Here is a 115,343-nt window from a genome sequence, read left to right as displayed (position 1 = left end):
CGGCGCCGACGAATGCGACGGACCGCGCATTGGCGCAGGCCGCGATGATCGCGCGCGCGTCGGTGAGCGAACGCAACGCGAACACGTTCGGGCGATCGAAGCCGGGCAGGCGCAGCGGCCTCGGCGCCGCACCGGTGGCGATCAACAGCGCGTCGTACCCGATGCGGTCGCCTTCGCGCAGCACGACTTCGCGCGCTTTCGGATCGATGGACACGACCTTGCTGCCGACGCGCAGGTCGATCTTGCGCTTTGCGTAATGCGCCTGAGACGACAACGGAATCCACTCCTCGGGCATGTTGCCGACGAGATAGTCCTTCGACAGATTGGGGCGATCGTAGGGCCCATCCGCATCCGCGCTGAGCATCGTCAGCGATCCGGCGTGCCCGAGATCGCGCAAGCGTTCGGCGGCCGCGAAGCCTGCAGCGCCGCCGCCGATGATGACGATGCGCTCGCGGGGCGTGCGCGGCCGCGGTGTCGCAGGTTTCGCGTGTGTCTGCTCACGCACGAAGACCGTGTCGCCTTCGATGTCAACGCGCCATGTCGCCAATCGACCGAACGCGGGCGCCTTGCGCGCGAAGCCATCGCGCAAGCTGAAACACGCGTGGTGCCACGGGCAACGAATCTCCTCGCCGACGCGCAGGCCTTCGGCGAGGGGGCCGCTGTAATGCGTGCAGGTCGCGCCGATCGCATGCAAGCCATCGTCCAGGCGCGCGATCAGCACCGCTTCCTTGCCGACGCGCCCTCCCAGCACACCCGCGGTGGGCACGCTCGCGAGCGGCACGCCAAGTGCGAAATCGGGCCCCGGGGGCAACTCATCGGTATGCGACATCGGCCAATCCTCCGTGCGCGCGATCTTCCTCCGATGGATGCGGCAGCGCGAGCGACGTTCCCGGGAACCTCGCGCGCACCCGCGCATCCGATGGAAAACCCCGGAGAACGCCCATGCTCGACGCTCGCCTGCAGCTGATCGACCCGCAATCCGCGCCCGCCATCGAGGAATCGCGCCCGTCGCGCCACGAAGCCGAAGCGGCGATCCGCACCCTGATCCGTTGGGCCGGCGATTCGCCCTCGCGTGCGGGCCTGATCGACACGCCGGCGCGCGTCGCGCGCGCCTACGAAGAATGGTTCGGCGGCTACGCCATCGACCCCGACGCGTTGCTCGCGCGCGATTTCGAAAGCGCGGGTTACGACGACATCGTGCTGCTGCGCGACATTCCCGTGCGTTCGATGTGCGAACACCACATGGCCGCGATCCGCGGCGTCGCGCACGTCGCCTATCTGCCGGGCGAACGCGTCGTCGGCATCTCGAAACTCGCGCGCCTCGTCGACGCCTACGCGCGTCGCCTGCAGATCCAGGAACGCCTGACGTGCGAGATCGCCGACACGCTCGACCGCGTGCTGCAACCGCGCGGCGTCGCGGTGGTGATCAAGGCCTCGCACGAATGCATCGGCTCGCGCGGCATCGCGATGCACGGCGTCGGCATGGTGACCAAGCGTTTGCTGGGAGATTTCGAACGGGAGCCGTGGCGGAGCGAGTTGCTGGCGTCGTTGGCCTAAGGCAAGCGCCAATCAATCGGCGTCATCCCATGGCGAACCAGATACTCGTTCGCCTTCGAAAAATGTCCGCACCCGATGAAGCCGCGGTGCGCACTTAGCGGGGAAGGGTGGGGCGCCTTGAGCACGCGATGCTTCGACGTGTCGATCATCTTGCCCTTGGCCTGCGCGTAACTGCCCCACAACAGGAAGACGAGGTGTTCGCGCTCGCGGTTGAGGGTTTCGACGATATGGTCGGTGAAGCCTTCCCATCCCTTGCCTTGGTGCGCGCCAGCGCGGCCTTCTTCCACCGTCAGCACGGCGTTCAACAGCAGCACGCCTTGTTCGGCCCAGTGATCCAGGCAGCCGTGCGTCGGTGTCGGGATGCCGAGATCGCGCTGCAATTCCTTGAAGATGTTCACCAGCGACGGTGGCGTGGCGGTGCCGTGTTGCACCGAGAAGCACAGGCCGTGCGCCTGGCCGAAGCCGTGATACGGATCCTGGCCGAGGATGACGACCTTGACCTTGTCGAAGGGCGTGGCATCCAGGGCCGCGAACATCTGCGGCGCGGGCGGGAAGACGCGCGTGCCCTTTTGCATGCGTTCGCGAAGGAAACCGCGCAGCGTTTGCATGTCTTCGCGCGCGAGGTAATCGGCCAGGCGGGCTTTCCAACTCGGATCCAGGCGAATGCGGTCGCCCTCGCCCGTGGCCGCCGCGTCCGTCATGCGTCGATGCTGCGCTGCTCCGGCAGCTTCGCCACGCGCAGCTGGAACAGCGTCTTGGTCACGAGCAGGCGTTCTTCGATCGGCTTGAGCACCAGGTCGTTCGCGCCTTCGCGCAACAGGCCGGACTGGTTGTCCTTGTTCTCGTCGCCGGTCATCACCAACACCGGCAGTTGCCGCTTGTTGTAGCCGAAGTCGTTGCGGATGCGCGCGAGCAGGTCGCGGCCGCTGAGCTCGCCCTTGAGATAGACGTCGCTGAGCACGAGGTCGGCGCCCGGTGCTTCATCGCCTTCGCGATTGGCTTCCAGGTACTTCAATGCATCTTCGGCGCTGATGGTGTGCACGACGCTCAGGCCCTGGCGTTCGAGCATGCGCTTGGTGGCCAGCGCGACGACGCGGCTGTCCTCGACATACAACACGCGCGCACCGGCGACCGGTTCGGGCTGCACGTAGCCGCGGATGAAGGCCGCCAGCGCCGTGTGGCCGAGGCCCTTGTCGAAATAATCGGTGACGTCTTCGCTCAGGCTGCGGCTTTCCAGGCGTGCCTGCGCTTCGCCGGAGACGACGATCACCGGCACGTAGGCCTGGCCCGATGCGGTGCGTACGGCCTTGGCGACCGTGAGGCCGTCGCCGTCGGCGAGGATGAGCGCCGTGGTGACCAGGTGGAACGGGCCGGTTTCGAGCGCGGCCTTCGCTTCTTCCAGGCCCGCGCAGCCGATGACTTCGACGTTCGGCAATTCCTTCATCAACACGTCGCCGATCAACTTGCGCACGAGCTTCGAGCCGTCGACGACCATGACGCGCGGTGCGTCGCTGATCAGGTGCCGCAGGTCGGCGGGCGCCTTGCTCATCGCGTCGGCCGCGTCTGGCGCAGGAAGTGGCCGGTAACGATGCCGGCGCCGACCCAGCCCAGCAAGGTCGCGCCGCCCAGGACGATCGCGGCCTGCACCGCATCCACGCCCTGCAAGGTGAACCCGCTGCCGTAACTGCCCGCCAGTTGCGCGAGCGGTTGCTGCAACGCCATCCACGCGCCGGTGAGCAACGCGAGTGCGAGCGCGCCGGCACCGAGCCCGTACCACACGCCCAGATAGAGGAAGGGCCGGCGAATGAAACCGTCGGTGGCGCCCAGCAATTGCAGCACGCCGATTTCTTCGCGACGCGACTGGATGTCCAGCCGCACCGTGTTGCCGACCACAAGCAATGCGCCCAGCCCGAGCAGCCCGGCGAGCACGAGCGCCACGCGGCTGCCGAAACGCAGCCAGTTGTCCAGGCGCGTGCGCCACTTCGCGTCGTGCTGCACGAGATCGGCCTCGGGCATCGTCCGGAGCGATTCGGCCAACACCGATTCATTGCCGCGCGGTGCGATGAGCAGCAGCCACGGCAGCGGATTCGCATCGCCGGTGGCGGCGAGTGCGTCGACCGCTTCGCCAAGGCCGTCGCGTTCGCGGAGCGTCTGCAAGCCCTGGTCGGGCGAACGCACGTCGACCGATGCGACATCCGCGCGCATGCGCAGCGCATCGGCGATCGCGTTCGCGCGCGTCGCGTCGGTGCCGTCCTTCAGATAGACCGCGACCTGGCGCGAACTCTGGACTTCACCGGCGAAGCGCTCGACATTCGCGAGCACGATCCACAGCCCGAGCGGCAAGGCGAGCGCCACCGCCATCACGCCGATGGTCAGCAGCGTGGCCCACGGCTTGCGGAACACGCGGCCGAGGCTGGCGATGAAGCTGTAAAGATGATGGTCGACCCATGCGCCGAGGCCGCTCGAATGCACGCGGCGGTCCCGGGTGTTGGCAGCACGGCCATTCGGCGCCGGAATCGCGCCGACCTGTTGCTCAGGCATCGGCGAGTTCCTCCGGCGCGATGTCGTCGGCCAGCTTGCCCTGGTCGAGCACGAGCACGCGCTTGCGCATGCGCTTGATCAGGCCGAGGTCGTGGCTGGCGACGAGCACACTCGTGCCGCGTTCGGGCAGGGCGGCGAACAACGCGAGGATTTCCGCCGACAGCGTGGGATCGAGGTTGCCCGTGGGTTCGTCGGCGACCAGCAGCATCGGTTCGGCGACCAGCGCGCGCGCGATGCCGACGCGTTGCTGCTCGCCGGCCGACAACTGCGAGGGCAAGGCCTTCTCGCGCGGGGCCAGGCCCAGGCGATCGAGCATCGAGCGCACGCGCTTGCCGATCTCGCCGCGCTTCATGCCGCGCAGGATCAGCGGCAGCGACACGTTCTCGCCGACCGTGCGATCCATGAGCAATTGATGGTTCTGGTAAACCACGCCGACCGAACGGCGATGCAGCGCGATCCTGCCGCCGCGCACCTTCGCCAGGTTCTTCTCGTCGAAGAGCACCGCGCCGCGCGAGGGGCGCTCGGCGAGTTGGATCAACTTGAGCAGCGTGCTCTTGCCCGCGCCGGAGTGGCCGGTGACGAACAGCATTTCGCCCGGTGCGACCGCGAAACTGACATCCGTCAGTGCAACGTGGCCACCGGGGTATTGCTTGCTGACGTTGTCGAAGCGCAGGACCGACATGGGCGGAGTATGGCGCGATTCGCCACGCCAGCGAAGGCGGGGTGCACGGTTGTGCGAACCCCGCCTAGCGGTGTCAGTGTTGCGAACGCGGCGCGCGCGTGACCAGCGACTTCAAACCCTTGCCGATGCGTGCCAGCAGCGACGGACGGGCATCGGACGGGGTGTCGGCGCCGGCGCCCGCGGTGGCGACGGGCGCGGGCTTGGCCTGCAGCGTGTCGGCGCCTTCGATGCGACGGCCGCCACGACGGCGACGGCGCTTGCGCGGTGCGCGCTCGCCTTCGGCCTGCGCGGCCTCGCCGTTGCCGTGCGGCTTCGCTGCCTGCGCGACGACGGGCTTGGGTGCAGCTTCGGGCTTCGGCGCGGCATCGGCCGCCGCCACGTCGCCTTCGCGCTTGCGCGGCGGACGCGGGGAGCGTTCGCGACGTTCGCCGCTGGCGCCCTCGGAGCGACCGCCCGAACGCGAACCACCGGCACGCGAACCGCCGCCCGGCTTGCCGCGGCCACCGCCGCGACGCTGTTCGTCGGCGGCCTTCTGCTCGCGGGCTTCGCGGAAAATCGTGTGGATGCTGTCGTCTTCGCCCGACGCATCGCCTTCGACCACCGGGCGCGGCGCGCGCGGCACCGCCACCAGCATGTCCGGCGTGACGTGCTCGCCCGGGATCTTCTGGTCGATGTAGGCCTCGATGTCGGGCAGCGACATGCCGTAGCGCTCGCAGGCGAAGCTGATCGCGTCGCCCTCGGCGCCCAGGCGCGCGGTGCGGCCGATGCGGTGGACGTAGTCCTCGGCATCGAAGGGCAGGTCGTAGTTGTAGACGTGCGAGACGCCGTCGATGTGCAGGCCGCGCGCGGCGACGTCGGTCGCCACGAGGATTTCGAGCTGGCCGGCCTGGAACTTCTTCAGCAGCGACTCGCGCTTCTTCTGCGGCACGTCGCCGGAGAGCACGCCGACGCGGTAGCCGGCCTTCTCCAGCGAGCGGGCGACGCGTTCGACGAAGGCCTTGGTGTTGACGAACACCATCGTGCGCGCGCCTTCGCTGCGCGAGAGCAGGCCGAGCAGGAGCGGGATCTTCTCTTCGTCGGCCGGGTAATAGATCTTCTGGCGGACGCGCGCGGCGGTCACCGTTTCGGTTTCGACGACGAGCTTCTCGGGCTCGTTCATGTGTTCGTAGGCCAGCTCCAGCACGCGGTGCGAGAGGGTGGCCGAGAACAGCAGCGTCTGCCGCGTCGTGCGCTCGGGCATGCGGCGCAGCAGGAAGCGGATGTCCTTGATGAAGCCCAGGTCGAACATGCGGTCGGCTTCGTCGAGCACGCACATCTCGCAGGCGTGCAGCGAAACCACCTTGTGCTGCTTGACGTAGTCGATCAGGCGGCCGGGCGTTGCGATGATCACGTCGGCGCCGGCCTGGAGCAGCTGGCGCTGCTTGTCGTAGTCCACGCCGCCGTAGACCAGGGCGAACTTCAGGCCCAGGTCGCTGCCGAACTTCACCGCATCCTTGTGGATCTGGATCGCCAGTTCGCGGGTGGGCGCCAGGATCAGCGCGCGCGGGTCTTCCGGCTTGCGGTCGGCCAGCGCGGGGCGCGTGAGCAGGCGGTTCAGCGTCGTGATCAGGAAGGCGAGGGTCTTGCCCGTGCCCGTCTGGGCCTGCCCGGCGACGTCCCGCCCGGCCAGGGCGATCGGGAGGGTCAGCGCCTGGATGGGCGTGCAACGGTTGAACCCGGCGGCCTCGAGCCCGGCCAGCAGCGCGGGATGGAGGTCGAATTCGGAAAAGGCGATATCGGTTAGGGGCTTGTCGCTCATGCGCTCGGTATGGTGGGTGGCGCCGGGTCGCCCTTGCGCCGGGGGGCGGCTGCGAAGCAGACTGCCGGGGCGCTGAATCCGGGTGCGGGCGGGGCTTGAAGCCGCCGCGGTTAGCGCCCAAGTCTAGCAGCAGCCCGCGGAAGCCCGTGGGTTCCTTTATTTCACGCGCGGCCAGCCCGCCGCAGAACGACCCCGAGGACGCAATGAACGACTCCGTCATCCACGCCACCGATTCCGATTTCGACAACCAGGTGCTCAACGCATCCGGGCCGGTGCTGGTGGATTTCTGGGCGACCTGGTGCGGCCCGTGCAAGATGATCGCCCCCGCCCTCGACGAGCTGGCCGCTGGTTATGCCGGCCGCGCCAAGATCGTGAAGGTCGACATCGACGCCAACCGCAACACGGCGATGAAGTACCACGTGCGCTCGATCCCCACGCTGCTCCTGTTCAAGGACGGCCAGGTCCAGGCCACCCAGATCGGCGCGGTGGGCAAGGCGCAGCTCGCGCAGATGCTCGACAAGGCGCTCTGAAGCCCTTTTATGCTCGCGGCGCGCCTTCGCACCGCCGCGACTTCGCATGAACCACACTCCTCGGTGACGTCGGCAGGCTTGCCGCCGCGCCGGGGCAGTGCTAGCTTTCGACTCACCCGGCGCCGCGATGCGCGCGCCGCACCCTACTGAAACCCTCTTTCCAGAACCCCGCTCGCGCACCGCGAGCGCTCGCCGCTTAGCGAGGATCCCAGCTTGTCCGACAACACCACCGACTCCGGCGACGTCGCCGCGAAGCGCGTGCGCAAACCGCGCGCCACTGCCGCGGGCGACACCGCCGTAGCCACTCCGCCCTCGCCGCCCGCACAGGCCGCGCCTCCGCCGCCCCCGCCGGCACCCGCACCGCAGCCCCCGCAGCAGCAATCGCAGCCCCCGCAGCAGCAAGCCCCGCAATCGCAGGGCGATGCCGGCGGCGGCCAGGATGGCGGCCAGGACGGGCAGGGCGGCGACCAGCAGCGCTTCAACAACAACAATCGCCGCGACCGCTTCCGCAACCGCCGCGACCGCCAGCGCGAGCGCTACCGCGACGACGGCATGCCGCAGGACAATGGCGGCGGCGAACAGAACTTCCAGCAACAGCAGCAGCGCCAGCCGCCGCCGAGCGTGCCCGAAGGCTTCCCGCAGTACTCGCTCAGCGACCTCAAGCGCATGCCCGCGCCGAAGTTGCTGGAGATCGCCGAGCAGCTGAACATCTCCGAAGGCGTGGCCCGCGCCCGCAAGCAGGACGTGATCTTCGCCCTGCTCAAGGTGCTGACGCGCCACGGTGAAGGCGTCGCCGCCGACGGCGTGCTCGAAATCCTGCCCGACGGGTTCGGTTTCCTCCGCGCGGCCGAGGCCAGTTACCTGGCCGGCCCGGACGATACCTACATCTCCCCGAGCCAGATCCGCCGCTTCAACCTGCGCACGGGCGATCACCTGTCCGGCCGCATCCGCTTCCCGAAGGACGGCGAACGCTACTTCGCGCTGTCGGTGGTCGACACGATCAACGGCGAGCCGCTGGAAGCTTCGAAGAACAAGGTCCTGTTCGAGAACCTCACCCCGCTGTTCCCGCGCCGCCGCTTCACGCTGGAGCGCGGCAACGGCAGCACCGAGGACATCTCGGGCCGCATCCTCGACCTGATGGCGCCGCAGGGTAAGGGCCAGCGCGCCCTGATCGTCTCGCCGCCCAAGGCGGGCAAGACGATGATGCTGCAGCAGGTCGCCACGGCCATCACGACCAACCACCCGGACGTGCACCTGATCGTGCTGCTCATCGACGAGCGCCCGGAAGAAGTGACCGAAATGCAGCGCACCGTGCGCGGCGAGGTGATTTCGTCGACCTTCGACGAACCCGCCGCCCGCCACGTGCAGGTCGCAGAAATGGTGATCGAGCGCGCCAAGCGCCTGGTCGAGCACAAGAAGGATGTCGTCATCCTGCTCGACTCCATCACCCGCCTGGCCCGCGCCTACAACAACGTCGTCCCGAGCTCCGGCAAGGTGCTCACCGGCGGCGTCGACGCCAACGCGCTGCATCGCCCGAAGCGTTTCTTCGGCGCCGCGCGCAACGTCGAGGAAGGCGGTTCGCTGACGATCATCGCCACCGCGCTGGTCGAAACGGGCAGCAAGATGGACGAGGTGATCTACGAAGAGTTCAAGGGCACCGGCAACTCCGAAGTGCTCCTGAGCCGCCGCATCACCGAGAAGCGCGTTTATCCCGCGATCGACATCAACCGCTCGGGCACGCGCCGCGAAGACCTGCTCATCGATCCGGAAATGCTCCAGAAGATCTGGATCCTGCGCAAGCTCCTCCACCCGATGGACGAGATCGCCGCGATGGAATTCCTGCTCGACAAGATGAAGAACACCAAGTCCAACGACGAGTTCTTCGGGTCGATGAAGCGCTGAGGCGCGACATCCGACAGCAAAGACGAACGCCCTGCATTGCAGGGCGTTTTCGTTTGAATGGCGCATTGCGCCGTGGCGCCGCGCAATGGAAAATCGCTTCCGGATTGGGGATAACCCGGTCGGCGATTGGCCTCGGTGCGCTCACCGGGGCCTTTTGTTTTCCGAGCCCGGGAAAACAATCAGTCGATGGATCTTGTGCCTGAGTACGTCGAAGGCGCGATTCTCCCTTCCAGGCCGAAGCACCGACAATCCGATCGGACGAGCGACGAGATCGGCCAACTGCAGCCCCGTCGAATTCGACTGCTTGTGTGCGAAGACGATCGCGAACGGCAGCACCTTCCCCCATCGATTGGCGCCGGCGCAAATCGCTTCGAAGGCAGTTGCCAACTCGCGATCCTCCTTTGGGCCACGACATTCGACGACGACATGGGTGACCGGGTCGGCCTCGCGTCTTTCCAGCATCAACTCGTAAAGGGCCTCCAGACAAAGCCCCAAGGCGAGGTGATAGGGATTGCCGGCGGTGGTCTGCGATGCCCATCGGGCTTTGTCGATCGCGGACGCGATGATGCAGAACTCCCCGTCGGCAATGACCGACGTGAGGTCTTCGACGAACCTCACGCGCCGGCCGACATCGTTGAAAGAGAACGGCCCAAGCCTTTTTCGGATGGCGTGTTCATGCAACACCACCATGTCATGCCCGAACTGCTGGAACTTGAGGGACTTGAATGCGGGCACCAGCTGCCGCAAGTAAGGCGGCTTCGAACAAACGCATAGCGCCAGGACGAAGATCGGGTACTGCACGTCGAGCGGCGCAAGTCCGTGATCTCCACTCTCGTCCACGTATGCGATGTGGCCGCTGAACTCATCCAGGAACATGCCGGTGCCCGCGATCTCGATCGTTGGCGCAGTTTCCGGAAACCCCGCGCCGTCAGGAGCGCGCGTGGTCTTCGTCAAACACGGAAATCGATCGGCGTGTTTCGGATTGGCGGCTGGTTGCGAGGCGAATCAGATCTTCGCCGTCAGAGCGCCCGCGGCGCTGCGTCGTCCTCGATCCGCTGCAGCGGCGACTGCTCCGGCACCAGCTCCGCGCCGCTGACATCCGACGTGCCGACGCGCTGCGCGAAGCGATCTTCTTCCAGCCATGGCGCCCGGGTATAGGCCGTGCGTGCCTCCGCGCGCCAGCGGCCCGGTTCGCCGGTCGCTTCGACGCGCTTGGCGTCGGTGTCCACCTTGTATTCGATCGCCAGCGTGCCGGTGAGGTTTTCCGGCGTCGGCGGATCGCCATTGAGCTGCACGCCCATTTTCCAGGTCTTCACCGTATTCGCCGCAACCTCGGACATGCGCTTGCATGCGCGCGCCAGCAGCAGGCGCGGGCCGCCCGCGAAATACAGGCTGCACTGCGTGGGAAACACGGCGGCGACGGTGCCGTCCGGATTGGCGCGGATCGCCAGCGTGATCACGCCATTGACGTGGTAGTCCCGGGGATAGGCGACCGGGTGCACCATTTTTTCGATCTTCATGGTGGCGCGCTGGTTTTTCGCGGCCTCCGCCACGGCCGACGCCTGGGCTTCGAGGTGGGAAGGCGCGTGCGACTTGTCGCCGTTGAAGAAGTAGACGTTGTCGATCGTGACGCTGGTTCCCTCGTCGACCTTGCGACCGGCGAGGGTGACGCGCATCGCGCTCTTCACGCGCGCCGGCTTGCCGGCGATCGTGGGCGGCGCGAATCGCCACTGCGCGACCGCGCTGTCGACGAGTCCGCGCAGCTTCGGATCCAGTTGCGTCTCGACCGTGTGCCCGATGACCTTGCCGGTCTCGTCGACCGCGATCGTTCCGTCGACGCGCATCGTCAGGACGTCTTCGATCTGCGGTGTCGGGGTGGAAGTGCCGGCGATCGCGGGTAGCGCGAGGACGCAGGCGAACGACGCGATGCGGGCAGTCCGTTGCATGGCCGTGGTCCCGATTCGTGGTGGAAGGTCCGCCAGCGGCCGTCATGCCGCCTGCGACCGCATCCTACATAATCGCCCGAGGAGGTGGTCATGCACGGCGGCGGACTCGAACTGGCCCTGGTGTTCCTGCTGGCCGCAGTGGTCGCGGTCCCGGTGTTCCGCAAGTTCGGGCTGGGCGCGGTGCTGGGCTACCTGGTCGCCGGCGTCGCGCTGGGGCCTTACGGATTCCGCGTGATCCGCGATGTCGCGCCCGTGCTCGGCGCCAGCGAAATCGGCGTAGTCATGCTGCTGTTCGTCATCGGCCTGGAACTCTCGCCTTCGCGCCTGTCGGTGATGCGCAAGCCGGTCTTCGGTTCGGGCGGCCTGCAGATGCTCGCTTGCGGCATCGCGCTGGCGCTGCTCACGCAATTGCGCGGCGTGGTGTTCCCCGCGACGATCGTCATCGGCCTGGGCCTCGCGTTTTCCTCCACGGCTGTCGGCCTGCAATTGCTGGCCGAGCGCAAGGCGCTGACCACCGCGCATGGGCGGCTCGCGTTCGCGATCCTGCTGTTCCAGGATCTCGCGGCGATTCCGCTGCTGGCTGCGATTCCCTTGCTGGGCGGCGCGCAGGGGCAGGGCGTGTCGTGGATGGCGGTCGGCAAGGCGATCGGCGCGATCGCGATCGTCGTGGTCGGCGGCCGCTTGTTGTTGCGGCAGATGTTCCGGATCGTCGCGCGCATCGACATGCCCGAAGTCTTCACGGCAAGCGCGCTGCTCACCGTGCTGGGCGCGGCGTGGATCATGCAGCTGGCGGGGCTGACGATGGGCCTGGGCGCATTCCTCGCCGGCGTGCTGCTCGCCGATTCGGAATTCCGCCACGAGCTCGAAGCGCAGATCAAACCCTTCGAAGGCTTGCTGCTCGGCCTGTTCTTCATCGCAGTGGGCATGTCGATCAACGTCACCGCGGTGATCGCCGATCCGTGGTTCGTCGGCGTCGGCGTGACGTTGCTGATGACCACGAAGTTCGTCCTGCTGTACGGCATTGGCCGCGTTTCGGGCGGCCTGCAGAATCGCGATTCGCTGCTGCTGGCCAGCGTGCTCGCCCTCGGCGGCGAGTTCGCCTTCGTCGTGTTCGGCGATGCGGCGCGCGTCGGCTTGATCGGCCGCGACCTGCAGGGACACTTGGTGGCGATCGTCGGCATGTCGATGGCGCTGACCCCGCCGCTGTACATCTTCCTCTCGCGCTGGTTGGTCGTCACGAAACCGGCGAAGCCGGAAAAATTCGACAAGATCGGCGTGCAGGAGCAGGAACCCCAGGTGCTCATCGCGGGCATGGGCCGCTTCGGCCAGGTCATCGCGCGATTGCTCGCGGCGCAGCGCATTCCCTTCATCGCGATCGAGCACAGCCAGGAGCAGGTGGAGTTCATGCGCCGCTTCGGCAGCACGATCTATTACGGCGATCCGGCCAACTCCGAATTGCTGCGTTCGGCCGGCGCGGCGCAGGTGAAAGTGTTCGTGATCGCGATCGACGATGTCGAAGCCAACCTGCGCACGGTCGACACCATCCGCCGCCTGTATCCCGAAGCGACCGTCTTCGCGCGCGCCCGCAATCGCCGCCACGCGTGGCAATTGATGGACCACGGCGCGCAGGTCGTGCGCGAAACCTTTCACTCCAGCCTGGTGATGGGCGAACGCGTGCTCGTCGAAATGGGCCTGTCGCCCGCCGCCGCCGCCGAACGCGCGCGCCGCTTCCGCGAACACGACGAAGCACTGCTGCGCACGCAATACCTCGTGCAGGACGACGAACAGGCGATCCTGCAGACGGTCGCGCAGGCGCGCGTCGAACTCGAACAACTCTTCGGCGCCGACCGCGGCGAAGGCGTCCTCGGCGGTTTGGGGCAACCGCGTGCGGAAGGAGGGATGACCGCGGCGGACCAGGCGTCGGTTCGCCCGGGGGATGCGTAGCCGTTTCTCGTTGCCACAACGTAATGCGTTCATCGAGCTGGAAATCGAAAGCGCATACCCGCGTAACGATGCGGCGCAGGTGAAGGCAGGGGCGAAGAAAGTGAGCTTGGCGACGCTGATCGTCAACGCAGCGAACGGACGCCATACGCATCCACCGCCGAACAGACATGGGCCCTGAAATGGAAAACCCGCCGGGAGGCGGGTTTTCGTTCAGCGGGCCGGGGACTCTTGGATATTCCACTCTGGGTGGAACCCCTGCGGGGCGGCAGACCAAACTTCAACCGGTTCGTCGGGTCCTTGGTCGCTCGAGGCGACGGGGCGGATGGTCCCCCCTGTCGACGGCTCCGTCAATAGCGTCTTTTCCTGCGATCACCCAATCAACGCGGCTCGCGCAGGAAGCGCGCCATCGAAACACCGCCCGGCGTGGCCGGCACGAATTCCGCCGCGACATCGACGAAACCACGCATCACCGCGATCTCGCGCGCGCTTCGGTTGAGGCTGTCGCGCAGGTCGGGGTCGGCGCCGGCGCGAAGCAGGCGTTGCACGATTTGCAGCAGCCCGTGCAGCGCGGCCAGATGCAGCGGGCCGAAACCGCGCGGGTCGCGGGCGTCGAGCGAGACGGTTTCGTCGAGCAGGCGTTCCAGGCCCGCAAGGACGACTTCTTCGTCGCACGCCGTGCCCGGTTCGGCGCGCGCGCCGAGCAGCAACAGCAGCGGCGTGACGCCACCGGCAGCGGGTTGGTCGGCTTCGGCGCCGGCGAGCAGCAGCGTGTCGAGCAACGCGACCAGGCGCGGGCGTTCGCGCGCGGTGAATCCGTAAAGCGCGGCGCAATGCAACGGCGCGAGGCCTTGCGCGTCGCCGGCGTGCACGTCGGCACCCGCGGTGATCAGGCGCGCGACCAGATCCGGCAGGCCGAGCGCGGCGGCGAGCATCAACACGGTGACATCGCCCGGGAGGCGTTGTTCGAGGGGCGCGCCCGCGGCGAGCAAGCGTTCGACGATGTCGACCTGGCGCATGCTCACCGCCGCCGAAAGCGGCGTCGCGCCGGAGCGTGCGGCGAGACGCGGATCGGCGCCACGCGCGAGCAGAAGATCGACCACCGCGCGATGTCCGCCGCCGGCCGCACGCAACAACGCCGTGCAACCTTGCGTATCCGTGGCATCGACCGACAGGCCGAGGTCGAGCAGGCGACGCACTGCATCGGCTTCGCCGACGATCGCCGCCGACGGCAGGTCGGAGGCTTGCAGCGGACGACCCGGCAAGGGCCAGCCGCGCCAGTCGAGCCAATCGGCGAGATCGCGTCGGCCCGACGACAACGCGACGCCGAGCGGCGTCTGTCCGTCGGCCGCGCGCATGTCGGGGTCGGCGCCCTGTGCGATCAGCGCCTTCAACGCCGCCTCGCGACCGAGCGCAGCGGCCAGGTGCAGCGCGGTCATGCCGTGCGAGTCGCGCGCGTTCAGATCCACGCCCTGCGCGACCACGCGTTCGACCACGCGCAACCATCCCAGGCGCACGGCGAGCGCGAGCGGAGGATCGCCGGCCGGCGAAGGCGCCCACGCATCGGCACCGCGTTCGAGCAATTCGACCGCGAGTTGTTCGAGCCCGCGCCCGGCGTGATCGCTCTGCACGCAGGCGGCGAGGAAGATCGCCAGACCGCCCCTGCCCGCCGGCGAGACCGCACGCCGCAGCAGCGCCTGCACGGCCGAAGCGGCGACGGGGCCTTGCGCGAGCAGCGCGAACATCGTGTTGTCGTCCAGGCCTTCGCGTTGATCCGCATCGGCGCCCTGCGACAGCAACCAATCGATGCGCGAGGCCACGTTCGCCGGCGCGCCCGGGCCGGTGATCGGCATCTCGCGCAACTGCGCGCCCAGTTCGCGCGGCGAGAGCAGGCCCACGACGCTGTGCATGTCCTCCAGGCGCCCGTCGCGGATCGCATCGCGCAGCAGTGTCACCGGTGCGCGGTCGATCGTCGTCGACGAAGCCCCCGCGTCGGCGACCGCCGCAGGCAGCGGATAGGCAGGATCGAGGACCGCGACGATCGTCCAGCGCCCGGCGGCGGCGGCGTGTTCGGCGGCGCGGCGGCCGTCGTTGTCGCGACGCGCGGGATCCAGTCCGAGTTCGAGCAGGCGGCGCACCAGCGCGGCCGACGCGTTGTCGGACGTGGCCGCGAGCATCAGCGCATCGCGACCCTCGGCGTTGGTGAGCGCGACATCGGGGCGATGCGGCAGCAGGCGTTCGAGGACTTCCAGGTGACCGCCGCGCGCGGCGTCGAGCCACGGCGTGCGTCCTTCCTTGTCGCGCGCATGCGCATCGGCGCCGGTGGCGAGCAATGTTTCGGCGATCTCCACGTGCCCGCTACGCGCGGCTTCGTGCAGCGCGCTGCGGCCGCGCGCGTCGCGTGCGTCGGGCTTGGCCTTGTGGCGCAGGAGCAACTGCACGCCGGCGACATCGTCTTCTTCGGTGCCCGCGGCGGCGAGCAACACGGGCGATGCGCCCGGCAGTTCGGGCTTGGCGCCGCGTTCGAGCAGGAAGCGCGCCAGGCGCCAGTTGCCCGAAGCGCATGCGATGCCGAGCGGCGTGATGCCGTCGCGGTTGATCGCGTCGATGTCGGCGGCCGCATCGCGCAGGAGCGCGGCGACGCCGGGATCGGAGCTGCGCGCGGCGTGGTGCAGCGGCGTGTTGCCGTCGCTGTCGGCCACGCGCGGATCGGCGCCGTTGGCGAGCAGCGTCATCACCGCTTCGGGGCGGCCGTGCCAGCTATCGCGCGTGGCGGCGAGCAGCGGCGCCATGCCGCCGTGCGCGGCGTTCACGTCGACGCCGTGCTGGATCAGCGTGCGCAACAGGCGCAGGTCGGGAAGGATGGCCGCGAGCATCGGCAGCGTGCGCTGGTCGCGCTCGTCGGCGGACGGCAAGGCGTGCGGGTTCGCGCCGGATTCGAGCAGCGTGAGTGCGCGATCCACGCGCCCGCTGCGGGCCGCGGCGTAGAGCGCGGTCTCGAGATCGGCTTCGATTTCGGGCTGCGCGACATCCACATCGCCGTCCGGTTCCATCGCCGCGAGCAGCGTTTCGATCGGCAAGGGCGAGGGCGCCGGCAGGCTTTGCAGCACCAGGTGCAGCACGGGCGCGAACAGCGCAAGCAGGATCGCCATCGGCCAGCGCGCCGACTCGGCGACCAGGCCGGGCCATGCGAGCGCAATCACCGCGCCCGCGATCGACGCGATGATCGCCGCCACGCCCAGGCCGCGCCACGCGCCGATCTCCACTTCCGACAGGCTGCGCCACATCGATGCGACCGCGCCGCCTTCGCGTTCCAGCGCATGCCACATCGGCCACGTGCGCCACAGCAGCAACAAGGCGACGCCGGCGACGACGCTCAGGCCGATCGCCGCGGACAGACTTCCGGTTTCGCGCAGTGCCGCGAGCGGCCAGGTGACCAGCGCGGCCACGACCGCGATGCCCGCGACCCACGTACCGGCGAGCGCCAGCGCATCGCGCCGCCACTTCGACGAAACGCGCGTGCCGCGCCACCACGACACCGCGAGTGCGTACGCAGGCTGCGCGAGCGCGCCGGCCAATGCGAGCGGCCAGGCGTCGAGCGCCAGCAACAGCGTGAGCGCGATGCCGGCGAGCGCAGCGCCGATGATCGGGCCGATGGAGCGCGTGGACTCAGGCATCGGTGCCCCAGTCCTCCGTCATCGGATCGAGCATCGTCGGCGGGAATTGCACGTGGAAGCCGCGCGCCGCGAGGTTGCCGCGCACGACTTCGGGATCGGCCAGCGCGAGTTTGCGCTCGGGCGTCAGCGCGACTTCGAGGACGAACTGCAGCTTGCCGAGCTGGGTCGCGAGCGGCGGCGGCAGGCTCGCGAAATCATCGCGCTTGGACAGGTAGACGTAAGTGTCGGCCTGCCGGAGGCTCTTGTAGACGAAAGCGTGCATCGCGGCCTTGGGCGGGGGACGCGATGATTGTGTCGGAAAGAACGTTGTGACGGAACCCGCAATTCGCGTTGTGAAGACGCGGATTTCAGTGATAGCCCGCGTCGGCCGCCACCTTGCCGCGGAACACCGAGTAGGACCAGTACGTGTAACCGAGGATCGCCGGCAGCAGGATCACGAGCCCCACGCCCACGAAAATCTGCGAGGACGGTGCCGCCGCGGCCTCCCAGATCGTCATCGAGGGCGGCACGATGTTCGGCCACAAGCCCAGCACCAGCCCCGCGAACCCGAGCGCGAAGAAGCACAACGCCAGGATGAATGGCGCCGCATCGCGCCCTTCGCGGATCGCCGCGCGCCACAACCACCACGCGTTGAGCAGCGCGAGCAGCGGCACGGGCGAAAGCCACCAGAAATTCCCGCCCTCGAACCAGCGGGCCATGATCCGCGAGTCCAGGAAGGGCAGCCATGCGCTCACCAGGCCCATGAACGCGATCACGACCAGTACCAGCGGACGCGTTAGCGTGCGCGCGATTTCCTGCAGGCGCCCTTCGGTCTTGAGGATCAGCCAGGTCGAACCGAGCAGCGCGTAGCCGAAGACCACCGACACGCCGGTCAGCATCGAGAACGGGCTGAACCAGCCGAACGCACCGCCGACGTACTTGCCTTCCTGCAGCGGCATGCCTTCGACGATCGCGCCGAGGATCAGGCCCTGGGCGAAGGCCGCGAACATCGACCCCAGCGCGAAGGCCGCGCCCCACCAGGGTTTGCCGCGCACCGCCTTGAAGCGGAATTCGAAAGCCACGCCGCGGAACACCAGTGCGATCAGCATCAACAGGACCGGCAGGTACAGCGCGGAAAGCACCGTCGCATAGGCCTTCGGGAAGGCCGCCAGCAGGCCCGCGCCGCCCAGCACCAGCCAGGTCTCGTTGCCGTCCCAGATGGGCGCGGCCGTGTTCATCATGTGGTCGAGCTGCCGCTCGTCCTCGGCGAAGGGCGCCAGGATGCCCAGGCCGAGCACGAACCCGTCGAGCAACACGTACATCAGCACGCCGAACCCGATCACGCCGAACCACGCCACGGGCAGCCAGTACGCCATCACACGGCCTCCTTGTTGCCGACCGACAGCGGGCGCGCGGGCGTCTTGTCGCCTGCCTCGGTATCGGGCGCCGGGTCGTGTTTCCCGGGGCCCACGCGCACCAGGCGCGCGAGATACCAGATGCCCGAACCGAACACGATCGCGTACACCACCGCGAAGGTCATCAGCGAGGTCCACACGCTGGCCGCGGCGAGCGTCGGCGACACGGCATTCGCCGTGCGCAGCGCGCCGTACACCACCCAGGGTTGGCGGCCGATTTCCACGACGTACCAGCCCGAGAGCATCGCGACGAACCCGGCGGGCAACATGTAATTCCAGCCGCGCAAGAGCAGCGGCGAGTCGAACAGGCGCCCGCGCCGCCATTGCCACAGGGACGCGAGCGTCAGCAGCAACATCAACGTGCCGATGCCGACCATCACGCGGAAGGCGTAGAACACCGGCTTCACCGGCGGGCGATCCTGCGGCGGCACGGCCTTCAGGGGCTGCACCTGACCATCCATCGTGTGGGTGAGGATCAGGCTGCCGAGCTTGGGGATCGCGATTTCGTAATCGTTGCGCTCGGCCTTTTCATTCGGCACCGCGAACAACACCAGCGGCACGCCGCCCGGATGTGTTTCCCAATGCGCTTCCATCGCGGCGAGCTTGACCGGTTGATGCTCGAGCACGTTCAGGCCGTGCTGGTCGCCGGCGAGGATCTGCAGCGGGACCGCAATGGCCGCGAACGCAATCGCGAGCTTGAGCATGCGTTTGGCTTCTTCCACGTGCGCGCCGCGCCGCAGGTACCACGCCGAGACGCCGCCGATCACGAAACACGTCGTGATGAACGCCGCGAGCACCATGTGCGGGAGGCGATACGGGAAGGACGGATTGAAGATGATCGACCACCAGCTGACGGGCTGGAACACGCCCTGCGCATCGATCGCGTAGCCCTGCGGCGTCTGCATCCAGCTGTTCGCCGCGATGATCCAGAACGTCGAGATCAGCGTGCCCAGCGCGACCATGCACGTGGCGAAGAAATGCATCGAAGGTTTGACGCGATTGATGCCGAAGAGCATCACGCCGAGGAACGTGGCCTCCAGGAAGAAGGCAGTGAGCACTTCGTAGGAGAGCAGCGGGCCGAGGATGTTGCCCGCGCGTTCGCTCAGGATCGCCCAGTTCGTGCCGAACTGGAAACTCATCACGATGCCGCTCACCACGCCCATGCCGAAGCTGACGGCGAAGATCTTCAGCCAGAACTTGTACAGCGCGAGCCACATCCCGTCGCGCGTGCGCAGCCAGCGCCACTCAAGGAATGCGAGCCAACTGGCGAGGCCGATGGTGAAGGAGGGAAAGAGGATGTGGAACGAGATCACGAACCCGAACTGGATCCGCGAGAGGAGCAGGGCATCCACGCAGTGCCTCCGCGGCACACGGGGGCGGCGCCGCGTTGCATAGTCTGCGCCTGTCGCGCGGCGTTTGCATCACCGGCCGCTCACCGCCGTGGTTCCACAATCGCAACCACGCGCAAGGCAGGGTGCGCCATGCGAAATGGAGCGTTACAGGAACACGGACCGAGCCGCTCGCTGTGGATGGCGATGCACGATGCGCCCGTCTTCGCACCCTTGACTGCCGATGCGCATGCACGGATCTGCATCGTCGGTGCCGGCATCGCAGGCCTGACGACCGCGTGGCGCCTGGCACGCGCAGGTCACGATGTCGTCGTCCTCGAAGAACACGATCTGCATGGCGGACAGACCGCGCGCACCACGGGCCATCTGTGCGATGCGCTCGACGATCGCTACTTCGCGCTGGAGCACCTGCATGGCGAAAACGGCGCACGACTGGCCGCACAGAGCCATGGCGCCGCGATCGACACGATCGAACACATCTGCGAGGCAGAGGGTATCGATTGCGACTTCGCGCGCGTGGACGGCTATCTCGTGCGCGGCGCCGACGATCCGCGGGCCGATGTCCTGGATCGCGAATACGCGGCCGCACGTCGCGCCGGACTCGATGTCCAATACCTGCATGCCGCACCCGGGGGGTTCGAAGGTTTTGGTCCGGCGCTGTGCTTCCCGCGCCAGGCGCGTTTCGATGCGCTCGCTTACACCACCGGGCTTGCGCGCGCGATCGTGCGCATGGGCGGCCGCATCCACACCCATTCGCATGTCGTGCAAGTCGATGGGGGCGCCAATGCCGGCGCGACCACCGACAACGGCGCGCGCGTGCAATGCGAACACCTCGTCGTCGCCGCGAACGTCCCCTTCAACGATCGCGTCGCGATCCACGCCAAGCAGGCCGCGTATCGCACCTACGTGGTTGCCTTGCGCGTGGACCCCGGCACCTTGCCCGATGCATTGCTGTGGGACACGCAGGAGCCTTACCACTACGTGCGGATCGCGCCGGCGCGCAACGGCACTTGGTTGCTCGTCGGCGGCGAAGATCGCAAGACCGGCCAGGACGATGCCACGCAAGGGCATTACGAAGTGCTCGAATCCTGGGCGCGCAGCCATTTCCCGATGGCGCTCGACGTCGGTTATCGATGGTCGGGGCAGGTGATCGAACCGATCGACGGACTGGGTTTCCTCGGCCATAACCCGGGACGCGCCGACAACGTGTACGTGGCGACCGGCGACTCGGGCAACGGACTCACGCACGGCACGTTGGCGGGGCTGATCGTCGCCGACCTGATCGTCGATGGCGATTCGCCGTGGCGTGCGTTGTACGCGCCGGATCGACGCACCTTGCGCGCGGCCGACACCTTCGTGCGCGAAACGCTGAACTTCGTCCCGTATTACACCGACTGGGTCAGCGCGGGCGAAATCGAAGGGCTCGAAGAACTCCCCGCCGGCGAGGGCGCGGTCCTGCGGTACGGGCTGCACAAGGTCGCCGCCTTCCGCGACGACACCAACACCTTGCACCTGCATTCGGCCAAATGCCCGCACCTGGGCTGCGTGGTGCACTGGAACGACGCGGAGCGGAGTTGGGACTGCCCGTGCCACGGCTCGCGCTTCGATGCACGCGATGGCAGTTGCCTCAACGGGCCGGCCGCGCATGGGCTTGCACCGGTCACCACGCCGGTGCCGAGCGCACTGGCGACCGATCGCCCCGCCGTCCGGATGTGAGCCTTCCCCCGGCAGCGTTTTCCGCATGACCAATGACCCCCGGCCGGTGAATCCGGGGCTGTTAACCTGCGCGCTTCCGTTTCGCCGTGACCACCCCATGCGCCCCATCTCCGCGTCCCTCGCGCTGCTCCTCCTTGCACCCGCTGCTTTCGCACAGAACACGGCCGCGCCCGCGCCGAATGCGAACGCACCGATCACCCTGGCGCAGGCGATGGCCGATCCGGACTGGATCGGTGCGCCGATCGAGGCGGCCTGGTGGTCGTGGGATGGGCAGCGCGCGTACACGCAGCGCAAGCGCACGGGTGCGACGATCCGCGACACCTGGGTGCAGCCGATCGCCGGTGGTGCGGCTGCGATGCTCGACGGCGCCGCGCGCGCGGACGCCGATGCCGAGCAACCGGTCTACGACACGCAGCGCACGCGCATGGCCTACGTGCGCAACGGCGATGTCTTCGTGCGCGACTTGCGCAGCGGTGCGTTGCAGCAGCTCACGCGCAGCAACGACGATGAAGCGCAGCCGCAATGGGGCAGCGATGGCGGCCTGTCGTGGCGCGTGGGCAACGACTGGTATCGCTGGACGGCATCCGGCGGTGTGCGCCAGGCCGCGGTGCCGGTGGCGGAGAAGTCGCCCGATACCAAGCCCACCGCAGACGACCTGCGCGATCGCCAGCTGCGTTTGATCGACACGCTCCGCAACGATCGCGCGCAGCGCGATGCCGCGCGTGCGCAGGACAAGGCTTGGCGCCTGGCCGATCCGACGCGTGCGCCGGTGCCGGCTTACCTCGGCGCGGACGTCGAGATCGCCGACAGCGCGCTTTCGCCCGACGGCAACTGGCTGCTCGTGATCACCACCGCGAAGGGCGCGGACGTCGGCACCGAAGGCAAGATGCCGAAGTACGTGACCGAATCGGGTTACGAGGAATTCGAGGACGTGCGCACGCGCGTCGGCCGCAATGCGCCGGTGCCGCAGCGTTTGTGGTTGGTGAAGGTCGGCGATGGCTCGGTGCGCGAAGTGAAGTTCGATGCACTGCCGGGCATCGCCGTCGATCCGCTGGCCGCGCTGCGCAAGGCCGCGGGCAAGGACGCGCTGAAGGGCAATCGCGACGTGCAGGTGCTGACTTCGGGCGACAACGCCGGCGCACCGGCGATCCACTGGACCGCCGATGGCCACCAGGCCGCGGTGATGGTGCGCGCGATCGACAACAAGGATCGCTGGCTCGCATCGATCGACCTGGCGAATGCAAAACTGCAGCCGCGCCATCGCCTCACCGATCCGGCGTGGATCAACTGGGGCTTCAACGATTTCGGGTTCGCGCCCGATGGCGCATTGTGGTTCCTTTCGGAAGAAAGCGGTTACGCGCATCTGTACGTGAGCGAGAACGGTGGTGCGCCGCGCGAGATCACGTCGGGCAACTGGGAAGCCTCGCAGCCGCAATTGTCGAAGGATGGCAGCCGCTTCCTGTTCCTGTGCAATCGCAAGTGGCCGGGCGATTACGAAGTCTGCGAAGTCGACCGCAAGGGTGGAACGGTGCGCGAAGTGACCGCGCTCGACGGCGTCGAGGATTACGTGGTTTCGCCCGACGAATCGAAGTTGCTCGTGCGCCATTCGCAAAGCTACGTGCCGCCGCAACTGGCCGTGGTGAACCGCAACGGCGATGGCGCGACCGAACTCACCGACACGCGCACGCCGCAGTTCAAGGCGCGCACGTGGGTCATGCCCGAATACGTGCAGGTGCCTTCGAAGCATGGCGCGGGCACGATCTGGGGCAAGTACTACGGGCCGAAGCAGCTCGAGCCGGGCAAGCACTATCCGATCGTGATGTTCGTGCACGGCGCCGGTTACCTGCAGAACGTCAGCGCGCGCTATCCGAACTACTTCCGCGAGCAGATGTTCCATGACCTGCTCGTCGACCGCGGTTATCTCGTGCTCGACCTGGATTACCGCGCGTCCGAAGGCTACGGCCGCAAGTGGCGCACCGACATCTATCGCCGCATGGGCACGCCGGAACTCGAGGATTACCTCGACGGCCTGGACTGGCTGGTCGCCAACAAGCAGGGCGATCGCGAACGCGTGGGCATCTACGGCGGCAGCTACGGCGGCTTCATGACCTTCATGGCGCTGTTCAAGAAGCCCGGCACCTTCAAGGCCGGCGCTGCGCTGCGCCCGGTGACCGACTGGTCGCAGTACAACCACGAATACACGTCGAACATCCTCAACACGCCCGAGCTCGACCCGGAGGCTTACAAGGTCTCTTCGCCGATCGAGTACGCCGCCGGGCTGCAGGACAACCTGCTGATCGCGCACGGCATGATCGACGACAACGTGTTCTTCCGCGATTCGGTCGTGATGACGCAGAAGCTCATCGAATTGCGCAAGGACAAGTGGGAACTGGCGCCGTACCCCTTGGAGCGCCACGGCTTCACGCACCCCGACAGCTGGTACGACGAGTACCGCCGCATCCTCGAGCTGTTCGACCGCACCCTGCAGCCCCAGCGTTGACAGGGTTGCAACACTGGCGGTGACAGGCTGCACGCCTGTTCCACCGCCAGGGGTTGCCATGCACAAGCAACCGCACCGCAGCATCGAGAAGATTGCCGACAACCGCTACTGGCAGAACCAGCCGCGCCTGGACGACCGGAAAGAACTCGGCACGCCGAAGGACTTCGAACTCGAGGATTGGGAACCGCCGAGCCTGGCGGCGCCCGAGCCCGAAGAAGACTGAGTTCGCTTAGCCGCAGCCCACGCTGCCGATCACGTTGTCGGCGCTCACGCGCACGTTCAGTCGATCGCCGCGGTATTCCATCGTGATCACCTGGTCGGGCGTGAGCACGCGTGCGGTCTTCGCACCCGAGGCGACGCGCGCCTGTTCGACGATCTCCGGCGTCGCCGTCTTGCCCACGAATTGCTGCGCGCCATCGGCCTTGCACGAATCGGCGAGCATCGGCGGCGTGGTGGTCGCCGCGGCGGGCGGAACCGTGGTGTCCGACGACGCCGATTCGGAGGGAGGCGCCGACGTGCACGCGGACAGGGCGAGCAGCGCGCAGGCGGCGAGGGCGAAACGGACGTTCACGAGCGAGGTCTTCACGGGCGGACTCCTGTCCATGGGGGATGGCGCCGAACCCTACGCCCGGGGGCCGTGAGCGACAAGGCATCGCCGGGAATGCGGGAGTTTTCCGTCCGACCATGCCGAATGGCAGGGGGCGGACGTGCGCCGAATTTGCACGATGGGATGTTTGTACCCATCCCATCCGTTGCGCTTCCAGGACACCGCATGCCTCGTCCCACGCTGCTCGCCCTCGCCTTGGCGCTCGCGCTGCCCGCGCTCGCCGTTTCCTCCACGTCCATCGCACAGTCTTCGCCGCAGGCGCCGGTCTACGCCGCCAGCACCACTGCGTATCCGGGCACGATCGCGCTCGAAGTCGACGCCACCAATCTTTCGCAGCGCGTTTTCAACGTGAAGCAGCGCATCCCGGTGCAGGCCGGCGAAGTGACGCTGTTGTTCCCGAAGTGGCTGCCGGGCAACCACGCCGATTACGGCCGCGTCGACAAGGTCGCGGGCCTGGAGATTTCGGCCAACGGGCAGAAGATCGAATGGAAGCGCGACCCGCTGGATGTGTATGCGTTCAAGGTGAACGTGCCGCAGGGCGCGACCAACCTGGATGTGGCGTTCCAGTTCATCTCGCCGACCGATCGCGAGCAGGGCCGCGTGGTCATGACGCCGAACATGCTCAACCTGCAGTGGAATACGGTTGCGCTGTACCCGGCCGGCTATGCGGCGAGCGCGATCACCTTCGCGCCGAGCGTGAAGCTGCCCGCCGGTTGGCAGGCCGCCACCGCGCTGGAATTGCAGGGCCGCTCCGGTGACGTCGTCACCTACAAGCCGGTCGACTTCGACACGCTCGTCGACTCGCCGATGTATGCGGGCCGTTACTTCAAAACCTTCGATCTCTCCAACGGCGTCGGCAAGCCGGTCCGCCTGAACGTCGTCGCCGACGATGCGAAGTACCTGGAAGCCAAGCCCGACCATCTCGAAGCGCACCGCCGCCTCGTGCAGCAGATGCGCAAGTTGTACGGCGCCGAGCACTACGACCATTACGACTTCCTGTTCGCGCTCAGCGGCCAGATGTCGGGCATCGGCCTGGAACACCACCGTTCCAGCGAGAACGGCGTCGGCGTGAAGTACTTCACTTCGTGGGATCCGAAGTCCGGCAGCAGCGACCTGCTCGCGCACGAGTACAACCACTCGTGGGACGGCAAATATCGCCGTGGCGCCGACCTCACCACGCCGACCTTCAACACGCCGATGCAGGGCAGCCTGCTGTGGGTGTACGAAGGGCAGACGCAGTACTGGGGCAACGTGATCACCGCGCGCGCCGGCCTGCGCAACTTCGAAACCGCGAAGGACGCGCTCGCCCTGGTCGCCGCCACCTACGCCGAAAACCGCGCCGGCCTGTCGTGGCGCGCGCTGCAGGACACGACCAACGACCCGATCATCGCCAAGCGCACGTCGAAGGCCTACTCCAGCTGGCAGTTGAGCGAGGACTACTACTCCGGCGGCCAGATGATCTGGCTCGAAGTGGATTCGCGCCTGCGCGAGAAGTCGAACAACAAGATCTCGCTCGACGACTTCGCCAGGAAGTTCTTCGGCATGAACGACGGCGACTTCAGCGTCAACACCTATACGTTCGAAGACGTCGCGGCCACGCTCAACGGCCTGGTGGCCGACGACTGGGGCAAGTTCCTGCACGATCGCCTCGATGGCAAGGTACCGCTCACCGGCGGCATCGAAGCCTCGGGCTGGAAGCTCGTGTTCAAGGACAAGCCCAATGCCTACGCGAAGGCTGCAGCGGCCGAATACGGCCGTGGCGGCGCCGATTTCGTGTATTCGCTCGGCCTCTCGATCGGCGGCGACGGCGCGATTTCCAGCGTCCGCTGGGACAGCCCTGCGTTCAAGGCGGGCATGGGCCCCGGCATGACGGCGGTGGCGGTCAACGGCAAGCAGTACGCCGGCGACGTGCTCGAAGATGCGATCACGGCGGCGAAGAAGGACCACAAGCCGATCGAACTGCTGGTGAAGGAGTTCGACCTGTATCGCACGATCCAGCTGCCGTACTACGACGGCTTGCGCTACCCGCACCTTGAGCGCATCGAAGGCAAGCCCGATCGCCTGTCGGCGATTTACGCGCCGAAGAAGTAAGCCACGCGCGCAAACAAAAAAGCCGCCCTGCGAAGGGCGGCTTTTTTCATGCCTCTTTCATGCCCCGGATCAGGCGGCCGACGGGTTCTTCCACTTCGCCAGCAAGCCCGCTTCGCGCGCCTTCGCATCGTGCAGGTGCGCATCCTTGACGTGGCCATAGCCGCGGATGTGTTCGGGCACCGACGCGATTTCCGTCGCCAGCGCCACGTTGCCGTCGTTCAAGCCGTCGACCAGCATCGCAACCGTCGAGAAATACTCGGCGATCAAACGACGCTCCATCTTGCGCTCGGCCGTGTAACCGAACACGTCGAACGCGGTGCCGCGCAGGAAGCGCAACTTCGCCGTCAGCTGGAACGCGGTGTACATCCAGGCGCCGTATTCGCGCTTGAGCAGGCGGCCTTCGGCATCCTTCTTCGCCAGCAGCGGCGGGGCGAGATGGAAGACCAGCTTGTAGTCGCCTTCGAACTGCTGCGCCACGCGCGCCTTGAAATCGCCACTGGTGTACAGGCGCGCGACTTCGTATTCGTCCTTGTAGGCCATCAGCTTGAACGCATAGCGTGCGACGGCCTCGCTCAAATCGGAGCTGCCCGGCGCGCGCTGCTGTTCGGCGGCGCGGACCTTTGCGACGAGGTCGCCGTAGCGCTTGGCGTAGCCGGCGTTCTGATATTGCGTGAGGAACGCCACGCGACGCGCGACGACTTCGTCGAGCGAACGCGACAGGCGCGTGTCGTCGAGCGGCGCGAACGCAGCGTCGCTGCCGTGCGCGGGCAGGTGGCGCGACTCGTCTTCGATCGCGACCGGCTTCGGTGCGACATTCGCACCCCACTCGTGGCCTTCCCATTCGCCCGGCGAGAGGACCGGCAGTTCGTGCAAGGTGTCCTGCGAGGGAATCGAACGCGCGATGCCCGCGGCTTCAAGCACCGCCGGCAAGTCGATCGCCGCAAGGCGACCCCAGGCGAACGCCGTCTTGTTCATCTCGATCGCCGCGCCGTTGAGCTCGACCGCGCGCATCAGCGCATCGAACGACACCGGCACCAGTGCGCGCTGCCATGCGTAGCCGAGGATGAACAGGTTGGCCGCGATCGCATCGCCCATCAGCGCGGTGGCGAGCTGCGTGGCATCGACCACGTGCGGATCGTTGCCGCCGAGCGCGAGCTTGATCGCCGCGACGATGTCCTGCGCGGGGAACTGCATGTCGGGGCGCGTGGTGAACGTGCCCGGCATCGCTTCGTAGCTGTTGAGCACGACCTGCGTGCGGCCGCTGCGGATCTTCGACAGCGGCCAGTAGTCGTTGACCACCACCATGTCGCAACCGAGCACGAGGTCGGCTTCGCCCGCGGCGATGCGCACGGCGTGGATGTCGGCCGGCGAACGCGCGATGCGGATGTGCGTGGTCACCGCGCCGCCCTTCTGCGCAAGACCCGTCTGGTCGAGCACGCTTGCGCCCTTGCCTTCGAGATGGCCGGCCATGCCGAGCAACGCACCGATGGTCACCACGCCCGTGCCGCCGACGCCGGTGATCAGGATGTTCCAGGGCTGGTCGAGCGCGGGCAGCGCCGGCATCGGCAGGTTCGACAGGCGATCGGCGGAACCGGAGCCTTTCTTCTTGCGCAACGAACCGCCATGCACTGTGACGAAGCTCGGGCAGAAGCCGTTGACGCAGGAGAAGTCCTTGTTGCAATTGCTCTGGTCGATGTCGCGCTTGCGGCCGAATTCGGTTTCCTTCGGCAGCACGGACACGCAGAAGGATTTCTTGCCGCAATCGCCGCAGCCTTCGCAGACCAGCGAGTTGATCATCACGCGCTTGGCCGGATCGACCATCTTGCCGCGCTTGCGGCGGCGGCGCTTTTCGGTCGCGCAGGTCTGGTCGTAGATCAGCACCGTGGTGCCGGCCGTTTCGCGCAGGCGCTTCTGGACATTGTCCAGTTCAGTGCGGTCGAAGAATTCAACGCCGACCGGGAAGATCGCCGGATCGCTCCACTTTGCGATGTCGTCGGAAAGCACGACGATCGTCTGCACGCCTTCGCTGCGCACCTGGTGCGCGATCTGCGGCACGCTCAGCGTGCCGTCGACCGGCTGGCCGCCGGTCATCGCGACCGCGTCGTTGTAGAGGATCTTGTAGGTGATGTTCACCTTCGCCGCGATCGACTGGCGGATCGCGAGCGAGCCCGAATGGAAGTACGTGCCGTCGCCGAGGTTCTGGAACACGTGCTCGGTGTCGGTGAAGGAAGCCTGGCCCGCCCACGTCACGCCTTCGCCGCCCATGTGCGTGAAGGTGTCGGTGCGGCGGTCCATCCACGTGACCATGTAATGGCAGCCGATGCCGCCGAGCGCGCGGGAGCCTTCCGGCACGACGGTCGAGGTGTTGTGCGGGCAACCCGAGCAGTAATGCGGCACGCGCGGGAATGCGGCGCGGGGCAGGGCGAGTTCGGATTCCTTGCCTTCCATCCAGCGCATGACGTCGCGGATGTGTTCGCTGTCGTGGAATTTGCGGATGCGGCTGGCGATCACGCGCGCGATGCGCGCCGGCGTGAGTTCGCCCGTCGAAGGGAGGATCCATTCGCCGGCTTCGTCGTACTTGCCGACGACCGACGGGCGCTCGCCCGTCCAGTTGTACATCGACTCCTTCATCTGGCTTTCGATGAAGGCGTGCTTTTCCTCGACGACGAGGATGTCCTGCAGACCACGCGCGAAGTTGCGCAGGCCCACGGGTTCCAGCGGCCAGGTCATCGCGACCTTGTACACGCGGATGCCGAGGTCGGCGCAGGCGCGCGCGTCGAGGTCGAGGTATTCCAGCGCCTGCAGCACGTCGAGGTAGGACTTGCCCGTGGTGATGATGCCCAGGCGCGCGTTCGGCGAATCGATGACGATGCGATCGATCCCGTTCGCGCGTGCGAAGGCCTGCGCGGCCTTCACCGCGTACTGGTGCAGGCGCATCTCCTGGTCCATCGGCGGATCGGGCCAACGGATGTTCAGGCCGCCGCGCGGGATGTCGAAATCTTCCGGCAGCAGGATCTTCAGCGCGAGCGGATCGACATCGACCGACGCCGAGGACTCCACCGTTTCGGCGATCGTCTTGAAGCCGACCCAACGGCCCGTGTAACGCGACATCGCCCAACCGATCAGGCCCAGGTCGAGGATGTCCTGCACGCCCGCCGGATTGAGCACCGGCATCATCGCGCTGACGAACTCCTGTTCCGAGCCGTGCGGCAGCGTCGAAGAACGGCACGCGTGATCGTCGGCCGCGAGCGCGAGCACGCCGCCCTTCGGCGCGGTGCCCGCGGCATTGGCGTGCTTGAACACGTCGCCCGTGCGGTCGACGCCCGGGCCCTTGCCGTACCACATGCCGAACACGCCCTCGACTTTCGCGCCGGGGAACAGGTTGGTCTGCTGCGTGGCCCACACCATCGTCGCGCCGAGGTCCTCGTTGAGGCCCGGGATGAACTTCACCTGCTTGGCTTCCAGGTGTTTGCGCGCGCGCCACAGTTCGAGGTCGAAGCCACCGAGCGGCGAACCGCGGTAGCCGCTGACGAAGCCGGCGGTGTTGAGCCCGGCTGCTTCGTCGCGCAGCTTCTGCATCAACGGCAGGCGGACGAGCGCCTGCACGCCGGACAGATAGATGCGCCCTGATTGGCGCGTGTATTTGTCGTCGAGCGTGTAATCGCCATCGAGGACACTGTTGGTCAGCGCGGTGTTGGCCGACGCGGGGGAAGAGAGCTCGGCGGTGCTGGTCATCGCGGCAAAACCGGGGAAAAAGACGCGGGATTGTAGCAGCGGCGGTTCCTGCGGCCGCCCCTGCCCCCCCGACGCGTTCGATACGGGGGCGCACGCAGGATGCGTTGCACCTTCCGGGGGACGTCCCGATGAGCTTGGCCGCGCTGCGGGTCATGGTGGTGGAAGACCACGGGTTCCAGCGCCGGCTGGCGCTGCGGCTGCTGGCTGAACTGGGCATCGGGCRGGTGCAGGAAGCGGCCGACGGCGTGGCGGCGCTGTCGCTGCTCGAAAACGGCGGCATGCCGCCCGACGTCGTGCTCGTCGACCTGGACATGCCCGGCATGGACGGCATCGAGTTCATCGGCCACGTTGCGCAGCGGCGGCTGGCGCGCGGCGTGGCGCTGGTCAGTGCGCTGGATCCGGCGCTGCTCAACACCGTGCAGATGATGGCGCGCGCCTATGGCCTTCACGTGCTCGGGAGCATCGAGAAGCCGCTGAGCGTCGAGAAACTCGAAGCCGTGCTCACGCGTTATGAAGAGCGCCTGCAATCCAACCCGGTCGACGAATCGGTCTTCATCGACCTGGCCGAGCTGCGGCGCGGCCTCAACCAGGGCGAAATCGTCCCGTGGTTCCAGCCGCAGGCCGAATTCGCCAACGGCAAGATCGTCGGCGTCGAAGCGCTCGCGCGCTGGGAGCGCGGCGACGGGCAGGTGATCCGCCCGCATCACTTCGTCGGCCTGCTCGAATCCGACGGCCTGGCCGCCGACCTCACCGACGCGATCCTCGAACAGGCCTGCGCGTGGAAACGCCGCTGGCAGGACGACGGCCTGCGCCTGAATCTGTCGGTCAACGTTTCGCCCGCGACCCTGCACGACCAATCGGCCGCCGACCGCTACCAGCAGATCGTCGAAGACCACGGCCTGTCGCCGAGCGAAGTCATCCTGGAAATCACCGAAAGCCTGCTGATGGCCGACGCTGCGCGCGGACTGGGCGTGCTCGCGCGCCTGCGGCTCAAGGGATTCGGCCTGTCGATCGACGACTTCGGCACCGGGTATTCGTCGCTCTCGCAGCTATCGCAGGTGCCGTTCACCGAATTGAAGATCGACCAGGGCTTCGTGTTCGGCGCGCATTCGCAACCGCGCAAGCGCGCGGTCGTCGAAGCGAGCCTGGACCTGGCGCGCAAGCTGCAGCTGGAAACGGTGGCCGAAGGCGTGGAGACGGTCGAGGACTGGCAGATGCTCGCCGAGCTCGGGTGCGGCATCGCGCAGGGGTATCTGGTCGGCGCGCCGGTGGTGGCCGAGGACCTGATCGATTGCGTGTCGCGCTGGCGCGCGCCCGACTGAGGTCGCGCCATGCGCCTGCGCTCGTTCTCGCTGGGGATGCGCCACCAGTTGTGGGGGCTGTTCGGTCTGCTGCTGTTCGCCGGCGCCACGGTGCTGGTCATCGACGAAATGCTCCAGATGGACACGCGCACCTCGCTGGAGCAGATGCGCGACAACTCGCTGCGACGCCTGCGCGCACTCAAAGCGGTGTCCGATGGTTACGGACTGGACGTGGTCGACACGACCTTCCGCGTCCGCAACAACCTGATGACCTGGGAGAAGGGCGTCCAGACGCTCGACGCGGCGCAGGACAAGATCGACCGCAGTTGGGTCGCGTTGAAGACCATGCCGCGCAGCGGGGAGCAGCAGGTCCTGTTCGAACAGGTGAGCCACGCACGCACGCGCGCACACGCGGCGATGGCCACCTTGCGGGGCATCCTCGTGCGGCGCGACATCAAGGCGCTGGGCCATTTCGCCGACACCGAGCTGTATCCGGCCATCGACCCGGTGACCACGCGCATGGAAGCCCTGTCGAACCTGGCGATGCTCAATTCCGAGCGCATGGTGCGCGCGGAAATCGAACGCGGGAAACGCGCGAGCCGTTTGCGCATCGGCCTGTCGCTCGTCGCGCTGCTGCTGGCCGGGTTGCTGGCGCGTCATATCCTGCGCAATGCCTACAAGGGCGTGGAAGCGCTGACGCAGCTCGCGCGCGACATGCGCAAGCACAACCCCGACGAGCCGATGCCCGCGTTCCGCCCGCGCGGCGAACTGGGCGATGTGATGGACGCCTTCGTCGACATGCGCCGCGACGTGATGCGCTACGAATCCGATCTCACCGGCCAACTCGCGGTGAACGAGGGCGTGCGCGCGGAGCTCGAACGCCGCGGCGAATTCCAGCGTTCGCTGCTCAACGCCGCGCAGGTCGCGATCCTCGCGATGGACGGGCACGGGCGCTGGATCATGTTCAATCCCTTCGCCGAACGGCTGCTGGGCTGGGAAGCGAGCGAGATCATCGGGCGCGTGCCGCGTTACGGCAGCGCACCCCAGCCCGACGACTCGCCGATGTTGGTGCCGCCTTCGGAAGTCGAACGCATCGTCGCAGCGCTCGGGCGCCAGCGCAGCACCGAAGTGCCGGCCGACTGGCGCGCGATGTACCTGCTCGCCGAGCTCGATCGCCCGCCGCACGAAGCCGTGCTCGTGCATCGCGACGGCCGCCTGGTGCCGGTGGTGCTCGCGTTGGCCTCGTTCAAGGACGAAGCCGGCCGCCCCGGCGGACTGATCGCGGTGGCCACCGACCTCACCGAACGCAAGCGCCTGGAAGAAGCGCTGCGCGAAAGCGAAGCGCGCGCGCAGGAAGCCAACCTCGCCAAGAGCGCCTTCCTCGCGGCGATGAGCCACGAGATCCGTACGCCGATGGTGGGCGTCACGGGCATGGTCGAGATCCTCGCGCACACGCAACTGGACGGCGATCAGCGGCGGGCGCTCAATGTCATCCAGTCGTCGGCCGAATCGCTGTTGCAGATCATCGGCGACATCCTCGATTTCTCGAAGATCGAAGCGGGTCGGCTGGAACTGGCGCCGTCGCCCGTCGACCTGCGCCGCGTGGTGCGCATGACGGTCGCGAATTTCACCGGCTCTGCCTCGAGCAAGGGGCTCGCCTTGTCGTGCACGATCGACGATCGCGTCGCGCCGGCCTATCGCGCCGATGGACTACGCGTGCGACAGATCCTCGCGAACTTCCTGTCCAACGCGATCAAGTTCACCGAAAGCGGGCGCGTGGAAGCGGCGCTGGAATGGCGGGAATCCGCGCCCGGCGCCGGTGCGCTGGGCGGCGATCGATTGCGCATCCGCGTCACCGACACGGGCATCGGCGTGTCGGAGGAGCAGCAGGCGCGTTTGTTCCAGCCCTTCTCGCAGGTCGACGCCGATACGACGCGGCGCTTCGGCGGCACCGGGCTGGGGCTCGCGATCTCGCGCCGCCTCGCCGAGTTGATGGGCGGGAAGGTCACGATGGACAGCGCGCCGGGGCAGGGCACCACGATGCACTTCGACCTCGTGCTGCCGCACGCGCCCGAAGCGGAGGTGCCGACCGAATCGGCGCAACCGGCGACGGCGAAACTCGCGCCGCGCAAGCTGCCGACGCTCGCGCAGGCGCAGGCCGAACATAGCCTCGTGCTGCTGGTCGACGATCATCCGACCAATCGCGCGGTCATCGCGCGCCAGCTCGCACTCGCCGGGTATGCGAGCGAATCGGCGGAAGACGGCGAGCAGGGCCTGGCTCGCTGGCGCACCGGTCGCTATGCCCTCGTGCTCACCGACGTGCACATGCCGCGGCTGGACGGCTACCAACTCACGCGCGCGATCCGCGAAGAGGAAGCGCGCGACCATCGTGCGCACACGCCCGTCATCGCACTCACCGCTTCGGCGCTGAAGGGCGAAGCCGAGCGCTGCCTGGCCGCCGGCATGGACGATTACCTCGCCAAGCCGGTCGGCATTCCGTCCCTCGCCACGATGCTCGCGCGCTGGTTGCCGCACACGCAGGCGACGCCCGCGATGACGGTGGACCTGGCCGCGATGCTCCCGCAGGCCGAGCGTCCGCCGCCGATCGACGCGCAGGTGCTCTCCGGCCTCGTCCATGGCGATGCGGTGGAAACGCGCGCGCTGCTCGACGACTTCCTCGCCAGCACCCACGCCGACCTGGCCACGCTGCAGGCCGCGCGCACGGCCGGCGACCTCCCCGGCGTGACCCGCGAGGCCCACAAGATCAAGGGCGCCGCGCGCAGCATCGGGGCCGGCGAACTGGGCCACGCCGCCGAAGCGCTGGAAACCGCCGGCCGGGCGCAGGAAGCCGCCGCCGTCCCGGCGCTGGCCGCCGACCTGGCCACCGCCGTCCACCGTCTTGCCCTCTGGGCCGAAGCACGCTGGCCCCGCCCCGTGTAGGCTCAGCCATTCCAGTTGCAGCCGGGGGTCGGGATGAAGACGGTGCTCGTGGCCAGTTCCAAGGGCGGCGTGGGCAAGACCACGTTGTCCACCAACCTCGCTGCGCATTTCGCGGTCGATGGAAAACGCACGGTGCTCGTCGACGCCGATCGCCAGGGCTCGTCGCGGCACTGGGCGGAAAAACGCGCGTTGATGGAACACGCGGTGTTGCCGATCGACGGCACGCGCCGCGACTGGGACAAGCACCTGCCGAACGATGCACAGCGCGTGGTGGTGGATGCCGCCGCCGGTGCGCATGGCGCCGAGCTCGCGCATTTCCTCGATGTCGCCGACGCGGTGGTGGTGCCGGTGCTGCCCTCGATGATCGACATCGAAGCCACCGTGCCCTTCCTCGACACGCTCGCCAAGCACCCGCGCGTCCGCAAGGGGAAGTTGCCGGTGGGCCTGGTCGGCAACCGCCTGCGCCCGTGGACCAATGCGAGCCAGCAATTCATGGACGCGTTGCGCCAGTGGCCCTACCCGCTGGTGGCCGAGCTGCGCGACACGCAGGCCTACGTCCTGATGGCCGGGCTCGGCCGCAGCCTCTTCGATTACCACTCCCAGCAGGTGCGCGAGCACCAGGCCGATTGGGACCCGTTGCTGAAGTGGATCAGGCGCGTCTGATGCGCCTGACGAAAACTTCACCCCAACTCGCCCCGGCCGTCGGCTAAGCTCGACGCCTTATGCGAGAACTCATCCTGCTGCGCCACGCCCACGCCGAACCCGCCAGCACGGGACAGGCCGACCTCGATCGCCCGCTGTCGCCCGAAGGCCTCGCCGAAGCCGAAGCCGCCGGCCGCTGGATGCGCGAGCACCAGCTCGTGCCCGATCGCGTGCTGTGTTCGCCTTCGCGGCGCACGCGCGAAACGCTCGAAGCGGTCCTCGCCGCGGTCGGCTATGTCGACCAGCGCCTCGAACCGTCGATCTACGAAGCCACGCCCGGCGCCCTGATGGAACTCGCCGACGGCCACAAGGACGTCGATCGCCTCCTGCTCGTCGGCCACAACCCGGGCTTCGAACAACTCGCCGCGCTGATGCACAGCGGCCAGTCCGGCGACTATCGCGGCATGCCGCCGGCGGGCATCGCCGTGCTCACCCTGCCGAAGGACGCCGCGCTCGAACCGGGTGCGGCGCGCCTGTCCGCGTTCTGGTGGCCGTGACGGGCTGAAGATGCGCGCCTGGATCGCCACGCTGTTGCTGGCGGGAGTCGGCATCGGCATGGCGGCCGCGGCTGCGCCCGTGGGCGTGATTTCGGTCGTCGAGCCTGCGCAGTCGAAGTTCGAGTTCTCGCTGCAAACCCGCTGGGGCCAGACGCTGTTGGGCGTGTTTCCCGACAGCGAGGGCGATGTGACGGAGTTGCCCGATGGCCGGCGCCAGGTGCGCCTGAAGCTGTCGACGCGCACCCTCGATATCCTCGACCATCCCCGTTACGGGCGTTTTGCGCGTGGCCCGCGCTTCTTCGACGCCGAACGCTTTCCCGACGTGACCTTCCTTTCCGATCCCTATCCACTCGGTCTGCTGCAGGCCGGCGGCGAATTGCGCGGACGCTTGCGCATGCACGGCATCGAGCGGCGCGAGCGTTTCGTCCTCGCCCCGCAGGGCTGCCACGACCCGGGGCGCGGATGCGACATCGTCGCCAAGGGCGCGGTGCGTCGCAGCGACTACGACCTCGACGGCTGGAACATGGCGATGCGCGATGAAGTGCGCTTCTCGCTGCGTGTCCGGCTTCGCGACATCGGGGCGCAATGACGCCGGCACGTTTGGCTCGACTGCTGGCACTCGTCGGCGCGCTCGCGCTGGCGAGCGGCTGCGCGTCGATGCCCACCGGCAAGGCCGATCGCGCGCAGGGCGTCGCGTTCGATGCGCGGGATCGCGTCGTCGTGTGCCCGCGCCCCGCCGATGCGTGTGCCGCACCGTCCGCGCTGCGCGACCTGGGCGATCGCGCGTTGGCCGAATCCACGCCCGATGCACCGCGCCACTTCGCCCTCCTGCTCGACCGCGGCCCCGATGCGCTGCTCGCGCGCGTGAACCTGATCCGCGCGGCGCGCCACTCGATCGACCTGCAGACCTACATCTTCGACGAGGACGACAGCGGCCGCCTGGTGCTCGACGAATTGATGGCCGCCGCGCGCCGCGGCGTGCGCGTCCGCGTGCTCGTCGACCAACTTTCGGCGTTGAAGAAGGCCTCGACGCTCGCCGCGCTGTCCTCGGCGCACGCGAACTTCGACCTGCGCGTCTACAACCCGATGTTCAACGACTCGCGCCTGAACTACCCGAAGTACCTGCTGGCCTCGATCTGTTGCTGGGATCGGTTGAACCAGCGCATGCACAGCAAGTTGCTGTTGATCGACGACGCGGTGGGGATCACCGGCGGGCGCAACTACCAGGACGATTACTACGACTGGAGTCCCGAATACGACTTCCGCGACCGCGACGTCCTCGTCGCCGGACCCGTGGCGGGGCAGATGCAGGCGAACTTCGAGACGTTCTGGACCTCGCCGATGAGCGTGCCGGCCGAGCGGCTCGACGACGTCGCCCGCCTGCTCCTGCGCGAAGGCGCGCCCCCGTTGGAGCACGCCGCGTTCGCCGCACCCGAACGGGTGACACAGCTGTCGAACGATGCCGCGGATATCACGCGCATCGGGACGCTGGCCGGCGCGGCGATGCCCGTCGCGCAGGTCCACTTCATCGCCGACGTGCCGGAGAAACACCGGGGCGAAAACGACACCGCCGAAAATGCGGGGCAGCGCCTGCGCGACATCGTCGAATCGGCGAACTCCGAAGTGCTGCTGCAAACCCCCTACCTGGTGCTGTCGAAGGAAGCGCAGCAGATGTTCCGCGGCATGCATGCGCGTGCGTCGGCGCCGCGCGTGACGATTTCGACCAACAGCCTGGCGTCCACCGACGCGTTCATCGTCTACGCCCTGTCCTACAAGTACAAACGCCGCTACCTGCGCGAGTTCGGTTTCCACATCCACGAGTTCAAGCCGTTCCCGGGCTCCTCGCCCATCGACCTGCAGGCGATCGCCGCCGGTGCCGAGGAAGAAGCCAAGCGCGCAGAGCTGCTGGCCGGCGCCGAAGAAGAGGAACGGCGGAAGAAACAACCGCCGCAACAGCAGGGCGAAGGCGTGGCGACGCGCTATTTCGGCAGCGGCGGCGGTGGTGCGAACGGGCCCGTGCCGCTGCAGCGCGCCGGCGTGCGCATCGGCTTGCATGCGAAATCGATCGTGGTCGACGAGCGGATCGCCGTGGTCGGCACGCACAACTTCGACCCGCGCGGCGATACCTACAACACCGAGAGCATGGTGGTGATCGAGGATCCGGCGTTCGCGCATGCGCTGGCGGCGAGCATCCGAGGCGACATGCAGCCGGAGAACGCCTGGGTCATCGCACCGCGCGACAAATCGCCGGTGCTCCCCGGCATCGATTACTCGCTGGACAAGGTGTCCGAGGAACTGCCGATCTTCGACCTGTGGCCCTGGCGCTACGCGACGAGCTACGACTTCGTGCCGGGCCCCGAATGCCCCGCACCCTTGGCGCGCGACGATCCGGATTTCCGCCGTTGCTATACGCCCGTCGGCGATTTCCCCGAAGTCAGCCTCGGCCTGAAGGGCTTGTCGACCCGCATCTTCACGGCCTTCGGCGCGGGCTTGGCACCGATCTTGTAGGCATCGGCGGACAAGCGCCGAGCAAGGCCGATTGTTCCGGTCCGGGGCAGGACTCTGCTAGGCTGCCCGCCTTCACCCCCCATCGTTACGGACTGGATTGCCGCCATGTCGATTTCGCTGAACTTCGAACTCAACGACCGCGACCTCGAACATTTCCAGAAGGCGATGGCGCAGGCGAAGGAAGCCGCCAAGGACCGCACGGCCGACGACATCATCGCCTGCTCGGGCACCCTGCTCGCCGACGCGGCGAAGGTCCACATCCCCGACTTCATCAAGGAACGCCTGCTGCGCCTGGACGACATGATCGCCATGGTGCGCGACGAAGGCTGGCACCTGCCGGAAGAAGACCGCGACCGCGTGCTCTCGGCGCTGGTCTACTTCTGCGATCCGAAGGACATCATCCCGGACAACGTCGAAGTGCTGGGCTTCCTCGACGATGCGGTGATGATCGAGTTGTGCGTGCGCGAGCTGAAACACGAGCTCGAGGCCTACGACGATTTCTGCGATTACCGCGAGCACGAAGCCAAGCGCCGCGGCCTGGAGCCGGCCCAGCTCGGCCGCACCGACTGGCTGGAATCGCGCCGCGACGAACTGGTCGACCGCATGCACGTGCGCCGCGACCGCGAATTCGGCACCGGCTACGGCAGCAGCAGCGGCTACGCGTCCACGCGCCAGCCCTACACGCGCGGCTGGCGTCCGGGCGTCTTCAAGTTCGGCTGATCGTCGCGCCCGCATGGCCGATCCAGCGCCGTCGCGGGATTCGATCTTCCGTCCGGGCGACCACCTGGCCGCCCTGAATGCGATGTCCCGCGGCACCGCGATGGAGCCGCTCGGGATCGTCTTCACCGAAATCGGTCCCGACTTCCTGCGCGCCACCATGCCGGTGGACGCGCGGACGAAGCAGCCCTATGGCCTGCTGCACGGTGGTGCGTCGGTGTTGCTCGCCGAAACCCTCGGCAGCTCGGCCGGCATGCTCAGCGTGCGCGAAGGCGAGGGCTGCGTCGGCATCGAGATCAACGCCAACCATCTGCGCGGCGTGCGCGATGGCCTGGTCACGGGGACCGCGCGTCCGCTGCACGTCGGTCGCCAGACGCAGGTGTGGGAAATCCGCATCGAAGACGATCGCGGCAAGTTGGTCTGCATCTCGCGCCTGACCCTCGCCGTGATCCCGCTACCCGGGGCGAACCCTCTGCAGTGAACGCTTCGCACACCCTGCGCTTCGCGCTGCGCACCCCCCTGTTGCTGTGGCACGTGCTGGTGGACCTGCCGCTGACGATGCTGTTGATCGCAACGCCCCTGCGAAAGATCCAGGTGCGTGGCGAGCCGCTGGACCATCGCCTGATCCGCCTGTGGCAGGGCGGGCTGATGCGCGTCTTCGGTTTCCGGCTCGAACGCCGCGGCGTGCCCTTGCCGGGTGCGACGCTGTTCGTCGCCAACCACGTCAGCTGGATCGACATCACCGCCTTGCACAGCCAGCGCATGATGGGCTTCGTCGCCAAGCGCGAGATCAGCCGCTGGCCCGTGGTGGGATTCCTCGCCACGCGCGGCGAAACGATCTACCACGAGCGCGGCAACAGCGAATCGATGGGCGGCGTGTTGCACGAAATGCTCGCGCGCCTGCGCGCGGGCCGTTCGGTCGGCGTCTTCCCCGAAGGCCGAACGCGCGATGGCCACGCCATCGGCCCGTTCCATGCGCGCATCTTCCTGGCCGCGGTCGAAGCCGGGGTGCGCGTGCAACCGGTCGCGCTGCGCTACGGGCGCGGCGCGAGTGCGCAACCGGTGGTCGCCTTCGGGCCGGGGGAAAGCTTCGCCGCCAACTTCCTGCGCCTGCTCGGGGAGCCGGCCCGCGTGGCGGAAATCTGGTTCCTGGATCCGATCGACGCCAGCGATGCCGGCGGCCGCCGCCGCATCGCCGAACTGGCGCGCGAGCGCATCGTGAACGCGATGGAGGCGCCCTGAGCCGGGTGTCCGCCAAGCCTTTATCGGAACCAATAGAGCGCAGCCTCCACACGCATCGCGTTAGCCTCGGCCTCATGCCGCACGCCAGCGACTACGCGCCGCCCGCCATGCTGCGCAGCCCGCACCTCCAATCGGTGCTGGGGTCGAGCGCGTTGCGTCGGCGCCGCGGGCGCCAGGCGCTCGCGGCGATGGGCGCTCTCACCAGCGCCCACATCATCGACGCCGGCGACGGCGTGCGCCTGCAGGGCCTGCATTCGGCCATTCCCGGGCATGCGTCGCGCGGTCTTGCCTTGCTGTTGCATGGCTGGGAAGGCAGTGCGGATTCGAGTTACATGCAGCTCACCGCGGCGCGCCTGCTCGCGCGCGGTTTCGAAATCTTCCGGCTGAACTTCCGCGACCACGGCGACACGCACCACCTCAACGAAGGCCTGTTCCACTCCAACCGCATCGACGAAGTCGTCGCCGCGGCGGCCGAGGTGTCGCGACGCTTCGGCGCGCGCCCGATGGTCATCGCGGGTTATTCGCTCGGCGGCAACTTCGCGCTGCGCGTGGCCTTGCGCGCCGGGGCCGTCGGCATTCCGCTCGCGCATGTCGCGGCCGTGTGCCCCGTGCTGGATCCGGCGAGCACGATGGAAGCGATGGAACATGGCCTGCCGCTGTACATGTGGTACTTCGAGCGCAAGTGGCGCGGTTCGCTCGCGCGCAAACGCAAGCTGTTCCCGCAGCAGCACGACTTCGACGACAAGGTGCTCGGCCTGCGCATGCGTCCGCTGACGCAGTGGATGGTCGAGCGCCACACGCAGTTCGGTTCGCTCGACAATTATTTCGAAGGCTATTCGATCGCAGGCGAGCGCCTCGCGCAGTTGCGCGTGCCCGCGAGCATCCTGATGGCCGCCGACGACCCGGTCATTCCGGTCGCCGCATTCCATGCATTGCATCTGCCGCCGACCGCGACGCTGGAGATCGCCCAACACGGCGGGCATTGCGGCTTCCTGGAAAACTGGCGCGGCGACGGTTTCGCCGAACGCTGGGTGGCCGAACGGCTCGACGGCGCGATCGAACCGGCCATGGCACCATCGGCGGCCATTGCCTGACAGAAGGGAGTCCCTCGACATGCATCTGAGCAGCGAAAGTTTCGCGCACCGCGGCCGTATTCCCGCGGAATTCGCGATGGGCGTGCCCGAAGGTTTCGGTGGCAATCGCAACCCGCATTTGGCGTGGTCGGATGTGCCCGACGGCACGCAGTCCTTCGTGCTGATGTGCATCGACACCGACGCGCCGACCGATCCGGCCACGGTCGGCCGCGACGACATGGACATCCCCGTCGATCAGCCGCGCACCGACTTCGTGCATTGGGTGATGGTCGACATTCCCGCGAACGTGCACGCGATCGCAGCGGGCAGTTGCAGCGACGGCATCACCGCGCACGGCAAGCAAACGCCGCCGGGCCCGCAAGGCGCACGCCAGGGCTTGAACGATTACACCGGCTGGTTCAAAGGCAACGCCGACATGCAGGGCGATTACGCGGGCTACGACGGTCCGTATCCGCCATTCAACGACCTGCGCACGCATCGTTATTTCTTCCGCCTGTTCGCGCTGCGCGTGCCGAAACTCGACCTGCCGGCGAAGTTCACCGCCGCCGATGTCTTCCACGCGCTGCAACCGCATGAGATCACCGAAGCGGCGATCTACGGCACCTATTCGCTGCATTCGAAAGTCGACGCCGGGTGAGCGCACGCATCGCGGTGGTCACCGGCGCGAGCCGCGGCATCGGCGCGGCGATCGCGCAGGCGCTCGCGCAAGCGGGCTGCCACGTCGTCGCAGCGGCGCGTTCGCGCGAGGCGCTGCAGGGCGTTGTCGACGCGCTACCGTTTCCCGGACTCGCGCATGCCTGCGATCTCTCGCAGCCCGAGGCGGCATCGACGCTCGTCGAAGCGGCGATCGCGCGCTTCGGCCGCATCGACATCCTCGTCAACAATGCCGGCGCCACGCCGCGCGGGGATTTCCTCGCGTTCGACGATGCGGCGTGGGCCGACGGCTTCGCGCTGAAGTTCTTCGGCGCCGTGCGCCTGTGCCGCGCGGCGTGGCCGCACCTGGTCGAAGCCAACGGCTGCATCGTGAACATCGCCAGCATCGGCGGACGCACGGGCAACGCCGAATTCACCATCGGCGGCAGCGTCAACGCGGCCTTGCTCAATCTCACCAAGGCGCTGGCCGACCGCGGCGTGCGCGACGGCGTGCGGGTCAACGCGGTCAACCCGAGCAGCATCGCCACCGAGCGCACTCAGGTGCGGATCGAGCGCCTGGCCGCCGAACGCGGGATTGCGGCGGAATCAGCGTCGCAGGAACTCGCGCGCGAATTGCGCGTCGCGCGCTTCGGCACGCCGAAGGAAATCGCGGCGGTCGTTGCGTTCCTGGCCTCCGATGCCGCGAGTTACATGCAGGGCGCGATCGTCGACGTCGACGGCGGGCAGACGCGCACCCTCTGATCGATCAGGGCGAAGGCACCAGCAGCAACAGGGCGGCGCCGAGGATCACGCGATACACCGCGAACACCGTGAACCGGTGGCTCTGGATGTAGCGCAGCAACCACTTCACCGCCGCGAATGCCGTCAATGCGGACGCGACGAACGCCACCGCGAGCGAGCCCCAGTCTTCGCCGGCCAGGCCGCCTTCGCGCGCGACGTGGAGCAATTCGTAGCCCGTCGCGGCGAACATCGTCGGAATGCCGACGAGGAAGGCGAACTCGGTCGCCGCCTTCCGGTTCGTCGTGCCGAACAGCAACGCAACGAAAATCGTGGCGGCCGAACGCGAGGTCCCCGGGAAAACGCCGGCCACGACCTGCGCGACGCCGACGAGGATCGCGACGGTCCACGTGATCGTCGCGCGCTCGCCCAGCGCTTGCGCGCGCTTGGCCGCCAGTTGTTCGGCGAGCACCATCCAGGCCGCACCGATCACGAGCGCCCATGCGACAGGCGCGACGTCTTCCGGCAATTCGAAGCCGAGCTTCTTGACGATCAGGCCGAGCACAGCCGTGACGAGGAACGCCGCCGCCAGCTTGATCGCGTAATCCCGCGGCGGTTGGCCGTGCACGGGCTGCGCTTTTGCCGGATGCAGGAAGCTGTCGGCCAGTTGCCACAGGCGCTCGCGATAGATCAGCACGACCGCCAGGATCGCGCCGGCCTGGATCGCGATGTTGAACAGATCGCTGCGGTGTCCCAGCCAGCGCTCGGCGATGAGCAGGTGGCCGGTGGAGGAAATCGGGAGGAACTCGGTGATGCCTTCGATGATGCCGAGCAGCAGCGCGGCGAGGAAGTCGGTCATGGGGAAGGCGTCGTCGGGTCGGCGAGGGTGGGAGCGCGCATCGTAGGGCATCGCGCGTGGGGCGCGGCGTCACGGCCGGTTTCGCGCGGTCTTGGTGCAAGCCGGCTACAAGGCTGCACCAATCGAGGGCGTGCAAAGATGTGCGGAGCGGACAAAGCGTTTTGATTCAGTCGGTTACGATACGGCCAAGCTTGGCACGCACCTTGCTCTACCTAGAGGGTCCCGGCAAGCGCCGACCCACCTCCCGTCCCCAGGAAACCGCCATGTCCCTCGAACACGTCGAAAAGCTCATCAAGGACCACAAGGTCGAATTCGTCGACCTGCGCTTCTGCGACATGCGCGGTGTGCAGCACCACGTGACCTTCCCGAAGTCGATCGTCGATGCCTCGCTGTTCGAGGACGGCAAGATGTTCGACGGCTCGTCGATCTCCGGCTGGAAGGGCATCAACGAATCGGACATGGTCCTGCTGCCCGATTCCACCACCGCGTTCCTCGATCCGTTCACCGCCGACCCGACGCTCGTGCTGACGTGCGACATCCTCGACCCGGCCACGATGCAGGCCTACGGCCGTGACCCGCGCGGCGTCGCCAAGCGCGCCGAAGCGTTCCTCAAGTCCAGCGGCATCGCCGACCAGGCCTTCTTCGGTCCGGAACCCGAGTTCTTCATCTTCGACAGCGTCCGTTTCGCCAACGACATGGGCCACACCTTCTTCCATGTCGACTCGGAAGAAGCTGCGTGGAACTCGGGCCGCGAATACGAAGGCGGCAACACCGGCTACCGTCCGATGGTGAAGGGCGGCTACTTCCCCGTCGCGCCGCTCGATTCGCTGCACGACCTGCGCGCCGAAATGTGCAAGACGCTGGAACAGGTCGGCATGGAAGTGGAAGTGCACCACCACGAAGTGGCGAATGCGGGCCAGTGCGAAATCGGCACCAAGTTCAACTCGCTGGTGAAGAAGGCCGACGAACTGCTGACGATGAAGTACGTCATCAAGAACGTCGCCCACCGCAACGGCAAGACCGTCACCTTCATGCCCAAGCCGCTGGTCGGCGACAACGGCAGCGGCATGCACGTGCACCAGTCGCTCGCCAAGGGCGGCGTGAACCTGTTCTCGGGCGATGGTTACGGCGGCCTGTCGCAGATGGCGCTGTGGTACATCGGCGGCATCTTCAAGCACGCGCGCGCGATCAACGCGTTCGCCAACTCGACGACCAACTCCTACAAGCGCCTGGTGCCGGGTTACGAAGCGCCGGTGATGCTCGCCTATTCGGCGCGCAATCGTTCGGCTTCGTGCCGCATCCCGTACGTGGCCAACCCGAAGGCGCGCCGCATCGAGATCCGTTTCCCCGATCCGATGAACTCCGGTTACCTGATCTTCGCCGCGCTGATGATGGCCGGCCTGGACGGCATCAAGAACCAGATCGACCCGGGCGCGCCGAGCGACAAGGACCTGTACGACCTGCCGCCGGAAGAAGAGAAGAACATCCCCACCGTGTGCCACTCGCTGGACCAGGCGCTGGAAGCGCTCGACAAGGACCGCGAGTTCCTCAAGGCCGGCGGCGTGTTCACCGACGACTTCATCGACGGCTACATCGCGCTGAAGATGCAGGAAGTCACGCGCTTCCGCGCGGCGACGCATCCGCTCGAGTACCAGATGTACTACACGCTGTAATTCGCTGTGCTCCCTCCCCTGCATGCGCAGGGGAGGGCCGGGGTGGGGTCGCTTCGGGAGAGACGCATGGTCGACAAAGGCGACGTCGCGTGGATGTGCTTCTCCACCGTGCTCGTGATGCTGATGATCGTCCCCGGCCTCGCGCTGTTCTACGGCGGCCTGGTCCGCGCGAAGAACATTCTCTCGGTGCTGATGCAGGTCCTCGTCGTCGCCTCGCTCGCACTCGTGTTGTGGGTGGCGTACGGCTACTCGCTCGCCTTCGATGGCGGCAATGCGTGGATCGGCGGATTCGGCAAGGCGATGCTCGCGGGCGTCGGGCCTTCGTCGACCGTCGCGACGTTCACGCAGGGCGTGGTCATTCCCGAACTGGCGTACGTTGCCTTCCAGGGCGCATTCGCGGCGATCAGCTGCGCGCTGGTGGTCGGTGCGATCGCCGAACGCGCGAAATTCGCGGCTGTGCTGTTGTTCGCGGCGCTGTGGTTCACCTTCGCCTACCTGCCGCTCGCGCACATGGTGTGGGCCGGCAACGGATTCCTTTTCAAGTTGGGCGCGCTCGATTTCGCGGGCGGCACCGTCGTGCACATCAACGCGGGCGTGGCGGGACTGGTCGGCGCGTACATGCTCGGGCCGCGCATCGGTTTCGGTCGCGAGCGTTTGTCGCCGCACAACCTGCCGCTGACCTATGTCGGCGCGTCCTTGTTGTGGGTCGGCTGGTTCGGCTTCAACGCGGGCTCTGCACTCGAAGCCAATGGCGTCGCCGCGCTCGCTTTCGCCAACACCTTGCTCGCGGCCGCCGCCGCGGTGCTGACGTGGAGCGCGATCGAAGCGTTGTTGCGCTCGCGCGCGTCGATGTTGGGCGCGGCATCCGGTGCCGTCGCCGGACTCGTGGCGATCACGCCGGCGTGCGGCTCGGTCGGCGTGGGCGGGGCGATGGTGATCGGTGCGTGCGGCGGCGCCGCGGGATTCTGGGGCGTCAACGCGCTCAAGCGTCATTTGCGCGCCGATGATTCGCTCGACGTCTTCGGCATCCACGGTGTGTGCGGGATCGTCGGCGCAGTGCTGACGGGTGTCTTCACCGCCCCCTCTCTCGGCGGCATGGGCGCGGCGGACTTCGACATCGCGCACCAGGTGGCCGTGCAATCGGCGGGCGTGGGGATCACGCTCGCATGGTCGGGCCTGGTCGCCTTCCTTGCGTTCCAGCTCGCCAAACATCTGCGCGGCCTGCGCGTGGACCACGACAGCGAGCGCGAAGGCCTCGACATCAGCGCCCACGGCGAATCGGCGTACGAAATCTGATCGCGCGTCGCATCCACGCAGAGCCGCTTCGGCTCGGATAACCCTGCACGCCTGAGGACCATCGCGGCATCCCGAACCGGATGCCGTGCATGGCGCGTTTACTTGCGTTGTTCCTGCTGCTCATCGCCGCGTGGCCGGCCGATGCGCGATTCGTTTCCGTCGATCCGGTGCAAGCGCAGGCCGACAGCGGCGCGGGCTTCAACCGCTACGCCTACGCGAACGACAACCCGTATCGCTTCCGCGACCCCGATGGGCGTTGGGCCGAGGACTTGTTCATCGGCGTGCCGAGCGTGGCGTTCGGCGCGAAGAGTCTTTACGACAACGTGCGCGGCGGGAATTTCGGCGCCGCGGTCGTCGATGGGCTCGGCATCGGCGCGGATGTCGCGGCGATTCTCACGCCGGGGGTTCCGGGTGGGGTGGGGCTTGGGGTCCAGGCGAGTCGGGCGGCTGCGCGATTGCCGGATGAAGCACTTGTCGTTCGGGGAGGCAACGCGAATCCTCCTCTAGGCGGCAATAGCCCGGGAGGGATCGCCAAGGGCACCGGATTGCATGAAGGCGCCGGAGTCGTCGGATTCTCCGTCGAAAGCGCTGCAGGCAAAACCGTGTGCGAACTTTGCGCGCCGATTCGAAACAACCAGGTGGGTGTCACGAACGTGGGCTCGATCAGGGCGGCCGGCGGCGATGTGATAATTACGCCAGGGCAATCTCCAAACCACGCGACGGTCACGGGGCTGGCTCCCGAGACCGCGTCGCAGCTGATGGAAATCCAGAGGAACTCGGCGAAGAACCCATGATCCCGCCACGCATCTACGTCGACTTCAACAGCCTCGATATCGACGGGTTCCGGTTCAACGCCTACGGCACCGTGCGGGACATCGCCGCACTTGGACTGGTCCTCGAAGAAGGCATGATCCTGCGGGTGAGTGACGGCGATCTGCGCGGCACGATCGTCGTGCGCGCCACGAGCGACGCAGACCTCTGGCGAGGGGAGCTGATCGATGGACCCCATGACGTACAGCGCCCATTCGCGCCGAATGCATTCGTCGTCGATGACGCCGGCGGGCTGATCGTCGGCTTGTCCTCCGGACTGATGTGGCATCCCGATCCGTGCCTTTTCGCACTGCTAGCAACCGAAACGACCGGCCGGCGAAACCTGTATGCCGCCACGCGCGTCGAGCGCAGGGCCTACAAACGGTTGGAGCGCGCGTCTCGAAGGCGTGCACTTGGCGACATGGCGGCCAGGAGTGAAATTGCGGAACTCCGAAGGAATCTCGCGCGGCCTACGACGATGCTCGCGTTCACGACCCGGCTGGAAGGATTCCCGGTGAGATATGCCGCCGCAGGTCCTTTCGCCGAGCGCGTGCACGAAGTGCTCGAACGCGGCACACCAGATGAGATCGACGCTTGGTTCGACATCCCGACCCGCAGGTGGATCGATTGGTACACAGTGCCCACGCGCGGTTGGGAATCCCAAAAATCCTGGGTCTCAACTCCGTAACCGCACCGGCGGCGTCCCCGCGCTCTTCCCTTCCACGAACATCCCCACGCGCTCGCCCACGCGACGGAACAACAGATCCACGCGCTCCCCACCGAGTGCGACTTCGTGCAAGCGCACTTCATCGATGCCATCGGGCAACCGCGGTCGATCGACGTGGATCTCGCCACGCTGGCCATCGATCTCCACGCCCAAGCACGCCTGCAACAGCATGAACGGTGCGCCCGCGGCCCAGGCTTGCGGCATGCACGCGACGGGGTAGGCGATCGGTGGTGCGCCCTGCACGCGGTGGAAGCCGCAGAACAATTCGGGCAGGCGCATGTCGAAGTGGACTGCGGCTTCGAAGGCGCTGCGCAGCAGTTGCACGGCCGCGTCGCGATGGCCGTAGCGCGCGATGCCCGCCGCGCACAGTGCGGTGTCGTGCGGCCAGATCGAACCGTTGTGGTAGCTCATCGGGTTGTAGCGGGCCTGGCCCGAGGCGAGGGTGCGCAAGCCCCAACCGGTATGGAAATCGTGTTCCATCAGGCGTTGCGCCACCGACGCCGCGCGCGCGGCAGTCGGCAGTCCGCAATACAACAGATGTCCCGGGTTGCTCGAACGCACGGCGCACAACGCGCTCTCGCCATCCACGGCGATGCCGTAGAAGCCCTGCTCATCCATCCAGAACTTCGATTCGACCGCGGCTTGCATGCGCGCCGCACGTCCAGCCCACACTTGCATGCCGGTCTCGTCGCGTCGCAATTCCGCAAGCTCCGCCATCGCGCGGAACGCCGCGTACGCATACCCCTGCACTTCAACGAGTGCGATCGGGCCTTTCGGAAAACGCCCGTCCGCATGGAACACCGAGTCTTCGCTGTCCTTCCAACCCTGGTTCGAAAGGCCCGTGGATTGTCCGCGCGCATAGTCCAGGAAGCCGTCGGGGTTGGCATCGCACACGCGCTCGATCCAGCCGGTCGCCGCCAGCAAGGCCGGCCACAAGGTATCGATGAATCCCGCATCGCCCGTGCGTCGCGCATACGCGCCGGCGAGCATCACGAACAGCGGCGTCGTATCCACGCCACCGTAGTAGCGGCCGAAGGGCAGTTCGCGCAGCGCCGACATCTCGCCGCGCCGCGTCTCGTGCATGATCTTGCCGGGCGCCGAATCGAGGAACGAGGACTCCTCCTGCGCCTGGTGCGCCGCGAGGAAGCCGAGCACGCCGCGCGCGATGCCCGGGTCGAGCCACAGCGTCTGCAACGCGGTGATCACCGCATCGCGGCCGAAGGGCGTGGAGAACCACGGAATGCCCGCATACGGATAAGGACCGGTTTCCAGTTCGCTCGTCAGCAACGCCAGGTCGGCGCGCGAGCGCTGCATCCACGCGTCGAACAAGGGCCCGCTGCTGCGCACGTGCGCGCCACGGCGGCCGCGCTTGCGCATGCGCTTGCGCGCCTTCGCCGCGGCATCGCGATGGCGTTCGCGCGAGGGCAGGGGGCCGCCCGGTTCGCTGCCCACTTCGACGAACAGCGATTGCTCGACGCCGGGCACCAGCTGCAGCAGGAATTCGAAGGTCGAGCCGTTGACGGTCGTCGCCGGCTGCGAGAACGCGACCGCGGACTTGCGCAGCACCTTGTCGAGCCCTTCGTAGCTGAACACCACGCCGCGCGGGCCGAGCGACGCTTCCATGTCCAACAACTTGCCGCGCGCAGCCCGCACCTGGCCGCGCACTTCGAACATGTCGCGGAAATCCGCGGCCACCTCGATGCGCAGCGGCGCCACGAACGCGTTCGTGCCGTAATTCATCAGCGTGATGCGTTCGAACAAGCGTTCCTCGTACAGGAACCGCGCGCGCAACAGATGGATCAGCCCGTGCGCCGCCGCGGCTGTCTCACCCAGCGGCGGCAACTGGCGATTGGTCATGTGCGAGAGGAAGAAGACGTTGTCCGCCGTGACCGCGGCGCTCAGCAACGCAGGCTGCGTATCGCCAAGGCGCAGGCGGAACATCGACAGCAACCGCGTGTCGTCGCGGAACAGGCCGGTGCTGCCTTCCTCGACGTCGCCGTAGCCGTTGGCGACGAGGAAGCTGTCGCCGTCCTTCAGCACATGCGTCGAATACAGTGCGGCGGTCGCCGCCGGATCCATGGGCGGTCAGGCCAGTCGCAAGCCGAGGTCCTGCGACCGGCCGCGTGCGAGTTGCGTGTAGAGGCGCACGTAGCGCTCCGCCATGACTTCCGAAGTGAAGCGACGCTCGAACACCGCGCGCACCGCGGCGCGGTCGTAGCCCATCACCTCGCGCGTCGCGGCCACGGCGTCGTCCTCGTTGTCGACGATGCGACCAGACTGCCCTTCATCGATCACTTCCGGCACCGAGCCGCAGCGCCACGCGACGACCGGCGTGCCGCAGGCCATCGCTTCGATCATCACGATGCCGAAGGGTTCGGGCCAGTCGATCGGGAACAACAGCGCCGCCGCATTGCCGAGGAATTCCGGCTTCTGCGCATCGCCGATCTCGCCGACGAAGGTGACATCCGACGCACCATGCAACAGCGGCAAGATCTCGCGCTCGTAGTAGGCCTTGTCGGCGCCGTCCACCTTCGCCGCGATCTTCAGCGGCATGCCGAGGCGCCGCGCGATGGCGATCGCACGATCCACGCGCTTCTCCGGCGAAATGCGGCCGAGGAAGGCGAGATAGTCGCCGCGCGGGTTCGCATTGAACGGCAGCAAGGTCGACGGCAAGCCGTGATGTACGGTGTCGATCCAGCTCGCATTGCGCAGCGGACGGCGCTGGTCGTTGGAAATCGACGCGAGCGGAAACTGCGGCCAGCGCCGATAGACCACCGGCAAATCCTTCAGATCCAGGCGGCCATGCAGCGTGGTGAGCGTCTGCCCCGCGCAATCCTCGAAGAACGGGAAATGGATCATGTCGACGTGGAAATGCAGGACGTCGAACTCATCCATGCGATTCCGCACTTCCTGCAGCATGCCCATGTGCGCGGCGAGGTCGGACTTGTGCTCGGCCGGATCCAGGCGGATCGCCTGGTCGCGCACCGAAACCAACTTCGCGCGGGTCTGTGCTTCGGCCGAAGCGAACAGCGTGACATCGTGGCCGGCGTCTACCAGTGCATCGGTGAGCCAGGCCACCACCCGTTCCGTGCCGCCGTAGAGCTTGGGCGGAACCGCTTCATAGAGCGGGGCGATCTGCGCAATCTTCAATTCGTCTTCCCAGGAGCCGCAATGGTGTGGCGGCCGTTGGGCTACGGTAGCGATGCGTCCGTAAACGAGGCGTGCGTGCAAACGGTTTCGCGAACCGCCGCGCGCATTCATCCGACTGTACGGCCGCTAACCGCGCGGCCCGCCCATCACCGGCAGGATCACACCGTTCACGTACGAGGCCGTCACCGGCGAGGCGAGGAACACGAACGCGGGCGAGATCTCTTCGGGTTGCGCAGGCCGCTTCATGTCGCTCTTCTTGCCGAACTCGGCCACCTTCTCCGCGGGGCTGTCGGCGGGATTCAACGGCGTCCACACCGGGCCGGGCGCAACCGCGTTCACGCGAATCCCGCGCTCGAGCAGATTGGAGGCCAGCGATTTGGTGAAGGCGTGGATCGCACCCTTCGTCGCCGAGTAATCGAGCAAGTGCGCGCTGCCGAACAACGCAGTCTCCGAGCCGCAGTTGATGATGGACCCGCCTTCCTCCATGTGCGGCAGCGCGGCGCGCGCCATGTGGAAGTAGCCGCCGATGTTGGTCTGCAAAGTTTCCTGCAGACGTTCTTCGCTGATGTCTTCGATGCGCTCGCTGTGCAGCTGGAAGGCGGCGTTGTTCACGAGGATGTCGAGTTTGCCGAAGGCCTTCAGCGTCTTTTGGACCGCCTGTTCGCAGAAGCGCACGGACTTGACGTCGCCGGGAATCAGCACGCATTTGCGGCCTTCTCGCTCGACGTGTTCCTGCGTGACACGCGCATCCTCGTGTTCGGACAGGTACACGATCGCCACGTCGGCGCCTTCGCGTGCGAACAACACCGCAACCGCGCGGCCGATACCGGAGTCGCCACCGGTCACGATCGCCGACATCCCTTCGAGCTTTTTGCTGCCGACGTAATCCGGCGCGAGGAAACGGGGCGCGAGATCGAGTTCATGCTCGTTGCCGGGCTTGGCGATGTGCTGCGCGGGCAAGTCCGTCGGCTCCTTGCGCAGGCCCGCCTGCGTCGCTTTCTTCGCTGGCGCCTTGCCCCTGGAGTGCTTCGCGTCCTTCGCGTCCTGCTCGGCCTGGACGGCACGATGTTTGCGTGCGGTGTCTTCGCCCGCGCCCTTGCCGGATTGCTGCCTGGCCATCGCGCACCTCGTTTCGTTGGATGCCTCGACGTTATCGGGGCGCGCGTCGAACCCGCATGATCGCCCGTCACGCGCTGCAGCCGTTTGCCGCGTTAGCTTTCCTCGTGTTCAGGACCCCCAGGAGGCAGCCATGCCGCGCGATACCCCAGGCGATCAACATTTCCCGCGCCGATCCGTCGAGCATCGCGATCCGCGCATGGCCCATCACCGGCCGCACGATGCCGACGTGCGCATCGATCGTCGCGACCGCGACATCTACGATGGCTTGCCGTCGGTGACCAACCGCGACCTCGCGCCCGTCGGCGCCGTCAGCTATCGCGGCGTGGGACCGACGCAGCAGTGGCGTTCGGACGAACGCATCGGCGAGATCCTGCACGAGAACCTCACCGGCGCCGACACCATCAACGCGACCGCGGTCATCGCCGTGGTGACCGACGGTGTCGTCACGCTCAACGGCTGGGTTCCCGCGCGCGCGATGAAACATGATGCCGAAGAGATCGCCTGGAACATCGCCGGCGTGAAGGACGTCCACAATCGCATCACGATCGGCGAGTCGGCCGACGCCCTGGGCAAGCCGGGACAGGCGATCCGTTCGGGCAACGACCAGCAGGGCAGCGGTTTTTCGAGTTCGTGACACCACGCACGATCACGCGGCGTCCACCCGGGCCTCACGGCGCTTCGGGAGAATGATCCGGATGGAATCGCGTGATGCGCCCCCACGCGACGGCGTGCTTCCCTTGCCGCCGTCGCCCGCGGCCGACTGGGCCCTGTTCCTCGATGTCGATGGATGCTTGCTGGACTTCGCGCCGCATCCCTCGCAAGTCGTCGTGCCCGTGGATCTGCAACGCGACATCGTGCGCTTGTCGGAAATGCTCGGCGGCGCACTCGCGCTGGTGAGCGGTCGTTCGCTCGATGCGATCGACGAGGTGTTCGGGCAGTTGCGCGCGATTCCCGCCGCGGGCATGCATGGGCTGGAGCGTCGCGAACCCGACGGGCGCCGCACATTCCCACCCGTCGCGCCCGAAGCGCTCGATGGTGTCTTCGCCGAAGCACAACACGTCGCGATCAACTTCCCGGGATCCATGGTCGAACGCAAGGGGCCCAACCTCGCGCTGCACTGGCGCGCCGCACCGCAAGCGCGCGATGCATTCCGCGCCTTCTCCGCGGCGGCCTTGCGCGTGTTGCCCGACTACCGCGTGCAGGGCGGCGACATGGTGCTCGAACTGCGCCCCGGCGGGTCGTCGCCCGACAAGGGCACGGCCGTCGAAGGCTTCATGGCGCAAGCGCCGTTCCGCGGTCGCACGCCGGTCTTCGTCGGCGACGATCTCACCGACGAACACGCGTTCTCGATCGTCAATGCGTGCCAGGGCCTGAGCGTGCTGGTCGGCGATCGCACGCCGAGCGCCGCGCGCTGGCGCCTTCCGAATCCCGCCGCGGTGCGCGCATGGCTCGCACGCGCCACCGCCCACGATGGAGTGCACGCATGATCCGACCCGCCAACCTCGACCTCGGCGTCATCGGCAACGGCACGTTCGGTGCACTGCTCGATTCGACCGGCACGGTGGTGTGGTGTTGCCTTCCCGCGTTCGACGGCGACCCTGCGTTCTGCGCATTGCTCTCGCCCAAGCGCGATGGCGGCATGTGGGAGATCGAGATCGAGAATTCCGCGGGCAGCGAACAGCACTACGTGCCGAACACCGCGATCCTGCGCACGATCCTGCGCGACAAGAACGGCGGCGCGGTCGAAATCACCGACTTCGCCCCGCGTTGGCGCCACTACAATCGTTTGTATCGGCCGGTCGGCCTGTATCGTCGCGTGCGCCCACTCTCCGGCGCACCGCGCATCCGCGTGAAGTTGCAGCCGCTCGCCGAATGGGGCGCGCGCGAGCCAGAGCGCACCTGGGGCAGCAACCACATGCGCTGGTTGTTGCCGGACCATGTGCTGCGATTGACCACGGATCTCTCGCTGCGCCTGCTGCGCGACGAATTGCCCTTCGTGCTGGATCGCGAGTTGCACTTCGTGCTCGGCCCCGATGAAACACTGACGCAACCCATCGGCGCCTTCATTCGCGACGCCGAAGAGCGCACGACGATCTACTGGCGCGAATGGACGCGCTATCTCTCCATTCCATTGGAATGGCAGGACGCCGTGATCCGCAGTGCGATCACCCTCAAGCTGTGCCAGTACGAAGACACCGGCGCGATCATCGCGGCGATGACGACTTCGATCCCCGAAGCGCCGCACACGCAGCGCAACTGGGACTATCGCTATTGCTGGCTGCGCGATGCCGCCTTCGTCGTGCGCGCGCTCAATCGCCTCGGCGCGACCGCGACGATGGAGGAGTACATCCGCTACATCTTCAACCTCGTCACGGGCGAGCGCGCGGACCTGCAGCCGGTGTACGGCATCGGCTTCGAAGCGGCGCTGCACGAAGACGAAGCCCCGGCGCTCGACGGCTATCGCGGCATGGGCCCGGTGCGCGTCGGCAACCTGGCCTGGAAACAGGTCCAGCACGACGTGTACGGCAGCGTCATGCTCGCCTCCACGCAATTGTTCTTTGACCAACGCCTGCAGCAACCGGGCGATGCGTCGACCTTCGCGCGCCTGGAACCGCTCGGCGAGCAGGCGTGGTTGATGCACGACCAACCCGATGCCGGGCTGTGGGAGTTCCGCGGCCGCACGTCGGTCCACACGTACTCGTCGGTCATGTGTTGGGCCGCGTGCGACCGCCTCGCGAAGATCGCCGCACGCTTCGGCCTCGGCGATCGCGTCGAACATTGGCGCGGTCGCGCCGATCGCATCCACGCCACGATCATCGACAAGGCCTGGAACGCGCAGGCGGGCCACTTCGCCGATGCCTTCGGCGGCGACCGCCTGGATGCGAGCCTGCTGTTGCTGGCCGACACCGGCTTCATCGAACCCAGCGACCCGCGTTACATCGCGACGGTCGAAGCGATCGGCAAGGGATTGCGTCGCGGACACGGCCTGTATCGCTACATCGCGCCGGACGACTTCGGCGCACCGGAAACGAGTTTCACGATCTGCACCTTCTGGTACGTCGAGGCGCTGGCGTCGATCGGCCGCGCCGGTGAAGCGCGCGCGCTTTTCGAAAGCGTGCTCGCCCGGCGCAATCCGCTGGGGCTGTTGTCGGAGGATCTCGGGTTCGAGGACGGGCAGGCCTGGGGCAATTTCCCGCAGACCTATTCGCACGTCGGCCTGATCAGTGCCGCCATGCGCCTCTCGCGCCCCTGGCAGGAAGCCACGTAATGAAGGGTCGACGATGAGCGCCCTTGGCGACGGCCGCCTCGTCGTGGTGTCCAACCGGGTCGCGATGCCGAACGAGCATCGCGCAGGCGGATTGGCCGTCGCGATGCGCGCGGCGCTCAAGGAACACGGCGGCATGTGGTTCGGCTGGAGCGGCAAACGCGTGCGCGATGCGTCGGGCACCCTGCACAAGATCGAGAACGGCAATACGACGTACTGCACGATGGACCTGTCGGTCGAGGACTTCGACCACTACTACAACGGGTTCGCGAATCGCACGCTCTGGCCGCTGCTGCACTTCCGCCTGGACCTGGTCGATTACACGCGCGACACGCAGGACGGCTATCGCCGCGTTAATGCCCTGTTCGCGGAGAAGCTGGCGACGCAATTGCGCGAGAGCGACATCGTGTGGGTCCACGACTACCACATGATTCCGCTCGCGCAACGCTTGCGCGAACTGGGAGTCGGCAATCGCATCGGCTTCTTCCTGCACGTGCCGATGCCCTCGTCCGATCTGCTCGCGGCCTTGCCGAACCATGAAGTGTTGTTCGGCGCGCTCGGCGCCTACGACCTGGTCGGCTTCCAGACCGAGCGCGACCTGGATCGTTTCCAGAGTTACGTGCGCCTCTACCTGGGCGGTCGCGCGTTCGCGGACGGGCGGATGCGCACGGCAGATGGTCGCGAATTCCGCGCCGCTGCGTTCCCGATCAGCATCGACACCGACCACATCGCGCGCCAGGCCAAGGCGGCGAGTACGCGCGCGTCGGTGCAGCGCTTGCGCGAAAGCCTCGGCAGCCGCGTGCTCGCCATCGGCGTGGATCGGCTCGATTACTCGAAAGGCTTGCCCGATCGCTTCCGCGCCTTCGAACGCTTCCTCGATCGCTACCCGGAAATCCACGGGCAGATCACCTTCCTGCAACTGGCACCGGTATCGCGCAGCGAAGTGCCGGAATACCAAGCCTTGCGCCGCGAACTCGAAGGCCTCGCCGGCCACATCAACGGGCGCCACGCGGCGCCGGACTGGACGCCGGTGCGCTACGTCAATCGCGACTTCTCGCACGGCGTGTTGACGGGCTTCTATCGCAGCGCCGAGATCGGCGTGGTCACGCCGCTGCGCGATGGCATGAACCTGGTCGCGAAAGAGTTCGTCGCTTCGCAGGATCCGCAATCGCCGGGCGTGCTCGTGCTGTCGCGTTTCGCCGGCGCCGCGGCGGAGATGAAGGAAGCGCTGCTCGTGAATCCCTATGACCTCGATGGCGTGGCCGATGCATTGGCGCAAGCGCACGCGATGCCGGCGAGCGAACGCAAGGAGCGCTGGAACGCGTTGCACAAGCGCTTGCGCCGCCATGACATCACGCTGTGGCGCCACAAGTTCATCGAAGCGTTGGTGAGCTAGGCGCCGCCCGCGAAGCCCTGCTGGCGCCAGGCTTCGAACACGACGACCGCGACCGCGTTGGAAAGATTGAGGCTGCGATTGTCGGGCCGCATCGGCAGGCGCAGGCGTTGTGCTTCGGGAATTTGCGCGAGGACGTCCTCGGGCAAGCCGCGCGTCTCCGGGCCGAAGAGGAAGGCGTCGCCTTCACCGTATTGCGGTGTATCGAATCGAACGCGGCCGCGCGTACTCAATGCGAACAGACGTTTGGGCTCGATCATCGCCAACGCATCGCCGACGGAATCGTGGACCTGGAGCTTCGCGTATTCGTGATAGTCCAGGCCCGCGCGGCGCAGTTGCGCATCTTCGAGCGTGAAGCCGAGCGGGCGAATCAAATGCAGCCGTGCGCCGGTATTGGCGCACAGGCGGATCACGTTGCCGGTGTTCGGCGGGATCTCGGGCTGGAAGAGGACGACATCGAACATCCGCGCATTGTGCGACGGATCAACCCTTGATCGCAGGCATCTCGACCTTGCGCAGCACGTGCAGCGCGCCCGGCAGCATCGAGTGGAAGTCGACGCGACGCGGCGCCACGAGTTCCTGCTTCGCCGCGGCGGCGGCCAGGCAGTCGTCCGACGGGGCGGCGGCACCGGCCGGCGCGATCGCACCGACGAGGATCAGCAACGCGGCGACGGGGAGGGCGAGCAGGCCGCGCTTGAGCTGCGTGGTGAGGGACATGGCGAACTCCTTTCGAATCGTCGGACGTCTGTGTCCGGATACCTCAATAGATGCACGAGGCATGCCAATGGTTAACGTGTTGATTCGAAAGCAATTGCCCGCGGCGCACCCGGTGTCCGCGGACGTCCGCCCCCCTCACCAGGCCATCGGTTGTCCGCGCCAATCGAAGAACCGGCCGCTGTCGGCGGCCTTCAACCCGGCGATCGTTTCCAGCAGGCCGGCCGCCGAGTCTTCCGGCGTGAGCTCGCCGCCCTCACCGCCCATGTCGGTGCGCACCCAGCCGGGGCTGAGCGCGACGACCTTGATCCCGCGCGGCTTCAGCGCGAGCGCGAGCTGCACCGTCGCCATGTTCTGCGCGACCTTGCTCATCGAATAACTCGGCGAACGGAATTCGTTGCGCGTACTCAGCGATGCCATCTGCGTGGAAATGTTCGCGACGCTCGCGCCATCGGCGAGCCAATGTTCGATCGCCTGCACCAGCAGCAAGGGCCCGATCGCATTGATGCGCAGGCTGTCTTCGAGGATGTCGGCGTGCAATTTCCCCCAGCGTTCGCCGCTGTGGAGTACGCCGGCGTTGTTCACCAGCAAGTCCAGGCGCGCGTCCTCGAGCACGAGTGGCAACTCGCGCGCGAGTTCGTCGCGCGATTTTTCCGATGCGACATCGAGCGGAAGCACATGCAGGCGCCCGGGATATTCGCCGGTCAGCGTATTCAGTGCGGTGGCCTTGCCGGGATGGCGCGCGGTGGCGACGACGCGGTCGCCGCGCGCGAGCAAGCCGCGCACCAAAGCGAGGCCGAGGCCGCGATTGGCGCCGGTGACGAGGCTGTGGGCTGGCGTGGCCATGCGCGTCCTTGTCGGGTGTGCCGTCTTACCTAGTGTATCGGCGGCGGGGCCGGGCTAGGATCGAAGGTCGTACAGATCGCCATTGCGACCCAGGAGCCTCATCGCATGACCCCGACCCGACCCTTCGCCACCGGCGCCCTCGCCCTCGCATTGTCCGTCGCCCTCGGCGGCGCGGCCTTCGCGCCCGCGCCCGTGCAGGCGAAGACGCCCGCCGCGTCCACTGTCGACATCCCGTACGAGACCTTCACGCTGCCCAATGGCCTGCGCGTGATCGTGCACACCGATCGCAAGGCGCCGATCGTCGCGGTGAACCTCTGGTACCACGTCGGCAGCAAGGACGAGCCTTCGGGCCGCAGCGGTTTCGCGCACCTGTTCGAACACCTGATGTTCAACGGCTCGGAAAACCACAAGGGCGATTTCTTCCCGCCGCTGGAAACCGTCGGCGCCACCGACCTCAACGGCACGACGAACACCGACCGCACCAACTATTTCGAGAACGTCCCCACCACCGCGCTCGACACCGCGCTGTGGATGGAATCCGACCGCATGGGCCACCTGCTCGGCGCGATCGACCAGGCCACGCTCGACGAGCAGCGCGGCGTGGTGCAGAACGAAAAGCGCCAGGGCCAGAACCAGCCCTACGGCCAGGTCTGGGAAGTGCTGCAGAAGACGATGTACCCGGCAGGCCACCCGTACCACCACACCACGATCGGTTCGATGAACGATCTCGACGCCGCCAAGCTCGAGGACGTCAAGAACTGGTTCCGCACCTGGTACGGCCCGAACAACGCCGTGCTCGTGCTCGCCGGCGACATCGACCTGGCCACCGCGAAGCAGAAGGCCGCCGAATTCTTCGGCGACATCCCGGCCAGCCCGACGATGGCGCAGCCGAAGATCGATCCGGCGCGCCGCACGCAGACCACGCGCGCGACGATGGAAGACAAGGTGCCGCAGACGCGCATCTATCGCGTGTGGAATGTCGCGCAGTACGGCGCGGCCGATGTCGATCGCCTGCAGTTGCTCGCCCAGGTGCTCGGCGGCAGCAAGTCGTCGCGCCTGGACAAGCGTTTGCTGTTCGACGACAAGACCGTCGATAGCGTGTCGGCCTACGTCGACGCCTCGCAGCTGGGTTCGAACTTCCTCATCCAGGCCGACGTGAAACAGGGCGTGGATGAAGCGAAGGTCGAAGCGGCGATCGATGAAGAGCTCAAGCGCCTGATTGCGGAAGGCCCGACGGCCGCGGAACTCGAACAGGCCCGCACCGTGTTCAAGGCCGGCTTCGTGCGCGGCATCGAACGCATCGGCGGTTTCGGCGGCAAGGCCGACGCGCTCGCCGAATGCGCGATCTACACCGGCAACCCCGGTTGCTTCCGCGACAGCCTGAAGACGATCGAGACCGCGTCGGTCGCCGATGTCCAGAAGGCCGGCAAGGATTGGCTCGCGCAGGGCGACCATGTGCTCGTCGTGCAGCCGGGCGCGCGCAAGGATCTTCCCGAAGATCCGGCGGGCACGCCGGCGCCCTTCGAACTGCCGAAGGCCGATCCCAAGTACAAGACCACCGCCAGCACGGTGGATCGCAGCAAGGGCGTGCCGATCACCGACGACTTCCCGGCGCTCAAGTTCCCGGCGCTGCAGCGCGCGACGCTGAGCAACGGCACGAAGGTGATCCTCGCCGAACGCCATGACGTTCCGGTCGTGCAGATGAGCTACATGTTCGGCGGCGGCTACGCCTCCGACCAAGGCAAGAAGCTCGGTACCTCGGGCTTCGCGATGGGCATGCTCGACGAAGGCGCCGGCGACATGGACGCGCTCGCGTTCGGCAATCGCGCCGAAGCGCTGGGTGCGAACCTCGGTGCGTCGGCGTCGCTCGATGGCGCGACGGCGTATCTGTCGGCGTTGAAGGAAAAGCTCGATCCTTCGCTCGACCTGTTCGCGACGATGCTGCGCAACCCGCGCTTCGACCAGAAGGAAATCGATCGCGTGCGCGCCTCGTGGATCGCGGGCATCAAGCAGGAGAAGGCCAAGCCGCAGGGCGCGGCGATGCGCGTGCTGCCGCCGCTGTTGTACGGCGACAACCATCCGTACGCGATTCCCTTCAGCGGCACCGGCACCGAAGCCTCGATCGGTTCGCTGACGCGCGATGACCTGGTCGCCTTCCACCATGCGTGGGTGCGCCCGGATAACGCGACGCTCGTGATCGTCGGCGACACCACGCTCGCGCAAATCACGCCGATGCTGGAGAAGAAGCTCGGCGACTGGAAGGTCGACGGTGCAGCGCCGAAGCTTGCGGCGCCTGCGCAGGTCGCACTGCCGAAGCAGCCGCGCGTGTTCCTGATCGACCAGCCGGGCGCCGTGCAGGCCAACCTGTATGTCGGCCAGGTGATTCCGTCGAGCAAGGATGCCGGCGCGGTGAAGCTCGACTTCGCCAACAGCGTGCTCGGCGGCGAGTTCTCCTCGCGCCTGAACATGAATCTGCGCGAAGACAAGCACTGGGCGTATGGCGCGTACAGCATGGCGTCCAACGCCCTGGGCCAGCGCCCGTGGATGGCGTTCGCGCCGGTGCAGATCGACAAGACGGCCGAATCGCTCGCCGAACTGCGCCGCGAAATCACCGAGTACGCCGACGGCAAGGCACCGCCGAAGGCCGAGGAAGTCACGCGCATCCAGAACACCGAGATCCGCGGCATGCCCGGTTCCTACGAAACGGCCGGCGCGGTGATGTCGACCATCGGCGGCATCGTGCGTTACGACCGTCCGGACGATTACGTCGTGCAGCGCATGAAGGAAGTGGAAGGCCTGGATGCCGCGCAGGTCGCGCAGGCGGCGAAGGCGATCGATCCGAATGCGCTGACCTATGTCGTCGTCGGCGATCTGTCGAAGATCGAGAAGCCGGTGCGCGCGTTGAACATCGGCGCGGTGTCGGTGGTCGATGCCGACGGCAAGCCGGTCGGCGGCGCCGCCACCACGGCCCCGGCGGCGAAGAAGTGATGCGCGGCAAGGTGATCCTCCTCGCACTCGCGTGCACGCTGACCGCGTGCACGTGGGTCAAGATGGCGCCCGGCGCGAGCGCGGTGAAAGTGGTGCAGGGCATTCCTGCGGGCTGCGAGAAGCGGGGCGAGGTCGAGGTGTCCGTGAAGGACAGCGTCGCCTTCTACGACCGCAATGCCTTGCGCGTGCAGGACGAACTGGAAACCCTGGCCCGCAACGAAGCGCCCGGCCTGGGCGCGGACACGGTGCAGGCCCTGGGCCCGCCTGCCGATGGCAGCCAGCGTTACGCCGCGTGGAAATGCCACTGAGCCGGTGTGAAAACGCCCTGTAAACGGGCTGAACCGCTCAACTTCATGAATCCCCGGGTCGATCGCGACCCGGGGACCACCCGAAACCGTGTGCAGCGGCGGTGAAGCCGGTATCCTGACGGGCTCCGCGCACCGGCAGTACGCCGCCGTACGCGGCGTACCTGCACCAAAGCCCCGCTTCCGACCTGCAAGGCATCGCCCATGTTGTTCCAACACGTCGCCATCGCCGGCCTCGCCCACGTCGACGCGCCGCGTCGATTGAGCTCGGACGAAATCAACGCCCGCCTCAAGCCCACGCTCGATCGCCTCGGCATCAAGACCGACGTGCTGAAGGACGTCGCGGGCATCCATGCGCGCCGCCTGTGGGACGAAGGCATGCAGGCTTCCGATGCGGCGACGCTCGCCGCGGTGAAGGCACTGGCCGACGCCGGCATCGACCCCAACAAGGTCGGCCTGCTGGTCAACACCTCGGTGAGCCGCGACTTCCTGGAACCCTCGACCGCGTCGATCGTCAGCGGCAACCTCGGCCTGTCCGACATGTGCCAGAACTTCGACGTGGCCAATGCGTGCCTGGCCTTCCTCAACGGCATGGACATCGCCAGCCGCATGATCGAACGCGGCGAGATCGATTACGCGCTCGTCGTCGACGGCGAAACCGCGGACCTTGCGTACGAGAAAACCGTCGAGCGCCTCCTTCGTGTAGAAACGACCGAGGAAGAATTCAAGAACGAACTCGCGACGCTGACGCTGGGCTCCGGCGCCGCCGCGATGGTGCTCGCGCGCGCCGAACTCGTCCCGGGCGCCCCGCGCTACAAGGGCGGCGTCACGCGCGCGGCCACCGAGTGGAACAAGCTGTGCCGCGGCAACCTCGACCGCATGGTCACCGACACCCGCATGCTGCTGATCGAAGGCCTCAAGCTCGCGCAGAAGACGTGGGCGGCGGCGAAGATCGCGCTGGGTTGGGTCGCCGAGGAGATGGACGAATTCGTCATCCACCAGGTCAGCCAGGTGCACACGGCGGCCTTCGTGAAGGCCTTCGGCATCAACCCGACCAAGGTGCTCACCATCTTCAACGAGCACGGCAACATCGGCCCGGCCTCGGTGCCGATCGTGTTGTCCAAGCTCCGCGAGATGGGCCGACTGAAGAAGGGCAGCCGCATCGCGCTGCTCGGCATCGGCTCGGGCCTGAATTGCTCGATGGCAGAAGTCGTCTGGTGAAGCGGGGCGGCGAGCCCTTCCCCGATTACCCGTTCGAACCGAAGCGGATGCAGATCCGCGACGGCATCGCGCTGTCGTATCTCGACGAAGGTCCGCGCGACGGCGAAGTCGTCGTCATGCTCCACGGCAATCCGTCGTGGAGTTACTACTGGCGCCATCTCGTGCTCGGCCTGCGCGACCGCTATCGCTGCATCGTGCCCGACCACGTCGGCATGGGCCTGTCCGACAAGCCCGGCGACGCGGCGTATCGCTACACGCTGCAATCGCGCGTGGACGACCTGGAGCGCTTGCTGGCGAAGCTGCACATCGATGGCCCGGTGACGCTCGCCGTCCACGATTGGGGCGGCATGATCGGCATGGGTTGGGCGATGCGCCATCCGCTGCGCGTGAAGCGCTGGGTGGTGCTCAACACCGCGATGTTCACGCTGCCCGAAGCCAAGCCGATGCCGTGGCAGCTCTCGTTCGGGCGCGATTCGAAGCTCGGTGCGTTCGCGATCCGCGGGCTCAATGCGTTTTCGGGCATCGCGTCGTACGTCGGCGTCGACCGCCGCATGCCGGCCGATGTGCGCCGCGCGTACGTGGCGCCCTACGACACCTGGGACCACCGCATCGCGACGCTGCGCTTCGTGCAGGACATCCCGTTGCGCGAAGGCGATCCGGCGTGGGACCTCGTGTCCGCGGGCGGCCGCGCGCTGCCGTCCTTCGCGCATCGCCCGGCCTTCATCGGATGGGGCCTGCGCGATTTCGTGTTCGACAAGCACTGCCTCGATGCGTTCACGCGCGCGTGGCCGAATGCCGAAGTGCATGCGTTCGACGACGCCAATCATTACGTGCTCGAGGACAAACACGAGGTCCTGGTGCCGGAGATCCGCACCTTCCTCGATGCGCATCCGCTGACGTGAGCGCCGCCTGCAACATCGCCGCGTCGCTGCCCGTGCTCGCACGCGAGCGCGGCGCGCAGGTGGCGATGCGTTGTCCGGGCCGCGATGGGCGTTACGAGGTCGCGATCACCTACGCCGAACTCGACCGCCGCAGCGACGCGATCGCCGCGGGCCTGGCACGCCGCGGCATCGTGCGCGGCACGCGCACCGTCGTGATGGTGCGGCCGACGCCGGAATTCTTCCTGCTGATGTTCGCGTTGTTCAAGGCAGGTGCGGTGCCGGTCCTTGTCGACCCCGGCATCGACCGGCGTGCGCTGAAGCAATGCCTGGACGAAGCGGCGCCCGATGCGTTCATCGGCATTCCGCTCGCGCAGTTCGCGCGCGTACTGCTGCGCTGGGCGCCGAGTGCGTACATCCGGATCACCACCGGGCGGCGCGCGATTCTCGCCGACGCGACGCTCGCGCAGGTCGAACGCGAAGGCGCGAACGCCGGTCCGCAACTCGCCGACACGCAACCCGACGACGTCGCCGCGATCCTCTTCACCAGTGGTTCGACCGGTTTGCCGAAGGGCGTGGTGTATCGCCATCGGCATTTCGTCGCGCAGGTCGGCATGTTGCGCGATGCCTTCGGGCTGGAAGCCGGCGGTGTCGATCTGCCGACGTTCCCGCCCTTCGCCTTGTTCGATCCGGCACTGGGCGTCACGTCGATCATTCCCGACATGGATCCCACGCGGCCGGCGAAGGCGGATCCGAAGCGCTTGCTGCAGGCGATCGAACGCTTCGGCGTGACGCAGTTGTTCGGTTCGCCCGCGCTTGTCGCCGTACTCGCGCGACATGGCGCGCACCTGCCGACGGTGAAGCGCGTGTTGTCCGCCGGCGCGCCGGTGCCGGCCGATGTCGTCGCACGCATGCGCGAACTGTTGCCCGACGATGCGCAACTGTGGACGCCCTACGGCGCCACCGAATGCCTGCCCGTCAGCGTGATCGAAGGCCGAGAACTACAGGCCACGCGCGAAGCGACGGAACGTGGTGCAGGTACCTGCGTTGGTCGACCGGTGCCGCCGAACGAAGTCCGCATCATCCGCATCGACGACGACGCGATCGAACAGTGGTCCGATGCCTTGCTCCTGCAGCCCGGTCGGATCGGCGAAATCACCGTCGCCGGCCCGACGGCGACCGACACGTATTTCCGTCGCGATGCCGCGACGAAGCTTTCGAAGATCCGCGAGACGACCGCGAACGGCGACCGCATCGTGCATCGCATGGGCGACCTCGGCTGGATCGACGGGGAAGGCCGGCTGTGGTTCTGCGGCCGAAAGACGCAGCGTGTTGTCGTCGATGAAGCAACGACCCTGTGCACCGAACAGGTCGAGCCGATCTTCAATTCGCCGACCCTCCGAACCGCGCTGGTTGGCATCGGCCCCAAGGGTGCGCAAACGCCGGTGCTGTGTTTCGAGACGCTTTCCAGCGCCGGGCACAACGCGGCGGACCTGCCGGACGAACTCCGCCATATTGCCGAAGGCCACGTCCACACCGCGAAGATCCGCCACTTCCTGCGCCACCCGGGCTTCCCCGTCGACATCCGCCACAACGCCAAGATCGGTCGTGAGAAGCTTGCCGCGTGGGCGGCGGGCGAACTGAAGGGACGCACATGAAAGTCCTGGTCACCGGCGGTGGCGGCTTCCTCGGGCAGGCGTTGTGCCGCAACCTCGTCGAACGCGGGTTCGACGTCGCCAGCTTCAATCGCGGTCGCTATCCCGAGCTCGATGCGCTCGGCGTGCGCCAGGTGCAGGGCGACCTCGCCGATCGCGATGCACTCGTGAATGCGGCGCAAGGCGTCGGCGCGATCTTCCACAACGCTGCGAAGGCCGGCGCGTGGGGGCCATACGAAGACTACTTCCGCGCGAACGTGCTCGGCACGCGCAACGTGCTCGATGCATGTCGCACGCATGGCATCGCACGCCTGGTGTACACCTCCACGCCGAGCGTCACGCATCGCGCGACGCACCCGGTCGAAGGCGGCACCGCGGACACCGTGCCCTATGGCACGCAGTTCAAGGCCGCCTACGCGACGACGAAAACCATCGCCGAACAGGAAGTCCTCGCGGCCAACGATGCGAACCTGGCGACCATCGCGTTGCGGCCGCGCCTGATCTGGGGCCCCGGCGACAACCAGTTGGTCCCGCGCCTGGCCGATCGCGCGCGCGCAGGGCGCCTGCGCATCGTCGGCAGTGGCGAGAACCTGATCGATACCACCTACATCGACAACGCCGCGCAGGCGCACATCGATGCCTTCCACCACCTCGTGCCGGGTGCCGCGTGCGCCGGACGCGCCTACTTCATCAGCAACGGCGAGCCCATGGAGGCCGCCAAGCTGGTGAACGCGCTGCTGCGCGCGGTGGGCGCGCCCGCGGTGGAAAAGCATCTGTCCTTCCGCACCGCCTACGCGATCGGCGCGGTATGCGAGGCGGCGTGGACGGTGCTGCCCCTGGGCGGCGAGCCGCCGCTGACGCGGTTCCTCGCCGAGCAACTGTCCACGGCGCATTGGTACGACATGGGCCCGGCCACGCGCGATTTCGGCTACGTCCCCAAGGTCACGATCATCGACGGATTGCGCTTCCTCGCCGAAGCCCACATGCGTGTCCGCTAGAATCGGGGCATGAACGCCTCGACCACCGACGGCTCGTCCTTCAACTGGCGCCAGCATGCCGGGCGCGCGCTGGAAGCCGCGCTCAATCGCGCGCTCGCGCTCGATCCTGATACGCGCGCCGCGCTCGGGCCACTCGACGGCCGCCGCATCCAGTTGGCCGTGGAATCGCCGGCGCTGGCCGCCGAGATTCGCGTGGAAGGCGATCGCCTGGTCGTCGGCCCGGCCGACACTGCGCGTGAACCCGACCTTGGCGTGCGCGGCACGCTCGGGGGCTTGCTGGCCCAACTGCCGTTCTTCAAGCGCGAGGACGCACCGCCCGTCGGTCGCGTGCGCGTCTCGGGCGACGCGGATCTCGCGCGCCGCTTGCAGCGCATGGCCGAACGCTTCGATCCGGATTGGCAGCAACCCTTCGTCGCCGTGTTCGGCGAAATCCTCGGCGTGCAGGTGGCCAAGGGCGTCGCCGCCGCGTTGCGCGAAGCGAAGGCCGCGGGCAAGAGCGTCGCCGGCAGCGCCGCCGAATACTTCACCGAGGAATCGCGCGACATCGTCGCGAAGGCAGAGCTGCACGCTTTCCTCGACGACGTCGACAATTTGCGCGACGACGTCGAACGCCTCGCGGCGCGCGTGCATCGCCTGCAAAAGCGCGGAGGGCTCGCATGACGCCGGTCCTGCGCGCCGCGCGCATCGGTCGCGTGCTGCTGCGCTATCGGCTCGACGACCTGCTCGACGACACGCCGGCCGAGCGCTGGCTGCGCCTGATGCGGCCGTTCGTGCCGAGCGCCTCGCGCGAGATCGCCGCGCAATCGCGCGGTGCGCGCCTGCGCCTGGCGCTGCAGGAACTCGGGCCGATCTTCGTCAAGTTCGGGCAGATCCTTTCGACCCGCCGCGACCTCGTGCCGCCCGATGTCGCCGAAGAACTCACGCTGCTGCAGGATCGCGTCGCGCCCTTCGACGGCAACACGGCGCGCGCGCTCGTCGAGCAAGCGCTGGGCCGCCAGATCGACGTCGCCTTCGCGAGCTTCGACACCACGCCGCTGGCGTCGGCCTCGATCGCGCAGGTGCATCCGGCGATGCTGCACGCCGTGGGCGATGCGCCGCCGCGCGAGGTGGTGGTCAAGGTCTTGCGGCCCGACATCGAAAAGCAGATCAACGCGGACATCTCGCTGCTGAAGTCGATCGCCGCACTCGTCGACCGCACGCATCCGTCCGCCGACAAGATCCGCCCGCGCGAAATCGTGGCCGAGATCGAGAACACGCTGGCGGCCGAACTCGACCTGCAACGCGAAGCGGCGAATGCCTCGGTGCTGCGTCGCAACTGGTTGGGATCGAACGATCTCTACGTGCCCGAGCCGATCTGGTCGCACACCGCGCAGCGCGCGCTGACGATGGAACGCGTGCGCGGCATCCCGAGCGACGACATCGCTGCGCTCGACGCCGCCGGCATCGATCGCAAGGCGCTCGCCGCGAAAGGCGTGCGCGTGTTCTACCAGCAGGTCTTCCGCGACAACTTCTTCCACGCCGACGCGCACGCCGGCAACATCTGGGTCGATGCCCACCGCAAGAGCGATCCGAGTTTCATCGCGCTCGACTTCGGCATCATGGGCCAGCTGTCCAGCGAGGATCAGTATTACCTCGCGGAAAATTTCATGGCGATCTTCAATCGCGACTATCGCCGCATTGCCGAGCTGCACGTGCAGGCCGGCTGGATGCCCTCGCACATCCGCATCGACGAACTCGAAGCCGCTGCGCGCGCCGTGTGCGAACCGTATTTCACGCGGCCCTTGTCGGAGATCTCGCTCGCCGAAGTGCTGCTCAAGTTGTTCCGCACCGCGCAGCGTTACGAACTCACCCTGCAACCGCAGTTGATCCTGCTGCAGAAAACGCTGCTGAACATCGAAGGCGTCGGGCGCCAGCTCGACCCGACCATCGACATCTGGGCCGTCGCGCGCCCGGTGCTCGAAAAAATCCTCGTCGATCGCTACAGCCCGCAACAGCTGATGGCCGAATTCCGCAAGCGCCTGCCCGAGATGGTGACGCGCGCGCCGGAAATGCCGCGCCTGCTGCACGCATGGCTGACACAACAGGTGCAGGGCCAGCACTCACTGCAGATGCGCTCGCAGGACGTGCGCGATCTCACGCAGATGATCCGCGGCGCGCAACGCCGCACGATCTCCGCGATCCTGGGCACCGGTTTGCTAGTGGTCGCAGCGGTGCTGTACGGCCTGGAAGCCGGCGGCCCGCGCATCGTCGGCGTGCCTGCTGCGGTGTGGATCGCGGCGCTTGGTGGTGCCTGGGCGTTGCTGGCCGCCTGGCCGCGAAGGAAGTCGTAGCGCCGCGCCCTCCCCCTCCCCTGCTTGCAGGGGAGGGGGAGGGGTTGCAGACGTCGCGGCGTTCCCTGATAGCGCAGTGGCCTTGCCGTTCGCATGCTCCATGGATGGACGAACTACGCCGACGCGCCCGCCAGCTGCGCGCAAATCCCACTGAAGCAGAGCGCCATCTTTGGCACCAGCTTCGCATGCGTAACCTCCACGGCTTCAAATTCCGGCGGCAACATCCGATCGCTGGCTACATCACCGACTTCGCGTGCATCAAGGCACGCGTTGTCATCGAACTGGACGGTGGCCAACATGCGCAAGCCGGTGCTTATGATGAGACGCGTACGCGACGAATCGAAGCCAGGGGGTATCGTGTGCTCCGATTCTGGAACAATGATGTGATGTCGGAGCGAGAGGCTGTGTTGGAAGCGATTCTGCGGCAATGCCATGCACGACGTTGACCCCACCCCGGCCCTCCCCTGCGGAGCAGGGGAGGGGGAACTGCACACGATCCACGCCGACGACTATCTCGCCGTCGTCGACAAGCCCGCCGGCCTGATGGTCCACGACTCCGCGCTCGCCCGCGGGGAAACCGACTTCGCCGCCGATCGCCTGCGCGAGCAGTTCGGCAAGCCCATCTTCCTGGTCCATCGCCTCGACCGTGCGACCAGCGGTTGCCTGCTGCTCGCCTTCGACCGCGGCACCGCTTCCGCGCTCGGCAAGACGCTCATGACGCGCGACGTGGAGAAGGACTACATCGCCGTCTGCCGCGGTTGGCCGACCGACGAGCGCTTCACCATCGACCATCCACTGGACGGCGGCCCCGGCAAGCCGCTGAAGAAACCCGCGACCACCGCATTCGAACGCATCGCCAGCTGCGAACTCGCGTTCCCGTCCGCGCATTTCCCGACCTCGCGCTATGCGCTGCTGCGCGCGCATCCGCTGACGGGCCGCTTCCGCCAGATCCGCCGGCATCTCAAGCACGTCTCGCATCACCTGATCGGCGACACCAGCCACGGCGATGGCCGACACAATCGCGCGTTCCGCATGCTCGGCATCCATCGCATGTTGCTGCACGCGCGGCGGCTGGCCTTCGACCATCCCGCGACGGGTGCGCGCATCGACGTGCGCGCGCCCTTCGACGCGGAATTCACCCAGGCGCTTTCCCTCTTCGGCGACGCCACCGACGCCTGATACAGTCGCCGCATGTTGGAAATCGCGCCCGGTCTCGAACTCCCCGACGAGGAACTGATCGAACGCTTCGTGCGTTCGTCGGGCCCCGGCGGGCAGAACGTCAACAAGGTCGCCACCGCGGTCGAACTGCGGTTCGACATCGCCAACTCGCCTTCCTTGCCCGAACCCCTGCGCGCGCGCCTGCTCGCCAAGCGCGATCGCCGCCTGACCCTCGAGGGTGTCCTGGTCCTCAGCGCGCAGCGCTTCCGCACGCAGGACCGCAATCGCGAGGACGCGCGCGAGCGGCTCGCGGCCTTCATCGCCAGCGGGTTGCACGTGCCGAAGAAGCGCGTGGCGACCAAACCGTCCCGCGCCGCGAAACAGCGAAGGCTGGACGACAAGCGCGGGCGCAGTACGATCAAGTCCTCGCGTGGTGCGCGCCGCACCTGGGACGACTGACAGCGCAGGAACAAGGAATGTCGCCACCTCATTCGGAGCCACCCGGGCACGTGCTGGCGTTGCCGCCGTCCGTGCCGCGGGTGAAACCCAATCGATTCACGCGCTGGTTCGGTCGCACGCTGCTGCGGCTGGGCGGCTGGCGCATGGTCGGCGCGTTTCCGGACGTGCCCAAGGCGGTGCTCATCGGCGCACCGCACTCTTCCAACTGGGACGGGGTGTGGGGGTTCGCCGCCAAGCTCGCGCTCGGGCTGGACATCCGCATCCTCGGGAAGCACCAGTTGTTCTGGTGGCCGATGGGGCCGATCCTCCGCCGCCTCGGCGTCATTGCGGTCAACCGGAGCGCCGCGCAGGGCGTGGTCGAACAGGCTGCGTCACTTATCGACCAAGCCGGGAAGTTCTGGTTCGGCCTCGCGCCGGAAGGCACGCGCAAACCGGTCGAACGCTGGAAGCCGGGGTTCTGGAAAATCGCGAAGCGGGCGAACGTCCCCGTGGTCCCGGCGTATTTCCACTACCCCGACCGGATCATCGGCATTGGTCCGCTGTTCCAACTGACCGACGACATGCACGGCGACATCCAGCGCATCCGCGCGTGGTATCGCCCCTGGCAGGGCAAGCACCACGGCACCCCCTGATCGCTGCCTTTCCGACCGTTGGTGGCCGGATTGGCACGTTTGATGCGTATGTTTCGTGCACGGGGTCACAGTTCGGGGCGCCATACATCAGCGGTCGCAATGTCCTTTCAGGGGGAGGACTTGCATGCATATCCTCATCACGGGTGGGGCGGGCTTCATCGGCTCGCACCTGGTCGACCTCCATCTGCAGCGGGGCGACCAGGTCCATGTGGTCGACGACCTGTCGACCGGGGTGCGCGGCAATGTCGCGGCGCACGAAGACAATCCACGCTTCCGCTTCGACGAAGCCGACATCCTCACGTGGGACAAGCTCGAACGCGTCGTCGGTTGGGCGGATCGCGTGTATCACCTCGCGGCGGTCGTCGGCGTCTATCGCGTCCTCGCCGAACCGACCAAGGTGCTCGCCACCAACATCGCGGGCTGCGAACGCCTGTTGCGGGCCGCGCATTCGGGTGGTTGGAAACCGCAGGTCGTGCTGGCCTCGAGCTCGGAGGTCTACGGCCACAACGACGAAGACATCCTGTCCGAAGACCAGGATCTGTCGGTCAGCACGCGCGCGGGCACGCGCTGGGGTTATTCGGTGAGCAAGATCGCCGATGAAGCCCTGGGTCTGTCGTACGCACAGCGTTTCGGTATTCCCGCCGTGATCGCGCGCTTTTTCAATACCGTGGGGCCGCGCCAGGTCGGGCGTTACGGCATGGTCGTGCCGCGTTTCGTGGCACAGGCCGTGCGCAACGAGCCGATCACCGTGTTCGGCGGCGGCACGCAGACGCGCTCGTTCTGCGATGCGCGCGATACGGTCGTGGCGCTCGACGCGCTGGCCAACTTCGCGGGCCGCAACACCTTGCTGGCCAACGTGGGCAACGACCGCGAGATCAGCATCCTGGAACTGGCGCAATTGGTGATCGAGCGCGCGGGCAGCCGCTCGCACATCCAGCACGTGCCCTTGCGCGAAGCCTATGGCGAGGACTTCGAAGACATCCGCCGCCGGCGCCCGAGCCTGTCGCGCCTGCGCGCGATGACCGGGTTCCAACACGAATACACGCTCGAACGCACGATCGACGATTTGATCGCCATCGAACGCGCCAAACTGGAAGAGGGATGCGATGGCTACCGCGCCTTGGTTCGTACTGAGTCCGAACGCGCTGCTTAGCATCATCGGGCTGCTGCGCGGGCCCGACAAGACGATCCCGACGCCGGCGCAGGACTGGCGTCGTGCGGTCGTCGACGTCGTGATCCCGGCCTTCAAAGAAGAAGACAACATCATCCATTGCCTGGCCTCGATCGCCCGGCAGACGATGCGCCCGCGCCACATCATCCTCGTCGATGACGGCGGCCGGGACGAGACCGTGCCGCGCGCGCGCGAATACGCAGCGGCGGCCGGGTTGGACCTGACGGTCATCGAACGTGCCAGTTCGATCGGCAAGACGCCGACCATCAAACGCCAGGCACGCGAATTCGACAGCGACGTCGAGTTCATCCTCGACGGCGACACGTTCCTCGAATCGACCAACTACATCGAACGTTGCGTGCAGGAGCTCTACCAGGGCGTGGGCATCGCCAGCGCCTGCGGCAACATCCTGCCGATGCGGCCGAAGAACCGGCACGCGCTCGCGCAGACGCCCGAGTTCCAGCGCTGGCATGGCGCGCCGACGTGGGACGACCCGCACGCCAGGCGCGGCCGCCTGCACGGCCTGTGGTGGTGGATCACCAATGCCTATCGCGAATGCCTGTACCTGTTCCTGCAGCGCTTCGTCTACAAGGGCCAGATGGTGTTCTTCGGCAGCATCACCAATCCGGTGGGCTGCGCGGTGGCGTATCGCCGCAAGTACATCGCCGACCTGTTCGACCGATACGAGCCGCTGTTCGGCGACGACCTGACGAATTCCGAAGACATCTTCATCGGCTTCGCGCTCAACAACGAGGGGTACCGCAACATCCAGTTGCAGGATGTGCTCGCGCGTTCGGAGGAGCCGGAAGTGCAGCGCCTTCCGCGGCAGGTCTACCTGTGGTCCTCGTCCTTCCTGCAAAGCTGTTTCTATTTCGACAGCCTGGTGCGTACGCCCTTCCGCGTATTCAAGACCTGGCGCAAGCGTCGGCGCGACAAGCAATCGGGCGTGGAAGAACTCCGCGTCATCAAGGAGCAGTACCGCCAGCCCTTCGGCGACACGGCGACGAAACAGTACGGGCGTCCGATCGGTTGGGCCTTGTTCCTGGGCTCGATCGAGAAGGTCGGCTTCCCGGCCGCGCTGATCATCATGCTCGCGCTGCAGATGTGGGAACCGCTGGCGGTGACCGTGATCGCGGAGATGGTGGTGTCGCTGACGGTGTTGGCCATCGTCGCAAAAGGGCAGCGCCTGGAGATCGCGGCCAAGGGTGTGCTCGTCACGCCCTTGCGTTATTTCCTGATGCTCGCCGACACCGTCACGATGGCGCGCTTCGCAACGGACTTGTGGATCACGGGGAATCGAAAATGGCGCAAGTGAGGCTCGCAAGCGCGATCGCGCTCGCACTGGGGCTGGCGACGGCGCTGCCCGCGAGTGCGCAGGATTCCGCACTGGATGCGGCGCGGCGGCTCGCGTGGCGGGGCGATTACGCCGGCGCCATCGAAGCGTTGGATGCTTCGGGCGTGGACGATGCGGAATCGCGCGCGCTGCGTGCCCGCATCCAGGCCTGGGCCGGTCGCCGCAATGACGCGCTTGCGCTCAACCAGCCCTTGTACGAACAAGCGCGCGCATCGACCGCGCCGGTACAAGTGGCCGCGCTCGGCGACGTTCCGGTGGCGCCGGCGGCGCCGGCCGATGCGTATGGCATCGCGTGGACCCAGGCCTTGGCCGAGCGCATCGGCGAACGCCCGGAGCGCGCACTCGATGCGCTGGCGACAGTGCAACGCCTGCAACCCGATTCGAAGGACACGCTCGCGCTGACGAAGGCCGTGCGCTTGCCGCTGTATTCCTACGTGGGTGCGCCGCTCTCGGTGTACTCGGATTCGGACGACATCGAAATCCGCACGGCGACGATGGAATCCAACCTGCGCGTCAGCGATGCGGTGCGGCTTTCCTTCGACGCCACCAATCGCACCCACGAATCGCCCGTCGGCAGCCCGTTCGCGTCCTTGCGCGGTGGCGAGTCGATCGACGAGCGCCGCCTGTTCGCCGGCGTGCGCCTGTCGCCGACATCGGACTTCGCGCTGGACCTGCGCGGCGGCCGCTCCGAACTGGACTTCGCCGACGGCACCAGCGATGGCGCGACGATCGGCCGCATCGCGTTCACCCATCGTGCGAGCGACGCGTTCACCTACGGTGTCGGCGCCGAGCGCGATCGCGTGGCCTACTCGCCGCGCGCGCTGTCCAACGGCGTGATGCGCAATGGCCTGGTCGTCGACCTGACATCGACGCCCACGATGCGCGACACGATCACCGCGCGCCTGGCCGCCGATGCCTTCAGCGACGGGAACAATCACCGCGGCATCGACGCCGATTGGCGCCACGCGGTGCATCGCAGCGAGGCGGCGTGGATCGACGTCGGCCTGCAGGCGCAGTGGCTCGGCTATTCGACGAACCCTGGAACGGGCTACTACAGCCCGGAGGACTATCGTCGCTTCGCACCGGTGGTGTCTGGCTATTTCGCATTCGGCGAAGAAGTGGCGCTGCAGGTGTCGGCCGCGGTGGGCGTGCAGCGCGACGAATCCTTCGACGGTTGGAAGCGCGCGACCGATGCCAATGCGACGCTGAGCCTGGGCCTGTTCGGCCATTGGCAACTGCTCGCGACGGCCGCCTACAGCGAACGCCTCAACGAATTCGGCCAATACACCGGGCATTCGATGGGTTTGCAGATGCGTTATCGCTTCTGCGAATTCCGCGCCGACCGCTGCCCCTGAGGCCTCAGCGTTCGGAGTGATCGATGGACTGGTCGGGCTGGATCAGTTCGATGAAGGCGCGCGCCTGCGGCGACAGGAACTTGCCCTTGCGCACCACCACGCCGTAACTGCGCGAAGGGAAGTACTGCGCGAGCGAGCGCGCCGCGAGCCGCGTGCGATCGCTTTCGGTCAGGCAAATCGCGGTGACGATGCTGATGCCCAGGCCCATCGCGACGTATTGCTTGATCACTTCCCAACCGCCGACTTCGAGCGCGACGGTGTAGGGCACGCGGTTCTGCTGGAACACCAGGTCGACCAGGCGATAGGTGGTCAGCCGCTTCGGCGGCAGGATCAGGCCGTAGGGCGAGAGATCCTCCAGCTTCAGGTCCGCCTTGTGTGCGAGCGGATGGTCCAGCGGCGTGATCAGCATCGGCTCGAAGCGATAGACCGGCATGTAGCGCAGGTCGGCGGGCACATCGAGCATCGAACCCACGGCCAGGTCGACCGCATCGGTGCGCAGCAGGTCCAGGCCGCCGGCGCCGGTGACGTTGTGCAGCGTCAGGCGAACATCGGACCGCCGCTGGCGGAAGGCTTCGACGATGCCGGGCAGCAGATAGAGGATGGTCGAGGACCCGGCGGCAACGTTGAGTTCGCCGGCGTCGAGTCCCTGGACCTTGTCGTGGAAGACGGCATCGAGCCCGTCGATGCCTTCGACCAGGGGCTTGGCCAGTTCGTAGAGCACCTGGCCTTCGCGGCTCGGGGTGAGCCGGCGGCCGACGCGGTCGAAGAGCTTGACCCCCAGCTCGCGCTCGAGCGCCTGCAACTGGAGGGTAATGGCCGGTTGCGAGACATAGAGCGCCTCGGCCGCCCGTGAGACCGAGCCCAGTCGCGCGGTCTGGCAAAAGGCCCGCAGGGGCTTCAACCGGTCCGCCTTGTAGGCGAAACGGGGGGCGATCTCCTCGAAATCCGGGCCTCGCGCCTTCGATTTCGCCATGACGCCACCTTCATATAAGCGTGGCTTATCAATAGCATTGCGATAACTGTTTTGTCCAATACAGTACTGGCTCGTACGGTCGAGTCCTCGGTTGACCCAAGGACAGACCATGTCGGCAGTACTGCAGGACCAGGACAGCCTCACGCCGGGTGTCACCCTCACCCGCACGCTCCCGGGACAGGAGCAGCTGCTCACGCCCGCGGCGCTCGCCTTTCTCGCGCAACTCCATCGCAGCTTCGAACCGCAGCGGCAGGAACGCCTCGCCGCACGCCAACTTCGCCAGGCCGCCTTCGACGCCGGCGCGCTTCCCGACTTCCGCGCCGACACCGCGCACCTCCGCGCCGGCGATTGGCGCGTGGCCGAACTACCGAAGGCGCTGCTCGACCGCCGCGTCGAGATCACCGGCCCCACCGATCCGAAGATGGTCATCAACGCGCTGAACTCCGGCGCCAATTGCTACATGGCCGACTTCGAGGATTCGACCGCGCCCACCTGGGACAACCTGCTCACCGGGCAGCGCGCACTGGGCAAGGCGGTCGCCGGCACGCTCGACTGGATGGCGCCGGACGGCAGCAAGCCGGCTTCTACCAAGCACTACGTCCTCAAACCCTTCGCCGAACAAGCGGTGCTGATCGTCCGCCCGCGCGGCTGGCACCTGCACGAAAAACATCTGATCGTCGACGGCGTTCCGATCTCCGCGTCCCTCTTCGACCTCGGCCTGTTCGCCTTCCACAACGCCAAGGCACTCGCCGCGAAGGACCGTGGCCCGTACTTCTACCTGCCCAAGCTCCAGGCGATGGAAGAAGCGGCGCTGTGGGAAGACGTGCTCGCGCACATCGAACGCGCGCTCGGCCTGGCGCAAGGCCAGATGAAAGTCACGGTGCTGATCGAAACGCTGCCGGCCGTGTTCGAAATGGACGAGATCCTGCACGCACTGCGCACGCGCATCGTCGGGCTCAACTGCGGCCGCTGGGATTACATCTTTTCCTATCTCAAGACCTTCCGCCGCCATCGCGACCGCGTGTTGCCCGAGCGCGCGCAGGTCACGATGACGCAGCCCTTCCTCAAGACGTATTCCGAACTGCTCATCCACACGTGCCACCGCCGCGGTGCGCACGCGATGGGCGGCATGGCGGCGCAGATCCCCATTGCGGGGGATGAAGCGGCCAATGCGCGGGCGATGGAACGCGTGCGCGCCGACAAGGTGCGCGAAGTCGGCGCCGGTCACGACGGCACGTGGGTCGCGCATCCGGCGCTCATTCCGTTGGCGCGCGAAGTCTTCGATACGTGGATGCTCGGCGCGCACCAACAGTTCGTGCTGCGCAACGACGTGCGCGGGAAAACCGACATCGAGCTGCGCGAGATCCTGCTCAAGCCGCCGCTCGGCACGATCAGCCGCGCAGGCTTCGAAAACAACGTGGAAGTCTGCGTGCGCTATCTCGCCGCGTGGCTCGAAGGCAATGGCTGCGTCCCGATCCATTGGCTGATGGAAGACGCCGCGACCGCCGAGATCTCCCGCACCCAACTGTGGCAATGGCTGCACAGCGACCCGCCCGTGCACCTGGACGATGGTTCGCCGATCGATTTCGCGCTGCTCGAACGCGCGCTGATCGGCCTGCCAAGCAAGTTCGCCGACCGCATGCAGCTTCCCGGCGGCACGCGCATCAACGAAGCGATCGAACTCCTGGAAACGCTCACGCAAGCAGACACGCTCGAAGACTTCCTCACCCTTCCGGCCTACGCACGGATCGACTGACCGTCGGGTCACACGACAAGGAGCACCACGATGAAGACGAACACCCTTCCGACTGCCGAACAATTGCGCCTGGACTGGACCAACAACCCGCGTTGGGCCGGCATCGAGCGCCCTTACACCGCCGCCGACGTCGTGCGCCTGCGCGGTACGGTGCCGATCGAACATTCTCTCGCGCGCCAGGGCGCCGAGAAGCTGTGGCGTTACCTGCAGACCGAAGACTTCGTCAACGCACTCGGCGCGCTCACCGGCAACCAGGCGATGCAGCAGGTCAAGGCCGGGTTGAAGGCGATCTATCTGTCGGGCTGGCAAGTCGCGGCCGACGCCAACCTCGCCGGCGAGATGTATCCCGACCAATCGCTGTATCCCGCCAATTCCGTGCCGCAGGTGGTCAAGCGCATCAACAACACGCTGCTGCGCGCCGACCAGCTGCACCACGCCGAAGGCGACGACGCCATCGACTTCCTGCAACCCATCGTCGCCGACGCCGAAGCCGGTTTCGGTGGCGTGCTCAACGCCTTCGAACTGATGAAGGCGATGATCGAAGCCGGCGCCGCCGCGGTCCATTTCGAAGACCAGCTGGCCTCGGTCAAGAAGTGCGGCCACATGGGCGGCAAGGTGCTGGTGCCCACGCGCGAAGCGGTCGAAAAGCTCGTCGCGGCGCGACTGGCCAGCGACGTGCTCGGCGTTCCCTCGTTGATCGTCGCGCGCACCGACGCCGAAGCCGCCGACCTGGTCACCAGCGACGTCGACGACAACGATCGCGATTTCATCACCGGCGAGCGCACGGTCGAAGGCTTCTACAAGACGCGCAAGGGCCTGGACCAGGCGGTCTCGCGCGGCCTGGCCTATGCGCCGTACGCGGACCTGGTGTGGTGCGAAACCGGCAAGCCCGACCTGAAATTCGCCAAGGCCTTCGCCGAAGCGATCCACGCGAAGTTCCCGGGCAAGCTGCTGGCCTACAACTGCTCGCCCTCGTTCAACTGGAAGCAGCACCTGGACGACGCGACCATCGCGAAATTCCAGAAGGAACTGGCGAGCTACGGCTACAAGTTCCAGTTCATCACCCTCGCTGGTTTCCACGCACTCAACTATTCGATGTTCAACTTGGCGCACGGCTATGCGCGCCGCCAGATGAGCGCCTTCGTCGAATTGCAGGAGGCCGAGTTCGCCGCCGCCGACAAGGGCTTCACGGCGGTCAAACATCAACGTGAGGTCGGCACGGGTTACTTCGACGCGGTGACGCAGACCATCCAGGGGGCCCAGAGCTCGACCGTCGCCCTGAAGGGTTCTACGGAGGAAGAGCAGTTCCAGAAGGTGAGCCCCGCCGCTGCAGCGTGACAAGCTGCACGGTTCTTGAATCCGCTATCGCCTGTAGCGGGGTGACCGGGGTTGGCGGCGGCCGGACAGGCCGCCCCAATCCGTACCTCAAGAGATGAACTCATTCAGGTGGTATCCTCGGCCGCCGGTCACGTCGGGGGATCGAAGTGTGAATCGCGACCGCGCGCCTCGACGGCGCCGAGCCGACATCGAAGTTCTCGAGCCCGCCGCGTCCCTGACTGCGGAGGAGTACGCGCTGTTTGCGCAAATCGGGCAGCAGCGTCGCGTCGAGCCTGGCGAAAAATTGTTTCGCCGCGGTGACCTCGGCACGACCATGTACGTCATCGCACAAGGCTCGGTCGACCTGGACTTCGGCGACGACCTGGTTGCCAAGCGCCTGGGGCAGCGCGAGTTCTTCGGCGAACTCGGCCTGCTGATCGGCGACCATGCGCGCAGTGCGGACGCGACCGTGTCCAGCCCCGGCATGTTGGTCGAATTGCGCCAGCAGGAATTCGAAACCCTGGTCGATCGCGACCCGCGCCTGCTCGCCCATTTCCTGCGCCGCGCCATCATGCGCGTGGTGCTGAACGAACAAAGCCTCATCGGCCGGCTGCGCCGCCGCAACCTCGACCTGCAGACCGCACTCGACACCCTGCGCGCGACCACGCACCGCCTGACGCAGACCGAAGAACTCACCCGAACGGATGAACTCACGGGCCTGGCCAACCGCCGCGGCTTCCATCTGCATCTGCAACAGCGCCGTCGTACCGACGAGCAGCCCGGCCGTGGCCTGCTGCTGATCGACTGCGACCGCTTCAAGAACATCAACGACGACCACGGCCACCTGGTCGGCGACCGCGTGCTGCAGGGCGTCGCCAACATCCTGCGTTCGGCCGCCGGTCCGGACGACATCGCCTGTCGCCTGGGCGGCGACGAGTTCTGCCTGATGATCAAGGGCGAGCATCGCGACGATGTCATGCGCGTGGCCGAGTTCATCACGACCACCGCGCACGCCTTGCACGAGATGCAGCCCTCGCCGCCGGCGATCGCCACGCTCAGCGTCGGCGCCTGCCTGGTGTCGCCCGACACCGAGTGGGACGACTGGTACGCACTGGCCGATGCGGCGCTCTACCGCGCCAAGCGTTTGGGCGGCAATCGCGTGGAATGGCAGGACGACGCGCTCGCGCCTGCCTAGGCGCGGCGATGCAAGGGATCGTGCATGAATGACTTCGCGCAGGCCGGCTTCGATCCGGCGAGCAGCCCGCAGGTTCGTACCCTGCTGTTGACCGACCTGTGCGACTCCACGTTGCTCGTCGAACGCCTCGGTGACACGCCGGCTGCGGCGCTATTTCGCGCGCACGACCGCCTCGTGCTGGAATTGCAGCAACGTTGGCGCGGCCGATTGATCGATCGCAGCGATGGCTTGCTGTTGTTGTTCGAGCGCCCCGTCGATGGCCTAGGTTTCGCACTCGACTATGCACGCGGCTTGCGCGAACTCGGCGACCGCCCTGAAGTGCGCGACCGCAAATTGCTCCTGCAAGCGCGCGCGGGCCTGCACGTCGGCGAAGTGCTGACGTGGCAGAACAGCGAAGCCGCGGTGCAGGCCGGTGCGAAGCCGCTGGAAGTGGAAGGCCTCGCCAAACCGCTCGCCGGACGCCTGATGACGCTCGCGCGCCCCGGGCAGATCCTGTTGTCGGCGACCGCCGAACCGCTCGCACGCCGCGCCGCGCGCGAACTCGGCGAACGCAGCGAACACCTGATCTGGAAATCGCATGGACGCTGGCGCTTCAAGGGCGTGCCCGATGGCCAGGAAGTGTTCGAGGTCGGTGAGCCCGGTTACGCACCGCTGCGTGCGCCCAAGCAAAACGGCGGCAAGGCGTGGCGCGACATTCCCGTGTGGCGCCGGCCGACGGCGCTCGCGGCGGAATTGTTCCTGGTCGCCGGCATCGCAACGGGCGCATGGTTCCTGACGCGCCCGACGCCGGCGATTGCGTTCAACGAACGCGATTGGGTGGTGGTCGGCGATTTGCGCAACCTCACCGGCCAGCCGGTGCTCGACGAATCGCTCGAACAGGCCTTCCGCATCAGCCTGGAGCAATCGCGTTACGTCAACGTGCTGAGCGACCTCAAGGTGCGCGATACGTTGACCTTGATGAAGCGCACGCCCGGCACGTTGCTGGATCGGGAGATCGCATCGGAAATCGCAATCCGCGACGGCGCGCGCGCCGTGATCCTGCCGACCGTGTCCGAAGTCGGCGGGCGCGTGCGCGTGAGCGCGGAAGTCATCGATCCACGGACGCAGACGACCGTTTACTCCGAGACCTCGGACGGCCTGGGCGCTGCATCGGCGTTGTCGTCGATCGACACGGTGACCGGCCAATTGCGCGAGAACCTCGGCGAAGCGATCGCGAGCATCGAGCGCGATTCGCAACCGCTCCCGCAGGCGAGTACCGCCAACCTCGACGCGCTCAAGGCCTACGCCCTCGGTCTGCAAAAGGTGGACAACGGCGACATGGTGGGGGGGCTGGGGTATTACCGCCGCGCGCTCGAACTGGATCCGGATTTCGCGCTGGCGCGCATGGGCGTGGGTGGCGTCCTGGTCGCGCAGGGCAAGCTGAAGGAAGGCAAGGAAGCTTTGATCGCCGCGTCGCGGATGAAGGATCGATTGACGCCGCGCGAATTGCTCGCGCTCCAGACGCAGATCGCGCGCTTCGGACCCACCGAGCCCTTGCTCGCGCGCTGGGAACAGCTGACCGAGATGTATCCGGATTACCTGTCCGCGCAATTCGGTTACGCGCAGGACAGCTGGATGATGGCCAATCGCTTCGAACGCGCATTGCCCGCCGCCCGCGCTGCAACTGCGCGCCAGAGCGCGATGGCTGCATCGGCCTTCTACCTGCAGGGCATCCTGCTGCTCGGGCAGGAAGACGTGCGCGGCGCGATCGCCGCGTTCGATCGCGCGCAGGCCGTGGGGTTGCGCGGCGCCGCCATGTTCCGCGCGAAGGCCTTGCAGGCGCAGGGGCGCACCGCCGATGCCGACAAGGTGTTCGGCGCGCGCGGCGGCACCTCGCTCATGAACCAGGACCTCGAGTCGCTGGAATGGCGCTTCATCTCGCGGATCGATCGCGGCGAGTTCGCCGATGCGCGGGAAGCGCTCGACCACGCTTTGAAGTTGTCCGGAAAGGAAGATCCCTATTGGGCCGACACCATGTGGCAGCTCTATGCCGCCGGGATCGACCTGGTCACGGAAGGGAGCGCGTCCGCCGACACGCTCTCGCGTCGCCTCGATTGGGTGGACGCAAACAGCGCCAAGCTCGACGAGACCTATCCGATGGCGAGCACCAACCAACGCTTGGCGATGGGATGGCTCGCGGCGCGTTCCGGTCACGCCGCGGTGTTGTCCAAAGCCATCTCGGCGCTCGGCGAACGCAGCAAGGTCGCCGGCTATCCCCTCGCGGAACAGACGTGGGAGGTGCTGCTGGCCGAACAGGACCGCATGGCCGGCAAGCCGGCATCGGCGATCGCGCGCCTGGCGTCGATCGCGCGCCGGCCCGATGCGCTGCAGATGGTCCATGTCGCCAATGCGCGTGCGCTCGCCGACGCGGGGCAGTGGCAGGGTGCGGTCGCCGAATGGCATTGGGTCGCCACGCATCGCGGGCGTGCCTTCGCCGAACCGAGTACGGGCGGCATGCTGGATCCGCTGACGATCGCGGAAACGCGGTTGGCCCAGTTGGAAGCGGCGTCGTTGCTCGCCAGCCATGGGCAGGGCAAGCGTGCGGAAGGCGAACTGGCTGCCTTCGACAAGGCATGGCATCCCGAAGGGTTGCCACGCGCGCTGCACGCGCGGCGCGAAGCCGCGCGTGCAGCCTTGTTACGCGAGTAGCCCTGCCGGCGGCTTGAACTGGAAGGGCATCGCGAGCGAATCGACGAGCGCGTCGCGATCGGCCGCGATCGCATCCTTCGAGGCGAGCGTCACCGACGAGGCCAGGCACGCGCTGGTTCCCGCGGCCAGGCCGGTGCGTTCTGCAGTGGCCTCGGGCTGCCAACCCAGTTGCGTCAGCGCTTCGTGCGGGCTGCTTTCGAACAGCGTCCGGAAATCGTCGTCGTTCGACAGCTTGTCCAGCAGCTTGTGCGCGGTCTTGTGGTCCAGCTTTGGTCCCTTGCCTGCCATATCGCACTCCCCAGTGTGATGAAAACCCCGGAAACCTAACGTTCAAACGGTGTTGGTTGCAAGCACCGGCCCCCAACCCTAAGGTCCCAGCTTCGATCGGGGAGCGGACATGCGGGCAAGGCGTTGCGGTGTGCTGTGGCTGGAGCCGAGGAATGTCGCGACCTTCGCATTCGACGATCTGCTGCAAGGCGGCACGGGCGTCGTGCGGAGTTTGCAGTGGTTCGCCCATGCGCCGCACCTTGCGCAACCGGTGGAAGTCGATGCGCAGGCTGCGCAGGTCGTCGGTTGCATCGGCTCGGAAAAATGGGTCGACGTGGCCGAGCTCATCGATGCGCACGGTGCAGGCGCAATCGATGCGCTGATCGCCGAGGGCCTGGTCGTCACGGACGATCCGCGCGATGCGGCGCATCGCGAAGGCGACGCGCGTTTCCGGGAGCAACACTGGCATGGCCTGTCCGCGTTGTCGCACGCGGCCTCGCGCTGGTCGGGCATCGACACGGTGCAGGAGATCGCTGACGCCGGCGTGGATACCGCATCGGGCCTGCGCGCCGCGCATGGGCCGCCGCCGCCGACGTTCCATGATCGCGGGCCGTCCGATGTCCGCATTCCATTGGCGCGCGCAGAACCCACCGCCTTCGACGAACTCCTCGACCTGCGCAGCACCTGCCGCAATTTCGATACGACGCGCGCATTGCCGCAGGCGCAGTTCGCCAACGTGCTCGAACGCGTCTTCGGCGCGCGCGGGCAGGTGCAGGCCACCGACGACTTCTCGGTGATCAAGCGCACGAGCCCGTCGGGCGGCGCGATGCATCCGACCGAGGCGTACCTGATCGTGCAGAACGTCGAGGGCATCGCGCCGGGCCTGTATCACTACCGCCCGGGCGATCACGCGCTGCAACCGCTGCCGCCCGTCGAGGATCTCGCGCAACTGGCATTGCATGCGGTGGGTGGGCAGCAATGGTTCGCCGATGCGCACGTGCTGGTCGTTCTGGCGCCGCGGTTCGGGCGCAACTTCTGGAAATACCGCAACCACCCCAAGGCCTACCGGGTGACGATCCTCGACGTCGGACATTTATCGCAGACGCTGTTCCTCAGCGCGATCGAACTCGGCCTGGGCGCCTGCATCACGGCTGCGATCAACGAAGTCGAGATCGAAGAAGCCTTCAATCTGGTGCACTACGTCGAAGGCCCGTTGGCGGTGTGCGGATTCGGCCTGCGCGCCGACGCGATGACGACGGCGGAGCTGGATCCGAACCGCAAGGCCTGGCCGCGCGAATCACCGCCCGCCGAGTAAGCGTTCGCCGACGCCCGCGAATTTCAAACCGACCTGCGCGACGCGCTCGTCTTTCAACGCGCGCACGACCAGCACCGCCTTTCCGAGCGCAAGCTTGTCACCGACCTGCGGTTGCTCGTCGAAGCGCTCGTCGAACAACTGCGCCGCGGTCGCGTCGTTGAAGCGTGCGGGGATCTGCAATCCATAGAACGACGCGATTTCGCCGAGCGGTGCATCGCCCGGCAAGGTGAAGCTGCCGAACAGATCCTGCTCGGCGGCGCGTGCATCGCGGCCTTCGGCGAACAGCCAGTCCAGTCGCGGCGCCTGTCCCGTCGGTGCAAGCACGTACGCGTAATCGTTCGCGAGCAAAGTGCCTGCATCTTCCGGCAACAGCACGCGGCCTTCGCGCACGACCATCGCCAGGCGCACGCGGCCGGGCAGGGCGGCGCCGCGCAGCACGGCGCTTCCGGCTGCGATGCGATAGCCGACCATGTCGTATTCGAGCTGGCCGGGGAGGTCGAGCTGGATGCGGCGCGTATTCGGGTCCGCGCGCGGCACGGCGACTTCGAACCAGTGCGCTGCGCGTCCCAGCGACCAGCCTTGCACGATCAGCGAGACGAACACGACGACGAAGGCGACGTTGAAATAGACGGTCGCGTTCGGCAACCCCGCGAGCAACGGGATCGAAGCGAGGAAGATGCCGACCGCGCCGCGCAATCCCGTCCATGCGATGAAGGCGATTTCCTGCCGGCGATAACCGAAGGGCGCAAGGCACGCGACCACCGCGGCAGGCCGCGCGACGAACATCAGGAATGCCGCGACGCCGAGCGCGGGCAACAACACTTCGAAGAGCTTGTGCGGCGTGGCCAGCAGGCCGAGCAAGAGGAACATCACCAACTGCGCGAACCACGTCGCCGCATCCTGCACGGACAGCACTTCGTTGCGCGCGCGCATCGGGCGGTTGGCGACGACGATGCCCGCCAGGTACACCGCGAGATAACCGCTGCCGCGGAACAGGTTGGTGATCGAGAACAACGCAACCGCACCGGCGAGTGCGAGCCACGGATGGAGGCCCGGTGGAAGTTCGAAGGTATTGAGTGTCCACACCATCAAGCGCCCGCCGAGATAACCGGCGACGAGGCCCGCGGCGATCGCCCACCCGAGTTGCAGCGACAGCATCCATGGATCGTGCGTGCCCGTGCCGGCGATCCATGTCGTCATCGCGAGCGTGAGGAACACCGCCATCGGATCGTTGCTGCCCGATTCGAGTTCGAGCGTCGCGTTGACGCGGCGTTCGAGATGCAGGCCGCCGGCGCGCAACAGGAAGAACACGGCGGCCGCGTCGGTCGAAGACACGACGACGCCGAGCAACGACGCTTCCAACCACGGCAGATGCAACAGATACACCGCGGCGACCGCGGTGAGCGCGGCGGTGATCACGACGCCGGCGGTCGCGAGCACGACCGACGGCACCACGCTCCCGCGCACTTGCGCCGCGCGCGTGCGCAGGCCGCCATCGAACAGGATCACCGCGAGCGCGAGCGAGCCGACGAGATAGGTGAACCCCAGGTCCGAATACTTGATGCCGCCCGGCCCGTCTTCGCCGAGCACCAGGCCGAGCAACAGGAACACCAGCAGCAAGGGGGCACCGAACCGGCGCGCGAGCAGCGACGAAGCGATGCCCGCCAGGATGAGAAGCGCGCCGAAAAGCAGGCGCAGGTCGATGGCGTGCAGGTGCTCCAAGCGGACTCCTTGTCGGCTGGGGTCGAGTGTAGCGGTCGCGGTCGCTTGTCGCCGGACCCCAACATCGTCGATTGACAACGACTCGAAGCGCGATATCTTGTGGTCGTCGGTTCCGCGGGCGAAGGTTCGCGGATGAAAAGGGAAGCCGGTCCAACTCCGGCGCTGCCCCGCAGCGGTAGGTGGAAACGAAGTCGCGCACGCACTGGGGCGGTGGCCCCGGGAAGCGGCGACGAGTAGGTGGTGCGGCTCCATGCGCACCGTGTCCACGAGCCCGAAGACCTGCCGACAACCGCGCGATGCACGCCGCGCGGTGCCGGCCGCGGAATCTCCGGGGGGAGATGGCTGGTGACGCAGGGGCCGGCCGCCGCTTTTTTCGCGCGCGTGTCTCGATCGCTGCGACGCCGCCTTCCCATCGTGTGGTTCCAAGACCGATTGTCGATCGCCGAGGGAGCGATCGGCACCGGTGCGCCATCACGGAGCCACCCATGTCACACGACACGCTCGCCGAATCGGTCGTCTCGCCCGCCGCCGTCGCACCTGCCTTCGATCTTACGCCGCCGCCCACCGCCACCACCATGCGCGTCACCAAGCGCAACGGTGCGTCCGAAGCCGTCGACCTCAACAAGATCGTGCGCGCGGTGACGCGCGCGGCCGAAGGCCTGCACGCGGTGGAACCGATGCGCGTGGCCACGCGCACGATCTCGGGCCTCTACGACGGCGCGACCACGCGCGAACTCGACGAACTCTCGATCCGCACCGCCGCGCTGCTCACCGCCGAAGAACCCGAGTACGGGCGCCTGGCCGCGCGCCTGTTGTCGGCGGTGATCGCCAAGGAAGTGGCGGGCCAGGAAATCCACGCGTTCTCGCAGTCCATCGCGCGCGGGCACGAAGTGGGCCTGATCAACGACCGCCTGCTGGAATTCGTACAGGCCAACGCGCGCAAACTCAACGACGCCATCGACCCGATGCTCGACCAGGGCTTCGATTATTTCGGCCTGCGCACGCTGTACGACCGTTATTTGTTGCGCCATCCGCGCACGCGCAAGGCGATCGAGACGCCGCAGCAGTTCTTCCTGCGCATCGCCTGCGCGCTCGGCGAAGACGTGCCCGGCGCGCTCGCGCTGTATCGCGCGATGGCGCATCTGGATTACCTGCCTTCGTCGCCGACCCTGTTCAACAGCGGCACCAACCACGAGCAGCTGTCCTCGTGCTTCCTGCTCGATTCGCCGCAGGATTCGCTGGAATCGATCTACCAGCGCTACGGCGACATCGCGCAGCTGTCGAAATTCAGCGGCGGCATCGGCGTGAGCTTCACGCGCGTGCGTTCGCGCGGTTCGCTGATCAAGTCGACCAACGGGCATTCCAATGGCATCGTGCCGTGGCTGAAGACGCTGGATGCGTCCGTCGCCGCCGTGAACCAAGGCGGCAAGCGCAAGGGCGCGGCCTGCGTGTACCTCGAGCCGTGGCACGCCGACGTCGAGGAATTCCTCGAGTTGCGCGACAACACCGGCGACGAAGCGCGCCGTACGCACAATCTCAACATCGCCAACTGGGTGCCGGACCTGTTCATGCGCCGCGTGGAAGCGGATGCGGACTGGTCGCTGTTCGATCCGCGCGTGGTGCCGGAGTTCGTCGACCTGTATGGCGATGCGTTCGAACGTGCCTACGAACAGGCCGAAACGCAGGGCAAGGCGACGCGCACGATCCGCGCCCGCGAGTTGTACGCGCGGATGATGCGTTCGCTCGCGCAGACCGGCAATGGCTGGATGACGTTCAAGGACAAGTGCAACCGCGCGAGCAACCAGACGCTGCGGCCGCAGAACGTGATCCATCTGTCGAACCTGTGCACCGAGATCCTGGAGGTCACGTCCGCCGAGGAAACCGCGGTGTGCAACCTGGGTTCGATCAATCTCGCGCGGCACGTCGACCCCGAGATCGGCTTCGACTTCGACAAGCTCGCCGAAACCGTGCGCCTGGCCGTGCGCCAGCTCGATCGCGTCATCGACCTGAATTTCTACCCGATCGAAACCGCGCGCCGCGGCAACCTCCGCTGGCGCCCGGTGGGCCTGGGCTGCATGGGCCTGCAGGATGTGTTCTTCGCGCTGCGCTTGCCGTTCGACGGCGATGCGGCACGCGCGCTGTCGACGAAGATCGCCGAGACGATCTACTTCCACGCGCTCGATACCTCGTGCGAATTGGCGGTTGAACGCGGCGCACATCCGTCGTTCGGCGATACGCGTGCATCGGTCGGCGAGTTGCAGTTCGATGCATGGAGCGTGGTACCAGAAGCGAGCGAACGATGGGACGCCTTGCGCGAACGCATCAAGACGCACGGCCTGCGCAACTCCCTGCTCGTCGCAATCGCGCCGACGGCGACTATCGCGTCCATCGCCGGTTGTTACGAATGCGTCGAGCCGCAGGTGAGCAACCTGTTCAAGCGCGAAACGCTGTCGGGCGACTTCCTGCAGGTCAATCGCTACCTCGCCGAGGAGTTGAAGAAGCTCGGCCTGTGGACACCGGAACTGCGCGACGTGATCAAGCGCGCGGAAGGCTCGATCCAGGGCATCGCGGAGATTCCCCAGGCCCTGCGCGACATCTACCGCACCGCATGGGAACTCCCGATGCGCGCGCTGATCGACATGGCCGCCGCGCGCGGCGCGTACATCGATCAATCGGCGTCGTTGAATCTGTTCATGGAAAGCCCGGCGATCGGCGCGTTGTCGTCGATGTACATGCACGCGTGGAAGCAGGGCATCAAGACGACGTACTACCTGCGCTCGCGCCCGGCGACGAAGATCCAGAAGACGACGGTCGGCGCCGCGCCGACGCCGGTCGAAGCCATCGCCTGCTCGCTCGAGAACCCCGAATCCTGCGAGGCCTGCCAGTGAGCGCCGCCCGTCCCTTGCTGCTCGATCCCGGTTTCGAGCTCACCCTGCGCCCGATGCGCTATCCGCATTTCTACGAGATGTACCGCAACGCGGTGCGCAACACCTGGACCGTGGAGGAAGTCGACTTCTCGCTCGACCTCAACGACCTGCGGCACAAGATCGGACCGGCCGAGCGGCATCTGGTCGAACGCCTGGTGGCGTTCTTCGCCACGGGCGATTCGATCGTCGCCAACAACCTCGTCATCAATCTCTACCAGCACATCAACGCGCCCGAAGCGCGCATGTTCCTCTCGCGCCAGTTGTACGAGGAAGCGCTGCACGTGCAGTTCTACCTCACGCTGCTCGACACCTACCTGCCGGACCCGGCCGAACGCGCACGTGCGTTCGCGGCGGTCGACAACATTCCGTCGATCCAGCGCAAGGCGGCGTTCTGCTTCAAGTGGATGGAATCGATCCGCAACCTGCAGCGCGTGGAGACGCGGGAACAGCGACGCCAGTTCCTGTTGAACCTCGCGTGCTTCGCCGGGTGCATTGAAGGCCTGTTCTTCTTCGGCGCGTTCGCCTACGTGTATTACCTCCGCTCGCGCGGCCTGTTGCATGGCCTCGCGGCGGGCACCAACTGGGTGTTTCGCGACGAGAGCGGGCACATGGCCTTCGCCTTCGATGTCTTCCGCACCGCGCGCGAGGAAGAACCGGACTTGATCGACGCTGATTTCCACGCGCAAATCGTGGCGATGATGGAAGAAGCGGTGGAGTGCGAGGTCGCCTTCGCCGAAGACACGCTGTCGGGCGGCGTCGCGGGTCTGTCGATCCGTGACATGCGCGAGTACCTGCAGTACTGCGCCGACCAGCGCCTCGCGCAACTCGGCATGCCGCCGCACTGGCGCTCGCGCAATCCCTTCCCCTTCATGGACCTGCAGGACGTGCAGGAAGTGACGAACTTCTTCGAGCGGCGCGTCTCGGCCTACCAGGTCGGCGTGCAGGGCGAGGTGGCGTTCGATCACGCGTTCTAGCGGTTCTCGGCTCCCGGCTCGTCGCGCCAGCAAAGGAATGCGCCCAGCAACAAGGGCGCGACGAGCCCCGGGAGCGCGCGTGGATCGTGCAACACGATCGGAACGGCGCCTGCGACGAACGCAAGCGCCGCGATGCGCCAGGCCCAGCGCAGCCTGCGTGCCATGCGCGACGCGGCGCGCGCATGCGCGGCCTGGACGATGCGCCACAACGGAGGTGGCGTCGGTGCGGCGGCGCGCAGTCGGCGTGCCTGTGCTTCGAACAAGGCTGCGATGTCTTCGTCGTCATGCATCATCGCTTTCCTTCTGCAATGCCTGGAATCGTGCGCGCGCCCGCCAGAGCAGCACGCGAATGCTGTCCGACCCCAGTTGCGTGATCGTCGCGATCTCCTCGTGCGTGAACCCTTCCGCATACGCGAGCCACAGCAACTGGCGTTCGCGCATCGTCAGCCGCGACCAGAGGTGTCGTGGAATGACGTCCTCGTTCGAAACGGGCGCGGCGATTTCCATCGCCACGTCCCAGGCCACCTCGCGCTTGCTCCGACGCGCATGATCGATGAACAGGTGCAGCGCGATCCGGTACAGATAGGCGCGCGCGGTGCCTTCGAACGTCGAAGCATCGCGCTCGAGCCAGCGCACGAAGGTGTCCTGCGCCAGGTCCGACGCCAGCGCAGGCGGCGCACCCAGCCGCGCGAGATACGCCCAGATCCCCGCGTAGTACGTCGCGTAGAAGGACGCGAATCCTTCGTCGGCCTGCATCGTTCATTCGCCCAGCACGCGCCATCGACGCGCGAGGTACGCACTCACGCCGCTGGCGAGCACCAGGCCGATGCCGAGCCCGATCGCCAGCCATCCCCACCAGCGCGCGTTGTCGGCTTCGCGCACGAAGTTGATGTCGGTGCCCGGTGGCGGCGCGATGCCGTTCACGAGGAATGCCGCACCGATCGCGCACGCGATGATGCCGAACTGCAGCAGGCCGAGGATGCGGTGTGCCATCGCAGCGGGTGCGTACTCGTTTTCCATCAGCGTGCGACCTTCGGGGGAGCGTGCGAAGGCGACGAAGGCGTCGGCATCGCCGAAGCGTTCGCCCAGGCGCAACGTCATCGCATCGCGCGCCATGCGGCGTCGCACCTGCAACTTGCGGCGCGCGATGTGCACGACCGCGAGCGCAACGATGCCGACGACCAGGACCGCGAACATCACCAGCTCATCGCCCGACATGGGGGCCTCCTGTTTCGACGCGATTGTTCGTACTCAACCAGCGCAACACGTTGCGCGCAAACGCAACGTTGTCGCAACCTGGCAGTTGCATGCCGAAGGGTTGGCGATCGGCGACCTGCGCGGTGAGCATCGCCGCCTCGCCCAACACCACGACGCGCCCTCGCCCGTAAGCGAACGCCAAGCCCTGGCCCGCGCCGGCCGGGGTTTCGCGAAACGTGCCGTGATCGTCGATGGTTTCCACCGAGCCGCGCGGCAAGCGCAGGAGGATCTCCGCGCCGGGTGGCCCATCCAGCGATTGGCCGGTGAAGGTTTGCACGCACGCCACCGGTGTCCCGCCTTCGCCGCCCGACACGATCGGATGCGCGGCATCCAGGCGCCCGTTCTCGCGGGTGAAGCGCAGTGGATCCGATACTTCGCCCGGGACTTCGGCGAACCCGGCATGCATGCGCACGCCGAACGCCGCCGCGAGCGCTGCGTTCGCCGCGCCGAACGGCGCGTGATCGGCGATCAGCAACAGCCGACCGCCGCTCGCGACCCAGCGAGGCAACGCGGCGATCTCCTGCGCGGTGAACGCCGGGGCGCTCCGATCCGCTCCGCCACCCCAAGGCAGGTTGATGCCGAGGAACTGCGGTTTCGCGCCGCCCGAAGCGTTGGCGATGACGAGCACATCGATGCTGGCCAGTATCGCGGGCGTGAATGCCGCATCGGAATAGCGAACGCGATACCCCTCGGCGCGCAGCAATCGTCCGAAAGGCCAGTAGCGCCCCCACCAGTTCGCGGTGGATGCGTTGTGGTGCGCATGGTCGATGGCGACCGTCGGCCCGGTGCCCATCGCGAAGGCCGGCCGAGCCGGCAACGGCCGCCACCCGTAGTCCGCGCGCTGCGCGTTCCATGCCGCGTAACCGAAGGCCCCGACGAGGAGCACCGGCACGGCGGCAAGCGCCGCCAGGACCCACCGCCATCGCACCCTTGGCTTTGCCATCGTCCATTCCCTTCGCGCCCTGTTCCCTTCACAACGGGCGGCGGAGGGACGGGGTTAACAGGCCCGTGTAAACGCTGGCGCGCGCCCGCGCATCGGACCCCAGATACCCCCCGCCCCGGAAGAAAGGAAATCGATCGATGCGTGCTGTGAACGGACGTTTTGCATTGGCGCTGGCCGCCACCGCCCTGGTCGCCTCCGCGGCCTGCCTCGCGGCGCCCGCGCCGGCGACCGACCCGCAACCCGACGCGGACTTCCTGTTCGTCGGCAGCTTCCACATGAACAACCCGGGCCGCGACGTGCACAACACGCGCGCCGACGACGTGCTCAGCGCCAAGCGCCAGCGCGAGATCGCGGACGTCGCGCGCCTCATCGCGCGCTTCAAGCCGACGAAGATCATGGTCGAGGCCGACACCACCAAGCAGGCCACGCTGGACCAGACCTTCGCCGAGTCGTGCCACGGCAAGCGCCCGCTCACGCGCAACGAGACCGAGCAGCTCGGCTTCCGCATCGCGTGCGATGAAAAGCTCAAAGGCGTGATCGCAGTCGACTGGAACGACATGGGCCCGATCAAGGACGAGGCGAGCGTCGACTGGCCCAAGGCGATCGAACGCCACGGCCAGCAGGCACAACGTGCGCAGGACGATGCCATCGGCAAGGCGGTGAACGACGAAGACCAGCGCGTCCTGGACAACGGCACGATCGGCGACATGCTCGTGCGCTTGAATTCGCCGGAATGGTTGCGCGCGAATGCGCAGGCGTATTTCCGCATCGGCCTCTACGGCACGGCCGACGACCCGATCGGCGCGAACTGGGACATGCTCTGGTACGGCCGCAACCTGACCATCTTCAACAACATCGTGCGCCGCACCGAACCGGGCGACCGCGTGCTGGTGCTGTACGGCGCCGGCCACGGCAATTGGCTGCGCCAGCTGGCGACCGATTCGGGCAAGTACCGCGTGCAGGACACGCAGCGCTGGTTGAAGGAAGACGCGCCAGCCAAGTGACGGCGACGCTGTCGAGAAGTGCGCGGCTGCGTCAGTGGCCGCGCATTTCCTTCACCGGGGCTTCGGTCATCGCCGTCTCGGTGTGGATCGCGCACAGCCATTTGCCGTCGCGGCGGACCCAGGTGCTGGAATCGGACATGCGCACACGTTCTTCGCGATCGGACATCGTCGTGGTCTGGTCGACTTCGTAGGTGACGATGGCCACGTCGTCGGACGGGCGGAGCACGCGCGCGTTCGACAGGTCGAAGGCCTTGAGCGCGTGGCGCGGGTCTTCGGCCATCTTGCGATAGCCCGCGTGGTCGAACTGCATCGCACCGTGGCTGGAGACCATCAGCGCCGGCTCGGCCAGCAGGCCCAGGGCGACGTCGGTGTCGCGGTCGACCATCGATTGCCAGAAGCGTTTTTCCAGTGCGATCAGGTCCTGGTCGGTCTCTGGCATGGCACGGTTCTCGATCGCGGGAGCGCGAAGGTGTAACAGCGCAAGCCTTCGCACGGAGTGAAACTCAGGCGGCCGGCGCACCCCGGTCCAGGGTGCGGTACCCGATCGCTTCGGAAAGGTGCGGCGTGGCGATGTGTTCGCTGTCGTCGAGGTCGGCGATGGTGCGCGCCACGCGCAGGATGCGATGCAGCGATCGCGCGGAAAGGTCGAAGGCGACCATCGCGCGTTCCAGTAACGCGCGGTCCACCGGCGCGAGGCGGCAGGTCGCGGTCGTCGCCGACTGATCCAGTAATGCATTGGGAACGCCTGCGCGCGCGAGTTGTCGCGTGCGTGCGGCGACGACGCGCGCGCGCACCTGTTCGCTCGGTTCGCCTTCCGGAGCCTCCTCGCGCAAGGCGTCGGGCGGGACGCGCGGTACGTCGACATGCAGGTCGATGCGGTCGAGCAGAGGACCGGACACGCGTGCGCGATAACGGTCGATGGCCTCGGGCAGGCAACGGCACTTGCCGCTCGGATCGCCGGCCCAGCCGCAGGGGCAGGGGTTCATCGCGGCGACGAGTTGGAAACGCGCGGGATACTCCGCGCGCGACGCTGCGCGGGAAACGACGACCGAGCCCGACTCGAGCGGCTCGCGCAGCACTTGCAGCGTGTGCCGCCCCCACTCGGGCAATTCGTCGAGGAACAAGACACCGTTGTGCGCGAGCGAGACTTCGCCCGGGCGCGCATCGGGCCCGCCGCCGATCAACGCGGCTGCGCTGGTGGTGTGGTGCGGCGCGCGGAACGGACGCAGGCGCCAACGCGCGACGTCGACCCCACGGCCGCTGATCGAAGCGACCGCCGCGGACTCCAGCGCTTCGACCTCGCTCGCTTCGGGCAACAGCCCCGGTAGGCGCGAGGCGAGCAGCGTCTTGCCACAGCCCGGCGTGCCGACGAACAGGAGGTGATGCTGGCCCGCGGCCGCGATCTCCAACGCGCGCCGCGCTCGCACTTGCCCGCGCACGTCGCGCAGATCCGGCGCGAGGCGTTCGACGACGGCGACCGCTTCGGCGCGCGGCAAGGATTTCTCGCCGGCCAGCAATGCGCACACCTCCAGCAACGTGCGCGCGACGCGGACATCCGCAGACGCGACGAGTGCGGCTTCGCCGCCGTTGTCCTGCGGCACGACCAGGCGTCGATTCGCCTGTGCCGCCTCGATCGCGGCCGGCAACACGCCGTCGACGCCGCGCAATTCCCCGGTGAGCCCGAGTTCGCCGAGGAACTCCACGTCCCGCAAGGCGTCGTTGGACAACTGCCCGCTCGCGGCCAGGATCCCGAGCGCGATCGGCAAGTCGAATCGTCCACCGCGCTTGGGCAGGTCCGCCGGCGCGAGGTTGACGGTGATGCGCCCGTCGGGAAAGGTGAATTGCGAGCACTGCAGCGCGGCGCGCACGCGATCCTTGGCTTCGCGCACGCCCGCGTGTGGCAGGCCGACGACCGTCAGCGACGGCAGGCCACCGCCGACATGCACTTCCACGCGAACGGCAGGCGCGCGCACGCCGACGCGTGCACGCGTGTGCACGAGCGACAAGCCCATGGCGAACCCGCTAGTGGCGCGGCGGCGGCGAATCCAGCTGCGCTTCGAGATCGGCGACGGTGCGCTGGAGTTCGTCCAGCTTCTCGCGCGTACGCAGCAACACGGTGCGCTGCACTTCGAATTCCTCGCGGGTGACGAGGTCGAGCTTGGACAAGCCGGTCTGCAGGACGGACTTGAAGTTCTCCTGCAGCTCGTCGCGCCCCTCGCGCAGGGCGGGGGGGACGAGGCTGCTGAGGCGCCGCGCGAGGTCGTCGAGTTTTTCCAGGTCGATCATGGCGCTCATTGTCCTCAAGTCCTCGGGCTACGCGAGATTGTCCAACTTCCGGGCCGGCCGCCATCGGGAAAAGAAGCGACAGGCCGTGGGTATTTTCCTACAGCCGGTCCCGGCGCGGTTATGCTGCGGGCACGCGACATGGAGACGACGTGATGAAGATGGTCATGGCGATCATCAAGCCTTTCAAGCTGGACGACGTACGCGAGGCGCTGTCCGAGGCGGGCGTGGCGGGGATCACCGCGACCGAGGTCAAGGGCTTCGGGCGCCAGAAAGGCCACACCGAGTTGTATCGCGGCGCCGAGTACGTCGTCGACTTCCTGCCCAAGATCAAGCTCGAGGTCGCCGTGTCCGACGACCAGGTCGACGCAGTGGTCGAAGCGATCATGCAGGCCGCCGGCACGGGCAAGATCGGCGACGGCAAGATCTTCGTCTGGGATCTCGACAAGGTGGTGCGCATCCGCACCGGCGAGCTGGACGGCGACGCGCTTTAAGCGTCGCCCAAGGCCTCGGCCACGAACGGAATCGACGCCATGGCCCCTTGGTGCACGTCGGCCGTGTAGTACTTGGTCTTGAAGGTTTTCGCGCGCGCATCCACCGCGCGGTAATCGAAACCACCGGACTTGCGCGCCAGCGTGCAGCTCCACCAGCCGGTCGGGTAGCACGGCTGCGGGAAGGGCAGCGTCTTGAAGGTCGTGAAGCCGGCCTTGCCCATTTCGCCGCGCATTTCCTTGATCAGCTCCAGCAGCACCAGCGGCGACTCGGATTGCTGCACGAGGATGCCGTCGTCCTTCAGCGCGCGGAAGCACGAGGCGTAGAAGGCCTTGTTGAACAGGCCTTCGGCCGGGCCGACCGGATCGGTCGAATCCACGATCACGATGTCCACGCTGCCCGCCGGGCAATTGGCCATGTAGGCGATGCCGTCATCGAACAGCAGTTCGGCGCGCGCATCGTTGTTGGAATCGCACAGCTCGGGGAACCACTTCTCCGCCATGCGGGTGACCTGCTCGTCGATGTCGCATTGCGTGGCCGACTCGACGCCCGGGTGCTTGAGCACTTCGCGCAGCGTGCCGCAATCGCCGCCGCCGATGATGACCACGCGCTTGGGGTTGGCATGCGTGAACAGCGCCGGATGCGACATCATCTCGTGGTAGAGGAAGTTGTCGCGCGTGGTGAGCATCATCGCGCCGTCGATCAGCATCACGTTGCCCCAATCGGTGCTCTCGAAGATCTCGATCTTCTGGAAGGGCGACTGCACTTCGTCCAGCTTGCGCGTGATGCGATAACCGATGGCCGAACCGGCGGGTTCGAAGTTCTCGTACATCCAGGTGGGTTCGGTCATCGCGGCGGGTCCGGCTGGGGCGTGGGGGCGCGCATTGTAGGGCGTCGGCCGTTTTGGCGGTGCGTTCGGCCCGCGGGGGGTACACTTCGCGCCCGTTTTGTTCCCCCAGACCGAGGTAATCCGCCGATGAGCGCATGGTCCGTCGACCAGGCCCGCAAGACCTACTCCATCCCGCATTGGTCGGAGGGGTATTTCGATGTCGATGGCGCCGGGCGCGTCACGGTGTTGCCGCGCGGTGGGCAGGGCCCGGCGATCGCGCTGGCCGAAGTGGTCGACCAGGCGAAGGCCAACGGCGCCAAGCTGCCCTTGCTGGTGCGCTTCCCGGACATCCTCGGCGATCGCCTGCGCAAGTTGCAGGCGGCCTTCGCGCAGGCGCAGGCCGATTGGGACTACAAGGGCGGCTACACGGCGGTCTATCCGATCAAGGTCAACCAGCACGCCGGCGTGGCGGGCACGCTCGCCTCGCATCGCGGCGAAGGCTTCGGCCTGGAAGCCGGCAGCAAGCCCGAGCTGATGGCGGTGCTCGCGATGAGCCGGCCCGGCGGGCTCATCGTCTGCAACGGTTACAAGGATCGCGAGTACATCCGCCTGGCGCTCATCGGCCGCAAGCTCGGGCTGCAGACCTACATCGTGGTCGAGAAGCCGAGCGAGCTGAAGCTGATCATCGAGGAAGCCAAGGCCCTCGACGTGCGGCCGGGCATCGGCGTGCGCATGCGGCTGGCCTCGCTCGGCGCGGGCAAGTGGCAGAACAGCGGTGGCGACAAGGCGAAGTTCGGCCTCTCGCCGCGGCAGGTGCTCGACCTGTGGAAGACGCTGCGCGACAGCGGCTTCGGCGATTGCCTGGGCCTGCTGCATTTCCACATGGGCTCGCAGATTTCCAACGTCCGCGACATCGCCAACGGCATGCGCGAGGCGGTGCGTTACTTCGTCGAGTTGTCCAAGCTCGGCGCGCAGGTGCAATACATGGACGTCGGTGGCGGGCTGGGCATCGATTACGAAGGCACGCGTTCGCGCAGTTATTGCTCGATCAACTACGGCGTGAGCCAGTACGCGAACAACATCGTGCAGCCGCTGGCCGAAGCCTGCGAAGCGCATGCATTGCCGCAGCCGCGCATCGTCACCGAATGCGGACGCGCGATGACGGCGCACCATGCCGTGCTCGTGGCGAACGTCGCCGAAGTCGAGGAAGCGCCCGAAGGCCGCGTGCCGCCGCCGCACGACGACGAACCGGCGGTGATCCGCCATCTGCGCGAGTTGCACGACGAACTCGACCAACGCCCCGCGGTGGAACTCTTCCACGACGCGCAACACCATCATGGCGAAGGATTGTCGCTCTACGCGCTCGGCCAGATCGACCTCACGCATCGCGCGCGCATCGACGATCTGTTCTACGCGATCGCGCATGCCGTGCGCGCGCGCCTGGACGTCGGCGAGCGTTCGCACCGCGACCTGCTCGACGAGTTGAACGAGCGCCTGGTCGACAAGTACTTCGTGAATTTCAGCGTGTTCGAGTCGATGCCCGACGTGTGGGCGATCGACCAGGTGTTCCCGATCGTGCCGATCGAACGCCTCGACGAAGCGCCCGCGCGCCGCGGCGTGATCGCGGACATGACCTGCGATTCGGACGGCAAGATCGATACCTACGTGGAAAACGAAGGGCTCGACAGCTCGCTGCCGCTGCATCCCTTGCGGCACGGCGAGATCTATCGCCTGGGCTTCTTCCTCGTGGGCGCGTACCAGGAAATCCTGGGCGACATCCACAACCTGTTCGGCGATACCGATGCGGTCGAAGTGCATCTGGACGGCGATGGGTACGCGATGAGCCAGCAGCGTCGTGGCGACACGACGGACGTGATGCTGGATTACGTCGGGTACAAGCTCGATGCGCTGCGCGAGGCGTACGCGAAGAAGGTCGATGACGCGGGATTGCCGGCGGAGGAGAGCGCGCGCTTGAAGGACGCACTCGAAGCCGGGCTCACCGCGTACACCTACCTCAGCGACGAACCCGTTTAGTCGCGAGCGATCTGGAAGCCGGCGAACGATTGGCGCGTCGGCATCATTTCCAGGCGATTGACGTTGAGGTGGGGCGGCAAATTCGCCACCCACCAAATCGTTTCCGCGATGTCTTCGGCCGTCATCGGATGCGCGCCCTTGTAGAGCGCATCCGACGCCGCCTGGTCGCCGTGCGTACGCACGAGGGTGAACTCGGTTTCGGCCATTCCCGGCTCCAGCGCGGTGACGCGTACGCCGGTGCCATGCAGGTCCGCGCGCAGGCCGAGCGAGAATTGCGAAACGAAGGCCTTCGTGCCGCCGTAGACGTTGCCGCCGGAATACGGATAGGTCGCCGCCGTCGAGCTGACGTTGACGATCGCGCCCTTGCGTTCGATCAACGCCGGCAACAACGCATGCGTGAGCACGACGAGCGCGCGCACGTTGGTGTCGATCATCGTCTGCCAATCGGACAGGTCGGCTTTCTGCGCGGGCAGCGTGCCCTGCGCGAGGCCGGCGTTGTTCACCAGCAGGTCGATGGTGTTGAAGTGCGACGGGATCGCGTCGAGCGCGGCGCGCATCGCGCCTTCGTCGCGCACGTCGAAGACGGCCGGATGCACGCGATCGGCACCGAGAGCGTCGACGAGGGTTTGCAGGCGATCGGCGCGTCGGCCGGTGGCGACGACATTCCAGCCGCCGGCGACGAATCGCTTCGCGGCGGCGGCGCCGAAACCGGAGGTGGCGCCGGTGATGAACGCAGTGCGGGGCGTGGTCGTCATCGGCGCGCGGTCAACGCGCCTTGATCGCCATCGCCGGCAGGCCGCCGCCGCTGAGGCGGCGCTTGGCATCGGCGAGTTCGGACGCGCTGCCGTAAGGCCCCATGCGCACGCGGTAGACCGTCTTGTCGGCCATCTGCGCCGATTCCACGCGCGCGCTGAGCCCCAGCATCGCGATCTTGGCCTTCACCGCTTCGGCATCGCCGCTGGCCTGGAACGCGCCGGCCTGCAGCAGGTAGCGCGTGCCGTCGTCCTTGGGTTCGGGCTTGGCCACCGATGCGGTGGTCGTGGCCGGCGCCTGGGTGTTCGATGCGGCGCCGGCATTCGCCGCGGGCGCGTTGGTCACGGCGGCGTTGGTCGCGACCACCGGGTGCGCGATATCGGCGGCATCCGGATTCGCGGCCGCCTGCTGCTTCGCGGTGGCTGCGCCTCGCGCGGCTTCGGCGCGCTCGGTTTCCGCCAGCTCGGCGTCGGAGAGCGGCACTTCGTTGGACGGCAGCAGCGTGTAGAAGTCGTACTGCGTTTCCTTCGGCTTGTCGGCCTTGGCCGCCGCAGGCGCGGGCTCGGGGACGATCGCATCGTCCTCGTCGGCGCTGACCGTGGACTTGGGCTGCGCATCGGGATTGGGCTTCGGACGGAAGAACCCGTCGCCGTCGCCCTTCGGCCACAGCTTGGGCACGCCGACGATCAGCGCGATGCCGAGCGCCAGGCCCGCGAACAACCAGATCCAGGCGGGGTTGGAATCGCCCCCGTTGCGCTTCGCCTGCGACTTCCCGCGTCGTGCCGCCATCACATCTTCTCCGGGGCCGATACGCCCAGCAAATCCAAACCGTTCTTCAGCACCTGGCCGGTGCCCACGCTGAGCGCAAGGCGCGCGTCGCGCTGGTTCGCATCATCCACCAGGATGGGCTGCGCGTGGTACCAGACGTGGAAGGCATTCGCCAATTCACGCAGGTATTGCGCGATGGCGTGCGGCTCGAGCGTCACCGCGGCCGCTTCAACGACTTCCGGGAAGCGCGAGAGCTCGACCAGCAACGCCTGCGCCTGTTCATCGACCAGCGTGTCCACGTGGCGCAGGCCGTTGGACAGATCGAAGGTGAAACCCTTCTCCCCGGCCTGGCGCAGCAGGCTGCACACGCGGGCGTGTGCGTACTGCACGTAGAAGACGGGGTTGTCGTTACTCTGCGAGCGCGCCAGGTCGATGTCGAAGGTGAGCTGCGAATCGGACTTGCGCGCGATCAGGAACCAGCGCGTGGCATCGCGGCCGGCTTCCTCGATGAGGTCGCGCAGCGTGAGGTAGCTGCCCGCGCGCTTGGAGAGCTTCACTTCCTGGCCGCCGCGCATGACGGTGACCATCTGGTGCAGCACGTACTCCGGCCAGTTCTTCGGAATGCCGCAGTCCAGCGCCTGCAGGCCGGCGACCACGCGCGCCAGCGAACCGTGGTGGTCCGCGCCGAGCTCGGTGATCGCGCGCTCGTAGCCGCGCTGCCACTTGGAGCGGTGGTAGGCGACGTCCGGCAGGAAGTAGGTGTAGGTGCCGTCCGATTTCCGCATGACGCGGTCTTTGTCGTCGCCGAAGTCGGTCGTGCGCAGCCACAGCGCGCCGCCTTCCTCGTAGGTGTGGCCGTGGGCGACGAGCTCGCGGACGGTTTCCTCGACCTTGCCCTGCGTGTACAGCGAGGACTCCAGGAAGTAGACGTCGAAGGACACGCCGTAGGCCGCGAGGTCCGCGTTCTGTTCGCGGCGGAGCCAGGCGACGGCGAATTGCCGGACAGCGTCGAGGTCGTTCGGGTCCTTCGCGGCGTGCACGATGTGGTCTTCGAACTCGACCGTGTCCCCGCGCAGGTACGCGTTGGCGACATCGACGATGTACTCGCCGCGATAGCCGTCTTCCGGCCACGACGGATCGTCCGGCGTCTTGCCGAGCGCGCGCGCCTGCACCGACTTGGCGAGGTTGTCGATCTGCGCGCCGGCATCGTTGTAGTAGAACTCGCGCATCACGCGCCAGCCGTTGGCGGCCAGCACGCGCGCGATGCAATCGCCGATCGCCGCCGCGCGGCCGTGGCCGACGTGCAACGGGCCGGTCGGGTTGGCAGACACGTATTCCACGCCGACCGTGTGGCCCGCGCCGCTGGTGTTGTGGCCGTAGGCCGAACCGCGCGCGATGACCTCGCGCAATTCGCGCCCATAGGCCGCCGGCGCCAGGTGGAAGTTGATGAAGCCGGGGCCGGCGATTTCGACCTTGGCGACGTCGTCGGAGGCAGGCAACGCGGCCACCAGGGCCTGCGCGAGCGCGCGCGGGTTGGTGCGCGCGGCCTTGGCCAGGACCATCGCGGCGTTGGTGGAGAAATCGCCGTGCGCGCGCTGGTTCGGACGCTCGACCACGAAGGCCGGGATGTCGAGATCCTGCGGGAGCGTGCCGGCGGTGCGCAGCGCGGCGATGCCCTGGTCGACGAGGGCGTTGATGGAAGCTTTCACGACGGTTGCCGAAGGCCGAAACGACGGCCGCATAGTCTACGGCACGCATGAGAAGAGCCCTCGTGCGGCCATCGACAGGGGCGGGCCTTCGCCGACGATCACGTGGTCGAGCAGGCGGATGCCGAGCAGCCGCAGCGAGTTGCGCATCTCCAGGGTGGTCTTGCGATCGTCGTTGCTGGGCTCGGGCGTGCCGCTGGGATGGTTATGGCCCACCACCACGGCGGCGGCGTTGAGGGCGAGCGCGCGCTTGGCGATCTCGCGCGGGTAGATATCCGCCTGGTCCACGGTGCCGTGGAAGAGTTCCTCGAAGGCGATCATCCGCAACCGCGTATCGAGGAACATCACGGCGAAGACTTCGGCGCGGTGATCGCGCAGACGCCGGTGGAAGAACTCGCCGACTACGCCCGGCCCGGACATGAGATCGCCGGGCTCGAGCGTGGTGGCGTAGTGGCGGTGCCCGAGTTCCAGCGCGGCCAGCAGCAGGCAGGCGCGCGCGCGGCCGATACCCTTGAGCCGTTCCATCAGCGGCAGCGGATGATCGAGCAGGGCGCGCAGCGAGCCCTGCGTATTCAGCAGGTGGCGCGCCGTGGTCACGGCGTCCTGGCCGCGCAGGCCCGAGCCGATGAAGATGGCGAGCAACTCGGCGTCCGACAGGACCCGGGCGCCGTGGGCGGCGAGTTTTTCGCGTGGGCGTTCTAGGGAGGGCCAGTCGCGGATGCGCATGGCCATAGCGTGTCGTGTGGGCGGATGGGGGTGTATCAGGGGAATGGAGGGGTTCGGGTAAGCTGGATGCCTATTCCGCCGTGGGGGTTTTCCGACCGATGAAGGCCGAACCCGTCGCCGCCCTGCATGGCCGGAAGGTGCTGCTCTGCGTCTGCGGCGGTATCGCGGCGTACAAGGCCGCCGACCTCGTCCGCCGCCTGCGCGACGCGGGCGCGACCGTGCAGGTCGCGATGACCGAGAACGCCCAGCGCTTCGTCGGCGCCCAGACCTTCCAGGCGCTGTCGGGCCTGCCCGTGCGCACCTCGCTGTGGGATGCCGCCGCCGAACAGGCGATGGGCCACATCGAACTCGCGCGCTGGGCCGACGCCATCCTCGTCGCCCCCGCCACCGCCAACACGATCGCGAAACTCGCGCACGGATTCGCCGACGACCTGGTCAGCACGCTGTGCCTGGCCACGACCGCGCCGATCACGCTGTGCCCCGCGATGAACCACCGCATGTGGTTGCACGCGGCGACGCAGGCGAATGTCGCACTGCTGCGCGAACGCGGCGCGCACATCGTCGGGCCCGCCGAAGGGCCGCTGGCCGAAGGCGAATCCGGGCCCGGCCGCATGGTCGAGCCGCTGGACATCGTCGCCGCGCTCGCGAGGGCGACCGCTTGAGCCTTGCCGGCCTCCGCGTCGTCGTCAGCGCGGGACCGACCTACGAGGACCTCGATCCGGTCCGGTTCCTCGGCAACCGCAGCAGCGGGAAGATGGGTTTCGCGATCGCCGCCGCCGCCGCGCGACGCGGTGCGCACACCGTGCTCGTCGCAGGACCCGTGCATCTCCCGACGCCCGAGGGCGTGGCGCGCATCGACGTGCGATCGGCCGCGCAGATGCATGCGGCCGTGCTCGATGCGCTGCCGGCCGATGTCTACGTGGGCGCGGCCGCCGTCGCCGATTTCACGCCCGAACACCTGGCGCCGTCGAAAATCAAGAAGCGCCCCGGCGAAGCGGTGCTGACGTTGCGCCTGGTGCGCACGCCCGACATCCTCGCCGACGTCGCGCGCGATCCGCGCCGCCCGCGCATGGTGGTCGGCTTCGCCGCCGAAACAGACGCGCTGCCCACATACGCGCAAGGCAAACTCGACGCCAAGCGCATCGACCTCATCGCCGCCAACCGCGTCGGCCAGGCCGGCAGCGGTTTCGAGAGCGACGACAATGCGCTGTCGATCTACTGGCGCGACACGAACGGAACCCTCGGCGAACGCTCGCTCGGCCCCGCGCCGAAGACCGCGCTCGCCGATGCCCTGCTGGATCTGGTGGAGGAGCGATTGCCCGCATGACGCACAAGGTGCTCGAAGTGAAGGTGCTGGACCCACGCTTCGGCGACGAATGGCCGATGCCGGCCTACGCGACCGAACACAGCGCAGGCCTGGATTTGCGCGCGGCGCTGGACGCCCCGTTGCTGCTGGAGCCGGGTGAGACGGCGCTGATTCCCTCCGGGCTGGCGATCCACCTGGCCGATCCGACGCTCTGCGCGGTGATCCTGCCGCGCTCGGGCCTGGGCCACCGGCACGGCATCGTGCTCGGCAACGGCACCGGCCTGATCGACGCCGACTACCAGGGCCCGCTGATGATCAGCACGTGGAACCGGGGCCGCGAGGCCTTCACGATTTCGCCGGGCGACCGGATCGCGCAGCTGGTCGTGTTGCCGATCGTGCGCGCGACGTTGCAGGTAGTGGATACTTTCGAAGAAAGCGCGCGCGGCAGCGGTGGCTTCGGCCATACCGGCGTGCGTTAACCGGGGGATTTTCAGGAATGACGGAACAAGACAGCGCCGCACCGGCGAAGAGCAAACTCGGCATTCCGGGCGGCGCACTCAAGCCGCTCATGCCGGTCGTGGCCGTGCTCTGCGGCCTGGTCGCACTGTGGCTGGCGTGGAGCGGGTGGGTGCAATACCGCGCCGAAAACCGCGCGTCCACGCTGACCCAGGCGCGCGACTTCGCCGCCAGGGAGATTTCTTCGGCGGTCACGAAGCAATTGGCCGAACTCGACACGCGCCTGAAATCCGCCACGGTGCAGGCCGCGCTTGCGCAGGGCAATCTTCCCGCCGCCGCCGCCGCGCTGAAGCAGGGATGGGTCGGCGCGGAGTCGGCCGAGATTTTCGCCGACGGGTTCGAAGCGCAATACGGCGCGTTGCCCAAGCTCGGTTACGGCAAGGTCGGCGTCGCCGAGACCGCGATCGCGGAGAACAAGGCGGTCGCCGCGATCGTGCGCGACGGCGGCAGCCCGCGCCTGGCCGTCGCCGCGCCCGCGCACAACGGTCCGGTGCGCGTCGGCGTGGCGTATGTGCGCCTGCCGCTGGACCGCGCGATCGGCCCCGTCGCGCAAGCCACGATCGGAGACGACAGTTACCTCGCGCTGCGCCAGGGCAGTTACAGCGTCGCCGAGCACGGCGACAAGGAACTCGCCAACGGCGCCGAAGTGCTCGCCACCCCGGTGAAGGGCACGAGCTGGCGCATCGCCGCCGGCCTGCCGGATGCCGGCAAGGCGCCGTTCGGGCTCGGCGCGCTGCCGTGCTGGATCGCAGCGCTGCTGTTCGCGGTGTTCGGCTGGCTCGCACTGCGTGCCAGTCGCAAACCCGCGGTCGCGGTCGAAGACGAACACCAGGCCGAAGCACCGACGCTGGCGCAGATGCAGTCCGGTGCGCCCGCCGCGGCGCCGGTGGCCGCGCCGGTCGTCATCGCACCGGTGACGGCGCCGGAGGAAGCACTCGCGCCGCGCATCGCCGAACCCACCGCGCCGGCGCCTGCCGGCCGCGTGCTCATCGACAAGTCCATCTTCCGCGCGTACGACATCCGCGGCATCGTCGGGAAGACGCTCGACGCGGGCGTCGCCGAATTGATCGGCCAGTCGATCGGTTCGCTGATGACCGAGCGCGGGCTGCACGACATCATCGTCGGCCGCGACGGCCGCCTGTCCGGCCCCGACATGATCGATGGCCTCGTGCGCGGTCTGCGCAAGACCGGCCGCAACGTGGTCGACATCGGCCTGGCGGCGACGCCGGTCGTGTATTTCGCGGCCTACCAACTGCGTACCGGTTGCTGCGTCGCGGTCACCGGCAGCCACAATCCGCCGGACTACAACGGGTTCAAGATCGTCGTCGGCGGCGAGACGCTGTCGGGCAAGGCGATCGAAGACCTCTACGCGCGCATCGCCGAGGATCGCCTGCACGAAGCGCCCACGCCGGGCAACGTGCAGCAGCGCGACGTGTCGAAGGATTACATCGACCGCATTTCCGCCGACGTGCAGCTCGACCGCCGCCTGAAGGTGGTCGTCGACGCGGGCAACGGCGTCGCCGGCGCGATCGCGCCGCAGGTGCTCACCGCGATCGGCGCGGAAGTCACGCCCCTGTACTGCGAAGTCGACGGCACGTTTCCCAACCACCATCCCGACCCGAGCGAGGCGCACAACCTCGAAGACCTCGTGAAGATGGTCAAGCGCCTGGGCGCCGACATCGGCGTGGCCTTCGACGGCGACGGCGACCGCCTCGGCGTGGTGACCAAGGACGGGCACAACATCTTCCCCGATCGCCTGCTGATGCTGTTCGCGGCCGACGTGCTCGAGCGCAACCCCGGTGCGGTCATCGTCTACGACGTGAAGTGCACCGGTCGCCTGCCGGGCCAGATCCTGCGCCACGGCGGCAGCCCGTTGATGTGGAAGACCGGCCATTCGCTGATCAAGGCCAAGATGCGCGAGACCGACGCCGAGCTCGCGGGCGAGATGAGCGGCCACTTCTTCTTCAAGGAACGCTGGTTCGGTTTCGACGACGGCATCTACGCCGCCGCGCGCCTGCTCGAGATCCTCGCAAGCCGCAGCACCTCGCCGAGCGAAGTGCTCGATGCGTTGCCCGATGGCGTGTCCACGCCCGAGATCAAGGTGCCCGCGCCGAACGACGATCCGCATTCGTTCGTCGACCTGTTCAAGGCGAAGGCGAAGTTCGAAGGCGGGCGCCTGTCGTCGATCGACGGCCTGCGCGCCGACTGGCCGGACGGCTGGGGCCTGGTGCGCGCATCGAACACCACGCCGGTGTTGGTGATGCGCTTCGACGGCGACAACAAGGAGGCGCTCGCGCGCATCCAGACCGCCTTCCGCGAACAACTGCTCGCGGTGCGGCCGGACCTCGTGCTGCCGTTCTGAAGCCCGGGTGGATCAGCCGCCCGTCGCGGGCGGCTGTGCAGGCGTAGCCGAAGCGGCGGCGTCTTTCTTCGCCTGCTGGCCCTGCTTGATTTCGCGATAGCGCGTCAGGACCGAATCGAGTTCTTCGTCCAGGCTCGCGCGTTGCACGCGCTGCTGCGCGAACAGGCGCTCGCGGCGGCGCAATTCCGCATGCTGCGTGTTGATGTTGGTGCGCGCGACGGGCGAGACCGGCTTGCCGGCGAGTTCGTTCTCGCCCGCTTGCCGCAGCAGCGCGACCAGGCTCTGGCGCAAACCGATGACGCCCAGTTCGGAGGCCTTCAGCGATTCCTCGACCAGGTCGATGCGCTCCTGGAAGGACTTGCGCAGGTCGTCCTCGGTTTCGTACGACTCGGCCATCGCCAATTCGCGACGGGTACGCGCTTGTTCGGTTTCGGCGCGTGCCTTGTCGGCGGCGAGGCCGGCCTCGTAGGCGGCGCGTTCTTCCGGCGTCATCGCGCGATCGATTTCGCCGGTGTGGCGGCCGGAGGCATTGAACTCCGTGCGGCGAACGCCGGCGGCCTCGGCCGGCAGCGCATCGCCGCAGACCTTCGCGCCGTTTTCTTCCCAGCAATAGAGTTTCTTGTTCTTCGGCGGCGGCGTGCCGCGCCTTTGCGCGTGCGCATCGGTGGGCAGCAGCGCAAGCGCGAGCAGCGGCGCGAGCAACAACGTGGCGGTGGTGAGCGTTTTGCTGGAAGGCATGGTCGCAGCCCCTGTTCTGCGTTCGTCCCCGGGCGCCATCTTACGGCGCGGTGGCGATGCCGTATCGCGCGCGGTAAGCGAGCAGGGCATCGCGGTGGTCCACAAGGTCGGCGCTTTCGCCGGCAAACGCAAGCAGGTCGGCCAGCGTCGCCACGGCCACGACCGGCAGGGCGTGTTCATCCGCGACGGCCTGCGCGGCCGACTGCGCATGCGCCTCGCTGGCGCGCTCCTGGCGGTCGAGCGCGATCACGATGCCGGCCGGGATGCCGCCGACATCGCGGATGATGCCGAGCGCCTCGCGGATCGCGGTGCCGGCGGTGATCACATCGTCGATGATCAGCACGCGCTTGCCGGCCAGCGGCGCGCCGATCAGCACGCCGCCCTCGCCGTGCGCCTTGGCTTCCTTGCGGTTGAACGACAGCGGCAGGTCGCGGCCGCGCCGGGCGTATTCGCAGGCCACCGCGGTCGCCAGCGGGATGCCTTTGTAAGCGGGCCCGAAGAGGACGTCGAAACCCAGGCCGGCGGCGTCCACCGCATCGGCATAGCACGTGGCCAGTTCGGCCAGCGCCGCGCCCGAATCGAAGCGGCCGGCGTTGAAGAAGTACGGGCTTTCGCGGCCGGACTTGAGCGTGAACGCGCCGAAGCGCAGGGCCTGCGCACGCAGCGCGAGTGTGAGGAAGCGGGCGCGGTGGTCGGTCACGTGGGGCCGTCGGGCATTGGATGGATGAAGCCAATGATAAGGCCCGGCGCGGGGCAGGTCCGGCGGCGCGCGCGGATGGGCTAGGCTTGGCGCTGCACCCGAGAACGGATCCCGCGATTTGCGCATCGTCAGCTTCAACGCCAACGGCGTCCGCTCCGCGGCGGGCAAGGGGTTCTTCGACTGGTTCAACGACCAGCGCGCCGACGTCCTCTGCCTCCAGGAAACCAAGGCGCAGGAACACCAGGTCTCCGGCCCCGAATTCCTGCCCAAGGGCTACAAGGCCTGGTTCCGCGACGCGACGACGAAGAAGGGCTACAGCGGCGTGGCCATCTACAGCAAGCGCCAGCCCGACGAGGTCCGCACCAACCTGGGCTGGGCGCCGTTCGACGATGAAGGACGTTACATCGAAGCCCGCTTCGGCAACCTGAGCGTGGTGTCGTTCTACATCCCGTCGGGCTCGTCGGGCGAATTGCGGCAGGGCTTCAAGTTCGAAGTGATGGAGTGGCTGCGGCCGATCCTCCACCACTGGCTGCACAGCGGCCGCGACTACGTGCTGTGCGGCGACTGGAACATCGTGCGCAGCGAGCTCGACATCAGGAACTGGAAGTCGAACCAGAAGAACTCCGGCTGCCTGCCGCGCGAGCGCGACTGGCTCAACGGCATGTGCGCCGACGACACCGGTTGGGTCGATGCGTACCGCGCGCTGCACAGCGACGGCCAGGACTACACCTGGTGGAGCAATCGCGGCGCGGCGCGCGCCAAGAACGTCGGGTGGCGCATCGACTATCAGTTTTGCACGCCCTCCCTGCGCGACAAGCTCAAGGGATGCGAGATCCATCCGACGCCGCGCTTTTCCGACCACGCGCCGTTCGTCGTGGATTACAAACTGTGAGTGCGTCGCCCGGCGCGAAGCCCGCGAAACCCTCCGTCTGGAAAGCGTTCACCCAACCCGCGGCGTGGACGATGTTCTTCTTCGGGTTCGCCTCGGGCCTGCCGTTCCTGCTGGTCGCCGGCACGCTGGCGTACTGGCTCAAGGAAAACGCCATCGTGCTCAAGGAGATCACGGTGATCGCCAGCGCGGGCATGACCTACGCGCTGAAATTCCTGTGGGCGCCGCTGCTGGACCACTGGCGGCTGCCGCTGTTCGTGCGACTCGGGCAACGCCGCGGGTGGTTGTTGTTCGCGCAGTTGGCCGTCATCGCGGGCTTGTTGGGGATGGCATGGGCCACGCCCGCATCGCTGGGCGTCTTCGTCGTGTTCACGCTGATCGTCGCATTCGCGGGCGCGACGCAGGACATCGCGGTCGATGCCTACCGCATCGAAATCGGCGAACCCTCGGTGCAGGGCGCGCTGGTCGCGACGTACTCGCTCGGTTACCGCATCGCGTTGATCGTGACCGGCGCATTCGCGTTGTTCATGGCCGACCACATGCCGTGGAGCGCGGTGTACCAGTTGCTGGCGGGCCTGATGCTGCTGCCGGTCGTGGTCACGCTGATCGCGCGCGAACCTCAGGTGTTGCGCAAACGCCCCGCGGACTGGAACGAAGCGATGCGCGAAAGCGTCGTCGAACCCTTCGTCGATTTCTTCCGCCGCTACGGCGCGCAGACCGCGCTGCTGACGCTGGCGTTCATCCTGTTGTTCAAGATTCCGGAACAGGCGCTCGTCGGCGGGATCATGAGCCCGTTCTACCTGTCGCTGGAATTCACCAAGACGGAAATCGGCGCGGTCACGAAGATCTACGGCATCTGGATGGGGATCATCGGCGTGTTCCTCGGCGGCATGGCGATCGCGCGCTGGGGCGTGCGCAAGCCGCTGCTCGCGTCCATCGTGCTGTGTGCCTCGTGCAACCTGTTGTACGTGTGGTTGATCGCGCACCCGGGCAGCATTCCCGCGCTGACGCTGGTGATCTCGGCGGAGAACATCACCCTCGGCTTCCTCGGCACCGCGGCGGTCGCCTTCCTGTCGGCCCTGGTGAACAAGCAGCACACCGCCACGCAGTACGCACTGCTCAGTTCGATGGTGAACCTGCCGGGCAAGGTCCTGGGCGTGTTCGCGGGCGGCATCGTGGAAGCCACGAGCTACGGCACCTACTTCATCATCGCGACCCTGGCCGTCCTGCCCGCCACGCTGCTGTTCCTCTACCTCTGGCCCCGGTTCCGCCACATCGACGTACCGGCGGACCGCTGAGCCCCGTTGTCCGCGTGAAGGCATCGGGGCATGATCCGGCCCGTTCCCACCCGGTTTGACGTTGGGCTTGGATGGAGGCCGCATGACCGACCTGGTATTGCGCGACATCGATCCGAACATGGCCGATCGCATCAAGCGATTGGCCGATGCGCGCGGCTGGAGCATGCACGTCACGCTCGAAAACCTGCTGCAACGCGGGCTGATGGCCTGCGAGCAAGGCCTGCACGTGCATTTCAACGACCGCGAATCGACCGCGCTGGAACAAGCGATCGCCGCGATGGAAGGCGTGGCGAGCGACCAGGGCTTCGGGCTGATCGGCCGTGCGCCCGAACCGCCGGCGCCGACGCACATCTTGGATCGCTGGGTCGAAGACCTCTAGCGCCGGCGCTGATCAGCGCGGGTAGAGGACACCGAGCACGCGCGGACCGCGCGCACCGGTCACCGCCGGCACATTGCCGGGACGCCCCGCCAACGTTTCGCGCGCGAGCCACGCGAAGGCCATCGCTTCGACGAAATCCGGATCGAGCCCGTGCACGGCCGTGGATTCCACGCGTACGCCCGGCAAGTGCGCGGCGATGTGCGCCAGCAACACCGGGTTGTGCACGCCGCCGCCGCAGACGAGCACGCGACGGGTGTCCGGCTGGTGCGCGCGCAGTGCATCGGCGACCGTGCGCGCGGTGACTTCCAGCAAGGTGGCCTGCACATCTTCCGGTGCTTCGCCGCCGCGCAGCTGCGCGCGGACCCAGTCGAGGTGGAAGTGTTCGCGGCCGCTGCTCTTCGGCGGCGGCAGCGTGAACCACGGTTCGGCGAGGAGGCGTTCGAGCAGTGCTTCGTCGACGCGGCCGCTTGCGGCAAAAGCGCCGTGCGCATCGAAGGGCGTGCCGTGGTGTTGTTCGCACCACGCGTCCATCAACGCGTTCGCGGGGCCCGTGTCGAAACCGCGCACATCGCCCTGCCGCGGCAGCAGGGTGAAGTTCGCGATGCCGCCGAGGTTGAGCACGGCGCGCGCTTCATTCGCATCGTGCAGGAGCGCGGCGTGGAAGGCGGGCACGAGCGGCGCGCCCTGGCCGCCGGCGGCGAGGTCGCGGCGGCGGAAGTCGGCGATCGTGTCGATGCCCGTGCGTTCGGCGATGACATGCGCGTCGCCGATTTGCCAGGTGAACGGATGCGCGGCCGCGGGGCGATGGCGGATCGTCTGTCCGTGCGAACCGATGGAACGCACGTCGCCCGGCGACAGGCGCGCAGCTTCGATCAAACGCAGCGCGGCATCGGCGAAGGCTTGCGCGACCTGCACGTCGAGCATGCCGATCTCGYCGAGCGATCGCGCATCGCCGCCTTGGCCCAATGCCACCAGGCGCGCGCGCAATTGCGGATCCCAGCGATAGGTTTCGCCGCGGACGAGGCTGCAATGGGAGCCTTCGAAGCGGACGAGCGCGGCGTCGATGCCGTCGGCGCTCGTTCCCGAGATCAGGCCGAGGTGGAGTTCACCGTCGCTTGGACGTGCGTCGCGTGTTTCCACGCGAACGTCAGGCCTTCTTGTTCTTGACCGGCTTCGACGGCACGTCGGCGTCGGCGTAGATCACCTTCTCGACGCTCTGGATGCGTGCCAGCGCAGTGGAGGTCTGCGAACGGAACTGCGCGAGCGCGGCGCCGTTGAGCGGTTCGGGCGGCGGCATCGTCACCGACAGCGGATTGCGGTGCACGCCGTTGATGCGGAATTCGTAATGCAGGTGCGGGCCCGTGGCCAGGCCGGTCATGCCGACGTAGCCGATCACCTTGCCCTGCGGGATGCGCTGGCCGACCTTGATGTCGCCGAAGCGCGACATGTGGCCGTACAGCGTGGTGTAACCGCGGCCGTGGTCGAGGATCACCGCGCGGCCGTAACCGCCCTTCCAGCCGGCGAACTGCACGCGCGCATCGCCCGCCGCCATGATCGGCGTGCCGGTGGACGCGCCGTAATCGACGCCCTGATGCTGGCGCACGGTGCCGAGCACCGGGTGGCGGCGCGAACCGAACGTCGAAGTCAGGCGCGCATACGGAATCGGCATGCGGATGAAGCTCTTCTTCAGCGGGCGGCCGTCGGCGGTGAAGTATTCCGACTTGCCGTTGCGCTCGAAGCGGAAACCCGAATGCAGCTTGCCGCCGACGGTGAAGGTCGCGGCCTGCACCGGGCCGGTGCGGATCAGTTCGCCGTCGCGCCAGGTCTGCTCGACCACGACGCTGAAGCGGTCGGTGGACGCGACGTCTTCGTTGAAGTCGATGTCGTACTTGAAGATGTCGTCGGTGAGCGTCGTGATCGCGCTGCCCGACAGGCCGAGCTTGCGCGCCGAATGGAACAGGGACTTGCCGACGTTGCCGCTGATGACGACGGTGCGCGATTCGGTCGGGCGCTCGATGACTTTCTCGCTGACCTTGTCGCCGTCGATGCGGTATTCGACGCGATGCGTTTCGTCGCGGTCGTAGCGGAACGCGCGCAGCTGGCCGCCGACGGGCAGGTCGAAGGCGAGCTCGGTGCCCGGCTTCATGCGCGTGAGCGCCTGCTTGGCGCCGGGCTGCTCGAGCAACTGGTGCATCGTGGACGCGGGCACGTCCATGTCGTCGAACAGGCTGCCGAGGGTCTGGCCGCGTTCGACGCGGACGATCTGCCAGCTGTCGCCGGCCTGGCCGTGCAAGCGGGCCATGGACAGCGGCGGCAGCGAAAGAGCGAGGGTGGTGCGGGCCTGCGTCGGCGAAAGGCCGCCGGCGTGGCGCGCATCGGAGAAACCGGGGACGATGGCGGCGACCAGCACGCCCAGCGTGGCGAACAGGCTGACATGGGCCCACTGGCGACGGGTCCACCGGCCGCTGAAGCCGGCCGGCAGGCGCGCGGCGACGTGGCGGTGCAGCGCCGCTTCGCGCAGGATGTCGAGCCGTGCGCGGCGTGCCTTGTCGATTCCGGACTTGCCCATGGTGCTTCCCCTTCGAAAACCAGTTAGCGCGCCGTGAGCTGCGCGTAACGGCGCTACCATAGACACGCTAGAAACCTGCGTCAAACCCTTGAGTGGGATGGGGTTTTTGTTTTAACCCCGCTTTAACGCTACCTTCACGATCCGGGTCACGGATTCGTAACAACCCTCATCGAGTTCATCTTTGTGTCGATCCAGGCTGCCCTAGAACAAATCGGCCGCGGCGCCGACGAAATCCTCAAGCGCGACGAGCTGGAAGCCCGGCTGAAGACCGGCCGTCCGCTCCGCATCAAGGCCGGTTTCGACCCGACTGCCCCCGACCTCCACCTGGGCCACACGGTCCTGCTCAACAAGATGCGGCAGTTCCAGGACCTGGGGCACCAGGTGATCTTCCTGATCGGCGACTTCACCGGGATGATCGGCGACCCGACGGGCAAGAACGTCACCCGCAAGCCGCTGACGCGCGAAGACGTCGAAGCCAATGCGCGCACCTATGCCGACCAGGTGTTCAAGGTGCTGGATCGCGAGCGCACGGAACTGCGGTTCAACAGCGAGTGGTTCGGGCAGATGGGCGCGGCGGACATGATCAAGCTCGCGGCGCAGCACACCGTGGCGCGCATGCTCGAGCGCGACGATTTCGCCAAGCGCTACGCGGCGCAGCAATCGATCTCGATCCACGAATTCCTGTATCCGCTCGTGCAGGGTTACGACTCGGTGGCGTTGAAGGCCGATGTCGAGCTCGGTGGCACGGACCAGAAATTCAACCTGCTGATGGGGCGCGGGCTGCAGGAACACTTCGGGCAGGCGCCGCAGATCGTGTTGACGATGCCGCTGCTCGAAGGCCTCGACGGCGTGCAGAAAATGAGCAAGTCGCTGGGCAACTACATCGGCATCGACGAGCCGGCGATCGACATGGTCACCAAGACGATGAAGATCGGCGATGCGCTGATGTGGCGGTGGATCGAGCTGCTTAGTTTCGAGATCGATGCGGTGCAGGCCGTCCGTCTCAACGCCGAAGTCGCGGCGGGTACGTTGAATCCGCGCGACGTGAAGCTGCGCCTGGCGCGCGAACTGGCCGCGCGTTTCCACGGTGAAGCGGCTGCGGAAGTCGCGATCGCCGGTTGGAATGCAGCCGTGCGTGGCGAAGGCGATGTCGCGTCGTTGCCGCTGCAGGACGTGGCGGTGCCCGCCGATGGTTTGCGCATCGCGCAATTGCTCGTCGCCGCGGGGCTCGCGCCAAGTAATTCGGAAGCCAATCGCAAACTCAAGGAACGCGCGGTGCGCGTGGATGGCGCGGTCGTCGAAGACGCGGCGCTGGCCTTCGGGCCGGGTTTCGAAGGCGTTTTGGCGATCGGCAAGCGCAACTTCGCGCGCGTCAGGTTGGTCGCGGCGCCTTGAGGTTTGGCTGAAGTCGCGCACGGCATTTGATCGGATTGGATCGAATGTCGAAATCCGATCGAAAAAACAGTTGCTCCTTTCCGCCGAATCGGCATAATGCGCGGCCCGCCGGAAGCGGGTGCGGCAGCGGTTTCGCCGCCAGCGACGACATCACTGAATCGCTGCTCGCTTCCACGAAATTTGTCTTCATCAGGTGTTGACGTTCTTCGGATCGCCTGTATGATGTGCGGCTCCCTCGGGCACTTCGGTGCGGCGGGGGAAGGGAGAAGGCGCTGAGGCCGATCCCGACGATCTTTGACAGTGTGCGCAGGTGACTTGTGCGGGCGTCTGGCGGGTGGATACGTTGTCCATCTTGCAGACGTTCGTAACAGAGCAACAAGTCAATTCAAATGGCAAACAAGCAATTGTTTAGCCAGCGAGTGATTTCGAGCCTGGGACGACGACTGCACTCAAGAAATTGGCGAGGACTTCGGTCCGAGCCGCAAAACTTAAGTGAAGAGTTTGATCCTGGCTCAGAGTGAACGCTGGCGGCAGGCCTAACACATGCAAGTGCCTAACACATGCAAGT

99 protein-coding genes, 1 pseudogene and 1 riboswitch (1 of these 101 running past the window's edge) are annotated in these 115,343 nt (G+C 67.2%); of the genes and pseudogenes, 60 read left to right on the top strand and 40 right to left on the bottom strand.

Features of this window, described 5'->3' with window-relative positions; genetic code table 11:
• On the bottom strand, nt 1-829 hold the 5' portion of the coding sequence (locus AC1DOM_RS00500; protein ID WP_498959276.1) for an FAD-dependent oxidoreductase. 698 nt of this gene lie to the left of the window's left edge; only the first 829 of its 1,527 coding nucleotides appear in the window; its start codon is at nt 827-829; the stop codon falls past the left edge of the window.
• A 113-nt stretch (nt 830-942) separates the two neighbouring features.
• On the opposite strand from AC1DOM_RS00500, the gene folE reads away from it, so the two are divergent.
• On the top strand, nt 943-1,557 hold the full coding sequence (gene folE / locus AC1DOM_RS00495) for a GTP cyclohydrolase I (protein ID WP_498959275.1): 615 nt from the start codon (nt 943-945) through the stop codon (nt 1,555-1,557).
• Here the strand turns inward: folE and ung are convergent.
• From ung to rhlB, 5 genes are all read right to left on the bottom strand, one after another.
• Nucleotides 1,554-2,258 carry a uracil-DNA glycosylase gene (ung, locus tag AC1DOM_RS00490; protein ID WP_498959274.1) on the bottom strand — a complete coding sequence of 235 codons (705 nt, stop codon included), beginning with the start codon at nt 2,256-2,258 and terminating at the stop codon, nt 1,554-1,556. The genes folE and ung overlap by 4 nt on opposite strands.
• Nucleotides 2,255-3,106: a response regulator gene (locus AC1DOM_RS00485; RefSeq protein WP_498959273.1), complete on the bottom strand. Its 852-nt coding sequence runs from the start codon at nt 3,104-3,106 to the stop codon at nt 2,255-2,257. The genes ung and AC1DOM_RS00485 overlap by 4 nt, the downstream gene beginning before the upstream one ends.
• A complete protein-coding gene (gene ftsX, locus AC1DOM_RS00480) occupies nt 3,103-4,098 on the bottom strand; it encodes a permease-like cell division protein FtsX (RefSeq protein WP_498959272.1) in 996 nt (331 codons plus the stop codon). Before ftsX ends, AC1DOM_RS00485 begins: the two co-directional genes overlap by 4 nt.
• Nucleotides 4,091-4,780, bottom strand: coding sequence for a cell division ATP-binding protein FtsE (gene ftsE / locus AC1DOM_RS00475; RefSeq protein ID WP_498959271.1), 690 nt, complete (start codon nt 4,778-4,780; stop codon nt 4,091-4,093). Before ftsE ends, ftsX begins: the two co-directional genes overlap by 8 nt.
• A 73-nt stretch (nt 4,781-4,853) precedes the next feature.
• On the bottom strand, nt 4,854-6,578 hold the full coding sequence (rhlB, locus tag AC1DOM_RS00470) for an ATP-dependent RNA helicase RhlB (RefSeq protein WP_498959270.1): 1,725 nt from the start codon (nt 6,576-6,578) through the stop codon (nt 4,854-4,856).
• Nucleotides 6,579-6,781: 203 nt separating this feature from the next.
• Here rhlB and trxA point away from each other — a divergent pair, with 203 nt between their 5' ends.
• Both trxA and rho read left to right on the top strand, forming a co-directional pair.
• A complete protein-coding gene (gene trxA / locus AC1DOM_RS00465) occupies nt 6,782-7,108 on the top strand; it encodes a thioredoxin TrxA (protein ID WP_498959269.1) in 327 nt (108 codons plus the stop codon).
• Nucleotides 7,109-7,321: 213 nt separating this feature from the next.
• On the top strand, nt 7,322-9,010 hold the full coding sequence (rho, locus tag AC1DOM_RS00460; RefSeq protein WP_498959268.1) for a transcription termination factor Rho: 1,689 nt from the start codon (nt 7,322-7,324) through the stop codon (nt 9,008-9,010).
• 141 nt (nt 9,011-9,151) lie between these two features.
• Here rho and AC1DOM_RS00455 read toward each other — a convergent pair whose 3' ends face one another.
• Nucleotides 9,152-9,964 carry a DUF3800 domain-containing protein gene (locus tag AC1DOM_RS00455; protein ID WP_498959267.1) on the bottom strand — a complete coding sequence of 271 codons (813 nt, stop codon included), beginning with the start codon at nt 9,962-9,964 and terminating at the stop codon, nt 9,152-9,154.
• Nucleotides 9,965-10,029: 65 nt separating this feature from the next.
• A complete protein-coding gene (locus tag AC1DOM_RS00450) occupies nt 10,030-10,956 on the bottom strand; it encodes a hypothetical protein (RefSeq protein WP_498959266.1) in 927 nt (308 codons plus the stop codon).
• 90 nt (nt 10,957-11,046) lie between these two features.
• On the opposite strand from AC1DOM_RS00450, the gene AC1DOM_RS00445 reads away from it, so the two are divergent.
• The gene (locus AC1DOM_RS00445; RefSeq protein ID WP_498959265.1) at nt 11,047-12,900 is read left to right on the top strand and encodes a monovalent cation:proton antiporter-2 (CPA2) family protein; all 1,854 of its coding nucleotides are present in this window, start codon (nt 11,047-11,049) and stop codon (nt 12,898-12,900) included.
• Between the two features lie 377 nt (nt 12,901-13,277).
• On the opposite strand, the gene AC1DOM_RS00440 is transcribed toward AC1DOM_RS00445, so the two are convergent.
• The 4 genes from AC1DOM_RS00440 to AC1DOM_RS00425 form a co-directional block, all read right to left on the bottom strand.
• On the bottom strand, nt 13,278-16,574 hold the full coding sequence (locus AC1DOM_RS00440; RefSeq protein ID WP_498959264.1) for an ankyrin repeat domain-containing protein: 3,297 nt from the start codon (nt 16,572-16,574) through the stop codon (nt 13,278-13,280).
• Nucleotides 16,567-16,836: a YcgL domain-containing protein gene (locus AC1DOM_RS00435; protein WP_498959263.1), complete on the bottom strand. Its 270-nt coding sequence runs from the start codon at nt 16,834-16,836 to the stop codon at nt 16,567-16,569. The genes AC1DOM_RS00440 and AC1DOM_RS00435 overlap by 8 nt, the downstream gene beginning before the upstream one ends.
• A gap of 85 nt (nt 16,837-16,921) precedes the next feature.
• Complete coding sequence (gene cydB / locus AC1DOM_RS00430; protein ID WP_498959262.1) at nt 16,922-17,929, bottom strand: cytochrome d ubiquinol oxidase subunit II; 1,008 nt, start codon at nt 17,927-17,929, stop codon at nt 16,922-16,924.
• Nucleotides 17,929-19,320 (bottom strand): cytochrome ubiquinol oxidase subunit I, encoded by a 1,392-nt coding sequence (locus tag AC1DOM_RS00425; protein WP_498959261.1) that lies wholly within the window; start codon nt 19,318-19,320, stop codon nt 17,929-17,931. Before AC1DOM_RS00425 ends, cydB begins: the two co-directional genes overlap by 1 nt.
• Before the next feature lie 177 nt (nt 19,321-19,497).
• On the opposite strand from AC1DOM_RS00425, the gene AC1DOM_RS00420 reads away from it, so the two are divergent.
• The 3 genes from AC1DOM_RS00420 to AC1DOM_RS00410 all read left to right on the top strand — a co-directional run bounded on the left by AC1DOM_RS00420 (nt 19,498) and on the right by AC1DOM_RS00410 (nt 23,756).
• Nucleotides 19,498-21,033: an FAD-dependent oxidoreductase gene (locus AC1DOM_RS00420; RefSeq protein WP_498959260.1), complete on the top strand. Its 1,536-nt coding sequence runs from the start codon at nt 19,498-19,500 to the stop codon at nt 21,031-21,033.
• A 97-nt stretch (nt 21,034-21,130) separates the two neighbouring features.
• Complete coding sequence (locus AC1DOM_RS00415) at nt 21,131-23,533, top strand: S9 family peptidase (protein WP_498959259.1); 2,403 nt, start codon at nt 21,131-21,133, stop codon at nt 23,531-23,533.
• 58 nt (nt 23,534-23,591) lie between these two features.
• A complete protein-coding gene (locus AC1DOM_RS00410) occupies nt 23,592-23,756 on the top strand; it encodes a hypothetical protein (RefSeq protein ID WP_498959258.1) in 165 nt (54 codons plus the stop codon).
• A 6-nt stretch (nt 23,757-23,762) separates the two neighbouring features.
• Here AC1DOM_RS00410 and AC1DOM_RS00405 read toward each other — a convergent pair whose 3' ends face one another.
• A complete protein-coding gene (locus AC1DOM_RS00405; protein ID WP_498959257.1) occupies nt 23,763-24,119 on the bottom strand; it encodes an I78 family peptidase inhibitor in 357 nt (118 codons plus the stop codon).
• Between the two features lie 186 nt (nt 24,120-24,305).
• Here AC1DOM_RS00405 and AC1DOM_RS00400 point away from each other — a divergent pair, with 186 nt between their 5' ends.
• Complete coding sequence (locus AC1DOM_RS00400; RefSeq protein WP_498959256.1) at nt 24,306-26,231, top strand: M61 family metallopeptidase; 1,926 nt, start codon at nt 24,306-24,308, stop codon at nt 26,229-26,231.
• A gap of 69 nt (nt 26,232-26,300) precedes the next feature.
• Here the strand turns inward: AC1DOM_RS00400 and AC1DOM_RS00395 are convergent, their stop codons facing one another.
• Nucleotides 26,301-29,966, bottom strand: a complete 3,666-nt coding sequence (locus AC1DOM_RS00395) for an indolepyruvate ferredoxin oxidoreductase family protein (protein ID WP_498959255.1) — start codon at nt 29,964-29,966, stop codon at nt 26,301-26,303.
• A gap of 128 nt (nt 29,967-30,094) precedes the next feature.
• On the opposite strand from AC1DOM_RS00395, the gene AC1DOM_RS00390 reads away from it, so the two are divergent.
• The 12 genes from AC1DOM_RS00390 to AC1DOM_RS00335 all read left to right on the top strand — a co-directional run bounded on the left by AC1DOM_RS00390 (nt 30,095) and on the right by AC1DOM_RS00335 (nt 42,362).
• A complete protein-coding gene (locus tag AC1DOM_RS00390) occupies nt 30,095-31,288 on the top strand; it encodes an EAL domain-containing response regulator (protein WP_498959254.1) in 1,194 nt (397 codons plus the stop codon).
• Nucleotides 31,289-31,297: 9 nt separating this feature from the next.
• Nucleotides 31,298-34,207: an ATP-binding protein gene (locus tag AC1DOM_RS00385; protein WP_498959253.1), complete on the top strand. Its 2,910-nt coding sequence runs from the start codon at nt 31,298-31,300 to the stop codon at nt 34,205-34,207.
• Between the two features lie 33 nt (nt 34,208-34,240).
• Nucleotides 34,241-34,870, top strand: coding sequence for a nucleotide-binding protein (locus AC1DOM_RS00380; RefSeq protein WP_498959252.1), 630 nt, complete (start codon nt 34,241-34,243; stop codon nt 34,868-34,870).
• 59 nt (nt 34,871-34,929) lie between these two features.
• Entirely contained in the window at nt 34,930-35,406 is a 477-nt protein-coding gene (locus AC1DOM_RS00375; RefSeq protein WP_498959251.1) for a SixA phosphatase family protein, read from the top strand.
• 10 nt (nt 35,407-35,416) lie between these two features.
• Nucleotides 35,417-35,995: a YceI family protein gene (locus AC1DOM_RS00370; protein ID WP_498959250.1), complete on the top strand. Its 579-nt coding sequence runs from the start codon at nt 35,417-35,419 to the stop codon at nt 35,993-35,995.
• Nucleotides 35,992-37,914 (top strand): phospholipase D family protein, encoded by a 1,923-nt coding sequence (locus AC1DOM_RS00365; protein ID WP_498959249.1) that lies wholly within the window; start codon nt 35,992-35,994, stop codon nt 37,912-37,914. Before AC1DOM_RS00370 ends, AC1DOM_RS00365 begins: the two co-directional genes overlap by 4 nt.
• Nucleotides 37,915-38,019: 105 nt before the next feature.
• Nucleotides 38,020-38,634 (top strand): YkvA family protein, encoded by a 615-nt coding sequence (locus AC1DOM_RS00360; protein WP_498959248.1) that lies wholly within the window; start codon nt 38,020-38,022, stop codon nt 38,632-38,634.
• Between the two features lie 13 nt (nt 38,635-38,647).
• Nucleotides 38,648-39,112 (top strand): hotdog fold thioesterase, encoded by a 465-nt coding sequence (locus tag AC1DOM_RS00355; RefSeq protein ID WP_498959247.1) that lies wholly within the window; start codon nt 38,648-38,650, stop codon nt 39,110-39,112.
• Entirely contained in the window at nt 39,013-39,873 is an 861-nt protein-coding gene (locus AC1DOM_RS00350; protein ID WP_498959246.1) for a lysophospholipid acyltransferase family protein, read from the top strand. Before AC1DOM_RS00355 ends, AC1DOM_RS00350 begins: the two co-directional genes overlap by 100 nt.
• Before the next feature lie 74 nt (nt 39,874-39,947).
• Entirely contained in the window at nt 39,948-40,967 is a 1,020-nt protein-coding gene (locus AC1DOM_RS00345; RefSeq protein ID WP_498959245.1) for a YheT family hydrolase, read from the top strand.
• Between the two features lie 19 nt (nt 40,968-40,986).
• Entirely contained in the window at nt 40,987-41,604 is a 618-nt protein-coding gene (locus tag AC1DOM_RS00340) for a YbhB/YbcL family Raf kinase inhibitor-like protein (protein ID WP_498959244.1), read from the top strand.
• A complete protein-coding gene (locus AC1DOM_RS00335; protein WP_498959243.1) occupies nt 41,601-42,362 on the top strand; it encodes an SDR family oxidoreductase in 762 nt (253 codons plus the stop codon). The genes AC1DOM_RS00340 and AC1DOM_RS00335 overlap by 4 nt, the downstream gene beginning before the upstream one ends.
• Before the next feature lie 4 nt (nt 42,363-42,366).
• Here the strand turns inward: AC1DOM_RS00335 and AC1DOM_RS00330 are convergent, their stop codons facing one another.
• On the bottom strand, nt 42,367-43,197 hold the full coding sequence (locus tag AC1DOM_RS00330; RefSeq protein WP_498959242.1) for an undecaprenyl-diphosphate phosphatase: 831 nt from the start codon (nt 43,195-43,197) through the stop codon (nt 42,367-42,369).
• A 263-nt stretch (nt 43,198-43,460) separates the two neighbouring features.
• Here AC1DOM_RS00330 and glnA point away from each other — a divergent pair, with 263 nt between their 5' ends.
• The 4 genes from glnA to AC1DOM_RS00310 all read left to right on the top strand — a co-directional run bounded on the left by glnA (nt 43,461) and on the right by AC1DOM_RS00310 (nt 47,664).
• Nucleotides 43,461-44,870, top strand: a complete 1,410-nt coding sequence (glnA, locus tag AC1DOM_RS00325; protein WP_498959241.1) for a type I glutamate--ammonia ligase — start codon at nt 43,461-43,463, stop codon at nt 44,868-44,870.
• Nucleotides 44,871-44,876: 6 nt separating this feature from the next.
• Nucleotides 44,877-46,166, top strand: coding sequence for an ammonium transporter (gene amt, locus AC1DOM_RS00320; protein WP_498959240.1), 1,290 nt, complete (start codon nt 44,877-44,879; stop codon nt 46,164-46,166).
• Nucleotides 46,167-46,273: 107 nt separating this feature from the next.
• Nucleotides 46,274-46,960, top strand: a complete 687-nt coding sequence (locus tag AC1DOM_RS00315) for an RHS repeat-associated core domain-containing protein (protein ID WP_498959239.1) — start codon at nt 46,274-46,276, stop codon at nt 46,958-46,960.
• A complete protein-coding gene (locus tag AC1DOM_RS00310) occupies nt 46,957-47,664 on the top strand; it encodes a hypothetical protein (RefSeq protein ID WP_498959238.1) in 708 nt (235 codons plus the stop codon). Before AC1DOM_RS00315 ends, AC1DOM_RS00310 begins: the two co-directional genes overlap by 4 nt.
• On the opposite strand, the gene AC1DOM_RS00305 is transcribed toward AC1DOM_RS00310, so the two are convergent.
• From AC1DOM_RS00305 to AC1DOM_RS00295, 3 genes are all read right to left on the bottom strand, one after another.
• Entirely contained in the window at nt 47,653-49,782 is a 2,130-nt protein-coding gene (locus AC1DOM_RS00305) for an amylo-alpha-1,6-glucosidase (protein WP_498959237.1), read from the bottom strand. The two genes, AC1DOM_RS00310 and AC1DOM_RS00305, sit on opposite strands and share 12 nt — an antisense overlap.
• A gap of 6 nt (nt 49,783-49,788) precedes the next feature.
• A complete protein-coding gene (locus AC1DOM_RS00300) occupies nt 49,789-50,853 on the bottom strand; it encodes a glycosyltransferase family 4 protein (RefSeq protein ID WP_498959236.1) in 1,065 nt (354 codons plus the stop codon).
• A 126-nt stretch (nt 50,854-50,979) separates the two neighbouring features.
• On the bottom strand, nt 50,980-51,972 hold the full coding sequence (locus AC1DOM_RS00295) for an SDR family oxidoreductase (protein WP_498959235.1): 993 nt from the start codon (nt 51,970-51,972) through the stop codon (nt 50,980-50,982).
• Between the two features lie 130 nt (nt 51,973-52,102).
• On the opposite strand from AC1DOM_RS00295, the gene AC1DOM_RS00290 reads away from it, so the two are divergent.
• The 4 genes from AC1DOM_RS00290 to otsA all read left to right on the top strand — a co-directional run bounded on the left by AC1DOM_RS00290 (nt 52,103) and on the right by otsA (nt 56,633).
• Entirely contained in the window at nt 52,103-52,606 is a 504-nt protein-coding gene (locus AC1DOM_RS00290; RefSeq protein ID WP_498959234.1) for a BON domain-containing protein, read from the top strand.
• A 61-nt stretch (nt 52,607-52,667) separates the two neighbouring features.
• Nucleotides 52,668-53,459 carry a trehalose-phosphatase gene (gene otsB / locus AC1DOM_RS00285; RefSeq protein ID WP_498959233.1) on the top strand — a complete coding sequence of 264 codons (792 nt, stop codon included), beginning with the start codon at nt 52,668-52,670 and terminating at the stop codon, nt 53,457-53,459.
• Entirely contained in the window at nt 53,459-55,240 is a 1,782-nt protein-coding gene (locus AC1DOM_RS00280) for a glycoside hydrolase family 15 protein (protein ID WP_498960177.1), read from the top strand. Before otsB ends, AC1DOM_RS00280 begins: the two co-directional genes overlap by 1 nt.
• A 13-nt stretch (nt 55,241-55,253) precedes the next feature.
• A complete protein-coding gene (otsA, locus tag AC1DOM_RS00275; RefSeq protein ID WP_498959232.1) occupies nt 55,254-56,633 on the top strand; it encodes an alpha,alpha-trehalose-phosphate synthase (UDP-forming) in 1,380 nt (459 codons plus the stop codon).
• Here the strand turns inward: otsA and trmL are convergent.
• The 3 genes from trmL to AC1DOM_RS00260 all read right to left on the bottom strand — a co-directional run bounded on the left by trmL (nt 56,630) and on the right by AC1DOM_RS00260 (nt 58,190).
• Nucleotides 56,630-57,094: a tRNA (uridine(34)/cytosine(34)/5-carboxymethylaminomethyluridine(34)-2'-O)-methyltransferase TrmL gene (gene trmL, locus AC1DOM_RS00270; protein ID WP_498959231.1), complete on the bottom strand. Its 465-nt coding sequence runs from the start codon at nt 57,092-57,094 to the stop codon at nt 56,630-56,632. The genes otsA and trmL overlap by 4 nt on opposite strands.
• A 19-nt stretch (nt 57,095-57,113) precedes the next feature.
• A complete protein-coding gene (locus AC1DOM_RS00265) occupies nt 57,114-57,347 on the bottom strand; it encodes a hypothetical protein (protein ID WP_498959230.1) in 234 nt (77 codons plus the stop codon).
• Nucleotides 57,348-57,482: 135 nt separating this feature from the next.
• Nucleotides 57,483-58,190 carry an SDR family oxidoreductase gene (locus AC1DOM_RS00260; protein ID WP_498959229.1) on the bottom strand — a complete coding sequence of 236 codons (708 nt, stop codon included), beginning with the start codon at nt 58,188-58,190 and terminating at the stop codon, nt 57,483-57,485.
• 105 nt (nt 58,191-58,295) lie between these two features.
• Here AC1DOM_RS00260 and AC1DOM_RS00255 point away from each other — a divergent pair, with 105 nt between their 5' ends.
• The 15 genes from AC1DOM_RS00255 (at nt 58,296) to AC1DOM_RS00185 (ending at nt 74,694) form a co-directional block, all read left to right on the top strand.
• Complete coding sequence (locus tag AC1DOM_RS00255; protein ID WP_498959228.1) at nt 58,296-61,178, top strand: M16 family metallopeptidase; 2,883 nt, start codon at nt 58,296-58,298, stop codon at nt 61,176-61,178.
• Nucleotides 61,178-61,486, top strand: a complete 309-nt coding sequence (locus AC1DOM_RS00250) for a DUF4156 domain-containing protein (protein WP_498959227.1) — start codon at nt 61,178-61,180, stop codon at nt 61,484-61,486. The genes AC1DOM_RS00255 and AC1DOM_RS00250 overlap by 1 nt, the downstream gene beginning before the upstream one ends.
• A gap of 201 nt (nt 61,487-61,687) precedes the next feature.
• Nucleotides 61,688-62,704 carry a 3-oxoacyl-ACP synthase III gene (locus AC1DOM_RS00245; protein ID WP_498959226.1) on the top strand — a complete coding sequence of 339 codons (1,017 nt, stop codon included), beginning with the start codon at nt 61,688-61,690 and terminating at the stop codon, nt 62,702-62,704.
• A 47-nt stretch (nt 62,705-62,751) separates the two neighbouring features.
• Entirely contained in the window at nt 62,752-63,606 is an 855-nt protein-coding gene (locus tag AC1DOM_RS00240) for an alpha/beta fold hydrolase (protein WP_498960175.1), read from the top strand.
• The gene (oleC, locus tag AC1DOM_RS00235) at nt 63,603-65,240 is read left to right on the top strand and encodes an olefin beta-lactone synthetase (RefSeq protein WP_498959225.1); all 1,638 of its coding nucleotides are present in this window, start codon (nt 63,603-63,605) and stop codon (nt 65,238-65,240) included. Before AC1DOM_RS00240 ends, oleC begins: the two co-directional genes overlap by 4 nt.
• Nucleotides 65,237-66,235: a 2-alkyl-3-oxoalkanoate reductase gene (gene oleD, locus AC1DOM_RS00230; RefSeq protein ID WP_498959224.1), complete on the top strand. Its 999-nt coding sequence runs from the start codon at nt 65,237-65,239 to the stop codon at nt 66,233-66,235. Before oleC ends, oleD begins: the two co-directional genes overlap by 4 nt.
• A gap of 9 nt (nt 66,236-66,244) precedes the next feature.
• Nucleotides 66,245-66,895 carry a ubiquinone biosynthesis accessory factor UbiJ gene (locus AC1DOM_RS00225; protein ID WP_498959223.1) on the top strand — a complete coding sequence of 217 codons (651 nt, stop codon included), beginning with the start codon at nt 66,245-66,247 and terminating at the stop codon, nt 66,893-66,895.
• Complete coding sequence (gene ubiB / locus AC1DOM_RS00220; protein WP_498959222.1) at nt 66,892-68,565, top strand: ubiquinone biosynthesis regulatory protein kinase UbiB; 1,674 nt, start codon at nt 66,892-66,894, stop codon at nt 68,563-68,565. The genes AC1DOM_RS00225 and ubiB overlap by 4 nt, the downstream gene beginning before the upstream one ends.
• A 104-nt stretch (nt 68,566-68,669) precedes the next feature.
• The gene (locus AC1DOM_RS00215; RefSeq protein WP_498959221.1) at nt 68,670-69,011 is read left to right on the top strand and encodes an endonuclease domain-containing protein; all 342 of its coding nucleotides are present in this window, start codon (nt 68,670-68,672) and stop codon (nt 69,009-69,011) included.
• Entirely contained in the window at nt 68,998-69,744 is a 747-nt protein-coding gene (locus tag AC1DOM_RS00210; RefSeq protein ID WP_498959220.1) for a pseudouridine synthase, read from the top strand. The genes AC1DOM_RS00215 and AC1DOM_RS00210 overlap by 14 nt, the downstream gene beginning before the upstream one ends.
• 12 nt (nt 69,745-69,756) lie before the next feature.
• Nucleotides 69,757-70,182 (top strand): alternative ribosome rescue aminoacyl-tRNA hydrolase ArfB, encoded by a 426-nt coding sequence (gene arfB, locus AC1DOM_RS00205; protein ID WP_498959219.1) that lies wholly within the window; start codon nt 69,757-69,759, stop codon nt 70,180-70,182.
• A 17-nt stretch (nt 70,183-70,199) separates the two neighbouring features.
• A complete protein-coding gene (locus tag AC1DOM_RS00200) occupies nt 70,200-70,814 on the top strand; it encodes a lysophospholipid acyltransferase family protein (RefSeq protein WP_498959218.1) in 615 nt (204 codons plus the stop codon).
• 124 nt (nt 70,815-70,938) lie between these two features.
• Nucleotides 70,939-71,967: an NAD-dependent epimerase/dehydratase family protein gene (locus AC1DOM_RS00195; RefSeq protein WP_498959217.1), complete on the top strand. Its 1,029-nt coding sequence runs from the start codon at nt 70,939-70,941 to the stop codon at nt 71,965-71,967.
• On the top strand, nt 71,921-73,300 hold the full coding sequence (locus AC1DOM_RS00190; protein WP_498959216.1) for a glycosyltransferase: 1,380 nt from the start codon (nt 71,921-71,923) through the stop codon (nt 73,298-73,300). The genes AC1DOM_RS00195 and AC1DOM_RS00190 overlap by 47 nt, the downstream gene beginning before the upstream one ends.
• On the top strand, nt 73,288-74,694 hold the full coding sequence (locus AC1DOM_RS00185; RefSeq protein WP_498959215.1) for a hypothetical protein: 1,407 nt from the start codon (nt 73,288-73,290) through the stop codon (nt 74,692-74,694). The genes AC1DOM_RS00190 and AC1DOM_RS00185 overlap by 13 nt, the downstream gene beginning before the upstream one ends.
• A gap of 4 nt (nt 74,695-74,698) precedes the next feature.
• Here AC1DOM_RS00185 and AC1DOM_RS00180 read toward each other — a convergent pair whose 3' ends face one another.
• Nucleotides 74,699-75,667 (bottom strand): LysR family transcriptional regulator, encoded by a 969-nt coding sequence (locus tag AC1DOM_RS00180; protein WP_498959214.1) that lies wholly within the window; start codon nt 75,665-75,667, stop codon nt 74,699-74,701.
• 109 nt (nt 75,668-75,776) lie between these two features.
• On the opposite strand from AC1DOM_RS00180, the gene aceB reads away from it, so the two are divergent.
• From aceB to AC1DOM_RS00160, 4 genes are all read left to right on the top strand, one after another.
• On the top strand, nt 75,777-77,423 hold the full coding sequence (gene aceB / locus AC1DOM_RS00175; protein WP_498959213.1) for a malate synthase A: 1,647 nt from the start codon (nt 75,777-75,779) through the stop codon (nt 77,421-77,423).
• 30 nt (nt 77,424-77,453) lie between these two features.
• Nucleotides 77,454-78,761, top strand: a complete 1,308-nt coding sequence (aceA, locus tag AC1DOM_RS00170) for an isocitrate lyase (protein ID WP_498959212.1) — start codon at nt 77,454-77,456, stop codon at nt 78,759-78,761.
• Between the two features lie 148 nt (nt 78,762-78,909).
• Nucleotides 78,910-79,935, top strand: coding sequence for a GGDEF domain-containing protein (locus tag AC1DOM_RS00165; RefSeq protein WP_498959211.1), 1,026 nt, complete (start codon nt 78,910-78,912; stop codon nt 79,933-79,935).
• Between the two features lie 24 nt (nt 79,936-79,959).
• A complete protein-coding gene (locus AC1DOM_RS00160) occupies nt 79,960-82,623 on the top strand; it encodes a putative peptide modification system cyclase (protein ID WP_498959210.1) in 2,664 nt (887 codons plus the stop codon).
• Here the strand turns inward: AC1DOM_RS00160 and AC1DOM_RS00155 are convergent.
• On the bottom strand, nt 82,612-82,911 hold the full coding sequence (locus AC1DOM_RS00155) for an NHLP-related RiPP peptide (protein WP_498959209.1): 300 nt from the start codon (nt 82,909-82,911) through the stop codon (nt 82,612-82,614). The genes AC1DOM_RS00160 and AC1DOM_RS00155 overlap by 12 nt on opposite strands.
• Nucleotides 82,912-83,020: 109 nt before the next feature.
• Here AC1DOM_RS00155 and AC1DOM_RS00150 point away from each other — a divergent pair, with 109 nt between their 5' ends.
• Entirely contained in the window at nt 83,021-84,205 is a 1,185-nt protein-coding gene (locus tag AC1DOM_RS00150) for a putative peptide maturation dehydrogenase (RefSeq protein ID WP_498959208.1), read from the top strand.
• On the opposite strand, the gene AC1DOM_RS00145 is transcribed toward AC1DOM_RS00150, so the two are convergent.
• Nucleotides 84,188-85,927, bottom strand: coding sequence for a potassium/proton antiporter (locus tag AC1DOM_RS00145; protein WP_498959207.1), 1,740 nt, complete (start codon nt 85,925-85,927; stop codon nt 84,188-84,190). The two genes, AC1DOM_RS00150 and AC1DOM_RS00145, sit on opposite strands and share 18 nt — an antisense overlap.
• 90 nt (nt 85,928-86,017) lie before the next feature.
• Nucleotides 86,018-86,228, top strand: a riboswitch (cobalamin riboswitch).
• A 184-nt stretch (nt 86,229-86,412) separates the two neighbouring features.
• Here AC1DOM_RS00145 and AC1DOM_RS00140 point away from each other — a divergent pair.
• Both AC1DOM_RS00140 and AC1DOM_RS00135 read left to right on the top strand, forming a co-directional pair.
• Nucleotides 86,413-88,815, top strand: coding sequence for a ribonucleoside-diphosphate reductase subunit alpha (locus AC1DOM_RS00140; protein ID WP_498959206.1), 2,403 nt, complete (start codon nt 86,413-86,415; stop codon nt 88,813-88,815).
• Nucleotides 88,816-88,868: 53 nt separating this feature from the next.
• On the top strand, nt 88,869-89,828 hold the full coding sequence (locus tag AC1DOM_RS00135) for a ribonucleotide-diphosphate reductase subunit beta (protein ID WP_498960173.1): 960 nt from the start codon (nt 88,869-88,871) through the stop codon (nt 89,826-89,828).
• On the opposite strand, the gene AC1DOM_RS00130 is transcribed toward AC1DOM_RS00135, so the two are convergent.
• From AC1DOM_RS00130 to AC1DOM_RS00115, 4 genes are read right to left on the bottom strand one after another with little or no spacing between them, the layout of a single operon-like run.
• Nucleotides 89,825-90,118, bottom strand: coding sequence for a hypothetical protein (locus AC1DOM_RS00130; protein WP_498959205.1), 294 nt, complete (start codon nt 90,116-90,118; stop codon nt 89,825-89,827). The two genes, AC1DOM_RS00135 and AC1DOM_RS00130, sit on opposite strands and share 4 nt — an antisense overlap.
• Nucleotides 90,111-90,584 carry an RNA polymerase sigma factor gene (locus AC1DOM_RS00125; protein ID WP_498959204.1) on the bottom strand — a complete coding sequence of 158 codons (474 nt, stop codon included), beginning with the start codon at nt 90,582-90,584 and terminating at the stop codon, nt 90,111-90,113. Before AC1DOM_RS00125 ends, AC1DOM_RS00130 begins: the two co-directional genes overlap by 8 nt.
• Nucleotides 90,585-90,587: 3 nt before the next feature.
• Nucleotides 90,588-91,046: a hypothetical protein gene (locus AC1DOM_RS00120; protein WP_498959203.1), complete on the bottom strand. Its 459-nt coding sequence runs from the start codon at nt 91,044-91,046 to the stop codon at nt 90,588-90,590.
• The gene (locus AC1DOM_RS00115) at nt 91,033-92,028 is read right to left on the bottom strand and encodes a hypothetical protein (RefSeq protein ID WP_498959202.1); all 996 of its coding nucleotides are present in this window, start codon (nt 92,026-92,028) and stop codon (nt 91,033-91,035) included. Before AC1DOM_RS00115 ends, AC1DOM_RS00120 begins: the two co-directional genes overlap by 14 nt.
• A 137-nt stretch (nt 92,029-92,165) precedes the next feature.
• Between AC1DOM_RS00115 and AC1DOM_RS00110 the strand changes: the two genes are divergently transcribed.
• On the top strand, nt 92,166-93,032 hold the full coding sequence (locus AC1DOM_RS00110; protein WP_498959201.1) for a DUF5694 domain-containing protein: 867 nt from the start codon (nt 92,166-92,168) through the stop codon (nt 93,030-93,032).
• A gap of 31 nt (nt 93,033-93,063) precedes the next feature.
• On the opposite strand, the gene AC1DOM_RS00105 is transcribed toward AC1DOM_RS00110, so the two are convergent.
• From AC1DOM_RS00105 to ubiK, 3 genes are all read right to left on the bottom strand, one after another.
• Nucleotides 93,064-93,471 carry a nuclear transport factor 2 family protein gene (locus AC1DOM_RS00105; RefSeq protein WP_498959200.1) on the bottom strand — a complete coding sequence of 136 codons (408 nt, stop codon included), beginning with the start codon at nt 93,469-93,471 and terminating at the stop codon, nt 93,064-93,066.
• Between the two features lie 64 nt (nt 93,472-93,535).
• Entirely contained in the window at nt 93,536-95,044 is a 1,509-nt protein-coding gene (locus tag AC1DOM_RS00100) for a YifB family Mg chelatase-like AAA ATPase (RefSeq protein ID WP_498959199.1), read from the bottom strand.
• A 10-nt stretch (nt 95,045-95,054) separates the two neighbouring features.
• Nucleotides 95,055-95,318, bottom strand: coding sequence for a ubiquinone biosynthesis accessory factor UbiK (gene ubiK, locus AC1DOM_RS00095; RefSeq protein ID WP_498960171.1), 264 nt, complete (start codon nt 95,316-95,318; stop codon nt 95,055-95,057).
• A gap of 152 nt (nt 95,319-95,470) precedes the next feature.
• On the opposite strand from ubiK, the gene AC1DOM_RS00090 reads away from it, so the two are divergent.
• A complete protein-coding gene (locus AC1DOM_RS00090) occupies nt 95,471-95,809 on the top strand; it encodes a P-II family nitrogen regulator (protein WP_498959198.1) in 339 nt (112 codons plus the stop codon).
• On the opposite strand, the gene speE is transcribed toward AC1DOM_RS00090, so the two are convergent.
• Nucleotides 95,806-96,657 carry a polyamine aminopropyltransferase gene (speE, locus tag AC1DOM_RS00085; RefSeq protein ID WP_498959197.1) on the bottom strand — a complete coding sequence of 284 codons (852 nt, stop codon included), beginning with the start codon at nt 96,655-96,657 and terminating at the stop codon, nt 95,806-95,808. The two genes, AC1DOM_RS00090 and speE, sit on opposite strands and share 4 nt — an antisense overlap.
• A gap of 126 nt (nt 96,658-96,783) precedes the next feature.
• On the opposite strand from speE, the gene speA reads away from it, so the two are divergent.
• Nucleotides 96,784-98,670, top strand: a complete 1,887-nt coding sequence (gene speA / locus AC1DOM_RS00080; RefSeq protein ID WP_498959196.1) for an arginine decarboxylase — start codon at nt 96,784-96,786, stop codon at nt 98,668-98,670.
• Here speA and AC1DOM_RS00075 read toward each other — a convergent pair.
• The 4 genes from AC1DOM_RS00075 to radC are packed head-to-tail and all read right to left on the bottom strand — an operon-like array spanning nt 98,667 to nt 102,623.
• Complete coding sequence (locus AC1DOM_RS00075; RefSeq protein ID WP_498959195.1) at nt 98,667-99,425, bottom strand: SDR family NAD(P)-dependent oxidoreductase; 759 nt, start codon at nt 99,423-99,425, stop codon at nt 98,667-98,669. The genes speA and AC1DOM_RS00075 overlap by 4 nt on opposite strands.
• A 10-nt stretch (nt 99,426-99,435) precedes the next feature.
• Nucleotides 99,436-100,212, bottom strand: coding sequence for an SPOR domain-containing protein (locus tag AC1DOM_RS00070; RefSeq protein ID WP_498959194.1), 777 nt, complete (start codon nt 100,210-100,212; stop codon nt 99,436-99,438).
• Nucleotides 100,212-101,900 carry an arginine--tRNA ligase gene (gene argS / locus AC1DOM_RS00065; RefSeq protein WP_498959193.1) on the bottom strand — a complete coding sequence of 563 codons (1,689 nt, stop codon included), beginning with the start codon at nt 101,898-101,900 and terminating at the stop codon, nt 100,212-100,214. The genes AC1DOM_RS00070 and argS overlap by 1 nt, the downstream gene beginning before the upstream one ends.
• A 36-nt stretch (nt 101,901-101,936) precedes the next feature.
• Nucleotides 101,937-102,623 (bottom strand): RadC family protein, encoded by a 687-nt coding sequence (radC, locus tag AC1DOM_RS00060; RefSeq protein WP_498959192.1) that lies wholly within the window; start codon nt 102,621-102,623, stop codon nt 101,937-101,939.
• A 98-nt stretch (nt 102,624-102,721) separates the two neighbouring features.
• On the opposite strand from radC, the pseudogene coaBC reads away from it, so the two are divergent.
• From coaBC to AC1DOM_RS00045, 3 genes and pseudogenes are all read left to right on the top strand, one after another.
• A pseudogene (gene coaBC / locus AC1DOM_RS00055) lies at nt 102,722-103,950 on the top strand (bifunctional phosphopantothenoylcysteine decarboxylase/phosphopantothenate--cysteine ligase CoaBC).
• Nucleotides 103,947-104,408, top strand: coding sequence for a dUTP diphosphatase (gene dut / locus AC1DOM_RS00050; RefSeq protein ID WP_498959191.1), 462 nt, complete (start codon nt 103,947-103,949; stop codon nt 104,406-104,408). Before coaBC ends, dut begins: the two are co-directional and overlap by 4 nt.
• 17 nt (nt 104,409-104,425) lie before the next feature.
• Nucleotides 104,426-106,807 carry a phosphomannomutase/phosphoglucomutase gene (locus tag AC1DOM_RS00045; protein WP_498959190.1) on the top strand — a complete coding sequence of 794 codons (2,382 nt, stop codon included), beginning with the start codon at nt 104,426-104,428 and terminating at the stop codon, nt 106,805-106,807.
• Nucleotides 106,808-106,819: 12 nt separating this feature from the next.
• Here the strand turns inward: AC1DOM_RS00045 and AC1DOM_RS00040 are convergent, their stop codons facing one another.
• Nucleotides 106,820-107,545: an HMG-box domain-containing protein gene (locus AC1DOM_RS00040; protein WP_498959189.1), complete on the bottom strand. Its 726-nt coding sequence runs from the start codon at nt 107,543-107,545 to the stop codon at nt 106,820-106,822.
• A 40-nt stretch (nt 107,546-107,585) separates the two neighbouring features.
• Entirely contained in the window at nt 107,586-108,245 is a 660-nt protein-coding gene (gene pyrE / locus AC1DOM_RS00035; RefSeq protein WP_498960169.1) for an orotate phosphoribosyltransferase, read from the bottom strand.
• Between the two features lie 118 nt (nt 108,246-108,363).
• Here pyrE and AC1DOM_RS00030 point away from each other — a divergent pair, with 118 nt between their 5' ends.
• From AC1DOM_RS00030 to AC1DOM_RS00020, 3 genes are all read left to right on the top strand, one after another.
• Nucleotides 108,364-109,137: an exodeoxyribonuclease III gene (locus AC1DOM_RS00030; RefSeq protein WP_498959188.1), complete on the top strand. Its 774-nt coding sequence runs from the start codon at nt 108,364-108,366 to the stop codon at nt 109,135-109,137.
• The gene (locus tag AC1DOM_RS00025; protein ID WP_498959187.1) at nt 109,134-110,432 is read left to right on the top strand and encodes an AmpG family muropeptide MFS transporter; all 1,299 of its coding nucleotides are present in this window, start codon (nt 109,134-109,136) and stop codon (nt 110,430-110,432) included. Before AC1DOM_RS00030 ends, AC1DOM_RS00025 begins: the two co-directional genes overlap by 4 nt.
• 82 nt (nt 110,433-110,514) lie before the next feature.
• A complete protein-coding gene (locus AC1DOM_RS00020; RefSeq protein WP_498959186.1) occupies nt 110,515-110,811 on the top strand; it encodes a hypothetical protein in 297 nt (98 codons plus the stop codon).
• A 12-nt stretch (nt 110,812-110,823) separates the two neighbouring features.
• Here AC1DOM_RS00020 and AC1DOM_RS00015 read toward each other — a convergent pair whose 3' ends face one another.
• A complete protein-coding gene (locus AC1DOM_RS00015) occupies nt 110,824-111,951 on the bottom strand; it encodes an anhydro-N-acetylmuramic acid kinase (protein WP_498959185.1) in 1,128 nt (375 codons plus the stop codon).
• 7 nt (nt 111,952-111,958) lie between these two features.
• Nucleotides 111,959-113,380, bottom strand: a complete 1,422-nt coding sequence (locus tag AC1DOM_RS00010; RefSeq protein WP_498959184.1) for a peptidoglycan DD-metalloendopeptidase family protein — start codon at nt 113,378-113,380, stop codon at nt 111,959-111,961.
• A gap of 183 nt (nt 113,381-113,563) precedes the next feature.
• Between AC1DOM_RS00010 and tyrS the strand changes: the two genes are divergently transcribed.
• A complete protein-coding gene (gene tyrS / locus AC1DOM_RS00005) occupies nt 113,564-114,775 on the top strand; it encodes a tyrosine--tRNA ligase (RefSeq protein ID WP_498959183.1) in 1,212 nt (403 codons plus the stop codon).
• The last annotated feature ends 568 nt before the right edge of the window (nt 114,776-115,343 follow it).

This window comes from Lysobacter sp. P5_B12, assembly GCF_056400425.1.
This window is presented reverse-complemented; position numbering and strand designations above follow the sequence as displayed.

Excerpts from the sequence above, each read along its gene's own strand:
- folE (WP_498959275.1), top strand. The coding sequence starts at position 943 with ATGCTCGACGCTCGCCTGCAGCTGATCGACCCGCAATCCGCGCCCGCC.
- ung (WP_498959274.1), bottom strand. The coding sequence starts at position 2,258 with ATGACGGACGCGGCGGCCACGGGCGAGGGCGACCGCATTCGCCTGGAT.
- AC1DOM_RS00485 (WP_498959273.1), bottom strand. The coding sequence starts at position 3,106 with ATGAGCAAGGCGCCCGCCGACCTGCGGCACCTGATCAGCGACGCACCG.
- ftsX (WP_498959272.1), bottom strand. The coding sequence starts at position 4,098 with ATGCCTGAGCAACAGGTCGGCGCGATTCCGGCGCCGAATGGCCGTGCT.
- ftsE (WP_498959271.1), bottom strand. The coding sequence starts at position 4,780 with ATGTCGGTCCTGCGCTTCGACAACGTCAGCAAGCAATACCCCGGTGGC.
- rhlB (WP_498959270.1), bottom strand. The coding sequence starts at position 6,578 with ATGAGCGACAAGCCCCTAACCGATATCGCCTTTTCCGAATTCGACCTC.
- trxA (WP_498959269.1), top strand. The coding sequence starts at position 6,782 with ATGAACGACTCCGTCATCCACGCCACCGATTCCGATTTCGACAACCAG.
- AC1DOM_RS00450 (WP_498959266.1), bottom strand. The coding sequence starts at position 10,956 with ATGCAACGGACTGCCCGCATCGCGTCGTTCGCCTGCGTCCTCGCGCTA.
- AC1DOM_RS00445 (WP_498959265.1), top strand. The coding sequence starts at position 11,047 with ATGCACGGCGGCGGACTCGAACTGGCCCTGGTGTTCCTGCTGGCCGCA.
- AC1DOM_RS00440 (WP_498959264.1), bottom strand. The coding sequence starts at position 16,574 with ATGCCTGAGTCCACGCGCTCCATCGGCCCGATCATCGGCGCTGCGCTC.
- AC1DOM_RS00435 (WP_498959263.1), bottom strand. The coding sequence starts at position 16,836 with ATGCACGCTTTCGTCTACAAGAGCCTCCGGCAGGCCGACACTTACGTC.
- cydB (WP_498959262.1), bottom strand. The coding sequence starts at position 17,929 with ATGGCGTACTGGCTGCCCGTGGCGTGGTTCGGCGTGATCGGGTTCGGC.
- AC1DOM_RS00420 (WP_498959260.1), top strand. The coding sequence starts at position 19,498 with ATGGCGATGCACGATGCGCCCGTCTTCGCACCCTTGACTGCCGATGCG.
- AC1DOM_RS00415 (WP_498959259.1), top strand. The coding sequence starts at position 21,131 with ATGCGCCCCATCTCCGCGTCCCTCGCGCTGCTCCTCCTTGCACCCGCT.
- AC1DOM_RS00410 (WP_498959258.1), top strand. The coding sequence starts at position 23,592 with ATGCACAAGCAACCGCACCGCAGCATCGAGAAGATTGCCGACAACCGC.
- AC1DOM_RS00400 (WP_498959256.1), top strand. The coding sequence starts at position 24,306 with ATGCCTCGTCCCACGCTGCTCGCCCTCGCCTTGGCGCTCGCGCTGCCC.
- AC1DOM_RS00395 (WP_498959255.1), bottom strand. The coding sequence starts at position 29,966 with ATGACCAGCACCGCCGAGCTCTCTTCCCCCGCGTCGGCCAACACCGCG.
- AC1DOM_RS00385 (WP_498959253.1), top strand. The coding sequence starts at position 31,298 with ATGCGCCTGCGCTCGTTCTCGCTGGGGATGCGCCACCAGTTGTGGGGG.
- AC1DOM_RS00380 (WP_498959252.1), top strand. The coding sequence starts at position 34,241 with ATGAAGACGGTGCTCGTGGCCAGTTCCAAGGGCGGCGTGGGCAAGACC.
- AC1DOM_RS00375 (WP_498959251.1), top strand. The coding sequence starts at position 34,930 with ATGCGAGAACTCATCCTGCTGCGCCACGCCCACGCCGAACCCGCCAGC.
- AC1DOM_RS00370 (WP_498959250.1), top strand. The coding sequence starts at position 35,417 with ATGCGCGCCTGGATCGCCACGCTGTTGCTGGCGGGAGTCGGCATCGGC.
- AC1DOM_RS00365 (WP_498959249.1), top strand. The coding sequence starts at position 35,992 with ATGACGCCGGCACGTTTGGCTCGACTGCTGGCACTCGTCGGCGCGCTC.
- AC1DOM_RS00360 (WP_498959248.1), top strand. The coding sequence starts at position 38,020 with ATGTCGATTTCGCTGAACTTCGAACTCAACGACCGCGACCTCGAACAT.
- AC1DOM_RS00355 (WP_498959247.1), top strand. The coding sequence starts at position 38,648 with ATGGCCGATCCAGCGCCGTCGCGGGATTCGATCTTCCGTCCGGGCGAC.
- AC1DOM_RS00345 (WP_498959245.1), top strand. The coding sequence starts at position 39,948 with ATGCCGCACGCCAGCGACTACGCGCCGCCCGCCATGCTGCGCAGCCCG.
- AC1DOM_RS00340 (WP_498959244.1), top strand. The coding sequence starts at position 40,987 with ATGCATCTGAGCAGCGAAAGTTTCGCGCACCGCGGCCGTATTCCCGCG.
- AC1DOM_RS00330 (WP_498959242.1), bottom strand. The coding sequence starts at position 43,197 with ATGACCGACTTCCTCGCCGCGCTGCTGCTCGGCATCATCGAAGGCATC.
- glnA (WP_498959241.1), top strand. The coding sequence starts at position 43,461 with ATGTCCCTCGAACACGTCGAAAAGCTCATCAAGGACCACAAGGTCGAA.
- AC1DOM_RS00310 (WP_498959238.1), top strand. The coding sequence starts at position 46,957 with ATGATCCCGCCACGCATCTACGTCGACTTCAACAGCCTCGATATCGAC.
- AC1DOM_RS00305 (WP_498959237.1), bottom strand. The coding sequence starts at position 49,782 with ATGGATCCGGCGGCGACCGCCGCACTGTATTCGACGCATGTGCTGAAG.
- AC1DOM_RS00295 (WP_498959235.1), bottom strand. The coding sequence starts at position 51,972 with ATGGCCAGGCAGCAATCCGGCAAGGGCGCGGGCGAAGACACCGCACGC.
- AC1DOM_RS00290 (WP_498959234.1), top strand. The coding sequence starts at position 52,103 with ATGCCGCGCGATACCCCAGGCGATCAACATTTCCCGCGCCGATCCGTC.
- otsB (WP_498959233.1), top strand. The coding sequence starts at position 52,668 with ATGGAATCGCGTGATGCGCCCCCACGCGACGGCGTGCTTCCCTTGCCG.
- otsA (WP_498959232.1), top strand. The coding sequence starts at position 55,254 with ATGAGCGCCCTTGGCGACGGCCGCCTCGTCGTGGTGTCCAACCGGGTC.
- trmL (WP_498959231.1), bottom strand. The coding sequence starts at position 57,094 with ATGTTCGATGTCGTCCTCTTCCAGCCCGAGATCCCGCCGAACACCGGC.
- AC1DOM_RS00265 (WP_498959230.1), bottom strand. The coding sequence starts at position 57,347 with ATGTCCCTCACCACGCAGCTCAAGCGCGGCCTGCTCGCCCTCCCCGTC.
- AC1DOM_RS00260 (WP_498959229.1), bottom strand. The coding sequence starts at position 58,190 with ATGGCCACGCCAGCCCACAGCCTCGTCACCGGCGCCAATCGCGGCCTC.
- AC1DOM_RS00255 (WP_498959228.1), top strand. The coding sequence starts at position 58,296 with ATGACCCCGACCCGACCCTTCGCCACCGGCGCCCTCGCCCTCGCATTG.
- AC1DOM_RS00250 (WP_498959227.1), top strand. The coding sequence starts at position 61,178 with ATGCGCGGCAAGGTGATCCTCCTCGCACTCGCGTGCACGCTGACCGCG.
- AC1DOM_RS00245 (WP_498959226.1), top strand. The coding sequence starts at position 61,688 with ATGTTGTTCCAACACGTCGCCATCGCCGGCCTCGCCCACGTCGACGCG.
- AC1DOM_RS00240 (WP_498960175.1), top strand. The coding sequence starts at position 62,752 with ATGCAGATCCGCGACGGCATCGCGCTGTCGTATCTCGACGAAGGTCCG.
- oleD (WP_498959224.1), top strand. The coding sequence starts at position 65,237 with ATGAAAGTCCTGGTCACCGGCGGTGGCGGCTTCCTCGGGCAGGCGTTG.
- AC1DOM_RS00225 (WP_498959223.1), top strand. The coding sequence starts at position 66,245 with ATGAACGCCTCGACCACCGACGGCTCGTCCTTCAACTGGCGCCAGCAT.
- ubiB (WP_498959222.1), top strand. The coding sequence starts at position 66,892 with ATGACGCCGGTCCTGCGCGCCGCGCGCATCGGTCGCGTGCTGCTGCGC.
- AC1DOM_RS00215 (WP_498959221.1), top strand. The coding sequence starts at position 68,670 with ATGGACGAACTACGCCGACGCGCCCGCCAGCTGCGCGCAAATCCCACT.
- AC1DOM_RS00210 (WP_498959220.1), top strand. The coding sequence starts at position 68,998 with ATGCACGACGTTGACCCCACCCCGGCCCTCCCCTGCGGAGCAGGGGAG.
- arfB (WP_498959219.1), top strand. The coding sequence starts at position 69,757 with ATGTTGGAAATCGCGCCCGGTCTCGAACTCCCCGACGAGGAACTGATC.
- AC1DOM_RS00200 (WP_498959218.1), top strand. The coding sequence starts at position 70,200 with ATGTCGCCACCTCATTCGGAGCCACCCGGGCACGTGCTGGCGTTGCCG.
- AC1DOM_RS00195 (WP_498959217.1), top strand. The coding sequence starts at position 70,939 with ATGCATATCCTCATCACGGGTGGGGCGGGCTTCATCGGCTCGCACCTG.
- AC1DOM_RS00190 (WP_498959216.1), top strand. The coding sequence starts at position 71,921 with ATGGCTACCGCGCCTTGGTTCGTACTGAGTCCGAACGCGCTGCTTAGC.
- AC1DOM_RS00185 (WP_498959215.1), top strand. The coding sequence starts at position 73,288 with ATGGCGCAAGTGAGGCTCGCAAGCGCGATCGCGCTCGCACTGGGGCTG.
- AC1DOM_RS00180 (WP_498959214.1), bottom strand. The coding sequence starts at position 75,667 with ATGGCGAAATCGAAGGCGCGAGGCCCGGATTTCGAGGAGATCGCCCCC.
- aceB (WP_498959213.1), top strand. The coding sequence starts at position 75,777 with ATGTCGGCAGTACTGCAGGACCAGGACAGCCTCACGCCGGGTGTCACC.
- aceA (WP_498959212.1), top strand. The coding sequence starts at position 77,454 with ATGAAGACGAACACCCTTCCGACTGCCGAACAATTGCGCCTGGACTGG.
- AC1DOM_RS00160 (WP_498959210.1), top strand. The coding sequence starts at position 79,960 with ATGAATGACTTCGCGCAGGCCGGCTTCGATCCGGCGAGCAGCCCGCAG.
- AC1DOM_RS00155 (WP_498959209.1), bottom strand. The coding sequence starts at position 82,911 with ATGGCAGGCAAGGGACCAAAGCTGGACCACAAGACCGCGCACAAGCTG.
- AC1DOM_RS00150 (WP_498959208.1), top strand. The coding sequence starts at position 83,021 with ATGCGGGCAAGGCGTTGCGGTGTGCTGTGGCTGGAGCCGAGGAATGTC.
- AC1DOM_RS00140 (WP_498959206.1), top strand. The coding sequence starts at position 86,413 with ATGTCACACGACACGCTCGCCGAATCGGTCGTCTCGCCCGCCGCCGTC.
- AC1DOM_RS00135 (WP_498960173.1), top strand. The coding sequence starts at position 88,869 with ATGCGCTATCCGCATTTCTACGAGATGTACCGCAACGCGGTGCGCAAC.
- AC1DOM_RS00130 (WP_498959205.1), bottom strand. The coding sequence starts at position 90,118 with ATGCATGACGACGAAGACATCGCAGCCTTGTTCGAAGCACAGGCACGC.
- AC1DOM_RS00125 (WP_498959204.1), bottom strand. The coding sequence starts at position 90,584 with ATGCAGGCCGACGAAGGATTCGCGTCCTTCTACGCGACGTACTACGCG.
- AC1DOM_RS00120 (WP_498959203.1), bottom strand. The coding sequence starts at position 91,046 with ATGTCGGGCGATGAGCTGGTGATGTTCGCGGTCCTGGTCGTCGGCATC.
- AC1DOM_RS00115 (WP_498959202.1), bottom strand. The coding sequence starts at position 92,028 with ATGGCAAAGCCAAGGGTGCGATGGCGGTGGGTCCTGGCGGCGCTTGCC.
- AC1DOM_RS00110 (WP_498959201.1), top strand. The coding sequence starts at position 92,166 with ATGCGTGCTGTGAACGGACGTTTTGCATTGGCGCTGGCCGCCACCGCC.
- AC1DOM_RS00105 (WP_498959200.1), bottom strand. The coding sequence starts at position 93,471 with ATGCCAGAGACCGACCAGGACCTGATCGCACTGGAAAAACGCTTCTGG.
- AC1DOM_RS00100 (WP_498959199.1), bottom strand. The coding sequence starts at position 95,044 with ATGGGCTTGTCGCTCGTGCACACGCGTGCACGCGTCGGCGTGCGCGCG.
- ubiK (WP_498960171.1), bottom strand. The coding sequence starts at position 95,318 with ATGATCGACCTGGAAAAACTCGACGACCTCGCGCGGCGCCTCAGCAGC.
- AC1DOM_RS00090 (WP_498959198.1), top strand. The coding sequence starts at position 95,471 with ATGAAGATGGTCATGGCGATCATCAAGCCTTTCAAGCTGGACGACGTA.
- speE (WP_498959197.1), bottom strand. The coding sequence starts at position 96,657 with ATGACCGAACCCACCTGGATGTACGAGAACTTCGAACCCGCCGGTTCG.
- speA (WP_498959196.1), top strand. The coding sequence starts at position 96,784 with ATGAGCGCATGGTCCGTCGACCAGGCCCGCAAGACCTACTCCATCCCG.
- AC1DOM_RS00075 (WP_498959195.1), bottom strand. The coding sequence starts at position 99,425 with ATGACGACCACGCCCCGCACTGCGTTCATCACCGGCGCCACCTCCGGT.
- AC1DOM_RS00070 (WP_498959194.1), bottom strand. The coding sequence starts at position 100,212 with ATGGCGGCACGACGCGGGAAGTCGCAGGCGAAGCGCAACGGGGGCGAT.
- radC (WP_498959192.1), bottom strand. The coding sequence starts at position 102,623 with ATGCGCATCCGCGACTGGCCCTCCCTAGAACGCCCACGCGAAAAACTC.
- dut (WP_498959191.1), top strand. The coding sequence starts at position 103,947 with ATGACGCACAAGGTGCTCGAAGTGAAGGTGCTGGACCCACGCTTCGGC.
- AC1DOM_RS00045 (WP_498959190.1), top strand. The coding sequence starts at position 104,426 with ATGACGGAACAAGACAGCGCCGCACCGGCGAAGAGCAAACTCGGCATT.
- AC1DOM_RS00040 (WP_498959189.1), bottom strand. The coding sequence starts at position 107,545 with ATGCCTTCCAGCAAAACGCTCACCACCGCCACGTTGTTGCTCGCGCCG.
- AC1DOM_RS00020 (WP_498959186.1), top strand. The coding sequence starts at position 110,515 with ATGACCGACCTGGTATTGCGCGACATCGATCCGAACATGGCCGATCGC.
- AC1DOM_RS00010 (WP_498959184.1), bottom strand. The coding sequence starts at position 113,380 with ATGGGCAAGTCCGGAATCGACAAGGCACGCCGCGCACGGCTCGACATC.